This is a genomic window from Rhodococcus sp. P4_E4 (genome assembly GCF_056401575.1).
Map to the genome: position 1 here is coordinate 115,343 of NZ_JBFUJB010000019.1, position 115,343 is coordinate 230,685.

General features: G+C 63.7%; 83 protein-coding genes, 1 pseudogene and 1 riboswitch (2 of these 85 running past the window's edge). Of the genes and pseudogenes, 48 read left to right on the forward strand and 36 right to left on the reverse strand.

Annotated elements, in window-relative coordinates; all coding sequences use genetic code 11:
• A protein-coding gene (locus tag AC1DVN_RS20895) for a 5'-3' exonuclease (protein ID WP_029538151.1) crosses the window boundary here: on the reverse strand, positions 1-774 show its 5' portion. 192 nt of this gene lie to the left of the window's left edge; the window shows 774 of its 966 coding nt (coding positions 1-774); its start codon is at positions 772-774; the stop codon falls past the left edge of the window.
• Between the two features lie 37 nt (positions 775-811).
• Between AC1DVN_RS20895 and AC1DVN_RS20900 the strand changes: the two genes are divergently transcribed.
• Positions 812-1,948, forward strand: coding sequence for a M24 family metallopeptidase (locus tag AC1DVN_RS20900; protein WP_020969665.1), 1,137 nt, complete (start codon positions 812-814; stop codon positions 1,946-1,948).
• Here AC1DVN_RS20900 and AC1DVN_RS20905 read toward each other — a convergent pair whose 3' ends face one another.
• Positions 1,949-2,374 (reverse strand): PPOX class F420-dependent oxidoreductase, encoded by a 426-nt coding sequence (locus AC1DVN_RS20905; protein WP_019748505.1) that lies wholly within the window; start codon positions 2,372-2,374, stop codon positions 1,949-1,951.
• 30 nt (positions 2,375-2,404) lie between these two features.
• On the opposite strand from AC1DVN_RS20905, the gene AC1DVN_RS20910 reads away from it, so the two are divergent.
• From AC1DVN_RS20910 to AC1DVN_RS20950, 9 genes are all read left to right on the forward strand, one after another.
• Entirely contained in the window at positions 2,405-3,166 is a 762-nt protein-coding gene (locus AC1DVN_RS20910; RefSeq protein WP_477994183.1) for an SDR family NAD(P)-dependent oxidoreductase, read from the forward strand.
• On the forward strand, positions 3,163-4,446 hold the full coding sequence (locus AC1DVN_RS20915; RefSeq protein WP_047888149.1) for a bifunctional cobalt-precorrin-7 (C(5))-methyltransferase/cobalt-precorrin-6B (C(15))-methyltransferase: 1,284 nt from the start codon (positions 3,163-3,165) through the stop codon (positions 4,444-4,446). The genes AC1DVN_RS20910 and AC1DVN_RS20915 overlap by 4 nt, the downstream gene beginning before the upstream one ends.
• On the forward strand, positions 4,443-5,192 hold the full coding sequence (cobM, locus tag AC1DVN_RS20920) for a precorrin-4 C(11)-methyltransferase (RefSeq protein ID WP_211916650.1): 750 nt from the start codon (positions 4,443-4,445) through the stop codon (positions 5,190-5,192). Before AC1DVN_RS20915 ends, cobM begins: the two co-directional genes overlap by 4 nt.
• Positions 5,193-5,215: 23 nt before the next feature.
• On the forward strand, positions 5,216-5,962 hold the full coding sequence (locus AC1DVN_RS20925) for a cobalt-precorrin-6A reductase (RefSeq protein ID WP_477994184.1): 747 nt from the start codon (positions 5,216-5,218) through the stop codon (positions 5,960-5,962).
• A 166-nt stretch (positions 5,963-6,128) separates the two neighbouring features.
• Positions 6,129-7,028, forward strand: coding sequence for a HAMP domain-containing protein (locus AC1DVN_RS20930; RefSeq protein ID WP_225320034.1), 900 nt, complete (start codon positions 6,129-6,131; stop codon positions 7,026-7,028).
• A 159-nt stretch (positions 7,029-7,187) separates the two neighbouring features.
• Positions 7,188-7,829: a ScbR family autoregulator-binding transcription factor gene (locus tag AC1DVN_RS20935; RefSeq protein ID WP_019748499.1), complete on the forward strand. Its 642-nt coding sequence runs from the start codon at positions 7,188-7,190 to the stop codon at positions 7,827-7,829.
• Between the two features lie 10 nt (positions 7,830-7,839).
• Positions 7,840-8,199, forward strand: a complete 360-nt coding sequence (locus AC1DVN_RS20940; RefSeq protein ID WP_042951939.1) for a VOC family protein — start codon at positions 7,840-7,842, stop codon at positions 8,197-8,199.
• Entirely contained in the window at positions 8,199-8,714 is a 516-nt protein-coding gene (locus AC1DVN_RS20945; protein WP_477846606.1) for a DUF1990 family protein, read from the forward strand. The genes AC1DVN_RS20940 and AC1DVN_RS20945 overlap by 1 nt, the downstream gene beginning before the upstream one ends.
• 200 nt (positions 8,715-8,914) lie before the next feature.
• Positions 8,915-9,697 carry an alpha/beta hydrolase family protein gene (locus AC1DVN_RS20950; protein WP_092763979.1) on the forward strand — a complete coding sequence of 261 codons (783 nt, stop codon included), beginning with the start codon at positions 8,915-8,917 and terminating at the stop codon, positions 9,695-9,697.
• 415 nt (positions 9,698-10,112) lie between these two features.
• Here AC1DVN_RS20950 and AC1DVN_RS20955 read toward each other — a convergent pair whose 3' ends face one another.
• The 9 genes from AC1DVN_RS20955 to cobG form a co-directional block, all read right to left on the reverse strand.
• Entirely contained in the window at positions 10,113-10,703 is a 591-nt protein-coding gene (locus tag AC1DVN_RS20955; RefSeq protein WP_047888154.1) for a dihydrofolate reductase family protein, read from the reverse strand.
• 77 nt (positions 10,704-10,780) lie between these two features.
• Positions 10,781-11,020, reverse strand: coding sequence for a PLDc N-terminal domain-containing protein (locus tag AC1DVN_RS20960; protein WP_020907792.1), 240 nt, complete (start codon positions 11,018-11,020; stop codon positions 10,781-10,783).
• Between the two features lie 98 nt (positions 11,021-11,118).
• Positions 11,119-11,451: a type II toxin-antitoxin system HicB family antitoxin gene (locus tag AC1DVN_RS20965; RefSeq protein WP_223257807.1), complete on the reverse strand. Its 333-nt coding sequence runs from the start codon at positions 11,449-11,451 to the stop codon at positions 11,119-11,121.
• Positions 11,448-11,699, reverse strand: a complete 252-nt coding sequence (locus tag AC1DVN_RS20970; protein WP_021344304.1) for a hypothetical protein — start codon at positions 11,697-11,699, stop codon at positions 11,448-11,450. Before AC1DVN_RS20970 ends, AC1DVN_RS20965 begins: the two co-directional genes overlap by 4 nt.
• 112 nt (positions 11,700-11,811) lie before the next feature.
• Positions 11,812-12,216, reverse strand: a complete 405-nt coding sequence (locus tag AC1DVN_RS20975; protein ID WP_256064471.1) for a nuclear transport factor 2 family protein — start codon at positions 12,214-12,216, stop codon at positions 11,812-11,814.
• Positions 12,213-12,572 carry an HNH endonuclease gene (locus AC1DVN_RS20980; RefSeq protein WP_078377497.1) on the reverse strand — a complete coding sequence of 120 codons (360 nt, stop codon included), beginning with the start codon at positions 12,570-12,572 and terminating at the stop codon, positions 12,213-12,215. The genes AC1DVN_RS20975 and AC1DVN_RS20980 overlap by 4 nt, the downstream gene beginning before the upstream one ends.
• Before the next feature lie 26 nt (positions 12,573-12,598).
• Complete coding sequence (gene cobJ, locus AC1DVN_RS20985) at positions 12,599-14,086, reverse strand: precorrin-3B C(17)-methyltransferase (RefSeq protein WP_477994185.1); 1,488 nt, start codon at positions 14,084-14,086, stop codon at positions 12,599-12,601.
• Positions 14,083-14,709 carry a precorrin-8X methylmutase gene (locus AC1DVN_RS20990; RefSeq protein ID WP_007729839.1) on the reverse strand — a complete coding sequence of 209 codons (627 nt, stop codon included), beginning with the start codon at positions 14,707-14,709 and terminating at the stop codon, positions 14,083-14,085. The genes cobJ and AC1DVN_RS20990 overlap by 4 nt, the downstream gene beginning before the upstream one ends.
• 19 nt (positions 14,710-14,728) lie before the next feature.
• Positions 14,729-15,871 (reverse strand): precorrin-3B synthase, encoded by a 1,143-nt coding sequence (gene cobG, locus AC1DVN_RS20995; protein ID WP_477994186.1) that lies wholly within the window; start codon positions 15,869-15,871, stop codon positions 14,729-14,731.
• A gap of 51 nt (positions 15,872-15,922) precedes the next feature.
• A riboswitch (cobalamin riboswitch) is annotated at positions 15,923-16,055 on the forward strand.
• A gap of 39 nt (positions 16,056-16,094) precedes the next feature.
• Here cobG and cobN point away from each other — a divergent pair.
• Positions 16,095-19,715 carry a cobaltochelatase subunit CobN gene (gene cobN, locus AC1DVN_RS21000; RefSeq protein ID WP_477994187.1) on the forward strand — a complete coding sequence of 1,207 codons (3,621 nt, stop codon included), beginning with the start codon at positions 16,095-16,097 and terminating at the stop codon, positions 19,713-19,715.
• Positions 19,716-19,754: 39 nt separating this feature from the next.
• On the opposite strand, the gene AC1DVN_RS21005 is transcribed toward cobN, so the two are convergent.
• Positions 19,755-21,395, reverse strand: a complete 1,641-nt coding sequence (locus AC1DVN_RS21005; protein WP_037134397.1) for a GMC oxidoreductase — start codon at positions 21,393-21,395, stop codon at positions 19,755-19,757.
• A gap of 218 nt (positions 21,396-21,613) precedes the next feature.
• On the opposite strand from AC1DVN_RS21005, the gene AC1DVN_RS21010 reads away from it, so the two are divergent.
• A complete protein-coding gene (locus tag AC1DVN_RS21010; RefSeq protein ID WP_477994188.1) occupies positions 21,614-21,994 on the forward strand; it encodes a PPOX class F420-dependent oxidoreductase in 381 nt (126 codons plus the stop codon).
• 5 nt (positions 21,995-21,999) lie between these two features.
• Here AC1DVN_RS21010 and AC1DVN_RS21015 read toward each other — a convergent pair whose 3' ends face one another.
• The 4 genes from AC1DVN_RS21015 to AC1DVN_RS21030 are packed head-to-tail and all read right to left on the reverse strand — an operon-like array spanning position 22,000 to position 26,578.
• Positions 22,000-22,905 (reverse strand): TIGR01777 family oxidoreductase, encoded by a 906-nt coding sequence (locus AC1DVN_RS21015; protein WP_317832028.1) that lies wholly within the window; start codon positions 22,903-22,905, stop codon positions 22,000-22,002.
• Positions 22,905-24,263, reverse strand: coding sequence for a metallopeptidase TldD-related protein (locus tag AC1DVN_RS21020; protein WP_477994189.1), 1,359 nt, complete (start codon positions 24,261-24,263; stop codon positions 22,905-22,907). Before AC1DVN_RS21020 ends, AC1DVN_RS21015 begins: the two co-directional genes overlap by 1 nt.
• Positions 24,260-25,780: a TldD/PmbA family protein gene (locus AC1DVN_RS21025; protein WP_029538132.1), complete on the reverse strand. Its 1,521-nt coding sequence runs from the start codon at positions 25,778-25,780 to the stop codon at positions 24,260-24,262. The genes AC1DVN_RS21020 and AC1DVN_RS21025 overlap by 4 nt, the downstream gene beginning before the upstream one ends.
• A 30-nt stretch (positions 25,781-25,810) precedes the next feature.
• On the reverse strand, positions 25,811-26,578 hold the full coding sequence (locus AC1DVN_RS21030) for a TSUP family transporter (protein WP_019748481.1): 768 nt from the start codon (positions 26,576-26,578) through the stop codon (positions 25,811-25,813).
• 38 nt (positions 26,579-26,616) lie between these two features.
• Here AC1DVN_RS21030 and AC1DVN_RS21035 point away from each other — a divergent pair, with 38 nt between their 5' ends.
• Together AC1DVN_RS21035 and AC1DVN_RS21040 are read left to right on the forward strand one after the other, a co-directional pair.
• Entirely contained in the window at positions 26,617-27,780 is a 1,164-nt protein-coding gene (locus AC1DVN_RS21035; protein WP_019748480.1) for a sensor histidine kinase, read from the forward strand.
• A 57-nt stretch (positions 27,781-27,837) separates the two neighbouring features.
• Positions 27,838-28,497 carry a response regulator gene (locus AC1DVN_RS21040; RefSeq protein ID WP_003945024.1) on the forward strand — a complete coding sequence of 220 codons (660 nt, stop codon included), beginning with the start codon at positions 27,838-27,840 and terminating at the stop codon, positions 28,495-28,497.
• 37 nt (positions 28,498-28,534) lie between these two features.
• Here AC1DVN_RS21040 and AC1DVN_RS21045 read toward each other — a convergent pair whose 3' ends face one another.
• Positions 28,535-29,194 (reverse strand): hypothetical protein, encoded by a 660-nt coding sequence (locus AC1DVN_RS21045; protein ID WP_020969642.1) that lies wholly within the window; start codon positions 29,192-29,194, stop codon positions 28,535-28,537.
• Positions 29,195-29,444: 250 nt separating this feature from the next.
• On the opposite strand from AC1DVN_RS21045, the gene AC1DVN_RS21050 reads away from it, so the two are divergent.
• The 6 genes from AC1DVN_RS21050 to AC1DVN_RS21075 all read left to right on the forward strand — a co-directional run bounded on the left by AC1DVN_RS21050 (position 29,445) and on the right by AC1DVN_RS21075 (position 36,161).
• The gene (locus AC1DVN_RS21050) at positions 29,445-30,005 is read left to right on the forward strand and encodes an FxsA family protein (protein WP_477994190.1); all 561 of its coding nucleotides are present in this window, start codon (positions 29,445-29,447) and stop codon (positions 30,003-30,005) included.
• Positions 30,006-30,017: 12 nt separating this feature from the next.
• Positions 30,018-31,652 carry an amidohydrolase gene (locus tag AC1DVN_RS21055; protein WP_021333480.1) on the forward strand — a complete coding sequence of 545 codons (1,635 nt, stop codon included), beginning with the start codon at positions 30,018-30,020 and terminating at the stop codon, positions 31,650-31,652.
• A gap of 37 nt (positions 31,653-31,689) precedes the next feature.
• Positions 31,690-33,258, forward strand: coding sequence for an apolipoprotein N-acyltransferase (gene lnt / locus AC1DVN_RS21060; RefSeq protein WP_214500044.1), 1,569 nt, complete (start codon positions 31,690-31,692; stop codon positions 33,256-33,258).
• 92 nt (positions 33,259-33,350) lie between these two features.
• A complete protein-coding gene (locus tag AC1DVN_RS21065) occupies positions 33,351-34,196 on the forward strand; it encodes a hypothetical protein (protein WP_019748476.1) in 846 nt (281 codons plus the stop codon).
• A 136-nt stretch (positions 34,197-34,332) separates the two neighbouring features.
• Positions 34,333-34,986: a hypothetical protein gene (locus AC1DVN_RS21070; protein WP_230091154.1), complete on the forward strand. Its 654-nt coding sequence runs from the start codon at positions 34,333-34,335 to the stop codon at positions 34,984-34,986.
• Complete coding sequence (locus AC1DVN_RS21075; protein ID WP_020969637.1) at positions 34,983-36,161, forward strand: PrsW family intramembrane metalloprotease; 1,179 nt, start codon at positions 34,983-34,985, stop codon at positions 36,159-36,161. The genes AC1DVN_RS21070 and AC1DVN_RS21075 overlap by 4 nt, the downstream gene beginning before the upstream one ends.
• A 427-nt stretch (positions 36,162-36,588) precedes the next feature.
• On the opposite strand, the gene AC1DVN_RS21080 is transcribed toward AC1DVN_RS21075, so the two are convergent.
• Positions 36,589-36,927 (reverse strand): RNA polymerase-binding protein RbpA, encoded by a 339-nt coding sequence (locus AC1DVN_RS21080; RefSeq protein WP_019748472.1) that lies wholly within the window; start codon positions 36,925-36,927, stop codon positions 36,589-36,591.
• A 189-nt stretch (positions 36,928-37,116) separates the two neighbouring features.
• Between AC1DVN_RS21080 and AC1DVN_RS21085 the strand changes: the two genes are divergently transcribed.
• From AC1DVN_RS21085 to AC1DVN_RS21100, 4 genes are all read left to right on the forward strand, one after another.
• Positions 37,117-37,473 carry a hypothetical protein gene (locus AC1DVN_RS21085; protein WP_020907776.1) on the forward strand — a complete coding sequence of 119 codons (357 nt, stop codon included), beginning with the start codon at positions 37,117-37,119 and terminating at the stop codon, positions 37,471-37,473.
• A gap of 279 nt (positions 37,474-37,752) precedes the next feature.
• Positions 37,753-64,329 (forward strand): non-ribosomal peptide synthase/polyketide synthase, encoded by a 26,577-nt coding sequence (locus AC1DVN_RS21090; protein WP_477994191.1) that lies wholly within the window; start codon positions 37,753-37,755, stop codon positions 64,327-64,329.
• Between the two features lie 110 nt (positions 64,330-64,439).
• A complete protein-coding gene (locus AC1DVN_RS21095; RefSeq protein ID WP_021344275.1) occupies positions 64,440-65,615 on the forward strand; it encodes a lipase family protein in 1,176 nt (391 codons plus the stop codon).
• A 73-nt stretch (positions 65,616-65,688) separates the two neighbouring features.
• Positions 65,689-66,162: a DUF5709 domain-containing protein gene (locus AC1DVN_RS21100; RefSeq protein WP_019748468.1), complete on the forward strand. Its 474-nt coding sequence runs from the start codon at positions 65,689-65,691 to the stop codon at positions 66,160-66,162.
• Here the strand turns inward: AC1DVN_RS21100 and AC1DVN_RS21105 are convergent.
• Complete coding sequence (locus AC1DVN_RS21105) at positions 66,151-67,284, reverse strand: GGDEF domain-containing protein (protein WP_084325973.1); 1,134 nt, start codon at positions 67,282-67,284, stop codon at positions 66,151-66,153. The two genes, AC1DVN_RS21100 and AC1DVN_RS21105, sit on opposite strands and share 12 nt — an antisense overlap.
• A 484-nt stretch (positions 67,285-67,768) precedes the next feature.
• Between AC1DVN_RS21105 and AC1DVN_RS21110 the strand changes: the two genes are divergently transcribed.
• Complete coding sequence (locus AC1DVN_RS21110) at positions 67,769-68,752, forward strand: hypothetical protein (protein ID WP_477994192.1); 984 nt, start codon at positions 67,769-67,771, stop codon at positions 68,750-68,752.
• 7 nt (positions 68,753-68,759) lie between these two features.
• Here the strand turns inward: AC1DVN_RS21110 and galE are convergent, their stop codons facing one another.
• From galE to AC1DVN_RS21135, 5 genes are all read right to left on the reverse strand, one after another.
• On the reverse strand, positions 68,760-69,758 hold the full coding sequence (galE, locus tag AC1DVN_RS21115; RefSeq protein WP_020907771.1) for a UDP-glucose 4-epimerase GalE: 999 nt from the start codon (positions 69,756-69,758) through the stop codon (positions 68,760-68,762).
• On the reverse strand, positions 69,755-70,885 hold the full coding sequence (locus tag AC1DVN_RS21120; protein ID WP_477994193.1) for a nucleotidyltransferase family protein: 1,131 nt from the start codon (positions 70,883-70,885) through the stop codon (positions 69,755-69,757). The genes galE and AC1DVN_RS21120 overlap by 4 nt, the downstream gene beginning before the upstream one ends.
• A complete protein-coding gene (locus tag AC1DVN_RS21125) occupies positions 70,864-71,685 on the reverse strand; it encodes a phosphoenolpyruvate carboxykinase (ATP) (RefSeq protein WP_029255362.1) in 822 nt (273 codons plus the stop codon). Before AC1DVN_RS21125 ends, AC1DVN_RS21120 begins: the two co-directional genes overlap by 22 nt.
• A gap of 64 nt (positions 71,686-71,749) precedes the next feature.
• Positions 71,750-72,022 (reverse strand): PqqD family protein, encoded by a 273-nt coding sequence (locus AC1DVN_RS21130; RefSeq protein WP_133728061.1) that lies wholly within the window; start codon positions 72,020-72,022, stop codon positions 71,750-71,752.
• Between the two features lie 61 nt (positions 72,023-72,083).
• Positions 72,084-74,171, reverse strand: a complete 2,088-nt coding sequence (locus tag AC1DVN_RS21135; protein WP_283384388.1) for a glycosyltransferase — start codon at positions 74,169-74,171, stop codon at positions 72,084-72,086.
• Positions 74,172-74,229: 58 nt separating this feature from the next.
• On the opposite strand from AC1DVN_RS21135, the gene AC1DVN_RS21140 reads away from it, so the two are divergent.
• Positions 74,230-74,532 (forward strand): hypothetical protein, encoded by a 303-nt coding sequence (locus tag AC1DVN_RS21140; protein ID WP_029255360.1) that lies wholly within the window; start codon positions 74,230-74,232, stop codon positions 74,530-74,532.
• Between the two features lie 421 nt (positions 74,533-74,953).
• Here the strand turns inward: AC1DVN_RS21140 and AC1DVN_RS21145 are convergent, their stop codons facing one another.
• Positions 74,954-75,751: an ArsR/SmtB family transcription factor gene (locus AC1DVN_RS21145; RefSeq protein WP_477846619.1), complete on the reverse strand. Its 798-nt coding sequence runs from the start codon at positions 75,749-75,751 to the stop codon at positions 74,954-74,956.
• Positions 75,752-76,161: 410 nt separating this feature from the next.
• Between AC1DVN_RS21145 and AC1DVN_RS21150 the strand changes: the two genes are divergently transcribed.
• Positions 76,162-77,577, forward strand: a complete 1,416-nt coding sequence (locus AC1DVN_RS21150) for an NAD(P)/FAD-dependent oxidoreductase (protein ID WP_019748456.1) — start codon at positions 76,162-76,164, stop codon at positions 77,575-77,577.
• Positions 77,578-77,627: 50 nt separating this feature from the next.
• On the opposite strand, the pseudogene AC1DVN_RS21155 reads toward AC1DVN_RS21150, so the two are convergent.
• Positions 77,628-78,008 (reverse strand): annotated as a pseudogene (locus AC1DVN_RS21155) (PaaI family thioesterase); the annotation flags it as partial.
• A 179-nt stretch (positions 78,009-78,187) separates the two neighbouring features.
• Complete coding sequence (locus AC1DVN_RS21160; RefSeq protein WP_020907762.1) at positions 78,188-78,970, reverse strand: hypothetical protein; 783 nt, start codon at positions 78,968-78,970, stop codon at positions 78,188-78,190.
• A gap of 202 nt (positions 78,971-79,172) precedes the next feature.
• On the opposite strand from AC1DVN_RS21160, the gene AC1DVN_RS21165 reads away from it, so the two are divergent.
• The 3 genes from AC1DVN_RS21165 to AC1DVN_RS21175 are packed head-to-tail and all read left to right on the forward strand — an operon-like array spanning position 79,173 to position 82,569.
• On the forward strand, positions 79,173-80,633 hold the full coding sequence (locus tag AC1DVN_RS21165; protein WP_019748453.1) for a FecCD family ABC transporter permease: 1,461 nt from the start codon (positions 79,173-79,175) through the stop codon (positions 80,631-80,633).
• The gene (locus tag AC1DVN_RS21170; RefSeq protein WP_019748452.1) at positions 80,630-81,721 is read left to right on the forward strand and encodes a FecCD family ABC transporter permease; all 1,092 of its coding nucleotides are present in this window, start codon (positions 80,630-80,632) and stop codon (positions 81,719-81,721) included. Before AC1DVN_RS21165 ends, AC1DVN_RS21170 begins: the two co-directional genes overlap by 4 nt.
• A complete protein-coding gene (locus AC1DVN_RS21175; protein ID WP_020907760.1) occupies positions 81,718-82,569 on the forward strand; it encodes an ABC transporter ATP-binding protein in 852 nt (283 codons plus the stop codon). Before AC1DVN_RS21170 ends, AC1DVN_RS21175 begins: the two co-directional genes overlap by 4 nt.
• 10 nt (positions 82,570-82,579) lie before the next feature.
• Here AC1DVN_RS21175 and AC1DVN_RS21180 read toward each other — a convergent pair whose 3' ends face one another.
• Positions 82,580-85,153 carry a bifunctional lysylphosphatidylglycerol flippase/synthetase MprF gene (locus tag AC1DVN_RS21180; RefSeq protein WP_477994194.1) on the reverse strand — a complete coding sequence of 858 codons (2,574 nt, stop codon included), beginning with the start codon at positions 85,151-85,153 and terminating at the stop codon, positions 82,580-82,582.
• Between the two features lie 191 nt (positions 85,154-85,344).
• On the opposite strand from AC1DVN_RS21180, the gene AC1DVN_RS21185 reads away from it, so the two are divergent.
• The 14 genes from AC1DVN_RS21185 to AC1DVN_RS21250 all read left to right on the forward strand — a co-directional run bounded on the left by AC1DVN_RS21185 (position 85,345) and on the right by AC1DVN_RS21250 (position 102,009).
• Positions 85,345-85,758, forward strand: coding sequence for a BlaI/MecI/CopY family transcriptional regulator (locus tag AC1DVN_RS21185; RefSeq protein WP_003944876.1), 414 nt, complete (start codon positions 85,345-85,347; stop codon positions 85,756-85,758).
• A gap of 25 nt (positions 85,759-85,783) precedes the next feature.
• Positions 85,784-86,737, forward strand: coding sequence for a M56 family metallopeptidase (locus AC1DVN_RS21190; protein ID WP_003944922.1), 954 nt, complete (start codon positions 85,784-85,786; stop codon positions 86,735-86,737).
• A 261-nt stretch (positions 86,738-86,998) separates the two neighbouring features.
• Complete coding sequence (locus AC1DVN_RS21195) at positions 86,999-88,957, forward strand: DEAD/DEAH box helicase (RefSeq protein WP_477994195.1); 1,959 nt, start codon at positions 86,999-87,001, stop codon at positions 88,955-88,957.
• A 217-nt stretch (positions 88,958-89,174) separates the two neighbouring features.
• Complete coding sequence (gene gndA, locus AC1DVN_RS21200; protein WP_007730904.1) at positions 89,175-90,632, forward strand: NADP-dependent phosphogluconate dehydrogenase; 1,458 nt, start codon at positions 89,175-89,177, stop codon at positions 90,630-90,632.
• Positions 90,633-90,694: 62 nt separating this feature from the next.
• Positions 90,695-92,197, forward strand: a complete 1,503-nt coding sequence (locus tag AC1DVN_RS21205) for a DEAD/DEAH box helicase (protein WP_003944962.1) — start codon at positions 90,695-90,697, stop codon at positions 92,195-92,197.
• A gap of 4 nt (positions 92,198-92,201) precedes the next feature.
• Positions 92,202-93,083 carry a DMT family transporter gene (locus AC1DVN_RS21210; RefSeq protein ID WP_020907757.1) on the forward strand — a complete coding sequence of 294 codons (882 nt, stop codon included), beginning with the start codon at positions 92,202-92,204 and terminating at the stop codon, positions 93,081-93,083.
• A 3-nt stretch (positions 93,084-93,086) separates the two neighbouring features.
• Positions 93,087-94,523, forward strand: a complete 1,437-nt coding sequence (locus tag AC1DVN_RS21215; RefSeq protein WP_020969620.1) for a GuaB1 family IMP dehydrogenase-related protein — start codon at positions 93,087-93,089, stop codon at positions 94,521-94,523.
• Positions 94,524-94,618: 95 nt separating this feature from the next.
• Positions 94,619-96,001, forward strand: coding sequence for a hemolysin family protein (locus tag AC1DVN_RS21220; RefSeq protein ID WP_477994196.1), 1,383 nt, complete (start codon positions 94,619-94,621; stop codon positions 95,999-96,001).
• A complete protein-coding gene (locus tag AC1DVN_RS21225; protein WP_003944826.1) occupies positions 95,994-97,082 on the forward strand; it encodes a hemolysin family protein in 1,089 nt (362 codons plus the stop codon). The genes AC1DVN_RS21220 and AC1DVN_RS21225 overlap by 8 nt, the downstream gene beginning before the upstream one ends.
• Before the next feature lie 3 nt (positions 97,083-97,085).
• Positions 97,086-97,964 carry a 3-methyladenine DNA glycosylase gene (locus tag AC1DVN_RS21230; RefSeq protein ID WP_477994197.1) on the forward strand — a complete coding sequence of 293 codons (879 nt, stop codon included), beginning with the start codon at positions 97,086-97,088 and terminating at the stop codon, positions 97,962-97,964.
• 18 nt (positions 97,965-97,982) lie between these two features.
• Positions 97,983-99,296, forward strand: a complete 1,314-nt coding sequence (locus AC1DVN_RS21235; RefSeq protein WP_477994198.1) for a CoA transferase — start codon at positions 97,983-97,985, stop codon at positions 99,294-99,296.
• 31 nt (positions 99,297-99,327) lie between these two features.
• Positions 99,328-99,804 (forward strand): OsmC family protein, encoded by a 477-nt coding sequence (locus tag AC1DVN_RS21240; RefSeq protein ID WP_019748441.1) that lies wholly within the window; start codon positions 99,328-99,330, stop codon positions 99,802-99,804.
• A complete protein-coding gene (locus AC1DVN_RS21245) occupies positions 99,797-100,831 on the forward strand; it encodes a nucleoside hydrolase (protein WP_113683628.1) in 1,035 nt (344 codons plus the stop codon). The genes AC1DVN_RS21240 and AC1DVN_RS21245 overlap by 8 nt, the downstream gene beginning before the upstream one ends.
• A 230-nt stretch (positions 100,832-101,061) precedes the next feature.
• Complete coding sequence (locus AC1DVN_RS21250) at positions 101,062-102,009, forward strand: sulfite exporter TauE/SafE family protein (RefSeq protein WP_019748438.1); 948 nt, start codon at positions 101,062-101,064, stop codon at positions 102,007-102,009.
• A 61-nt stretch (positions 102,010-102,070) separates the two neighbouring features.
• Here AC1DVN_RS21250 and meaB read toward each other — a convergent pair whose 3' ends face one another.
• Genes meaB through mutA form a run of 3 tightly spaced genes read right to left on the reverse strand, consistent with a single transcriptional unit; the run spans position 102,071 to position 107,225 of the window.
• A complete protein-coding gene (gene meaB / locus AC1DVN_RS21255; RefSeq protein ID WP_003945003.1) occupies positions 102,071-103,063 on the reverse strand; it encodes a methylmalonyl Co-A mutase-associated GTPase MeaB in 993 nt (330 codons plus the stop codon).
• A 17-nt stretch (positions 103,064-103,080) separates the two neighbouring features.
• Positions 103,081-105,333 carry a methylmalonyl-CoA mutase gene (gene scpA / locus AC1DVN_RS21260; RefSeq protein ID WP_019748436.1) on the reverse strand — a complete coding sequence of 751 codons (2,253 nt, stop codon included), beginning with the start codon at positions 105,331-105,333 and terminating at the stop codon, positions 103,081-103,083.
• Positions 105,330-107,225, reverse strand: coding sequence for a methylmalonyl-CoA mutase small subunit (mutA, locus tag AC1DVN_RS21265; RefSeq protein WP_020969616.1), 1,896 nt, complete (start codon positions 107,223-107,225; stop codon positions 105,330-105,332). Before mutA ends, scpA begins: the two co-directional genes overlap by 4 nt.
• Positions 107,226-107,648: 423 nt before the next feature.
• Between mutA and AC1DVN_RS21270 the strand changes: the two genes are divergently transcribed.
• From AC1DVN_RS21270 to AC1DVN_RS21280, 3 genes are read left to right on the forward strand one after another with little or no spacing between them, the layout of a single operon-like run.
• Positions 107,649-108,356, forward strand: a complete 708-nt coding sequence (locus AC1DVN_RS21270) for a TVP38/TMEM64 family protein (RefSeq protein ID WP_060938559.1) — start codon at positions 107,649-107,651, stop codon at positions 108,354-108,356.
• Between the two features lie 31 nt (positions 108,357-108,387).
• The gene (locus AC1DVN_RS21275; protein ID WP_003944858.1) at positions 108,388-108,984 is read left to right on the forward strand and encodes a hypothetical protein; all 597 of its coding nucleotides are present in this window, start codon (positions 108,388-108,390) and stop codon (positions 108,982-108,984) included.
• A gap of 55 nt (positions 108,985-109,039) precedes the next feature.
• Entirely contained in the window at positions 109,040-109,573 is a 534-nt protein-coding gene (locus AC1DVN_RS21280) for a hypothetical protein (RefSeq protein WP_003944797.1), read from the forward strand.
• 36 nt (positions 109,574-109,609) lie between these two features.
• Here AC1DVN_RS21280 and AC1DVN_RS21285 read toward each other — a convergent pair whose 3' ends face one another.
• The 3 genes from AC1DVN_RS21285 to AC1DVN_RS21295 are packed head-to-tail and all read right to left on the reverse strand — an operon-like array spanning position 109,610 to position 112,194.
• Positions 109,610-110,893 carry an SPFH domain-containing protein gene (locus AC1DVN_RS21285; protein ID WP_003944935.1) on the reverse strand — a complete coding sequence of 428 codons (1,284 nt, stop codon included), beginning with the start codon at positions 110,891-110,893 and terminating at the stop codon, positions 109,610-109,612.
• Positions 110,893-111,324, reverse strand: coding sequence for an NfeD family protein (locus AC1DVN_RS21290; protein WP_003944877.1), 432 nt, complete (start codon positions 111,322-111,324; stop codon positions 110,893-110,895). The genes AC1DVN_RS21285 and AC1DVN_RS21290 overlap by 1 nt, the downstream gene beginning before the upstream one ends.
• A gap of 42 nt (positions 111,325-111,366) precedes the next feature.
• Entirely contained in the window at positions 111,367-112,194 is an 828-nt protein-coding gene (locus AC1DVN_RS21295) for a DUF3097 domain-containing protein (protein ID WP_003944813.1), read from the reverse strand.
• 67 nt (positions 112,195-112,261) lie between these two features.
• Here AC1DVN_RS21295 and AC1DVN_RS21300 point away from each other — a divergent pair, with 67 nt between their 5' ends.
• On the forward strand, positions 112,262-113,053 hold the full coding sequence (locus AC1DVN_RS21300) for a hypothetical protein (protein WP_042951890.1): 792 nt from the start codon (positions 112,262-112,264) through the stop codon (positions 113,051-113,053).
• Here AC1DVN_RS21300 and AC1DVN_RS21305 read toward each other — a convergent pair.
• Positions 113,043-114,809 (reverse strand): enoyl-CoA hydratase-related protein, encoded by a 1,767-nt coding sequence (locus AC1DVN_RS21305; protein ID WP_477994199.1) that lies wholly within the window; start codon positions 114,807-114,809, stop codon positions 113,043-113,045. The two genes, AC1DVN_RS21300 and AC1DVN_RS21305, sit on opposite strands and share 11 nt — an antisense overlap.
• Positions 114,810-114,990: 181 nt before the next feature.
• Positions 114,991-115,343 carry the 3' portion of a hypothetical protein gene (locus tag AC1DVN_RS21310; RefSeq protein ID WP_020907745.1) on the reverse strand. It continues 139 nt past the right edge of the window, so only the last 353 of its 492 coding nucleotides appear in the window; its start codon lies beyond the right edge, outside the window — the gene reads right to left on this strand; the stop codon is at positions 114,991-114,993.

Consider the following 115,343-nt stretch of genomic DNA (forward strand, 5'->3'; position numbering starts at 1 on the left):
AAGGTAAGCGATGGCCTCTGGTGAGGTGAGTTTTGCGCGAATTCCCTTGGCCATGTCGGATTCCGGATCAGCTGCGGCCGCGCGAAGTCCGGCCAACGAGCCGTAGCGCAGCATCAGCGTCGACGCAGTCTTCTCACCGACACCCTTGATGCCGGGTAGACCGTCGGAGGCGTCTCCGCGCAGTACCGCGAGTTCGGCGTATGCCTCGCCCGCACGGTCACCGGGTACTCCGTACTTCTCGGCAACCTCGACCGGTCCGAAGAGTTCGGCCTTGGACAAGCCACGGCCCACGTAGAGGACACGAACGGGCACGTACTCGTCGGTGACGACCTGCAAAAGGTCTCGGTCACCACTGACGACGACGGTGAGATCTTCGCGCTCGGTGGCGGCGAGCGTTCCCAGCACGTCGTCGGCTTCGAGTCCGACGGCACCCGCCGTCGCGATTCCTGCTGCTGCGAGCACGTCCATGATCATGTCGACCTGAGGCGTCAACGTGTCCGGAACTTCTTCGGACGAACCGTCAGAGCCTTCTTCGACGCGATGCGCTTTGTACGTCGGGACCGCATCGACGCGGAACTGCGGTCGCCAATCCAAGTCCAGGCACACCGCGAGACGACTCGGCTGGTGTTTGGTGATCAGGGAAGCCACCATGTCGGTGAAACCGCGCACGGCATTGACAGGTCTTCCGTCGGGGTCGACGAATGACTCGGGCAGCGCGTAGAACGCACGAAACCACAGGCTGGCACCGTCGAGGAGAAGCAATGGCCCACTCATGGTCACCATCCTGCCAGTCGGCACTAACCTGTAAGCCATGACGTCTCCAGCCGAACAGGATTCCCGATTCTCCAGCGCCGTGTACGGCGCACGTATCGCTCGCGCCGCGGAGTTGGCTCGATCAGCAGGACTCGACGGTCTGGTGGTGACTCCAGGCCCGGATCTGCGGTACCTGACGGGTTCTCGGGCCGACTCGTTCGAGCGCTTGACCGCGTTGGTCATCGCTGCGGACACGGCGAAGGCGTCTGTCGTGCTTCCTCGCTTGGAGTTGGCGTCGTTGAAGGAATCGGCGGTGGGCGATCTCGGGCTGACCGTCCTCGACTGGGTCGACGGTGTCGACCCGTATGCGATTGTGGCGGCGCAACTCCCGACCGGCGCCAAGGTTGCGGTGACGGATGCGATGCCTGCATTGCACCTGATCCCGCTCGCAGACACCTTGGGCGCGTTGCCGATCCTCGCTACCGGCGTATTGCGTGAATTGCGGATGGTCAAGGACGACGCCGAGATCGAGGCGTTGCGACGGGCCGGTGCGGCGATCGACCGTGTTCACGCCCGCATGGCCGAGTTCTTGATCGTCGGCCGTACGGAAGCCGAAGTGGGCGAGGCAATTTCGGAGGCGATTCTCGAAGAGGGGCACACCGAGGCCGCGTTTGTGATCGTCGGATCAGGCCCGCACGGCGCCGATCCGCATCACGAGGTTTCGGACCGGGTGATCGAGAGCGGCGATATCGTGGTGATCGACATCGGCGGACCGGTCGAGCCCGGCTACAACTCGGATTCCACCCGCACGTACAGCATGGGGCAGCCGTCCGCCGAGGTATCAGCGCAGTTCGCGGTACTCGAAGCGGCACAGCAGGCTGCCGTCGATTCGGTGCGGCCAGGAGTATCCGCAGAATCCGTCGACGTTGCCGCCCGCGAAGTGCTTGCCGCACAAGGTCTTGCGGAGGTCTTCGTTCACCGCACCGGTCACGGTATCGGGCTGTCCGTGCACGAGGAGCCGTACATCGTCGAGGGCAACACCATCGAACTCGTCGAAGGTATGGCCTTCAGCATCGAACCGGGAATCTACTTCCGCGGCAGTTGGGGTGCCCGTATCGAGGACATCGTCGTCGTGACCGCGGACGGTTGCGAGTCGTTCAACAACCGTCCGCACGGCCTGACTGTCCTCGGCTGATCAGCTTTCCTTGAACGCCGCGGACCCGAGGATGCGGGTGACGTCGATTTCGATGACCACGCGCGCTGGGTTGACCCGTGGCTGGCGGTACCGCTCGGCATAGCGCCGAACGGCGTCGGCCACGGAGTCCTCGTCGGCGAGCACGCGTGCCGGCCCTTCGAGCGTGAGCCAACGACCACCGTCGACCGAACTGACTGCGGCGTATCCGCCACGCGCTGCGTTGATCGCCTTCTGTGAACCACCGCTGGTGATCACGCGCGCCTTTCCGGCTTCCTGGTCCCAGGTGAACCCGACGGCCACGACGTGTGGGGTGCCGTTCGGACGCAACGTCGTGAGTGTCGCGAGGTGGTATTCACCGACGAACTTCAGCCCGTCTTCGGTGAGAGTCTGCTGTGCCGATGGCGTGGTGGAGGGGGTGAGCGTCATGCCACGACGGTAATCCAGGACACTGGAGCGGTGACTGCGGGTGCGAACGTGAATGACATCGACACGGTACTGCTCCTCGGCGGACGAAGTGAGATCGGCCTCGAGATCGCGGTCAGGCTCGCGCCGGGCCGCAACATCGTTCTGGCTGCCAGACGCAGCGGCGAGCTGTCGGAGCAGGAGCAGATGCTCAGGAACGCCGGAGCGGTCGGCGTCTCCACCGTCGAGTTCGACGCCGACGCCGTCGACACGCACGGAGACCTCCTGGAGGCCGTAGTCGCCGAGCACGGTCGGATTTCGGTTGCAGTGCTGGCCTTCGGAATTCTCGGCGATCAGGCGCGTGCCGAAACCGACGCGGCGCATGCGGTCGCGGTGGTGCACACCGACTACGTGGCGCAGATCAGCATCCTCACGCACCTCGCGGAGATCATGCGCCGACAGGGAACCGGAAAGATCGTGGTGTTCTCGTCCGTCGCCGGCGTTCGGGTTCGCCGCGCCAACTACGTCTACGGGAGCGCAAAGGCCGGCTTGGACGGTTTTGCCAGCGGTCTGGGCGACGCGCTGCACGGTTCGGGCGTGCAGTTGATGCTGGTACGGCCAGGGTTCGTCATCGGGAAGATGACCGAGGGAATGTCGCCTGCCCCGATGTCGAGCACTCCGTCGCAGGTCGCCGACGCCGTCGTACGGGGACTGAACTCCGGGGCGACTCGGGTGTGGGTTCCGCGAATTCTGCAGCCGGTGTTCTTCGTCATGCGGCTTCTGCCTCAGACGATCTGGCGCCGGATGCCGCGATGACCGCACACCCGGTGGTGATCGTCGGCATCGGCGCCGACGGCTGGGAAGGGCTGTCCGAGAGCGCGCAGGGTGCAATCCTCGGTGCGGAGGTCCTGATGGGGTCGCCGCGCCAGCTGGACTTGGTCCCGGCGGCACATCTCGGGGCACGGCGTGCGCCCACCAGGCTCACCTGGCCGTCTCCGATGATTCCGGCGTTGCCGTCGATGTTCGCCGAGAACGCGGACCGCAAAGTATGTGTGCTCGCCAGCGGTGACCCGATGTTCCACGGCCTCGGCGTCACGTTGGTCCGGCTGCTCGGCGCGGACAACGTGCGAGTGATCTCGCACCCGTCGTCGGTGGCGTTGGCGAGCGCGCGAATGGGATGGGCATCGGCCGAGGTCGACATCGTGAGCCTGGTGAACCGAGACTCGGCGACCGTCTTGGCGGCAGTGGTCGATGGCGCGCGCCTCTTGGTTCTGAGCAACGGGCGCTCGACACCGGGGGAGGTGGCACGTCTGTTGGCCGGCGCGGGCTTCGGACGATCGACTCTGACTGTACTGGCCCAGCTGGGCGGGGCCGAGGAATCGCGGACCGTCACGGTGGCGGACGAGTGGGATCACGCGGACGAGGACGTGGACGCGTTGAACGTTCTGGCCGTCGAGTGCATCTCGGTCGATCATCCGTTGCGGCTGACTCGAATCCCGGGTCTACCGGATGCTGCGTTTGTCGGCGACGGTCAGATGACCAAGCAGGAGATCCGCGCATTGACGTTGTGTGCACTCGCACCGGCGCCGGGAGAACACCTCTGGGACGTCGGCGGAGGGTCGGGCACCGTCGCCATCGAGTGGATGAGAACCCACCCGCGTTGCACTGCAACAGCATTCGAGAAAGTGGCGAGCCGGGTATCGCAGATCGGTGCCAATGCACTCAATCTCGGCGTGCCTGCGTTGGCAGTGAAAGGGACCGCGCCCGAGGCGTTTGCGGAAGAGGTTCGGCGTCCCGATGCGGTGTTCGTCGGCGGCGGCGTCACGCAACCGGGAATGCTCGAAGCGTGCTGGGAGCAGTTGAGCGTGGGCGGGCGTCTGGTTGCCAACGCCGTGACTGCCGAGTCCGAATCGTTGCTGCTCGGCTGGATGAGTCGCCAGGGTGGGACGCTGCGACGCTTTCAGGTGCAGCGCGCCGAGCCTTTGGGCGCGTTCAACGTTTGGCGACCGCAACTTCCGGTGGTCCAATGGTCCGTCACAAAAAGTCAGCCGTCTGCAGGCGCAGGCACAGATACGCCGGAGGAATCCACACAATGACCGTTCATTTCATCGGTGCGGGTCCCGGTGCGGCAGATCTGATCACTGTCCGCGCGCAACGCATCATCGCTGCGAGCCCTGTGTGCTTGTACGCCGGCAGCCTTGTCCCAGCGGAGTTGCTCGAGTGGTGCCCGGTCGGGGCGCAGGTCGTGGACACTGCTCGCCTGAGCCTGGACGAGATCACCGCGATCCTTGTCGAAGCGCATTCGGCCGGGCTGGACGTCGCGCGTCTGCATTCCGGTGATCCGTCGATCTTCAGCGCGGTAGCCGAGCAGGCTCGTCGCCTGGACGCCGCGGGTGTCGATTTCGACATGATTCCCGGTGTTCCTGCATTTACCGCGGCCGCCGCAGCGCTGAGGCGTGAGCTGACCGTCCCAGGCGTCTCGCAGACCATTGTTCTCACCCGAGTCTCCACCTTGTCGACGGCAATGCCGGAGGGCGAGGATCTGCGGTCCCTGGGCCGCAGCGGCGCCACGATGGTGATTCACCTCGGCGCTCATCGCATCGAACAGATCGCATCCGAGTTGGCCGACAATTACGGCGAGGACTGCCCTGTAGCGGTCGTCGCCTTCGCCTCGCGGCCCGAGGAGATCGTTGTTCGAGGCACTTTGAAGACGATCGTCGAACTTGTTCATGCAGCCGGCATCACGAAGACGGCCGTTGTGATCGTCGGCCGAGTGTTGACTGCTGAAGGATTCCCGGACAGCTATCTCTACTCGGCGGCGCGTGAGAGAAGCACACACTGACCCCGACGGGTACTCGTCATCGCGTGCTGCTGCTCGGCGGCACGGGTGAAGGCCGAGTGATCGCTTCTCGGTTGGCCGGTTCAGCCGACCTCGAGGTTGTCACATCGCTGGCCGGCCGGGTTCGTGATCCTCGATGGCCGGAGGGGGAAGTACGCATCGGTGGGTTCGGGGGAGCCGAAGGCCTCTCGGAGTGGTTGTCGAACAACGATATTCGTGCAGTGCTGGACGCCACACATCCGTTTGCCGCTCGCATCACCAAAAATGCATTCGACGCGTGCCTCGCGAATTCCGTTCCGTACGCCATGTACCGACGCCCCCCGTGGCGCGAGCAACCCGGCGACACCTGGCTTCCGGTACGCGATCTCGATCACGCCGCAGAGTTGGTCCCGACGATCGGCTCACGCGCTTTTCTGACGATCGGGAGGCAAGGAGTTTCGGCGTTCGACCGCGTGAAGAACGTCTCGTTTCTCGTGCGTTCCATCGATCCGCCTTCAGGGACATTGCCACCTCATTCGCAATTGCTGCTCGCACGTGGCCCATTCGACGTCGAAGCGGAAGTCGATCTGATGAGAACTCACGGCATCGACGTCGTGATCACCAAGAACAGCGGCGGCGAGCAGACGTACGCAAAGATCGCCGCCGCCAGGAAATTGTCGATCCCGGTGATCGTCGTCGAACGACCACCGATCCCGGCGACCGCCCCGGCATTCGACACCGAMGCSGGGGCGGTGGACTGGCTCACGGCTTTCGGTAGTGGAACGGCGCTGTGAGGCCGACATCGCGTTCGCTTCAGGTTCGTCTAAGGTTCCGTGACCATACTGTAGGGATGTTGGGATCTTTCGACGCCGCACTGCGGGACCGCGCATGAGAGTGTCGGTTCCCGGAATGAGCCGTCGAAAACCATCGGGAATTCACGTGCGGACGCTCCATGCGCGCGTGAAATTGCTGACTGCAGGCCTGGTGGCGATCGCGGTGATCGTGTCGGCGTCGGCGGTGTACATCGTGTTCAACGCGTATTTGCAAGGCAACGTCGATCGACAACTCGAGCGCACGAGTGACGCGATCACCGACACCGTCAATTTCGGCGGTGTCACACCGGTTCTGGGATTGACGGCCGGCGCGGATACAGCGGTCATCCAGGCGGTGGGGCTTCTCACTGCCGACGGCGCATTGGTGACGGCGACTCCCGGTCTGCCGCCGTTCAGCACCAGCGCAGACGCCATCAGGTCGATCGCAGACGGCAATTCGTCGCAGACGATCGCAACCGTCGATGCGTATCGAATTCTTGTCGAGCCCTCGGTTGCGGGCCAAACTTTGGTTGTCGCGCAATCCTTGGGGCCGACACGTTCGGTCCTCAAGCGACTCGCAGTGGTGTTGGCGGCACTCGGGGCGGCCGGTATCGCACTCGCTTACGCGGCCGGAGATGCTGTGGCACGCACAGGATTACGACCAATTGCGCGACTCACTGCGGCAACGCGGCGGGTTGCCGAAACGGATGATCTTGCGCCGATTCCGGTGACCGGCGACGACGAGTTGGCGTCGTTGACAGTCAGTTTCAATCGGATGCTCGGGACGTTGTCGGAATCGCGGGCGCGCCAGAGAAGTCTGATCACCGAAGCGGGCCAGGACCTTCTGGCTCCGTTGACTGCACTTCGCACCAATATCGAGTTGTTGATGTCTTTCGATACCAAGTCCGGCGCGATTTCCGAGGCAGATGCAACGCAGTTGCGTGAGGAAATCACGGACCAGATGATGGAGTTGACGCTCCTCGTCGGAGAGTTGGTGGACCGTGCGCGGGTTGACGAAAGCACGTTGGGGAGAGGAGATTCCCTCTAAATCGGACGTCTGACCAGCGCCTTTGTTGCATTCGTAATTGAAGCAATGGAAGGAGCGCTGGTAATGTGGGGCAATTGTGAAGTTTTTGGGTATAGCTGGAGTGTGGCGCGAACCGTGGGGTTTGCTGGGCGGGGGCCTTTGGAGGACGAGAGGGATTCAGTGGTCAAGCAAGCACGCGCCGAGCTGACTCGGCAGCAAATCGTTGCCGGCGCGGCCGCGCAGTTCGAGAAGACTGGTTACGGCAGCACCAGCATGGCCGACATAGTCTCGGGGGCCGGTACTACCAAGGGCGCGTTGTACTTCCATTTCGCGTCGAAGGACGAGCTCGCGCAATTCATCATTGCCGAACAGCATCGGCTCTCGATCGAATCGGTGCAGGCGATTTCCGCGACGGGCAAGGACCCGTTGGAACAGATGATCATGCTCACGCACGAAATGGCACGCCAGATCGTTGATGAGCCGATCGTTCGCGCGGGCATTCGCCTCACGCTGGAACTGAGTACGTACGAGGGGCCGGTGGAACCGTACGCCGAATGGATCTCGGCAATCACCGATCTCACCGCCAGAGCTCAGGCGGAAGGTGAAATCCGAAAATCGGTCAGTGCAGAATCGTTCGGCAGGTTCATGCCCTCGGCATTCACCGGAGTACAGCTGGTTTCGAACGTACTCACCCGACGCTCGGACCTTCCGGATCGTGTCGACGAGATGTGGCAGATCCTGCTTCCGGGAATCGTCAGCGACGAACTTTCCGGTGACATCGAGCGCCTCGTCAAGTCGCGGTGGACTCCGGCGGCGGCGTAGCCTGCGGGACATGGCCGTTACGCGGATAGTTTCGGATCTGTCGAGTAGTTCGCTCGAGGCCGCGCAGCGCTTCTACACCGAAGTGCTGGGCCTCGAAGTTGTCATGGATCACGGGTGGATCGTGACGTTGGCTTCGCCGACGGATCCGTCCTTGCAGATCAGCGTCATGACGCACGACGCTCATGCGCCCGTCGTGCCGGACGTCTCCGTCGAGGTGGACGATCTCGATGCGGCGTACGAGGCCGCAGTGCAACGCGGCGACACGATCGTCTATCCCGTCACCGAGGAGCCGTGGGGTGTGCGCAGGTTCTTCGCCACCGACCCCGACGGTCACGTGATCAACATCCTCAGCCACCGACGCGAGCAGTGATGGCGTCCGGCCCGGGCGGACTGACGTACCTCGAGGTGGGCGCGACGTCAGGCGTTCTCCCCGCCGGTTATCACCACGTTCACGAGATCGCGACGGTCGGATCCGGACGTGAAGATTTCGCGGTTGCAGCTCGTACCGTCCTGGAATGGGGAATGCACCGCGGAGCCGGTCTTACCGTCCGTACGGCAGCCCCGACCGCGGTGGCAGGTCAGGATGCGACTTTCGGACTCGGCCCGGTGGCTATCCCGGTTCGGATCGTCTATGTCGTCGACGACGCCAATCGCAAGGGCTTCGCGTACGGAACCCGCGCAGGCCACCCCGAATGCGGGGAGGAATTGTTTGTCGTCCATTTCGACGAGACCAGCCAAGCGGTTCGTATCGAGATCGTCGCATTCTCCAAGCCTGGAACGTGGTGGGTACGTCTCGGCGCTCCGATCGGACGTCGAGTTCAGGCGTTTGTGACGCGCCGCTACATCCGTGCCGTCCGCGCGAGCGTCGACCGATCGCGGGTTTGACCGCTGTCGGGCGCGCTGGAAAAATGATTGGACGAGCTTCGGTTCGGATTGATAGCTTGTGCGAGACCGTGACAACACGCCAGGAGGTGAGACCCATGAACGCTGTAACCATGTGGGTGCTCCCACTCGTGTTCACGGATCGGCGATTGACGTAGGTGTCGCCGGGAGCGCCTCGAGTAGGCATCCCGAAAGGTAACACCATGCAATCCAATTCTCAGACCATCGAATTCACTTCCGAGACGACGTTGAACGGGGTCGTCGAACGCCATTTCACTCTGGACGACATCACCGGTGTGCTCTGGTCACCCGCGTCCGGATCTGTCGAATCACCCCTTCTGCTGTCCGGGCACTCCGGCGGCATGCACAAGAAGGCACCAGGACTGGTTGCCAGCGCACTCCACAGTGTGAGCTCCCACGGGTTCACAGTCGCCGCGATCGACGCGCCCGGACACGGCGACCGGCCGCGGAACACACAGGACGAACAGTGGGTCGAGGCGATCCACCAGGCTAGGGCGGCCCACGAGCCGATCGCCCCGATCGTCGTCGAGTACAACCGATCGTTGGCGGAGCGTGCAGTGCCGGAATGGCAGGCGACCATCGACGCTCTGCAAACGCTGCCCGACGTCAACGCCGACGCTCCGATCGGCTTCGGCGGCGTGTCGCTAGGGGTCGTGACCGGGCTCATGTTGGGTCCGGTCGAATCCAGGATCGCTGCCGTGAGCTTCGGGGGAGTTTTTGTGGACGACTCCCTCATCGAAGCGGCACGAAAGCTCACGGTCCCGGTCGAGTACCGGATCCCTTGGGACGACAAGGATTACGACCGCACGTCAGGGGTCGCGTTGTTCGATGCCTTCGGTTCGAAGGAGAAGACGCTGCACGCCTACTCGGGCAGGCACTATCCCGTGCCCGACTACGAGCGAGACAGTTCGGCTCGGTTCTTCGCCCGCCACCTCGGCGGGAGCGGTGGCGCTCCTGTGAGCTGACGTGAACACGTATCGGCGTCCGGCCTGTGTCGGACGCCGATGCGATTTCGATCCTTCGCTCGCCGGTAGCCGTCCAGCTTGGCCATTTTTACTGAGGCGCGCGAGGGTGCGCGCTAGCATGGCCCTCGACCGGGGGTGCTTACAGCTCGAGGTGCAGTGCCCGTGGAATAAGGGGCCAGAGTGTTCGATAGCGACGAGTGGTCCTTACGGTCCGCCGGGCGGAACGACCTTGTTCGTGATCCAGTTCGATGCTTCGATCTCGTCGAGGATTGTCCGGAGAACTTCGGTGGCTAATGCTCGTGATGTGCCGAGTATCCGGTCAATACCGAACACCGAACAAGACTGGAAACTCTTCTCGCGTCCGAACTGAGGCGACGACATGTGTTTCAACCGCGCATGTCCAGCCATGCGTCGACTACCCGTCCGATACCTGACCCGGGGGCGGTATTTGAGTGGGCCGATATCGCACGGCGACTGCACCCGACTGGAACTCGTGGCGATCGACGAGTTCGAGTCGGATGCGCTCGTGCAGACCGGCGAGCAACGTCGGTCCGTGTCCGGCAAGGACCGGTTGCACAACGAACTCGTACTCGTCGATCAGTCCCAGGTCTGCCAATGCCAGGGGGAGTGTCACGCCGCCAACCCACAGGCCTTCGCCGGGCTGCTCCTTGAGTCGCTGAACTGCTGGCCCCAAGTCGCCTTGCACGAGTTCGGCATTCCAATCGACCCCGCTCAGCGTGTTCGACACGACGTACTTCTTCGCCCGGTCCATTGCCTCGGCGAACGGGATCTCCCACTCGTCCATCCAGTCAGGCCACGCGCCCGTTGCAGGCTTCCGCCACGCCGACTCCATCATCTCGTAGGTCACCCGGCCGAACAGCAAAGCATCGGCGCGTTCCATCTGAGCGGTCCAGTAGCGCATCGACTCCTCGTCGGGTGGGAGCCCCGCCTCGTGATGGCAGCAGCCGTCGAGGGTGACGTTGATCGAGTATCGAAGTGGTCTCATCTCGTTGTTCTCCCCTGATACGCGCAGAGTGACAGCACCGGACCGTACTCAGACTACTGCCGGGCCGTCGGTGTAGATCAGGTTCGGGACCTGGAGTCACGCGGGGGTCGACCGAACAGCAACCAGACGAGCGCACCGAGTACAGGCACCGCGATCACCAGTGCCGACCACCAGAATTTGCCGCCCGAGCGGTCGAAGTCGGTGCGCACGATCGCCACGAGCGCGCTAATCGTGATGAAGATCCAGGCAAGAACGAAGACGGTGAAGGTGATGTCCACCCAAAGCGGAATGGTGGGGTTGTGGATCGATTCGTTCACGCTTACAAATCCCTTTCAACCGCTGTGACTTGATTGGAACAACACGCTCCAGCGCTTGGGCTTAGTGCGAGATCGACCTTCCCTCGGTACCCCGTCGATCACGCGGACGCGAGACGTTCGGAGATCAACGCGTTGAGGGAAACCCCTTCCTCGGCGGCGGCGCGTGCCAGCTTGCGGTGCAAAGTCGGGGTGATCCGGACCTGGAACTTGCCCGAATATCCGCGCTCGCTCAGCGGTTCGGGGATCCGCTCACCTGTCTCTGCCATGTCCGCGAGCGTCTCGGCCACCGCTGTACGGATGCCGTCGAGGGCGGCTGCTTGAGTATCCGCGAGCCACGACAGGCCAGGGAACTCCGTGCAGGTTCCCAGGAACTCTCCGTCGGGTTCGTACCACTCGACTCGGTATGTGTAGTGCTCCACTGCGGGGATCACGGCGATTCTCCTTCCATGCGTTCGATTGCTGCCAGAACTTGCCCTACCTGGTACTGCTTGGCCTTACCGCCCGAACCCTTTTGAATGTTGATGCGTGGTCCCGGCCACGGCGTCTGGAACTTGGCGTGAGACCCGGCGTTCTGCCTGGCCTGGCCGAAGACATCGATGCAGAGTGCGAACAGTTCGTCGTAGGTGACGTTCTGCGGCGCGGTCCGCATTTGCGCGAGCAGCTTGTCTCTCTTCCCCATGCAATATTGATACTGCATCTAGTATCACCGTGGGTCAGCGGAGTGCGCAAGGTGTGAGTGCCCACACCGTGCAATTCTCTCTCTCTCTCTCCCGAGGCGGAGGTGGAGCTGTTCACGCTTCCAAACCACTTTCGACGACTGTGCCTTGATGAAACAACACACTCCATCGATTCTCGGCGAACCGCCAGATGGATGATCGCTCGGTAACCCGATGCGCCTGCGCCAGCCGGTACGTCACCAGATAGGTGTCAGGCGCGATCCTGCTCAGCGCCGGCCGGTCAACCCTCCACCCGAGTTCGGCGGCGTCGTTCACCTCGCCGCGGAGTCGCCGGCTCGCGACTGCCGACTGCACGTAGTCGCGGGTGTATCGAGCGCCGGAGGCTCCGATCTCCCGGAACTCCGGGTCGACGACCGCATCGAACTCGTCTCGTGACATCGCTACTCGAGTTCGGTGAAACAGAGGTTCGAACTCCATCAACTCGTCGAGGATCGGGCGCAACTCGTGCGGGGTCGTCACGACTGCTCCGAGAACTGCGCCCTCATCTCGATACCTATCTCCGCGTGTCGCAGGAGGAAGGCCTTCTCGTCATACCCCTTGCGCCGCAACCAGAGAGTGACCTCGCTGTTGCATTTGCTTGCATTGCACGAGCGGCACGCCGGTGCGATGTTGTCGAGCGTGTAGCGCCCACCGCGGGAGATCGCCAGCACACAGTCACGCTGCGGCGACTCGTCCGGCTCGCCGCAGTACGCGCAGCCACCCCAGGCCGCTTTGAGCGCGGACCACTGCTCGACGGACAGGTCGTGCTCCACCAGATCCATTCGGCGTTTGCGTTTGCGCGCGTATCTGGCTTTCCGGGTCCGGTTGACGGGCATGACGCCATGCTATCGCCGAGTGGTGGTTACTCCGGGTACCGCCGCGGGGTGAACACCTGACGGCCCGAACCGGTTTCGACGACCGTCGTCATCGACGATCCGACGATCAGCAGAGTCCGCATGTCGATTTCGGAAGGCTCGAGCTCGCCGAGGGTCACGACGCGAACTGATTCCTCGGCTCCGGCAACATCGCGCCCGATGACAACAGGAGTATCGGGGGAGCGGTGTTCGAGTACGAGGTCCTTCATGGCTTGGACCTGCCACGTCCGCGACTTCGACGCCGGGTTGTAGACCGCAAATGCCATATCTGCGGCTGCAACTGCCGAGATACGGCGAGCGACGACATCCCACGGCTTGAGGCGATCGGAGAGGGAGAGCACCGCATAGTCGTGCCCGAGGGGAGCGCCGACGCGACTGGCGACAGCGTTTGCCGCCGTCATACCGGGAAGGATGCGTACCGGCACGCCGCGCCACTGGTCTTCGGCGGCAACTTCGAGAACTGCAGCAGCCATGGCGAATACGCCGGGATCTCCCGACGAGACGACAGCTACACGGGCGCCGTTCTTCGCCAGGTCCAACGCCATCGCGGCGCGTTCGGCTTCGACGCGGTTGTCGCTGGAATGGCGCCGCTGGCCCGGACGCGTCGGCACGCGATCGACGTAAGGGCCGTAGCCGACGAGGTCGGTTGCCAACGAAAGCTCATACGCCACTTCGGGTGTGGTCCAGGCGGTGTCGCCCGGTCCGAGTCCGACCACGACCACCTCGCCGCGGGATTCGGTTGCAGGTCGAGGGTTGTTCGACGGGCTCGGAACGATGGCGATCGAGAAGTACGGAACTCCGTCCGGGTCGACCTCGGCAGCGGATTCGACGCGTTGACGTGTGGTGCTCGCACGCTCGACGTAGTGCGCTTCATCCAAACGGCCGGAATCCTCGAGCGATTGCAGGACCGGCGGGAACGTGCGTCCGAGCTTGAGGATGGCAGCGGCGTCGGTTTCCTTGAGCCGCCTGGTCAGCTCAGCCTGCGGCAATGTTCCGGGCAGGATCGTCAGGATCTCTTCACCCTCGACCAGCGGCTTTCCGAGTGCAGCAGATGCCGCGCTGACGGAGGTGACGCCGGGAATCACTTCGGCGTCGAAGCGATCGGCCAGCCTCTTGTGCATGTGCATGTAGGAGCTGTAGAAGAGCGGATCGCCGGCGGCGAGCAACGCGACGGTTCGACCGGCCGCGAGGTGAACTGCCAACCGTTCGGCAGCCGCTTCGTAGAACTCGTCCATCGCGCCCTGGTATCCGCCGGGATGATCAACGGTCTCGGTGGTCACGGGGTATACGAGGTGTTCTTCGATTTGTCCTTCGCGCATGTACGGCGCTGCAACTCCGCGGGAGATGCTCTTGCCGTGCCGCGCGGAGTGGAACGCAACCACATCGGCCTCGCCGATGACGCGGGCGGCCTTGACGGTCACCAATTCGGGATCGCCGGGGCCGATACCTACACCCCAGAGCTTGCCTGCACTCATTCGACTTCGCTCGCAATCGCATTGACGACGGCCGCGGTGATCGCGCTGCCGCCGCGTCGGCCGCGGAGCACGAGATGATCGATCCCGCTGGCGTGTTCGATGAGGGCTTCCTTCGACTCGGCAGCGCCGATGAAGCCGACCGGACCTCCGACGATGGCGGCCGGACGGGGCGCGCCGGCTTCGATGAGGTTCAGGAGATGGAACAGTGCGGTGGGTGCGTTTCCGATCGCGACAACAGCGCCCTCGAGCTTGGCTCCCCACAGTTCGAGAGCAGCCGCCGAGCGAGTGTTGTCGATGGTCGACGCCAGCACGGGAACCCGCGGATCGCCGAGGGTGCAGATTACGTCGTTACCGGCGGGCAGACGCTTGCGCGTGATGCCGGCAGCCACCATCTGGGCGTCGCAGAAAATCGGCGCGCCGTCGCGCAGAGCTGCGCGCGCAGCCGAGACGACACCGGGTGTGAAGGCGACGTCGTCGACGAGATCGACCTGGCCACTTGCATGAATCATGCGCACTACAGCTTGCGAGACATCCGCCGGGAAACGGCTCAGGTCGGCTTCGGCCCGAATGGTGGCAAAGGACTGGCGATAGATTTCCGCGCCGTCACGGATGTACTCGATCATGTGCCACACGATAGAGGCATCACCGATCGGCCGGATTCACCCGGTAACCGTCACCCGTCGCAATCACATCCGCTACGTCCCCGCGGGGACGTCCGCAGCTGCGGTCGCACCCGGCCCAGTGCTGGCGCCCGACGACGGGCAGTTCTGCCTGCTCGACGGCGGTGATTGCGTCGGTGCGCACATCGGCGAGCGACTTCTCGCATCCCGGGCTTCCGGTGCAGGCGGTGACGTCGAGCCACGGTGAGTTCTCGTCGAAGATCAACCCCATCGGCGCCAACACCCGGACTACCTGCTCGGCAGCCCATTCGTCGAGGTCGAAGATGTGCACCGATCGCCACGGCGTCACGACAACGGGCTTGTCGACGGCGGCCAGGAACTCGGCCAGCCGAGCGTCGAGCAGCCCGAATCGCAAGCCTCCGCCCAGGGCTACGGTCCCGTCGCGCTGCTCGAGCCAGCCGATGGTGGGCCGTGCATCCGGCGTGAGGTCCGCAGCACCGGTGGACTCGGCGCTCAGACCCAGCTGCTCGAGGGTGCGTTCGATTCCGTCCGGAACCTCGGCCAGGCGCCAGTGCTTGTCGCGGACGTCGAGGAATGATCGAGCCACCTCGAGGAGCAATTCGACGGCGTCGTCCGCCTGGACGAGATGAGTGGTGTGGTGACCGGCGAGCACCAGTGAATGCTCGGTGGCGCTGCGCGCATGGAGTCCGAAATCGCCCCGTAGCCCGGTGATGTCTCCGCGCCCGTCGTCGAGGGTGAACAGGGTTCGCCCTGGCAGATCCGCCAATGCGTGATCCGCTTGGATCGCCGAATCGAGACGGTGGACCAGTTCACGAATGTCGGCGACGCCCCCGATACGGCCGGACAGTGGGGACGCGAGGATGTTGCGCACTCGCTCGTGCGTCGCGGACGGCAGCAGGCCGGCCGACGCGATTCGCGCCGCGAAGGCTTCGGGATCCGAGACCGAGCGCAGTTGGACGTTGCCCCTCGAAGTGAGTTCCATCTGCCCGTTGCCGAGATCGCGCGCTGCGTCGGCGAGCGTCTGCAATTGGACCGGGGTGAGGAGTCCGCCGGGTAGGCGCACGCGTGCCAGTGCGCCGTCGGCGGCGTGGTGAACTTGCAGTGCACCCGGGCACGCGTCTGGCTGTGAACGGTCCGTGGGCATGGCTCCAGGGTACGACCTGTCATGAGTGCCTTCTGCGGACCGGTAGCATCACCACCACCAGTGACGGCAGTTGAGGAAACCGGTGAAAGTCCGGTGCGGTCGCGCCACTGTGAGTGTTGCTCGAGCGGGACGTGTTTCCGCTCGGAAACACGAGTCAGACCCTCAACCGCCGTCGATGACAGATCTGTGCCACGGGGCGCGAAACCCCAGGAAGGCTTCACCCGTGATTCTTCTGCTCTCCACGTCCGATACCGATCTGCTGAGCGCCCGCGCCAGCCAGGAAGCCGGCGACGGCGTCTCCTATCGCTGGGCCAACCCCTCACGCTTGCTGGTCTCGGAGGACTTGCCGCCCTTGCTCGACGGCGTCGACCTCGTGATCGTTCGTATCCTCGGCAGCCGTCGTAGTTGGGAAGACGGCTTGGAGATGGTCCTCGCCTCCGGACTCCCCGTAGTCGTTCTCGGCGGCGAGCACGCGCCGGATGCCGACCTCATGGAGTGCTCGACGGTCTCCGCCGGTGTTGCTGCCGAGGCGCACAACTACCTGGCTGAGGGTGGCACGCAGAATCTGGCACAGCTGCACCACTTCCTCTCCGACACCGTCCTGCTCACCGGTCACGGTTTCGAGCCGCCGGCTCACCTGCCTTCCTGGGGAATCGCTGATTTCGCGCCCGATCTCGACGCGGCGAGCGGTCCGGTCATCGCAGTTCTGTACTACCGCGCCCAGCACCTGGCCGGAAACACCCGGTACATCCAGGCCTTGTGCGACGCGGTCGCCGAGGCCGGTGGCACTGCGCTGCCGATCTACTGCGCATCTCTGCGAACCGCAGAAGCCGAACTTCTGAGCACGCTCCGCCGCGCCGACGCCATGGTCGTGACAGTTCTTGCTGCCGGCGGCACCAAGCCCGCCACCGCGTCCGCTGGTGGGGACGACGAAGCCTGGGACGTCGCCGCACTCGCTGCACTCGACGTCCCGATCCTGCAGGGGCTGTGCCTGACCAGTAGCCGCGCCACCTGGGACGAGAACGACGACGGACTGTCGCCTCTCGACGTCGCGACGCAGGTCGCGGTGCCGGAGTTCGACGGTCGCATCATCACCGTCCCGTTCTCCTTCAAGGAAATCGACTCCGACGGGCTGTCCACGTACGTCCCCGATGCCGAGCGCGCTGCCCGTGTCGCCGGTATCGCCGTCCGTCACGGCAAGCTTCGCCACATTCCGACCACCCAGCGTCGCGTTGCTCTGATGCTCTCGGCGTACCCGACCAAGCACGCCCGTATCGGCAACGCCGTCGGCCTCGACACTCCGGCGAGCGCAATCGATCTGCTCACCGAAATGCGTTCTGCCGGTTACGACCTCGGTCCGGTCGACGGCCCTGACGCAGTTCCCGGCCTGGCAGCCAAGGACGGCGATGCGCTGATCCACGCCCTGATCGCGGCCGGCGGACAGGATCCCGACTGGCTTACCGCCGAGCAGCTCGAGGGCAATCCGATCCGCATCTCGGCAGCGAAGTACCGCGACTGGTTCGCCACCCTGCCCGAGGAACTGCGCAGCGGAGTCGAAGAACACTGGGGCACAGCGCCCGGCGAGTTGTACGTCGATCGCTCGCAGGATCCGGACGGCGAAATCGTCATCGCGGCACTGCGATTCAACAACATCGTCCTCATGGTTCAGCCGCCGCGGGGATTCGGTGAAAAGCCTGTCGCGATCTACCACGACCCGGATCTGCCGCCGAGCCACCACTACCTCGCGGCCTACCGCTGGATCGCTGCCACCCCGGACAACGGCGGATTCGGCGCCGACGCCGTTGTGCACCTCGGCAAGCACGGCAACCTCGAATGGTTGCCGGGCAAGACGCTCGGCATGTCCAGCAACTGCGGCACCGACGCAGCGCTCGGCGACCTGCCGCTGATCTACCCGTTCCTGGTCAACGACCCGGGCGAGGGAACACAGGCCAAGCGTCGTGCTCACGCGACGCTCGTCGATCACCTGATCCCGCCGATGGCCCGTGCCGAAAGCTACGGCGACATCTCCCGCCTCGAGCAACTGCTCGACGAGCACTCCAACATTTCCGCACTCGATCCGTCCAAGCTCCCGGCTATTCGCCAGCAGATCTGGACACTGATGCGTGCCGCCAAGATGGACCACGACCTCGGCCTCGCCGAGCGGCCTGAAGAAGACGTGTTCGACGACATGCTCCTGCACGTCGACGGTTGGCTGTGCGAGATCAAGGACGTCCAGATCCGCGACGGTCTGCACATTCTCGGCCGTGCACCCCAGGGCGACGCCGAAATCGAACTGGTCCTCGCCATGCTGCGTGCCCGTCAGATGTGGGGCGGCGAACAGAGCGTCCCCGGTTTGCGTGAAGCACTCGGGCTCAGCGAAGACGGCGACGAGTCGCGCAGCCGTGTCGACGACGTCGAGGAAAAGGCGCACGCACTGGTTCGCGGCATGTACGACGCCGATTGGAACCCCGCTGCGGCAGAACAACTCAGCGACGACGAGACCGTCGTGAAGATCCTGCAGTTCGCGGCCACCGAAGTGGTTCCGCGTCTGCGGCAGACGGACAACGAGATCAAGCAGGTCCTGCACGCGCTCGACGGCGGATTCATCGCCGCGGGTCCGAGCGGTTCGCCGCTGCGCGGCCTGATCAACGTTCTTCCCACTGGTCGTAACTTCTACTCCGTCGACCCCAAGGCAGTTCCTTCACGCCTGGCGTGGGAGACCGGTCAGGCGATGGCCGAGTCGCTCGCCGCTCGCTATCTCGCCGATCACGGCGAGTACCCGCGCTCGGTGGGTCTGTCGGTGTGGGGAACCGCCGCAATGCGTACCTCCGGCGACGACATCGCCGAAGTGTTCGCGCTCCTCGGTGTTCGCCCCGTCTGGGACGAAGCAAGCCGACGCGTCGTCAACCTCGAAGTCATCGATCTCGAAGAACTCGGCCGCCCGCGCATCGACGTCACCGTCCGCATCTCCGGATTCTTCCGTGATGCGTTCCCGCACGTGCTCGCACTGCTCGACGACGCCGTTCAGCTGGTCGCGGCACTGGACGAGACGGACGAGCAGAACTACGTGCGCGCCCACGCACAGGCCGACCTTGCCGAGCACGGCGACGCCAGGCGTGCGACCACCCGTATCTTCGGTTCGAAGCCCGGAACCTACGGCGCCGGACTGCTGCAACTCATCGACTCCAAGACCTGGCGCGGTGACGACGACCTCGCCGAGGTGTACACCAACTGGGGCGGCTTCGCGTACGGCCGTGGGCTCGACGGAATCCCGGCAGCCGACGACATGCGCAGTGCTTACCGTCGAATCAACGTGGCGGCCAAGAACACCGACACACGTGAGCACGACATCGCCGATTCGGACGACTACTTCCAGTACCACGGCGGCATGGTTGCCACCGTGCGCGCGCTGACCGGAAAGTCGCCCGAGGCATATATCGGCGACAGCACTAGGCCGGAATCGGTTCGCACACGCACACTTTCGGAAGAGACCGCACGTGTCTTCCGGGCGCGCGTGGTCAATCCCCGCTGGCTCGACGCGATGCGCCGTCACGGGTACAAGGGGGCCTTCGAGATGGCAGCCACGGTCGACTACCTCTTCGGATACGACGCCACCACCAACGTGGTCGCGGACTGGATGTACGAAAAGCTCGCCGAGACCTACGTTCTGGACGAGCAGAACCAGAAGTTCATGACGCAATCCAACCCGTGGGCCCTGCACGGAATCGCCGAGCGGCTCCTCGAAGCCGCCGAGCGCAACATGTGGGAGCACCCCGAGCAGAAGACACTCGACGGCTTGCGTCAGGTGTACCTCGAAACCGAAGGCGAACTCGAGGGGGAGTAAACCTCGAGAATCACCGGCAGGTCCGGGCGCTGAAGTGTTTCAGCGTCCGGACTTGATGATCTGAGCGATGTTCCGCTCCGCCAGAGCAGTGATGGTCAGTGACGGATTGACGGTGCCGGTGCTGCCCGGAATGGCAGCGCCGTCCATCACGTACAGGCCGTCGTAGCCCTTGACTCGCCCGTAGCCGTCAGTGGCCTTGCCCAGAACCGCACCGCCGAGGGGATGCGCGGTGAACGAGGAATTGACGTCTTTCGCGAACGGCAGGGCGGACGGCAGCGTGGTGCCGGCGAAGGCCATCTTGTTCTGGACGGCGCGCAGGGCCTCGACGGTGGCGTCGTTGCCGTTCTTCGGCCAGTTCAGCACCACCCGATCGGAGCCGCCGTCGTAGGCGAAGTCGGCGCGCTGCGAATCGAGGGTCATACCCAAGGTTCCGAGCATGCCGATGTTGACGGGTAGCCCGGGGACGTACCAGTTTTCCAGGGAGAGGGGCATTCCCGACTCGTCGACGATGCGTGATGCCGACGGTGCGGCTTGCTCGGTGCCGTCACTGAAGCCGAACGAGCGCACCATCCCGGCGTCGCCGTTCGTTCCCCAGCCCTTACCGACGTGTTCGTTGAGGTTCGGCAGCGCGCCCGTCGCCTGGGCGCGTACCAGCAGTTCGGAGGTGCCGATCGAACCGGCGCCGAGGAACAGACGGTCACAGGTAAGAGTCTTCCGGGCCAGAACGCCACCCGTCGGATCCGTCGATTCGACGTCGACGACGTAGCGTCCATCACGTTCGCGACTGATCGCGAGCACCTGATGTCCGTAACAGACGGTGGCTCGTCCGGTGGCTTCGGCGGCGGGAATGTAGTTCTGCGTGAGGTCGAACTTCGCGCCGTTGGAGTTACCCATGTTGCTGTCACCGACAGTGGCCGAGGCTCGGGTTCGGCCGTCGAGTTCTGAGCGCACCACGTCCCAGTTCCAGATCCCGTCGATCCGCTGCGGATCGAATCCGGCACGACGAGCGTCCTGATCCCAACGACGCGAGTGACCGAAATTCGGGGTTTGGTAAATGTCTTCGGGCAACGGGCTCAGACGCAGCATCTGGCGCACCTTGGGGTACCAGGTGGACGCCATCTCGTCGTAGTCGAGGGAGTTGCCGAAGACTGCGTCGAAGAATCGGCGCTCGGGCGCGATCATCACGCCGGTGAAGATGATGGAACCACCGCCGACTGCAGCGCCGCGCCAGACCGAGATGTGTTCGTAGTCGGTGGCATCGAGGACGCCGCTGAAGTAGTCGCACACCACCGGGAGTCCGGTGAGGTTGGTGAACGATGTGCGCCGGAAAACTCCGCGGCCGTCGGCCAGCATGTCGGAGGTGTGAATCTCCCGCTGCGGATCGTGCGGCCATCGGAGTCCGCGTTCGAGGATGGTGACTTGGGTGCCGCTCTGCGCCAACCGGAGAGCGGTCGCGCTGGCGCCGAAACCTGACCCGATGACGATGGCTTCGGAATGTTCCGGGGGAGTGGGCGAGGGTACGAACAACTCGGGGACGAGTGCGCGGTAGTGATCGGCACCCATCGGTAGCGCACGCAGAGGCGCGGGGGCGGCGTGGCTGATCGATGTCGACATGAGCGGTGTCGCGGCTGCAACTGCTGCCCCCACTCCGGCCGCTTTGAAAAAGTCACGACGCTGCATGTCACGACGCTGCATGTGTTTGTTCGACTCCCCAGTTCGACGATTTGCCTCAGAATAACTCGAGATGGAGTTTGGGGACGAAACGGCATGTTGAATGCGCACAGAAACCGGAGAAAACGTGCATAAGTGGCATGTTTCAGCCGATTGCGGAAGGTCGCCGGATAGTCGCCGAGGCTCATCGGTGTCCAGTGAGAGGTTCCCGCCCCTATCCTCGAGGAGTGAACTCCGACTTCAAGCGCGTCTCCGAGGCCAAGTACGTCCTACTCACTACCTTCCGCAAGGACGGAACGCCGGTGGCGACGCCGCTCTGGGCCGCGCCGGACGGCGACAAGCTCCTGATGTGGACCGTCACCGATTCCTACAAGGTCAAGCGCATCAAGCGAAACCCCTTGGTCACAGTCGCCGCGTGTGACGCGCGGGGAAATCCGAAGGGTGAACCGGTTGCCGCCGTCGCCGAGATCCTCGACGCGCCGGGCACCGATCATGCTCGCGACGCGATCGCGCGTCGCTACGGAATCCTTGGCTGGATCACCTTGAAAGGCAGTCTCCTGCGCCGCGGCAAGACCGGAACGATCGGACTTGCCATCACTGCAGCTTGACCGCGTCAGTTGCCGAGCAGATCGTCCAACGCTGAATCGAACCGCGGATAGGTGAAGGGGAAGCCGTTGTCCGTCAGCACTTTCGACACGGCATGACGACCCGTCAGGCCCAAGGCAGCGTCGCTGCGCAGCAGGAACGCGCCGAATCTGACCATGACAGCGGGCGTCGGCGGCGCAGGTGGCCGGTGAAGGTGCTTGCGCAGCCCGGCCATCAGTTCTGAATTGCGGACGGGATCCGGGGCAGTCGCGATGACCACGCCCGAGGCAGCCGAATCGGGTTCGAGGGCCCAACGAACGATCGACAGCCAGTCGTCGATGTGAATCCAACTGGTCCATTGTCTACCCGAGGCAACGCGTCCGCCCAGACCGAGACGTACGAGCAACAGGAGTCGCTCGAGCGCCGGTGTGCCCTTCTCCAACACGACACTGGTTCGCAGGATCACTACTCGTGACGTGTTTGCTCCCTCGACCGCTGCCTCCCAGTCCTTTGCGACGTCGGTCATCTGAGGTGGTCCGTCAGCGAGTGGGGAAGCCTCGTCGAGTCGGGTCTCTCCGGCGTCACCGTAGATTGCGAGCGTGCTCGCCTGGATCCACACCGGAACAGGGTTCGCCAGTAGTTTCGACGCTTCGACCAGCGCGCGGGTCGGATCGACACGGGAGCTGGTGAGCAGTGCGATGTTTGCCGGGGTGGGTCGGCGATCGACCAACTCGCCGGCCAGATTGATCATCGCGGCGCCGTCGAGTTCTCCTGCCCAGTCGCCTACCGTGACACCGTCCCACTGAACCTGCCTGTGCCTGCCGGGTTTCGGTGACCGAGTCAGGACCACGACGTCATACCCGCGGTCGGCGAGATCGTCGCTGATCCGGCGGCCGAGAGCGCCGGTGCCGCCGGCGATCACGACCTTCGTCATCACTGCGCCTGGCTGACCGAGGACATGTGGAAGTCGGGAATCCGCATGGGCGGCATGGCCGTGCGGGTGAACCAGTCTTTCCACTCGCGGGGAAGCGTGATCTCGGTGCGTCCAGCCTCGGTGACCCGCCGCAGGAGATCGAGAGGGCTCTCGTTGAAACGGAAGTTGTTGACGGCGCCGACGATCTTGCCGTCCTCGATCAAATACACCCCGTCACGGGTGAGTCCGGTCAACAGCAGCGTCGTCGGATCCACCTCACGGATGTACCAGAGGGTTGTGAGCAGTAGCCCCTTCTCGGTACCTGCGATCATGTCCTCGATCGAGGTGTCGTCACCACCGGTCAGGATGAGATTGTCGCCGGGAACTGCGACAGGTCGACCGAATTCTCGTGCAGCGTGGCGCGGGTACGCCAGTGCATTGACGACGCCGTCTCGGACCCAGTCGACGGGTTCGATCTCCATACCGTTGTCGAACAGTGAGACGGATTCACTCGACGACGTCGTGATCACGAACGGCGCGGACTGCAAGCCCTCGGCGCCGGGGTCGGAGGTGAGTGTCAGTGGCAATCCGAGCTTCTCGCCGATCCGGGTACCGCCGGTGGTGGAAAGTGCGGTGTGGCCCTCTTCGGCGCCGCGCCCCTCCATGGTCCACATCAGATAGATCATCAGGTCCGCGACAGCCGAAGGCGGAAGAATCGTCTCGTAGCGGCCGGCGGGCAGACTGACCGAATTTTCCGCCCAGTCGAGCCGAGTGGTCAACTGCGACAATAGCTTCGGCACTGAAATGTCAGTGAAATCGACGGTCCCTGATCCGACCCAGGCGCTGGCGTCGCCGCGCTTGCCGTTGATCTCCACGGAGCCGGTGGCCTGAGCCGTTCTACGTCGCACGCCCGTCGAAGTTCCGAGCCAGGTGGTGTGCAACTGGTGGTGAGCGAAGCCGAACAACTGGTCGTCACCGTCGAAGGCCGTGGACAGGTCGGCAGCCAACTGCGCAAAGACACCGATGTCGGTCAGGGCGGCCGGCAGGTCCCAGTCGGTCTCTGCCGCCGACTGCGTGATCAGGTCGGACGCGTCGTCAGCCGGAGTGGCTGTGCGCGCAGCTTCTTCGCTTGCCTGTACGAGCGCAGAAATCTGCTCCGGATCGACACTGCTGGAACTGACAGTGCCCACCTTCGCGATGTCACCCTCGCGCACGATCGAGATCACCGTCCACGTCCGGGACAGCGAGACTCCGTTGGTGGTCATCGAATTGTTGGCCCACCGCAGCGACGCCTCACTCGCATCGGTCACGATCACCAACGATTCGTCTACCGTCCTCGCGGCCAATGCACGCTCGACGACCTGCTGCGGATCGATCACTGCTGAGCCTCCGAACGAGTATTGAGGATGTTGACTCCGCGGAACAGAGCGGACGGGCAGCCGTGGCTGACCGCCGCAACCTGACCGGGTTGCGCCTTGCCGCAGTTGAACGCGCCCTGCAGGCGCCAGGTCGACTCACCGCCAACGGCTTCCATCGAGCCCCAGAAATCCGTCGTCGTCGCCTGATACGCCACGTCACGCACCTGACCGTCGAGCTTTCCGTCACGGATCTTGAAGAACCGCTGACCGGTGAACTGGAAGTTGTAGCGCTGCATGTCGATCGACCAGGACTTGTCACCGACGACGTAGATGCCGTTCTCGACTCGCGAGATCAGGTCTGCGGTCGAGGTGTCCGTAGAAGGGTCGGGGGAGAGCGAGACGTTGGCCATTCGCTGGATGGGAACGTGATGTGCGGAGTCGGCGTACGAGCAGCCGTTGGAACGCGTCAGCCCCAGCCTCGGCGCGAACACGCGGTCTAGTTGATACCCGACCAGTGTTCCGTCTGCCACCAGATCCCACCGTTGAGAGGCGACGCCGTCGTCGTCGAATCCGACGCTGGCCAGGCCGTGCTCTTCGTTACGATCGGCGGTCACGTGCATGAGTGGCGTTCCGTATTTCAGCGTTCCCAGCTTGTCCGGCGTCGCGAACGACGTACCGGCGTAGGCCGCTTCGTAGCCGATCGCCCGGTCGTATTCGGTGGCGTGTCCGATGGATTCGTGGATCGTGAGCCACAGATTGGTCGGATCGATCACGAGATCGGTCGGACCCGCTTCGACGGTCGGTGCCTTCGTCTTCTCGGCCAGCCACTCCGGGATCTGCGCGAGCTCATCGCCCCAGTTCCACGTGCTCTGCGCCCCGAGGTACTCCCATCCGCGACCTACCGGCGGCGCCAAGGTGCGCATCGATTCGAAGCTGCCGGCCGACTTGTCGACGGCGGTCGCCTCGAACTCGGGGTGCAGACGCACCCGTTGCTGGGTGATCGACGAACCGGCCAGATCCGCGTAGAAAGTCTGCTCCTTGACCTGGAGGACACTCGCCGTGACGTGATCCACGCCGTCAGCGGCTTGAAGCCGTCCGGAGTAGTCGACCAGCAGCGCTACCTTGTCGGCCGTCGGTGTCGCGAAGGGATCTTCGAGGTACGGGGACACCCACGTTGCGTCGGCGTAGACGGGTTCGTCGGCGAGGGTGACCGGATCCCGATTGAGCGAGCGTAATGCCTTCGCAACCTCGACCGCTTGGCGTGCCAGCGCAGCCGCGACGTCAGGGGATACCTCGGCGTGCGAGGCGAATCCCCACGTGCCGTCGACGATCACACGGACGGCGACCCCGATCTCGTCTCCGTCGGACACCGCCTGAACTACGCCGTCGCGCAAGCGGATCGACTGTGTGAGCACGCGGTGGACACGAACATCGGCGTGCTGGGCGCCGGCTGTTCTCGCTGCCGACAGCGCCGCATCAGCGACAGCTCGCAGCGGGAGGGCGAGGAAATCTGCATCGACATCTCGGGTGACGGTCACGCACACGACGCTAGCCGACGACCGCCGATCTCAACCGAACTGCTGCCATCCGAGGCGAATCACCATGGCGATCACGACCACCAACAGCGTGATCCGGACGAATCCGGATCCCTTGCTCAGCGCCATCCGCGAACCGATGACCGCGCCGAGAACGTTGCACACCGCCATCGCCAAACCCAAACTCCACCAGACATGCCCGGTGACGGCGAAGTAGGCGAGCGCGCCGAAATTGGAACCGAGATTGATCACCTTCGCCATGGCTGCGCTTCGAACGAATTCGGTTCCGAGGAAGGTGGCGAAGCTGATGATGAGGAAAGTGCCGGTGCCGGGTCCGAGCAGACCGTCGTAAAGCCCGATGAGTCCGGCGGAGAGCAGCAGGACGAGGACGGTCTTGCGCTGCGTCGGACGATGAGTGGCGATCGTGGTGCCCAGCGTCGGCCGCATTGTCACGAAGACGGCGACAGCGACGAGTACGACCATCACGATCGGAATGAAGTACTTCTTGTCGATCAGTGAAACGGCCGCCGCCCCGCACGCGGACGTCACCGCTGCCAAGGCGGCTGCCGGCGCCATCTGCCGCCATTCCATCGGGATTCGACGCGAGAACGTGTACACCGCAGCACTCGTCCCGGTGAATGCCGTCAGTTTGTTGGTGGCCAGTGCGGCCTGCGGGGTCAATTGTGGGGCGACCAGAAAGAGCGCGGGCAACAGAATCAATCCGCCGCCGCCGACGACGGCGTCCACCCAACCCGCCGCCGTTGCTGCCGTCATCAGCAGTCCCCAATCAGCAATATCCACGGCGGTGACTCTTTCACAGCTGTGACACTCTTGAGCACATGCGGAGGTTCAGCCTGTGGCTGCGAGGAAAGCCGATGATCGCGGACAGCGCGCTGGCGCTCGTGTTCTTCGCGCTCGAGGTAGTCACGTTCGTCAGTTCGCCGCGTGAGGAGCGGTGGCCTCAGCTCGTCGTCGGATTTCTGATCTGCCTTCCCGTCGTGTGGCGTCGCAAATATCCGCGTGTGTCCGCTGCGTCCATATTGTCGATGTCGTACTTCGCGACCCTGATGATGTGGGCGACCGGGGATCCGGCTGCGGAACATCCAGGCCTGCTGGCGCTCGGAGTTTCGCTCTACACACTCGTTGCGTACGTCGATCGGCGTACCGGGGCGATATTCGCGTGCTTCCTTGCCCTGGACATGACTTTCTCGTTGCTCGTCATCCGCCAAGACGTGATCCTGACGATCATCATCGCGACGCTGCTCTATGCGCTGGCCTGGATCACCGCCGAGTTCTTGAGCGCGCGACGTGCCTACGACGAGGAAGTGGCCGCCAGACTCGAAGTGGCCGAATACGAACGAGACCGCCGCGCCGAGGATGCGGTGGCGACGGAAAGAACCCGGATCGCCCGCGAACTCCACGACGTCGTTGCCCACGCGGTCAGCGTGATGATCGTTCAAGCGGACGGCGCCTCGTATGCCGTCGATTCCAATCCGGCGTTGGCGAAGAAGGCGCTCGGCAACATCTCCAGCACCGGACGTGACGCGCTTGCCGAGCTTCGCCGGACCGTCTCGCTTCTGCGCACCGAGGTCAGTAGCGATTTGATGCCGCAACACGGAACGGCCGGCATTGCCAAGGTCGTCGAGATGATGCGTGCCGCTGGTCTCGGCGTGCGCCTCGAGCTGACCGGCGAGCTCGACGACGTCAGTCCATCGGTCAGCCTTGGCATTCATCGCCTCGTTCAGGAATCACTGACCAATGTCCTCCGCCACGCCGGCGCGAACCCGAAGGCCCGAGTCACCGTGCGCCGCACCGAGACCGCGGTACTGCTCGAGGTCGTCGACAACGGAACGTCGAGCTCGACCTTCGCTCACGGTTCGGGCAACGGACTGGTCGGCATGCGTGAGCGGGTGGCGGTACTGCACGGGACACTCGAGACGGGACGACGCCCCGACGGCAGTTGGCGTGTGTACGCAGAGTTGCCGCTCGAGATCCACGATTGATACCGGCTCGCCGCAATCGCATTGGCACCTACGTCTCAGGCCCGATAGGTTTACGCCGTGCCCATCACCGTGCTGCTAGTCGACGACCAGGAACTCATGCGGATGGGCCTGAACATGGTGCTCGAAGCACATGAGGACATCTCGGTCATCGGTGAGGCCGGTGACGGAGCCGCGGCGGTCGCAGCGGCGGTGGCGCTGAAGCCTGACGTCGTGTTGATGGATGTGCGGATGCCGATTGTCGACGGTGTGAAAGCGACGGAGCAGATTCTTGCCTCCGGGATCGAATCCAGGGTCCTGGTCATGACGACGTTCGACCTGGACGAACACGCGCTCGGCGCCCTGCGTGCCGGAGCGAGTGGGTTTCTTCTCAAAGACACCCCGCCCGAGGACCTCGTGTCGGCTATCCGCAGCGTGGCGGCCGGTGATGCGGTTGTTTCCCCGAAGGTGACACGTCGTCTGCTGTCGAGGTTCATCGTGGACGGTCCGGCGCCGCGACGCGATCCGGTGGTTCTCGACGTCCTGACCGAACGCGAACGCGAAGTCCTCGGGCACGTGGCCACGGGACTGTCGAACATCGAGATCGCACAGCAGCTGTACCTGTCCGAATCGACGATCAAGTCGCACGTCGGACGCATTCTGACCAAACTCGATCTGCGTGATCGTGTGCAGGCGGTGGTGCTGGCCTACGAGACCGGACTGGTGACTCCGGGCGCGTAGGCCAGCCGCCTGTCAGGCAGCGAGCGTTTCGCTCTGCTCAGGCATCAAAAGCGCCCACTGTTGGCAGCACGATGCAGGTCTTCCCGTCTGCGTAATCGACATTGCCGAAGAGAGCGGCAAACACCTTGCCGTCGCCGGTGTCGACGACCTTCGAGAGCAACGGCGTATCGAGTACGGGCAACTTCTCGTCCAACGGGACGATGCCACCCTTGAAGGTGCCGACGTTGATCCAGGCAACACTCAACCCTGAGGTCTTTGGTATGCCGACGTAACCCGGGATTGCCTGGAACCGGAGATGGTCGGCCTCGACCCACGGCGGCAACGGGAAGTTCGGACCGGCCTGTGCGGAGCTGAGGGTGACGGTGACAGGTTCACCGGCCACGCCACACCCGACCGTCGGTGCGGGGTACATGAACGACTGCGGCTTGGTGACGCCGATGTCCGGGAGATCGAGGGCGGTCGTGATCTGATCAGCGCCTGCCGTGCCGATCAACTGCTGAACAGCAGCAGAGGCTTCGGGGGAGATGGCTGCGGCCTGCGCGATCAGCGCGGCAATTCCTTCGGGTACTACCGGTTCTGCGGCCGCGGTTCCCGCGCTGATCATCGTGCTGCCGGCGGTGAGTGCCACGACGGCGGCAGTGCCGGCGATGGCAGCGGGAATGCGTCGGGCGAGTGTCTTGCCGGGGAGTCGGCTCATGTCGGGCTCCTTCATTTCATGAGGCCGGGAAATGCGGCCCGAAGTGACTTGACCATGCGCATAGTCTCAACGTCAACTTGAGGTTTAGAATCGTTAGCGGAGCGTTAGTTAACGCCAGGCAAGTCGCACGTGCGTGAGAGAAGGCCCGTGTGACTCACGGCACTCGCCTGTTTTGCACCTCTGCGTCGTTGTCGGGAGAAAATCCGGCCCCTCGAGCGTTGAACGGATAGACCGTCTGAAAGGGGACGTCATGATCGCCGCCGTATTCCTCCTCTACGTGATCGTCGAGATCGCCGCATTGGTCATCGTGGGCAACGCCATCGGTGTCGTCTGGACAGTGCTGCTGTTTCTCGCCGGTTCGCTTGTCGGATTGATCCTCATGCGTTCGCAGTGGCGACGAGTCATGGACGGATTCCGCAAGGCAACGCGAGGTGAGGGATCGCCGTCACTGGCGGTCGCCGACGGCGCCTTAGTCGCGGCGGGCTCCGCGTTGATGTTCGTACCCGGACTCGTGACTTCGGTTCTGGGCCTTCTGCTTCTGATTCCGCCGACCCGGTGGGCGCTCCGCCCGCTTGCGGTGCTCCTGGCAGGCAAGCGCGCAGCAGCATTTGCCGCCGGTGGTGACGCCTTCGCCGGAACCGTCGGCTACGCGGCGCGCATGCGCGGAAACGGCGAGGTGATCGACGGCGAGATCATCGTCGAGACACCCGAAACCACCGAGTACGTAGCAAGCAACGGCAAGGAACTCGTCCTCGAGGGTGAGATTCTGGACACGGATACACCCACCCGTTCGCGGGGGCCGCAGTACTAAGAGGCAGACTGGGTGCTCGTGACTACTCGTCTGCTGGTCAACGGCCGGATCTACAGTTCATTTGCACCTGACGCGACCTCGATCGCCATCACCGACGGCACCGTCGTGTGGGTCGGCGACGAGCGCGCCGGACGGGCGTTGCACCCCGCCGCGGAGATCGAAGACCTGGGCGGTGCGTTTGTCACTCCCGGGTTTGTCGACACCCACGTCCACATCACTGCATTGGGACTCAATCTCGTCGGTCTCGATCTCGTGGGCGCGAACTCACTGGACGAATGCCTCTCGCGAGTACGAACATTCGCAGCGGCAAACCCCGAAACTGCCCATCCCGACGCAGTCATCTGGGGACACGGTTGGGACGACACCGAGTGGGCAGATCAGACGCCGCCCTCGACCGCGGATCTCGACGCGGCTGCCCCTGGCCGCAAGGTGTATCTCTCGCGGATCGACGTTCACTCGGCCGCGTGCTCGAGCGCATTGCGCGACGGGATCTCCGGCCTCGCCGACACTGCCGGATACTCGGCCGACGGCCCGCTGACCTTCGACGCACACCACCTGGCGCGCAATGCGGCTCGGAACCTGCTGACCGAATCTCAGCGCGCGTCTGCTCGTACCGCGGCGCTCGATCTGTGCGCCTCCCGCGGGATCGTCGCAGTGCACGAGTGCGGGGGACCGGACATCTCGGGACTGACCGATTTCCAGGAACTGCTGGCCCACGACCACGGAGTGGAGGTTCGGGGCTACTGGGGTGAGCGCGTCGACACCGAAGAGGATGCTCGTGCACTCCTCGACAAAACCGGAGCAGACGGACTCGGCGGGGATCTATTCATCGACGGTTCGCTCGGTTCGCATACCGCGTGGCTGCTCGAACCCTATGCAGACCAACCTGATTCGACGGGCAACGCCTATCTCGACGTCGACGCGATCGCCGCACACATCCGGGCCTGCACCCTCGCGGGTGTCCAGGCCGGCTTCCATGCGATCGGTGACGGTGCCGTCTCGTCGGCAGCGGCTGCGTTCCGCAAGGTCGCCGACGAACTGGGTGGCCCGAAGGTCGCCGCGTTGGGTCACCGCCTCGAGCACGCGGAAATGATGTCGATGGCCGACGCGGAAACCTTCGCGGCCTTGGGTGTCATCGCGAGCGTCCAACCGGTGTTCGACGCACTGTGGGGCGGTACCGACGGTCTGTACGCCACGCGCCTGGGAGTCGACCGCGCAGCAGCGTTGAATCCGTTTGCACCTGCTGCCGGTAAGGGTGTCTCGCTCGCATTCAGCTCCGATGCCCCGGTCACCCCCATCGAGCCGTGGGCGATGCTGCGCGCCGCTGTCCAGCACCGCACCGACGGAAGTGGAATCTCACCGCGTGCGGCCTTCTCCGCCGCAACGCGCGGCGCCTGGCGCGCGGGCGGAGTGCGGGACGGCGCCGCGGGAACGCTCAATCCGGGTGCACCCGCCTCCTACGTGTTGTGGGCGGCAGGCGAACTCGAAGTCAGTGCACCGGCCGATTCGGTTCAGCGATGGTCTACCGATCCGCGCTCGCGAGTACCCGCTCTGCCCAGGCTGGCGGAAGATGCGCCGATTCCGGTCTGCATCAAGTCGGTGCATCGCGGACGCGTCGTCTACCAGCGCGGCTCGACGAGTGAGTGAGGCCGGCGCAGAGGCGCCCAGCAGCGATCGCTCCCGCGTGAACGCTGTGCTCACCGGTTCGGCATGGCTACGTTCGCTGTACGCAGCCGCAGGCGGATTCTTGATCTTCGCCGGGTTCCCACCTCGTCCGCTGTGGTTTCTGGCGCCAGTCGGGATCGCTCTTCTGACGTGCGTGTTGACGAACTTCGGTCGAGGCGGATTGCGTCTTCGTGCCGGCTTCGGTTACGGGTACCTGGCCGGTCTCGGATTCCTGGTGCCGTTGCTTCCGTGGATCGGTGTGTTCGTGGGCGCGGTCCCGTGGATCGCGTTGGCCGCGGTGGAGTCGTTGTTCATCGGACTGTTCGGGTTGCTGGCGGTACTGGTGGCGAGGTTGCCTTGGGCACCTTTGTGGATTGCCGCGACCTGGACGCTTACCGAGTGGCTTCGTTCCAGCGTCCCATTCGGCGGATTTCCTTGGGGCAGGCTCGCATTCGGTCAATCCGAAGGGTGGCTCCTCCCACTCGCGAGTATCGGCGGTGCGCCGCTGCTCAGCTTCGCGGTGGCCCTGACCGGTACCGGCTTGGCAGCAGTCGTCGTCGCTGTCGCGGCAAAACGATGGGACCGAGGATTCTTCGGAGCCGTTGCCGCCGCCATCGTGCCCGTGATCGTTGCTCTCGTGGTGTCGCCGTTTCTTGCCACCATGGATTCCGGCGACCGAACGATCACCGTCGCCGCGATCCAGGGCAGCGTTCCGCGGTTGGGCTTGGACTTCAACTCGCAACGCAAGCAGGTCCTCGACAACCACGTCGCCGAAACCGTGAAACTGGCAGCCGAGGTGGACGCGGGCCGCGTCGATCAGCCTGACGTCGTGATCTGGCCGGAGAATGCCTCGGACATCGACCCACTTCGAAACGCCGATGCCGCGGCCGACATCACCCGAGCCTCCGAAGCGATCGGAGCCCCGATTCTTGTCGGCACCGTACTCGTGAATGCCGATCGTACGACCACCAATTCAGTGATCGTGTGGGACGGCGCCAATGGTCCTCAGGAACAGCACGACAAGAAGATCATCCAGCCGTTCGGTGAATACCTGCCATACCGAAGCTTCTTCCGGAACTTCTCCTCGTACGCCGATCGTGCGGGCAATTTCGTGCCCGGCGAGGGCAACGGCGTTGTCCACGCAGCGGGTGTACCGATCGGCGTCGCGACTTGTTACGAGGTTGCGTTCGACCGGGCGTTCCAGGAATCGGTGCGCAATGGTGCGCAGCTGCTGGCAGTACCGACCAACAACGCCACCTTCGGGGACACCGAGATGACGTATCAGCAGCTGGCAATGTCCCGTGTGCGGGCAGTCGAGCACGGCCGTGCCGTCGTTGTGGCCGCAACCAGTGGTGTCAGCGCCATCATCGCTCCCGACGGGGCAGTGACTTCGCAGACCGACCTGTTCGTGCCGGCGGCACTTGTGGCCAAGGTGCCGCTCTCGACCAGCTCCACCCTCGCTACCCGAGTAGGTCCGGCGCCGGAGATCGTGCTCAGCATCATCGCGGTCGGTGCGATTGCCATGGCGCTGGTAGCCCGGCGCCGAGATCGGGCCGAGCAATCACCAGAGGAGGCTGCGGCAATCTGACCCGAGCAACGGATATCGGGCTGCCGATGTTCCGAGGGGCGCCTACGCGGGTACTCGCTGTGCCACCCGTTCCTGCGTAAAGGCGGCCTCCTGTGACCGAGCCAGACAAGACTGAGCCAGACAAGGCCCAGCCTGAGAAGACCGAGCCCCAGACTGCAGTTCGCAAGACCAGTGTCGTCGACGCGGTGCTGCAGTCACCGCTCGCGGGGCTGTCACCGTGGATCCTGCTGTCCTTGCTCTCCGGGCCGGGAAGGTTCGAGGAATCCGCGGCCGCCGCGCTCGGGTTGTCGCTGCTGATCTTGGCGGCCAGTCACCGGCGCGGCGGCACGGTGAAGCTGTTGGAGGTCTTCGACGTCGTGTTCTTCGGCGTTCTGGCGGCCATCGGCCTCCTCGCGTCGGCGAACACGATTCGGTGGTTCGAACTCTGGGGAGGCGAACTGACCAACATCGCGCTGGTGGTCTTTGCCTTCGGATCGATCCTGCTCCGCAATCCTTTCACTTTGCAGTACGCGAAAGAGTCGACGCCTGAAGAGTATTGGACGACGCCACTGTTTCTGCGCATCAACTACGTCATCACCGCAGTGTGGGCGCTCGCCTTCACATGGTCGGCCGCAGTGGGCTTGTTCGGAGACGCACTGCTGCACGACGGAGACAACTTCTGGACCGGATGGATTCTGCAGTTGCTCGGAACCTTCTTCGCGATCTCCTTCACCGAGTGGTACCCCGAGTATGCGCCGAACAAGGCCGCTCAGGCTCAGGGCCTCGAAACTGAACCACCGCAGTCGATTTTCAGGCTGTTCGACTTTTTGCCGGTGTTCGTAGCCGTGACCGGCATCGCGGGGTTGGTGACCGACTCCGTTTCCGTGACCGCAGGCGTCACGTTGATTCTGGTCGGCGTGTTCGGACATCTGGCGATGCGACGGTTCACCGTCGACTAGGAGCTCTCGGTGATCTCGCGCCGACGGGAACTTGGTGCACGATCGTCTCGATGACCGGCAGGTGCCGGCTGATGCACGGAATTTGTCCGTTTCTGCGATAGTCAGTGCACCTGCCGTGCAATGGAAACGAGGGAAATTGAGCGTTATTTCGAGTACTGCACACAAGCACGAGCCCATACACGGACGACGTCCACCAGCGGATCACCGCTTCCTCGGACTCGACACACGCGTCTTCCCACACGCCCTCGCGATCTTGGGGGTGTGGATGCTCTGGACCGTGATCGTGCCCGCCATCGATTCCGCTGTCTCCTCCGAAGATCCAACCGGCGCCGGAGACCGAATGGCCGTGACCGAAACGGTCTCCTTCGCCGCACCTGCGGGCTGGAATGTCGAGAGTGGTTTCCGAACCGACCAACATGGCGCGTCCGATTCGCTCCCACGTGTGACGTTGACCGGCGGCACCGTCACCGTGAGCGTCGACGCCGACACATTCAGTGGAACTGCCGACGAGCTCCTCTCCCAAACAGATGCCGTGAGTCTTGCGACGAACGGCAGTTCCGTGCTTGCGGTCTCCGGTACACGCCAGCCGATCAGCACCGACGGGGGTCTGAGCGGCGTCCAGGTCAGCTTTGACACTCCGCGGTCCGCCGGATCGGTGACCACATTCGTCACCGACGGCGAGGGAATTCGGGTACAGGTAGTCGGCCCACCCGATCAGATCGCCGCCCGCGGTCGAGAAATCACCGACATGATCGCCTCCATCGGCACACATGAGGGAGACACCAAGTGAGCAGCGATCTCCTCGAAACCCGCTCCCGCGCATTCGATACGACGGCCTGGGGCGAGAAATTTCACTTCTTCCAACCACGCAACGTCGTGTTCTGGATATACCTGTGGATGTGCGGATTCGGCCTCGTCAAAGGCTGGCAGATGTTCGCCCCCTTCGCCGGATACTTCGGGCGCGCACTCCTCGTTGCCGGCATCGTCGGCATCATCAGTGCCGCGGTCTGGACATGGTGGTTCCGGCACATCGACCGCTACGAACGCCAACCCGTAGGACTAGTGGTCACCGGCTTCATCTGGGGCGCCACCGCAGCAACGTTCACTATCGCAGTACCCGCGAACGGAGCAGTCGGCTCGCTCTACACGAAGATTTTCGGGCAGGTATGGGCTCAGGACTGGCATGCGGGCCTCTCTGCACCGTTCGTGGAGGAAACCGCCAAAGGCATCGGCATCGTCGTCCTCCTCGCGCTTGCACCGCGACTGGTGCGCACCGCAACCGACGGCCTGCTCCTCGGCGCTTTCATCGGCTTGGGATTTCAGACCAGCGAAGACTTTCTGTACTCGATTGCCGGCGCGACGCAGGGCTTCGGCGCCCACCAAACCGACGGCCTGATCGGTTCCATCGCCACCCGCACCTACTCCGACATCGTCTCTCATCCCCTCTTTACAGCCCTTTTCTGCGCCGGCGTGATCTATCTGATCGGCACCCCGGCCCAGCCCCGGCGGATCGGACGCGGATTGGCGTTGATCGTGGCACCCATCCTGATCCACGGCGTGTGGGATTCGATGCTCGCGATCGCCGGCGGCAGCAGTTCGCTCGTGTTCGTCATCATGATCGGCGACATCGTCTTCGCTTTCACTGCCTTGTGGATCGCGTTCGTCTGGGCGCACCCACGTGAGTCCCACTTCGTCCGTGACATTCTCGCCCCGGAAATCGAGTCCGGCGTCCTGACCGACGCCGAGGTGACAGCCGCCGGCGGATGGCGACAACAACGCACTTACGCGAAGGCCGCACCCACTCGCACCGAACGTCGCCAACGACGACATATCGTTCGTGCCGCGCTGGATCTGTGCAGCGACCTTGCTGTCAGCAAGGGCGACGACAGCTCCCAGGTCGTCGAATCACGCAACGAAATCACCCGCCTCCGCCAAGGAACCGCGGCACAGAGCATCGCTCGGTGACCGCGAAGTAGCGGAAGTACCGTTCAGCACCGTAAGTCATTTACCCACACCCCAGTCGGCCGGGTTGTTTGCCAACGTCACTTGGCACGCAACCCGGCCGAGTGACTGGGCTACCAGTTCACGATCGGCGTGAGTGGGGTACCGAAGTTTGGTGTGTCGCGGGGTGGGGGATACAGCTCACACTGGTGCACGAAGCAGTGCCGATGGTTCTCCAGCGCGAATCGCGAATCCGCGCACTGTCGGCTCGCGAGTGCGCCTGGATGCTGAATGACGTTGTCCTGAAGTGCCTTTGAGGACCGCGAAGCATCCTGAAGTTGCCACGTCGAAGAAGGGCCGAAGTATGACGTCGACTTGTGAACGATCACTCCCCGTAGAACGAGAAAGACCGCCCGGTGTAGAACCGGACGGTCTTGATCGAAGTGCTAGTTCATGCGCCGCGACGCTTGGCCTTCAGCAAATCGAGACGCTCTTTGAGGAGCTCTTCGAGTTCCTCGACCGAGCGACGCTCGAGCAGCATGTCCCAGTGGGTGCGGGGAGGCTTGACCTTCTTGGCTTCGGGGGCAGTTCCCTCCATGAGGGCGCCTTCGAGGCCGTTGCGGCACAACCAGGTGCCGGGGATCTCGGCTTCGTCCGCGAACGGGATGTCGAAGATCTCGCCGTTCTCGCACTTGTACTTGGCCATACGACGGGGCGCGAGGTCATGGTCACGGTCGGTCTCGTAGCTCACAGCTCCGAGACGGCTACCTCGAAGTACGCGATCTGCCATGGTGGTGTCCTCTCTTCGTTCGTCACCGCTGGTGGGCGCCCTGACTTGGGGAGTAGACGCTCACACTCATCTACAACGCCACGAGCACCCGATTGGTTCCCGTGTGGCGAGAAGACGCAACCTCTCCATCTTACCGGGTACCGCGCGCGTTCATCGAAGGCGTCCGAATCTCGAGTACAGTGTCGACTCATGGCTGAGAGCACACGCGTCGGATCACCGCAGACTGCGCGTTCCGGAAACCCGTGTGTGTGGTGCGGCCGCGAGGTCGCGGTGACGGGAGTGGGTCGTCGTCGCCGGTACTGCAGCCAGTCTTGTCGCCAGCGCGCGTACGAGCAGCGCAATGCCGTCAAGGGCACGACGATCCCGGCTGACGCCGTCATCTTGACCGCCGTCGAGGCCGTCGAACTGGTGGATCGGATGTTCGAGGTTCGCTGCGCCGCCGAAGATGTGGCGACTGCTGTTGCCGAGGGAGCCGAAAGTTCGGAACTCGCACAGTTGTGTGAACGGTTGACCGAACTTGCCCGTGAAGCCGAACGTTTCCGGTGAAGCAGGTGTGGGCAACCGGTTTCTAGCCTTGCGTTGAGCACCGCAGCACTGCGGTGCGCCTGACGCCTGACGACGACAAATTCTGATCCTGAGTTCGGACCTTCGGGGAGGTTCGGACTTCGAAGCGACCCTTCGTCGAGGTCGATGACCTTCGGCTGCGCTCTCGCAGGATCGCCACATGGTTTCCACTCGATATCGAGGCGGTGCGATGTTTCTCTTCAATCCCCGAGCCACAGTTCCCGGCGCTGATCGTCACAACGCTGTGTGGGGGTGGTCGTGATGGATACCGACAAGAGGATCGATCCGCTGACCGGATCGCGAAGCCTGCCGGCAGGGGCGTTTCCCCTGTCAGCGGTGCAGCGCAGTATGTGGTTTGCGCAGCAACTTCACCCGACGGTGCCGTATTTCATTGCGCAGTACATCGAGTTCCACGGCGACCTGGACATGCAACTGCTCAGCCGCGCTGCAGTGGAGGCCGCCCACGAGTTCGAGTCGCCATTTCTGCGGTTGATGTACCCCGATGGTGAGCCGTGCCAGATCGTGGACTTCACGATCGATCCGGGTATCGACTACTTCGACTTCCGCGAGCGTGAGAACCCTCGGCAGGCTGCGTCGGAGTGGATGGACAACGATTACGCGACGACGCTCGACTTGACGCGTGATCGTCTCGTCGAGATGACAATTCTCCAAACTGGTGATCGAGACTACTTGTGGTACACCAGGATTCACCACGTTGCTCTCGACGGATACAGCGGAATGACGATAGTGAATCGAATTGCCGCGATCTACACCGCAGCAGTCGAGGGCCGGGAGCCTGCGGTAAACAAGGCGCTCGACGTCACGACGCTGTCCGAACTCGATCAGAAGTACCGCGAATCGAGTCGGTTCGAGGCCGACCGCGAATACTGGGCCCAGCGAGTGTCCGGCGTCGAGCACGGTTCTACGTTGGCAACGCGTGAGGGACCTCCGACTGCGCGTAGCGAACTCGTCAGTGCCGCGATGTCGGCGAACAGCCTTGCTGCCTTGGACGAGTGGAATTCGCGTTCCGGTGCCACTGCGGCGGCGGTGCTGATTTCGGCACTGGCGTGCTATTTGTCTCGCAACACCGGCTACGACGACGTTCTGATAAATCTGCCGGTCTCGGCGAGGACCACGGCACCGCTGCAACGCTCCGGCGGAATGCTGGTCAACGTCGCGCCCCTTCACATCCACGTCGACCCCGACGAAAGCGTGGACGATCTGGTCGGGCGGGTCCAACTCGAACTCCTCGGCGCGCTTCGTCATCAGCGATGCAGTCTCGAAGACATCAGGCGCGATGCGGGCTTGGCGGTCGGCGATGCACGACTGTCCGGTCCGATGATGAATGTGATGCTCTTCCGGCAGGAGATAACACTGGGATCACTGACCGGCGAGTTTCACATCGTCACGTCGGGGCCCGTCGAGGATCTCCTGGTCAACGTGTACCAGAGTGGCGACCCAGCTCAGACGTTGATCGACTTTCGTGGCAACCCCAATCGCTACGGTCACGACGAACTGGTTGAACACCACCGGGCGTTCACCGAGTTGGTCGCAGAACTGACAGCAGCACCGGCCGGTACGCCGATGAACCGGATTCATCCGGCAAGCGCCGAGGCCGGGGCACGCAGTGCGCAGCGGAGGGAAACCGAAAGGTTCTGGGCTGGATATCTGGGGGACTCCGACGAGGGTTCGGCGCTGGGGCTCGAGCGAATCGACGCAGAATCGGAGCCGACCACTACGAATCGGCTCAGCTTCCCGCTCGATCCCGCGGTCGCCGAACTTGCACGTACGGAAGATGTCTCACTCTTTGCCGTTGTCCACGCGGCATTTGCGGCATTGTTGTCGAGATCGACCGAGCGCCGTGACGTGTTGATCGGAACGAGGACCGAGTGGGGGACTTCGCCGCTGCGCTGCGAGGTCGATCCGGCGGCGCCGTTCGACGAGTTCGTGAGTTTTCTTGCTCGAGAACGCGACACGTTGTTGGTTCGATCGGCGGCAGGTATCCCCGAGCTGCCCGAGTTGCACGTCCATCTCAACGACGGCTCGCAGGAGACCACGATTGCCGGCCTCGATGTGGCGATCGACGTCCACGCGGATACCGGCGCCCTCGAGGTGGCGTACTCCACGCAGCACTACGCCGAATCCACGGTCCAAGCCTTCCTCTCGCGACTGGTGCGGATCCTTGCGGGCGCAGCGGCAGCCCCGCGAACGTCGGTCGGAGATCTCGATCTTCTCGACGAGTTCGAGCGTGAGTTCCTTATGCCGGCACGGGGAGCGACCGCGTCCGCGCCGTTGACCCTGCCCGATATCCTCAGCCGGGCCGCGGCTGTGAACCCCGATGCCCCGGCGCTCGTTTTCGGTGATCGTGAGGTGAGCTACCGGGAACTCGACGCCGAGTCGAACACACTCGCCCGCGAACTGATCAACAGGGGAGTCGGCCCAGGCACCTACGTCGCCCTTGCACTGTCGAGGTCGATCGAATCGGTGACCGCGACGTGGGCAGTGGCCAAGACCGGCGGCGCCTTCCTTCCGATCGATCCGCACTACCCCGAGGATCGTATTCGGCACATGCTCACCGATTCGGGAGCTGTTGTCGGAATCAGCGTGGGGGAGCACCATGCCGGGCTCGCCGATTCGGTGGACTGGCTGCTTCTGGACGAATTCCGCACCGACGAACCGAACGCGTACCGCTCGGACGCACCGCTCGACGATGGCGAACGTCGCTCACGCGTTCGCTACGACGACCCGGCTTACCTGATCTACACCTCGGGATCTACCGGCGTCCCCAAAGGCGTCGTGGTCAGTCACCGCGGGCTGAGCAGCTTCGCCGACGAAGAACGAATCAGGTTCGGAGTCGAACCAGGCGACCGCACCCTGCATTTCTCGTCGCCGAGCTTCGACGCTTCGGTACTCGAACTTCTCCTTGCCTTCGGCGGCGCGGCGACGATGGTGATAGCGCCGCCCACCGTGTACGGCGGCGACGAACTGGCCCAGGTGATGCGCGTCGGCCGGGTGACACACGCTTTCGTCACCCCGGCCGCGCTGGCAACTGTTGATCCCGCCGGCCTACCGGATCTACGAGTGGTCGTGACCGGCGGCGACGCCTGCTCGCCCGCGCTGGTAGATCAGTGGTCACACGGACGCTCGATGTTCAACGCGTACGGACCGACCGAAACCACCGTCGTCGCCACCCTGACCGGACCGCTGAGCAGCGATGTTCCCGTCACGATCGGAAAGCCGATGCGCGGCGCCGCGGCCGTCCTCCTGGATTCGCGGCTTCAACCGGTGCCGATCGGTGTCGCCGGCGAACTCTATGTGAGCGGTATCGGTTTGGCGCGTGGATACCACGCGCGAGCCACGATCACGGCCGAACGATTCGTCGCCGACCCCAACGGCGTTGCGGGAGAGCGCATGTACCGCACGGGTGACCTCGCGCGGTGGAACGGCGCGGGTGAGCTGGAGTACCTCGGACGGAGCGACTTCCAGATCAAGATCCGCGGTTTCCGCGTCGAACTCGGCGAGATCGACGACGTACTGCGCCGCCATCCGAGCGTCGCGCAGGCCGTCACCGCCGGAGTTTCGGGCCCGAGTGGGGAAACACTGTTGGCGGCGTACGTCACGGCGGCTGAGGGCACGCACATCGACAACTCCGAATTGATCGCCCACGCCGGATCCTCGTTGGCAGCGCACATGGTTCCGTCGCGGATCGTCGTACTCGATTCCATTCCACTGACTCCCGCCGGAAAGATCGACAGGAAAGCATTACCGGACATCGATTCGGCTGGCGGCACGGCCGAATACCGTGCCCCCGAGACCTCGACCGAGAAGCGAATTTCTGCAGTGTTCTGCGATCTGCTCGGCATCACCAGGGCGGGAGCAGACGACAGTTTCTTCGACCTCGGCGGTGACTCGCTGATCGCGACCCGAGTCGTGTCGAGGGTCAACGGAGCACTCGGGACGACGCTGAGCGTTCTCGACCTCTTCGAGGCGCCGACCGTCTCCGCTCTGGCTGCTCGCGCAGACCTCGCGGACTCGCGGAACACGCGCGCCCCAGCACTGACGCGTATCGATCGCCCTGACCGGATACCGGTATCTCTGGCTCAGCAACGTATGTGGCTGACCAATCAACTCGATCCGAGTTCGCCGGCGTACAACATTCCGATCGCGGTTTCGATGACCGGCGATCTCGACGTCAACGCACTGTTCACCGCACTGCGGGACGTGATCGTTCGGCACGAGGTCTTGCGGACCGTTTTCCCCGAGAGCGCCCGTGGTCCGGTCCAGCACGTTCTCGGTGTGGACGAGATGTTCGATCATCTCGAGGTGGAAACGGTGCCTGCCGCAGCGGCCGCAGCGCGGGCGAGCGAACTGGCACGAACGGGATTCGACGTCAGCGAATCGGTGCCGATCCGCGCCACTCTGCTCGAGGTGAACGAACGCGAGCACACCCTGGTCCTCGTCGTTCACCACATTGCAGCGGACGGCCTGTCGATGGCGCCGCTGGCTCGTGACGTGATGGTCGCGTACGCGTCGAGGGCGAGCGGGCGTGTACCGGCGTGGTTGCCGCTCGAAGTGCAGTACGGCGATTTCAGCGAATGGCAACGCGGAGCGCTCGGCGAAGCGTCCGACCCGGATTCGATTCTCGCCGAGCAGTTGCGGTTCTGGTCGCACACGCTCGCCGAACGCGGTGAGCTCGCGGAACTGCCGATGGATCATCCGCGGCCTGCAGGTGTCTCGCTGCGCGGTGGCGATCTCGATTTCCGGATCGACTCCGCGACGTACCGCCGGGTCGGCGAGATCGCGGCGCGATGCGACGTCAGCGTGTTCATGGTGATCCACGCCGCGCTGGCCGTCCTGCTCAGTCGAGAATGTGGAGCGAACGACATCACGATCGGCACCCCGGTGGCCGGGCGTAGCGAGCGCGCCCTCGACGACGTCGTCGGAATGTTCGTCAACACGGTGGTGCTGAGGACGGTTCTCGACGGGGGACTCACCTTCGGTGAAGTTCTCACCCGCGTCCGGGACGTCGACGTGGCGGCCTTGCAGCACACCGAAGTGCCGTACGACGTGCTCGTCGAATCCCTCGCAGAGCGCCAGGCACCGCTGTTCCAGGTCATGTTGGTGATGCAAGGCGCTGCTCCGGCCGAGGTCACCTTGCCCGAGCTCGACGTCACGGTTGACGAACTGTCCACGGGTGCAGCAAAGTTCGATCTTCAGGTCATTCTCACCGACCGCGGCGACCATCTCGACGGCCAGTTGAACTATGCCAGCCAACTTTTCGACTCGGACACCATGTCGGGCCTCGCTGATCGCTTCACGATGCTCCTCGACGCGGTAGCGGCCGACCCCGAATCAATCGTCGGCGACGTCGATCTCACAGCTGTGGGCGAGGCGGAACTGGTCCTCGAGCGCTGGAATGCCACCGAACACGCCGTACCGATCACCACCCTCTCCGACCTGGTGGCGGAGCAGGCAGCCCGGACGCCCGAGGGGGCCGCGCTCATCTACGGCGAGCGGACACTGACGTATGCGGAGTTCGACGCGAGGGTCAGCGAACTTGCCAGAACCCTCATCGCCCACGGTGTCGGCCCGGACATGCGCGTCGCGGTGTCGATTCGCCGGTCACCCGAACTACTCGTCGCGGTCCACGCCGTGATCCGTGCCGGTGCGGCGTATGTCCCGGTGGACCCCGACCATCCGGCCGAACGGATCGCGTACGTCTTCGACATCGCCGCACCGATCTGTGTGCTGAGCCGGCCCCAGGACCACGGCGCACTTCCCGCGCGAGTCCCGATCGTCGACGTCGATCTCGATCGTCCCGTGTCCACGACGGTGCCGATCACCGACGCTGATCGGATCCGACCCCTCCTCCCGGACAATGCTGCATACGTGATCTTCACGTCCGGATCGACCGGTCGACCGAAAGGCGTTGCAGTATCACACCGTTCGATCGTCAATCGCCTTCTGTGGATGCAAGACGCGTACCCACTTCACGCGTCGGACGTGGTGCTGCACAAGACTCCGGTGACCTTCGACGTCTCGGTGTGGGAACTGTTCTGGCCCCTGCAGACTGGTGCGCAGTTGGTGATCGCGGAACCGGAGGGGCACCGTGATCCCGGGTACCTGTCGGCGTTGATGGCCGAAAAAGGCGTCACGACGGCGCACTTCGTTCCGTCGATGCTCGCGGAATTCGTCGCGGTCGCGACTGCCGGGCAGTGCGCAAGCCTGCGTCAGGTGTTCTGCAGCGGTGAAGCTCTCGCTCCCACCACCGCGGAGGCGTTCACCCGTCTGAGTTCTGCAGGATTGTTCAACCTGTACGGACCCACGGAGGCTGCCGTCGACGTGAGCGCCGCCGAATTCACCCCCGACATGACCGTCACCGTTCCCATCGGTGCTCCTGTGTGGAACACCCAGCTCTATGTCCTCGACGGGCGGCTGCATCCCGTTCCGGTCGGCGTTCACGGCGAGCTGTACCTGGCGGGAGTGCAACTGGCGCGTGGATACCTCGGGCGCAGCGATCTCACGGCCGACAGATTCGTGGCCGATCCGTACGGCCCGGCTGGCACCCGGATGTACCGAACCGGTGATGTCGTCCGGTGGCGCGCCGACGGGCTGCTCGACTACGTCGGTCGACGCGATTTCCAGGTCAAGATCCGCGGCCAGCGCATCGAGCTCGCCGAGGTCGAAGCAGCGTTGCTCAGGCTGCCCGGTGTCACGCAAGCTGCTGCTCTCGTCCATCACGACGACGTGGTCGGTGACAGCTTGGTCGGCTACGTCATCGCCGAGACCGGCACCTCGATCGACACGGACGGCATGCGCGCCGAGTTGAGAGGTCTCCTTCCCGCCTACATGGTTCCCGCAGTGGTCATCGCCCTCGACGTGTTTCCGCTCGGCTCGACCGGCAAGCTCGATCGGAAAGCCCTGCCCGCTCCCAGCTTCGACAGCTCGCAGACGTATCTGGCGCCGCGAACACCGCTCGAAGCACAGTTGGCGGCGATCTTCGAGGAGCTGCTGGAATCCGGGGCCGTCGGTGTTCACGACAACTTCTTCGAGATCGGCGGAAACAGTCTCGTCGCTGCCCGCGCCGTGGCGCGCGTGAACGATTCACTCTCGTTGAACCTGTCGATCAGAGAGTTGTTCGACGCGCCGACCGTTGCGCAGTTGGCGGTCGAGTGCGCAACGGCGCGAGGGGGAGCAACCGTTCTTCCACTCGAGGCGTTGCCGCGGCCACAGTCGATTCCGCTGTCGCTGGCGCAGAAGCGCATGTGGTTCGTCAATCAATTCGACGTCACCTCCGCGGCGTACAACGTGGCCATAGCGATCAGGCTGAGAGGCCGGTTGGACGTTGCGGCCTTGGAAGGCGCGATCACCGATGTGCTCGATCGCCACGAATCGCTGCGCACGCTGTTTCCCATGATCGAGGGAGTGCCGGCGCAGGTAATCGTGGAACCCGGTGAAGCGTTGGGGTCGCTACCGATTGTCGGCGCGAGCACCGAAGCGGTACTCGGGGAGATCGAACGCGTCACCTCGAGGGGCTTCGACGTGACGCAGGCTCCACCGATCAGGGCGGAACTGATCGAGGTCGACGCAGAAGATCACGTCCTGGCTGTGGTCGTCCATCACATCTGCGCCGACGGATTCTCGATGGCACCGTTGGCGTTCGACGTGATGAGCGCGTACTCGGCACGGCATCGAGGTGAGGCACCCGACTGGTCTCCTCTCCCCGTCCAGTACGCGGACTTCGCGATCTGGCAGGAAAGGGCTCTCGGACGGATAGACGAAGCGGAGAGCACCCTCGCCGGCCAGCTCGAGTACTGGACACGTCAGCTGGCAAGTGTGCCCGAGCTTCTCGCGCTCCCCGCAGATCGCCCGCGGCCGCGCGTACAGGATCTCTCGGGCCGCGTCGTTCGATTCGACATCGATGCCGGCATCCATCGTCGTCTGAGCGAAACCGCGATCGAACACCGAAGCAGTATGTTCATGGCGATACACGCCGCGTACGCGGTGCTCGTGGCCAGATTGTCCGGCATGGAAGACATCACGATCGGCTCACCGATCGCCGGACGCGGAAATGCCCTCCTGGATCCGATGGTCGGTATGTTCGTCGGAACGTTGGTCTTGCGCGCCGATGTCGACCCCGCAGCCTCGTTCACCGATCTGTTGGCCAGAGTTCGCAGCACCGACCTCGACGCCTTCGCTCACGCAGACGTCCCCTTCGAGCGCGTCGTCGATGCGCTCGCTCCGGAGCGGTCGACTTCGCATTCACCGTTGTTCCAGGTGATGCTGGAGTTCAAGAACACCAGTCGACCAGCAGTTCGTCTGACGGACCTCGAGGTCGAGGTCCTCGTACTCGAATCCGCCGTTTCGAATTTCGATCTGCAACTCACGCTTGCCGAGACATTCGACGACGACGGCCGGCCGGCGGGAATCGAGGCCGGGTTCACCTACGCGAGCGCCCTGTTCGACGAGTCGACGGTCGAAGGCTTCGCTCGATATCTTGTTCGGATCCTTGGTGCGGTGACCGAATCACCGCACACGCCGGTCGGCGACATCGATCTCGTGGTCGACACCGACACGATCAGCGTCGTGTCTGCACCGGAACTTCCCGACCAGGTTCACTTCTCGACGTTGCTCGAGCGGAAGTACGTCGACGAACCGCAGAGAACTGCACTGATTTTCGGCGACCGACATCTGACGTACTCCGATCTGGACCGCCGGGCCAATCGGCTTGCACGACTGTTGATCGGCCGCGGGGCAGGTCCGGAATCCGTTGTCGCCCTGGCATTGCCACGCTCACTGGAATCCGTGGTCGCGATCTGGGCGGTTGCCCGGACCGGCGCCGCATTCGTACCCGTCGACCCGGCGTACCCCGTCGACCGCGTACATCACATGATCAACGACTCGGGAGCGGGCGTCGTCCTCACCACCGCCGAGCATGTGGGTGTCGTCCCCGACGAGGCAGACGCAGTTCTGCTCGATCAGGCCGAGACACTGGCAACCCTCGAACAGTTCGGAGATCAGCGGCTGGAGGCCTCGGAACTGGCGGGGACGGTGTCTCTGGACAATCCCGCCTATGTCATCTACACCTCCGGTTCCACCGGCGTCCCCAAAGGTGTCATGGTCACTCACCGTGGGCTTTCGGCACTCGCCGAACAGGAACGTACTCGATTCGGGGTGGAATCGACCTCGCGCACGCTGCATTTCAGCTCACCGAGCTTCGACGCCTCGATTCTCGAACTCCTGATGGCCGTTGGTGTCGGGGCCACGATGGTCATCGCTCCACCGAGCATCATCGGCGGAACCGAACTGACGAGCCTGATCGCCGATCAGCACGTCACGCACGCCTTCATCACCCCGGCCGCTCTGGCCACGGTCGATCCGAGCGAACTGAACGAGCTGGTTTGCATCGGAACCGGTGGCGACGTCTGCCCGCCCGATCTCGTCGCCGCCTGGGTCAGTGATCACCGGATCATGATCAATGCCTACGGACCGACCGAATCGACGGTCGTCGCCAGCATCACCGAGCCGATGTCCCCGGCCGATCGAGTGACGATCGGTCGCCCGTCGACAGGCATCACTGCGTGGGTCCTCGACAATCGCCTGCACCGCGTCCCGGTCGGAGTGACGGGGGAGCTGTACGTCAGTGGCGACGGACTCGCCCGCGGTTACCGCAACCGCGCCGGCACCACCGCCGAACGTTTCGTGCCCAATCCCGCGGGCAGTGCGGGCACACGGATGTACCGCACCGGCGACCTCGCCAGGTGGAACAAGAACGGCGAACTCGAGTACCAGGGCCGAGGTGATTTCCAGGTCAAGATCCGCGGGTTCCGCATCGAACTCGGCGAGATCGAAGCAGTTCTGGCTCGCTATCCCGGGGTCGCGCATTCCGTGGTGACCACGCTCGAACGTGACGGAGGCGCCGCGCGAATCGTCGGATACGTCGTGCCCGCCAACGATGCTCAGACTGTGGATCCCGAGGCCGTCATCGCGTTCGCGGGCTCGGCTCTGGCCCCGTACATGGTTCCTGCGGCGGTGGTCGTTCTCGACGAACTGCCGATGACTGCCAACGGAAAGCTCGACCGCCGAGCCCTGCCGGTTCCCGACCTGCGAGCAACCCAAGCGCGCTCGCGGGCTGCTGAATCCGATACCGAGCGCACGCTGGCCGCCTTGTTCGTCGATGTCCTCGGTGTCGAATCGGTGGGAGTCGACGACTCGTTCTTCTCGATGGGCGGCGATTCGATCATGTCGATTCAGCTCGTCGCCCGTGCCCGCGACGCCGGGCTCGTGTTCACCCCGCGTGACGTCTTCGAGGTGAAATCGGTCGCCGGTCTTGCGGTTTTGCTGGCATCGACCAAGGACGACGAACCCGAGGTGCTCGAGGAACTTCCCGGAGGCGGCGTCGGCCACGTGCCGTTGTTGCCGGTGGCACAGTGGTGGCTCGACCGGCTCGGCTCCGATCTCCAGGGGCTCGATTCGTTCTCCCAAGCGACCCTTCTCAATGCGCCGCACGGCCTTCGCAGTGTGGAGCAGTTGACCGCAGCGCTTCAAGTCGTTCTCGATCGTCACGACATCCTTCGCGCGCGCCTCGAACTCGACGGCGAGCGCGGGCTCATAGTCGGCGATCCGGGATCTGTTGCAGCCGAGGACATCTGCCGGGTAGTCGAGGTCGAGGCCGAGCCGGGCACCGCAGTGTTCGACGCGGCGATCGTCGCTGCCCTGGGTGATGCACGTCGAGAACTCGACCCCGTCCGGGGCGAGATGGTGCGGGTCGTCTGGTTGTCCGGCGTACGCAACACCGGCCGGTTGCTCCTGGTGATCCACCACCTCGCGGTGGACGGCGTGTCCTGGCGCGTGCTCGTACCGGAACTTGCGTCCGCTTTCCACCGGATCGACGCCGGCGAGGAGCCGGAGCCGTCGTATTCGGGCACGTCGGTTCGTCGTTGGTCGCATGCGCTCCGTGACATCGCGCCCGATCGAAGAGTCGAATTGCCCCGGTGGCGTTCGATCCTCGAAGGTGACGACCCCCTGATCGGAACCCGGCCGCTGGACCCGCGGCTCGACACGTTCGATTCGGTCGGCCGAGTTGTCGCCGACGTGCCCGTCGAACTGTCCGACACAGTCCTGACCACGCTTCCCGCGCTCTTCGGTGGATCCGTCAACGACGGTCTCGTTGCTGCTCTCGCGCTGGCACTGACGCAGTGGAGGCAGGCACAGGGCATACGAACCGGCAACGTGCTCGTCTCGATGGAAGGTCACGGACGCGAGGCTCACGTGGTGCCCGGTGCGGACGTCCTGCACACCGTCGGCTGGTTCACCAGTGTCTTCCCGATGCGAATCGACCTCGCCGACATCGACATCTCGAACGTGTTGAGCAGCGGCCCCGAGGCAGCGGTGGTTCTCAAGCGGGTCAAGGAAGAACTGTTGGGAGTTCCGGACAGCGGCATCGGGTACGGAGTTCTGCGTTATCTCGACGAGGTGGGCCGAGCGGAACTGGAAGATCTCCGTCAACCGCAGATCTCGTTCAACTATCTCGGTCGTTTTTCCGGCACCGAGGCAGGAGAGTCGCTGGGGGACTGGGCGCTGGCCCGCGACGTCGATCTGGAAGCGGCAGCTCGGTCCGAGATGCCCGTGGGTTCGGTCCTGGACGTCAATGTCGTCACCACCGAAATCTCGGGTGCACCGCACATCGGTGCCACTATCGCCTATCCCACCGGCGTGCTGGCAGAGCGCGATGCTCGCGCCATCGCCGAACTCTGGGTGCAGTCGTTGCGCGCTCTGGCCACCTACGCCGAACACAGCGAACGCGGGGGACTCACACCGTCGGACATCGACCTGATCGAACTGGACCAGGAGTCCATCGACCACCTCGAGCGCGAGTTCCCGACACTGACCGACGTCTGGTCCCTTTCACCGCTGCAATCCGGACTGCTCTTCCACGCCCGCTACGCCGAACACACAGTCGACGCGTACACCGTCCAACTCGCACTCGAACTCGACGGCGTCGACGCGTCCAGGTTGCACCGCGCCGCACAGGCGTTGCTCGACCGTCATGAGAACCTGCGAGCTGCGTTCACGACCGACACCGGTGGGCGATCGGTGCAGGTGATCAGCGCCGACGTGGACGTGCCGTGGACCGAGATCGACATCTCTCCGTTGGCCCCCACCGAACAGGCAACCGAGATACGCGAGCTCCTCCATGCGGATCGGGTGCGAGGCTTCGACATGGCCACGCCGCCCCTGCTGCGGTTCCTGCTTCTGCGAACCGGAGACGACGCGTATCGGTTGATCCTGACCAACCACCACATCCTCCTCGACGGATGGTCGATGCCGCTGCTGGTCCGTGACCTACTGACGCTCTACGCCACCGACAGTGATCACAGTGCCATCCCACGCGTGCACCCCTACCGGGACTATCTGAGCTGGATCAGCACTCGCGACGACAGCGAGTCGATCGAAGCCTGGGGCGAAGCACTCCGCGGACTCGACGACCCGACGCTGCTGACCGGAACTCACGCCGTCGACGAGGACGGCGCGACCTCACGCTCGACCACCACAGCCCTCGGAGAACGTGAGACGGAACTTCTGCGTGGATTCGTCCGCTCCCGTGGCCTGACGACAGCCTCCTTGATCCAGGTGGCCTGGGGAATCGTGCTCGCCGAACTCCTCGGCCGCGACGACGTCGTCTTCGGTGGAACCGTCTCCGGCCGACCACCCCAGGTGTCCGGCGTCGAGTCGATGGTGGGTTTGTTCATCAACACTGTCCCCGTCCGAGTTCGCCTTGACCCGCGAGAGTCACTGGCAGCGCTGTGCGTTCGTGTCCAAGCGGAACAGGCGCGGTTGTCCGATCACCATCATGTGGGGCTTTCGCACATCACTTCGGCAGTGGGGGCCGCTGCATCGTTCGACACGCTGACTGTGTTCGAGTCGTATCCCGTTGACCGCGGTGGACTCTCCTCCGGCACCGACATCGCCGGAATGCACGTTCTCGACGTCCACGACGCCGAGGATGCCGCGCACTATCCACTCGCGATCGTTGCCTCTGCGGCAGACGGGCGACTGCGGCTCAAATTCGAGTATTTCCCGGGAGTCCTGGGCGATCACGACATCGACGCGATCGCGGACCGGCTGCTCCGCACCCTCGAACTGATCACCGCACAACCGGATCTTCCGCTGGCGAAACTGCGTTTGATGCCGGATTCGCAAGTGCAGCAATTGGTTCCCGCGCGCGGCCGGCAAGGCCGCTCGGTAAGGACACTCGATCGCATCTTTTCGGACACCGCGAGCAGATTCCCCGAACGGGTCGCACTGTCCTGTGGTGACAGAAAGATGACCTATCGAGAGCTGGACGAGGCGTCGAATCAGTGGGCGCGCGTGCTCATCTCGGAAGGCGCGGGCCCGGACTCACGGGTGGCGATCTGTGTGGAACGGTCCTTCGAATCCGTCGCAGCGGTCTGGGCGATCACCAAGACCGGCGCCGCCTTCGTGCCGATCGATCCTCGCTACCCGAGTGACCGGATCTCGTTCATGCTCGAGGACTCGGCATCATCGCTCGGAATGACCACGGCTGCACACGCACCGGCCGGCGGTGGCGCAACGAAGTGGCTCGAACTCGACGACCCGGAGAACGCCACTCGGCTCTCCGGAGTGTCCACGTCACCGCTACGCGAAGACGAGCGCCGGGGAACCCCGCGGCTGGAGAACACTGCCTACCTCATCTACACCTCGGGCTCGACCGGCCGGCCCAAGGGTGTCGTCGTCACGCACACCGGTCTCGAGAACTTCGCCGACGAACAGCGTCATCGCTACGGTCTCACGGAGAATTCACGCGCACTGCATTTCGCCTCGCCGAGTTTCGACGCCTCCGTTCTCGAGTATCTGCTCGCCTTCGCCGTCGGCGGCGAACTGGTCGTAGCTCCCACCACCGTCTACGGAGGAACCGAACTGGCCGACGTTCTCCGAGAGGGACATGTCACTCACGCGTTCATCACGCCCGCAGCGCTGACGTCGGTGGATCCCGAGGGACTCGACGATCTGACCACCATCACGGTGGGTGGCGAGGCTCCCTCGGCGGACCTGGTGCGCACCTGGGCGCCGGGAAGATCGTTCGTCAACGTCTACGGACCCACCGAAACCACCATCTCCTGCAACCTCAGTGACCCCATTCCAGCCGGTGAGAAGGTCTATCTCGGGCCGCCGAACCGCGGCTTCAGCGAGGTCGTCCTCGATCGCAGACTTCAACCGGTGTCCGTCGGAGTTCCCGGCGAACTGTATGTCGCCGGAGTTGGACTCGCGCGCGGCTATCACGGGCGTTCACCGCTGACGAGCGAACGATTTGTCGCCAACCCGTACGGCGAGCCGGGGGAGCGGATGTACCGCACCGGAGACGTGGTGCGCTGGCGCAGTGACCGCACCATCGAGTACCTCGGACGCAGCGACTTCCAGGTCAAGATCCGCGGGTTCCGTATCGAACTCGGCGAGGTCGACACGGCGTTGGGTCAGCTGCCCGGTGTGGAGTACGCGGTCACATTGGCGGTGCGCGGACCCTCCGACGAGCAGGCCTTGGCGGCATATGTCGTCTGCGACGACGAATGCCCGGTGAGCGCCGAGGACATCCGGGCGGCGGCACGGGAGCTACTGCCGGCACACATGGTGCCAGCGAGCGTCGTCGTGCTCGACGAGCTACCACTGACCGGCGTCGGCAAGGTCGATCGGGCTGCTCTTCCGGCGCCTCGCTTCGACACCGATCCCGAAACACTCGCTGCGCCGGCGACCGAGCTCGAACGGCTGGTGGTGGGCGTTTTCGAGGACGTGCTCGGAGTGTCCCCGATCGGTATCGACACTCACTTCTTCGACATCGGCGGAAACTCACTGACCGCGACCCGCGTCATCGCCCGCGTCAACGCACTTCTCGGCACCGACATCGGCGTCCGAGGATTGTTCGAGTCTCCGACAGTTCGGCAGCTGTCTCGTCTGGCGGAGAGTGTCGGCCGCGGCGAGAACCCCAGACCACCGTTGACTCGGCGATCTCGCCCGGATCCACTGCCCGTGTCATTGGCACAGAAGCGGATGTGGTTCCTCAACCAGTTCGACGTGACCTCGCCGGCCTACAACGTTCCCCTGGCAGTGCGCCTCGACGGCGATCTGGACTTCGCCGCATTGCAGGCCGCGGTAGCGGACGTATTGGGTCGCCACGAGAGCTTGCGGACGAAGTTCCCCTCGATCGACGGACAGCCGGTGCAGCAGGTGATGTCCAGCGACGAGGTCATGCCGATCCTGGAGCCGGAAATCGTCACTGCTGCCAGAGTGTCCGATCGAATCCTCGAGCTGGCCTCGGCCGGCTTCGACGCCTCGGCCGAAGTTCCGATCCGCTGCGCGGTCCTGCGCGTCGACGGGGACGAGCGCAGGCACGTACTCGTGATCGTCGTCCACCACATCGTCGCCGACGGGTTCTCGATGAACCCCCTGGCAGCGGACGTGGCAGCGGCCTATGCGGCCCGCAGCGCCGGCAGTGCGCCGAGCTGGTCGGAACTGGCCGTGCAGTACGGCGACTTCGCTGTGTGGCAGCACGAAGTGCTCGGCTCCGAGGAAGATCCGGACTCGGCTCTGACCCGTCAGCTCGATTACTGGAAGGACCGACTCGCGGGACTGGGCGAGCCGATCGCCCTGCCGACGTCGTTCCCACGTCCGGCAAAGCCGTCCATGGTCGGCTCTGTTCACCGGTTCGCGGTATCGCCGCAGTCCCATCGGGCGCTGACCGATCTGGCCCGCGAGCACGGCAGCACCATGTTCATGGTCATGCACGCAGCACTGGCGGTACTTGCGGCACGCCTGGCCGGTACCGAGGACATCGCCATCGGTACACCTGTCGCCGGGCGCGGCGAGGCCGAACTCGATCACCTGGTCGGAATGTTCGTCAACACTCTTGTGCTGCGGACACAGATCACGCCCGACGCGTCGTTCGAGGACGTACTCGCCCAGGTTCGCGAAGGCGACCTCGGCGCGTTCCAACACACCGACTTGCCCTTCGAAAGGTTGGTCGACGCACTCGCCCCGGAACGCTCGACGTCGCACACTCCGTTGTTCCAGATCCTCATCGAGTTCCGTAACAACGCGCTACCGCAACTCGAACTGCCAGGTCTGTCGGTCTCGGGAGTCGAGTTCGACCTACCCGTCGCCAAGTTCGATCTGCAACTCTCGGTCACCGAGCGTTACGACGCGGATGGCGGAGCGGATGGAATCGACGCCGAATTCATCTACGCCACAGACCTGTTCGACGATGGATTGATCGAGTCGTTCTCGCGCAGACTGCTCACCCTCCTCGAGGCGGTCTCCCGAGAGCCGTCGACTCCTACCGGTGACATCGACGTCGTGGGCGCCGGCGAGCGTCGACAGATGCTAACCGAGTGGAACGCTCACGCCGAACCGGCTCCGGCCGACAACATCGCGGACCGATTCTTCGAAGCTGTTGCAGCACATCCGTCGTCGACCGCGGTCAACGACAGCGACGGCGCCATGACGTACGCCGAACTGGACGGGCGCGCGAACCGCCTGGCGCGGCTCCTGATCGGCCGCGGTATCGGTCCGGAATCCGTGGTGGCCGTTGCGATGCCCAGAACCACCGATCTCGTGCTCGCCCTCGTCGCCGTCATCAAAACCGGGGCGGCATACCTGCCGGTCGACATCACCTACCCGGCCGAGCGCATGCGATTCCTCTTCGACGACGCGCGGCCGGTATGCCTGGTCACGACCGGAGACTTCCGAAGCGACCTACCTTCGGAGATCATCGAATCCGGCATCGACATCGTCGAACTCGGATCGCCGGAGATCGCGGTACGCCTCGATCACTCCGCGCCACATCGCATCACCGACGCGGACCGGACGACACCACTTCTGCCCGACGCGATCGCGTACATCATCTACACCTCCGGATCCACAGGGCGCCCCAAAGGTGTCCAGGTCAGCCACCGAAACGTCCTGACTCTGATGGACAACACCTCCCCGACATTCGGGTTCGACAACACGGACGTGTGGACGATGTTCCACTCGTACGCATTCGACTTCTCCGTCTGGGAGCTGTGGGGGCCGCTGCTGCACGGTGGCCGGTTGGTCGTCGTCGACTACTACACGACCAGATCGCCGGACATGTTCCACGAACTGCTCCGCCGTGAGCGAGTGACGGTGCTGAACCAAACACCCACCGCCTTCTACCAACTCGCCGAAGCCGACCGTGCGTACTCACCGAACGGCACCGGTCCCGACCTTGCACTGCGCTACGTCGTCTTCGGTGGAGAAGCGCTCGATCTCGGGCAATTGCGCAAGTGGTACGACCGGCGGGCCGACACGGCGCCGACGCTGGTCAACATGTACGGGATCACCGAGACGACAGTGCACGTCAGTCGAATCGCGCTCGACCGCAACGACAGCGAGCACGCGTCGGCGAGCATCATCGGGCGAGCAGTACCAGGATTGTCCGTCTACGTACTCGATCGGCGACTGAACCTGGTGCCACCAGGTGTTGTCGGCGAAATGTACGTCGCCGGTGACCAGGTGACTCGGGGATACCTCGGGAAACCCGCATTGACTTCGGTGCGGTTCCTTCCCGATCCATTCGGTAGTTCGGGGGATCGAATGTATCGGAGCGGGGACCTGGCGAGGTGGAACGACGCGGGGCAGTTGGAGTACGTGGGCCGCAGTGATTTCCAGGTGAAGGTGCGTGGTTTCCGCATCGAACTCGGAGAGATCGAAGCCGCAATGCTCCGCTGCCCCGGCGTCGCTGCCTCGGTAGCACTTGTTCGCACAGAGGGAGCGTCACCGCGGATCGTCGGGTACGTGGTCGCCGAAACAGACAATACCGTCGATTCAGCGACGGTGACCGACTTCGTCGCCGCCGAACTCGCGGAGTACATGGTGCCCACCGCGATCGTCGTCCTCGAATCACTTCCGCTGACGGTCAACGGAAAGCTCGACCGACGCAGCCTCCCGGCTCCGGACTTCACCGTGACGGGAACAACCGAGGCGACGCGGGCACCAGCCACCGCCACCGAAGCGGTCCTCGCGGACCTCTTCGGAGAGGTTCTGGGGCGGGGCGGTATCGGAGTGGACGATTCCTTCTTCGGCCTCGGCGGCGATTCGATCATGTCGATCCAACTCGTCTCACGGGCGAAGTCCGCAGGCCTCATCTTCACTCCGCGGGACGTCTTCGAAGCGAAAACCGTGGCCGGCCTCACCAAGGTCCTCCTCATCGAATCATCGGAAACCGCACCGGTTCTCACCGAGCTACCCGGCGGGGGAGCCGGCCCGCTACCGCTCACACCGATCATGGAGTGGCTCGTCGAACGCAGTCGCGGTGACCTGAGCACGATCCGCAGTTACAGCCAGAGCGCGCTGATCGCACTGCCCGCGGATGTGTCCGGCCCCGCGCTGGAGCGCGCACTACAAACGATCCTCGACCGCCACGACGTACTGCGGGCACGTCTGGAGGCCGCGACTCACCAACTCGAGATCAGCGAACCCGGCACCGTCGCAGCCTCCGACATCTTGCACCGAACCCCCATCGTGTCCACCGGCGGCGAAGAATTCCTGCGCGCGGCAGAAGCCGCGATGCAGGACGCATCCAGCCGACTCGATCCCGAGCACGGCAAGATGATCAGCGCAGTCTGGTTGGATCCGGTCAGCGCGAACGGCAACCGGCCTGAGGCGGGACGGTTGCTCCTGGTACTTCATCACCTCGCGGTCGACGGTGTGTCCTGGCGAATGCTGGTCCCCGGCCTGGTCACGGCATATGCGTCGGCGTTCGACGGCGAAACACCGATTCTTCCGCCCGGCGGAACGTCGATACGTCGCTGGGCGACAGCGCTCGCCGAGACCGCCGCAGATCGACGCGACGAGATCGACCTGTGGTCGAGGATGCGGACCGACGAACCAATGCTCGGAACGCGCGGGCTAGACCCCGCGGTCGACGTCGGAGCCACCGTCGACCGCGTCAGCGTCGACGTACCGACCTCGGTGACCGAGAACATCATCTCGGCGGTGCCACGACATTTCGGAGGCTCGGTGAACGACGGGCTGCTTGCTGCTCTCGCGATTGCCGTCACCGCCTGGCGTCGATCGCGCGGACAGCGCAGCGGGGAAGTGCTCGTCAATCTCGAGGGACACGGGCGCGAGGAGAACGCAGCGCCTGGCGCAGACCTCTCGCGCACAGTCGGTTGGTTCACCACCTTGTTCCCCGTCCGGATCGATCTCACCGGACTCAATGTCGTCGATGCACTGTCCGGGGGATCAACCGCGGCCTCCGCTGTGAAAGTCGTCAAGGAAACGCTGCTCGGTCTGCCGGACAACGGCATCGGGTTCGGGATGCTCAAGTACCTCGACCGAAACGACGAACTACAGGAGTTGCCCACACCTGAGATCTCGTTCAACTACCTCGGACGTTTTGCCGGCTCGGACCCCGAGCACGGCGAGGTGCCGTGGCTGCCGATCTCGGAAGTGACGCTCGACGAAGCGCACAGCGGAGATCTTGCCGCCGCGTCGGTGCTCGACATCAATGCCGTCACCACCGACACCGCGCACGGTCCGATTCTGCGCGCTACGTGGTCCTTCCCCCGCGGCATCCTCAGCGAAGCCGAAGTCACGGAACTGGCGGAACTCTGGTCCCGAGCACTCGGCTCGTTGAGTGAATACGTGGACGAACACTCCGAGCGCGAGCTCACGCCCACCGATCTCGATCTCGTCACCGTGGATCAGCAGAGCATCGAACAGCTCGAGCGTAGGTTCCCCGACCTGACCGATATCTGGTCACTGTCACCGCTGCAGTCGGGCATGCTCTTCCACGCCCAGTTCGACGAAACGGAAATCGATCCGTACATGGTGCAACTGACCCTCGAGCTCGGGGGCCGGGTGGAGGCACCGCGCCTGCGTCGCGCCGCGCAGGCCTTGGTTGATCGTCATCCGAGCTTGCGCGCGGGATTTGCCTCCGCGCCGGGAGGGCGGGCGCTGCAGGTAATCCGTTCCGGTGTCGAGATCGGCTGGGCCGAGATCGACCTGTCCGGGACCGAGGACAGTGAAGTCGCGTTCGCTCAGCTGCTCGAGCGTGATCGCGCTCAGCGTTTCGATATGGAAACAGCACCCCTGATCCGGTTCATGCTCGTACGATTCGGACCGGACACAGCACGCTTCGTCGTGACGAACCACCACATCCTGCTCGACGGCTGGTCAACCCCGCTGTTACTTCGCGACCTGCTCACTCTCTACGCAACCGACGGCGACCCCGAGATTCTGCCCAGAGTTCAGTCGTATCGCGACTACCTCACCTGGATCTCGAAGCAGCACCCCGACTCTTCTCTGCGAGCCTGGCAGGAAGCGCTACGAGGAGTGGACTCATCCACCCAACTCTCGCAAGCGAGCACCGCCGCCGAAACCGTTGCCAGTGACATTCACTCGTACTCGCTGCCGACCGAACGAGCCGAGACCCTTCGGGCGTTCGCGCGAAGCCGCGGATTGACCATGGCGACCCTGGTCCAAGTGGCCTGGGGAATCGTGCTCGCCGAACTCCTCGGCCGCGACGACGTCGTCTTCGGTGGAACCGTTTCCGGACGCCCACCACAGGTGTCCGGTGTGGAATCGATTGTCGGCCTGTTCATCAACACAGTGCCCGTGCGAATCCGCCTCGACGCCCGAGAAACCCTCGCGGAACTGGCCATTCGCGTCCAATCCGAGCAAGCGTCACTACTCGACCACCACCACATCGGACTGTCGGACATCGCGGGAGCAGTGGGCGCCGCCGGTTCATTCGACACCCTGACGGTATTCGAGTCGTATCCCGTCGACGAGGCAGCCCTGACCGCCGAAACCGACATCGCGGGAATGCACGTCCTCGGCATCGACGGACGCGACTCGGCGCACTATCCGATTGCCGTTGTCGCGTCGGAAAGTGACACGCTGAACCTGAAGATGGAGTACTTGCCGACGCACTTCTCCGCCCGCGAAGTCGCGAAGATCACCGAGCGCGTGGGCATCGTCCTCGAGCAGCTGGCGTCGGCGCCGGATCAGCCGCTGGCCCGCCTGCAGGTTCTCACGGAGTTCGAGAGCCGTGATCTTGCGCCGGTCTTCGGATCCCCGGGTCGCTCCGCTCGTACGCTCCCGGAAATACTCGCCGACGTCTCCGCCACATATCCCGACCGCATCGCGCTCTCGGCCGGCAGCCGTTCCATGACCTACATCGAACTGGACCGACGCTCGAACCAGTTGGCCAGAGCCATGATCCGCCGCGGCGCCGGGCCCGAGACGTCGGTGGCCATCGGCATCGAAAGATCCGTCGAATCAGTACTCGCGGTGTGGGCAGTGGCCAAGACCGGCGCAGCGTTCGTCCCCGTCGACCCCACCTATCCGGCCGACCGAATCGAACACATGCTCAGCGACTCCGAGGTGTTGTTCGGGTTGACCGTCGTCGACGCCATCGACACATTGCCACCCATCGTGTCCTGGTTGGTGCTCGGAGAGGAAGCATTCGACGACGACGTCGCCACAAGCTGCACGCTGCCGATCGCCCAGGACGAACGGCTTGCACCGGTGGTCATGGACAACGCCGCCTACGTGGTCTACACCTCGGGATCCACCGGCCGACCCAAGGGAGTTGTCGTCACCCACACCGGACTCGACAGCTTCGCGCTCGATCAGCAACGTCGATTCCACGCCGATCACCACTCTCGGACCCTGCACTTCGCCACCCCCAGCTTCGACGGAGCCATCTTCGAGTACCTGCAGGCATTCGGTGTCGGAGCAACCATGGTGATCGTCCCGACCGACATCTACGGCGGCGCCGAACTGGCAAGTCTGATCCGCCGCGAACACGTCACTCACGCGTTCGTCACCACGGCGGCACTCGCCACCGTCGATCCGGCCGGCCTGGACGAATTCCGGCACGTCGTCGTCGGGGGAGAGGCTCTGCCACCGCACCTCGTCGGTCTGTGGGCACCCGGGCGGGAATTCGTCAACGCCTACGGCCCCACCGAGACAACCGTCATGGCAGACATCAGCGAACCCATGACAGTGGGTGCACCCATCACGATCGGTGGCCCGATCCGCGGTGTGCACGAGGTGATCCTCGATTCGCGCCTGCAACCGGTGCCCGTCGGAGCTCCCGGCGAGCTGTACATCGCCGGCATCGGCCTGGCTCGCGGATACCACCGGCGTCCCGGCTTGACCAGCGAGCGATTTGTCGCCGACCCCTTCGGCAAGCCAGGCGACCGGATGTACCGCACCGGTGACATCGCCTCCTGGCGAAGCGATCACACCATCGAGTACGTCGGGCGCAGCGACTTCCAGGTCAAGATTCGCGGATTCCGTATCGAACTCGGTGAGGTGGACGCCCAGATCACTGCAATGGCAAGTGTCACGAACTGCGTGACACTCGGCGTCGACGGACCGGCCGGCGCAACCGTTCTCGCGTCTTACCTCACCGTCGAGGAAGGATCGACGCTGACCGGCGCAGAGATCACCGCGCACCTCGCCGGACGTGTTCCCTCGCACATGGTTCCGGCCAGCATCATGATCGTCGACGAGCTACCGCGCACCGCGGTCGGCAAGCTCGATCGAAAAGCGTTACCGACCCCGGAGTTCACCGGAACCGGCGTGGAATTCCGGGCTCCCGGCACCAGCCTCGAGCGTCGGATCGCCGACGCCTTCATCGATGTACTCGGCGTCGAGCAGGTAGGCGTCGACGACAACTTCTTCGAACTCGGCGGCAACTCGCTGATCGCCACTCGTGTGGTCTCGCGGCTCAACTCCGCACTGAACATCGACGTCGGGGTGCGCGTGCTCTTCGAGGCACCGACGACAGCTCAGCTCGCCGAACGGCTTTCCGACGCTGTCACTGCCGTCGGCACTGTGCCGCTCACTCCCATGGAGCGCGACGGTAACGTCCCGCTCTCGTTGGCGCAGAAGCGCATGTGGTTCCTGAACCAGTTCGACACACGCTCAGCCGCGTACAACATCCCACTAGCTGTTCGCCTCACCGGTGACCTCGACGTCACCGCCATGCAACAGGCGATCGCCGACGTCGTCGAGCGGCACGAAACCCTGCGGACGGTGTTCCCCGCCGTCGGCGGCGATCCGATTCAGAAAGTGCTCACCGCCGACGAGGCCGTACCGCCGGTCCGTGAAATGACGTTGGGAGAGCACGAACTCGCAGAGCGCATGCGACGACTCGCCACGACCGGCTTCGACGTGTCGGTGGACCTGCCGCTGCGCGTCGCGCTCTTCCGCCTCGACACCGATGAACCCGTTCACATTCTGTTTGTCGTGGTCCATCACATCTGCGCCGACGGTTCGTCGATGGCGCCGCTCGCACGCGACGTGATGACGGCCTACCTGGCGCGCACGGCAGGAACCGAACCCACCTGGGCGCCACTCGAAGTGCAGTACGCGGACTTCACGTTGTGGCAGCACCGCGTCCTCGGATCGGAAGACGATCCGGAATCCGTCATCAGTCGCCAATTGCGCTACTGGAGTGAGCAACTCGCCGGCCTCGACGACGTCATCGCACTGCCCACCGACCACCCGCGGCCCGTACAACAGACCTTCCACGGTGACCGATTCACCTTCGACATCGACGCCAACACCCACCGCGCCCTCGCGGACCTCACCAGGGCAAACGGCGTCACGATGTTCATGGCTCTGCACGGCGCACTGGCCGTGCTGATGTCGAAACTGTCGGGCGCCGAAGAGGTCACCATCGGCACACCGATCGCCGGCCGCGGTCAGGCAGCGCTCGACCATCTCGTCGGAATGTTCGTCAACACGCTGGTCCTGCGCACCGGCGTCGACCCCGACATCACGTTTGCCGAACTGGTGGAACACATCCGGGAAATCGATCTGGCCGCATTCCAGAACTCGGATCTGCCATTCGAACGGCTCGTGGACGTCATCAATCCGACCCGATCCACGTCGTACTCACCGTTGTTCCAGGTCGCCCTCGAGCTTCAGAACAACGAGCCAGCGCATTTCCACTTGCCCGGCCTCGATATCGAAGGCCTCACCGTGGAAACCGAATACGCGAAGGAAGATCTCGAACTGATCGTCGACGAGAAGTTCGACGAGTCCGGCGCCCCGGCCGGGATGTCCGCTGCCTTCGACTTCGCAACCGATCTCTTCGAACCCGCCACCATTCGGCGCTTTGCCGACCGCCTGCGTCTGATCCTCGACACTGTCGGACGCGAACCCGCAACACGTATCGCCGACATCGGCATCCTCGCCGCCGACGAAACAGCAGCCCTGGTGCCGGCATCCGGTGCAGCAGCGACTCGCGTGCAGGTGTGGCCGGAGATCCTCGCCGAGGCAGTCGCCTCGAACCCGGATGCTCCAGCTCTCTCGAGTCGCGAGGGGTCGATGACCTACCGCGAGCTCGACGAGGAATCGACGAAGCTGGCTCGAGCGTTGTGCCGGCGCGGTGTCGGACCCGAAGATTTTGTGGCGCTGGGTCTGCCGCGGTCCACGGCGGAGATCGTCGCCATCTGGGCGGTCACGAAAACCGGAGCAGCATTCTTGCCGGTCGACCCGAACTATCCAGACGATCGCATCAACCACATGCTCGACGATTCGCGGGCCGTACTCGGCATCACCGACGACGCTCACCGCAGTCAACTTCCCGACACGGTCGAGTGGATGGTCCTCGATGAAGCGCAGACCGTCGACGAGATCGACGGCCAGAGCGCCGCCGCGATCACCGACCTCGACCGCACGATCCCCTTGCATCACGGGCATCCCGCGTACCTGATCTACACCTCGGGTTCAACCGGGAAGCCGAAGGGCGTCATCGTCACCCACCTCGGTTTGTCCAACCTCAACGCCGAGGAACATCAGAGATTCAACGTCCAGCCCTATTCGCGTATCTCTCACTTGGCTTCACCGAGCTTCGACGCCTCGGTCTTCGAACTCATGATGGCGTTCGGCAGCGGAGCCTGCCTGGTCGTCATCCCACCCACGGTCTTCGGCGGATCCGAGTTGGCCGAAATCTTTGCCGACGAACACGTCTCACACGCGTTCATCACGCCGACCGCGCTCAGCTCCATCGAAAGCTCCGCGCTGCCAGAACTCCGCGTGCTCGCAGTCGGTGGCGAAGCCTGCCCACCCGAACTCGTGGACATCTGGGGCCGAGACCGCCGCATGTTCAACGGATACGGACCTACCGAATCCACCATCCAGGCCAGCGTCAGTGAACCCATGCGGCCGGGCAAGGACATCAACATCGGCCGACCGGCCATCGGCTTTGCCGGCCTGGTCCTCGACGGGCACCTCAAGCCCGTGCCAGTGGGAGTCATCGGGGAGCTGTACGTGACCGGCCCCGGACTCGCCCGCGGGTACCACAATCGTCCCGACCTCACCGCCGACCGATTTGTCGCCGATCCGTTCGGCGAACCCGGCCAGCGGATGTACCGCACAGGCGACCTGGTGCGCTGGCGCTCCGACAGCACACTCGAATACCTCGGCCGCAGCGACTTCCAGATCAAGGTCCGCGGATTCCGCATCGAGCTGGGCGAAATCGACTCAGTCCTGATGGCACACCCATCCGTCTACTTCGCCGCAACACTTGGGCACGAAGCACCGTCGGGGGAGACGATGATCGCCTCCTACATCCAGCCTGTGGAAGGACAGACCGTCGACGACTGGGAGCTTCGCCGCCACCTGTCTTCTCGCCTGCCTGCGCACATGGTTCCCGGCGCGATTGTCGTCGTCGACCGAATTCCGGTGACACCGGTCGGCAAGCTGGACCGTAAAGCACTGCCGACGCCGAGCTTCGAGCGTCGTACAGTCCCGTACGCGCCGCCGACCAACGACACCGAACGAACGGTCGTCGACATCTTCGAGACCGTGCTCGGTCACGAGCACATCGGCGTCGACGACGACTTCTTCGAACTGGGAGGAACGTCGATCGTCGCCACTCGAATAACCATCGAACTCGAGAAGCGCCTCGGGATGCGAGTGCCGTTGCAGTCGCTTTTCCTGGATCCGACACCGGCCGGTGTCGCCCGGGCGGCCGACGGAATGGACGCACACTCTCCGGACGATTCTTCGGATCTGCTCGCCCCGATGATCACGCTGCGCGCCGGATCCGATCGAGCACCACTGTTCTTCGTCCATCCGGGTATCGGATTGTCCTGGGGTTATGCAGAATTCGTCAAGCACCTCGAGCTGGATCAACCCGTATACGGTCTTCAGCTACCGTCCCTGAGCGGAGGACCCAGCTTCGACTCGCTGACCGAACTCGCCGACGACTACGCGAATCGCATTGCAGCCGTGGCATCGACCGGCCCGATCCATCTGGCCGGCTGGTCGCTCGGCGGCGTCATCGCACACGCCGTGGCGCACAGTCTCACTCGGAGCGGACGTGACGTGACTTTGTCGATCCTCGACAGCTATCCGTCGTCGGATTCCGATCAGCCCGCGGAACTCTCGGTCTCCGAACTACTGGCCGGGCTCGCGATGCCGGCGGGATCCGAGACCGTCGAAACCTTCGAAGAAGCGGCGGAATTGCTGGAGCAGACCCTGGGCGCCGGAATCGGAATCGAAGCGGAGCATCTAGCGCGGATCAGTCGCGGTTACTCCCACTCCGTCGAATTGACGAATCGGCACCAACCGCCTGTCCATCTTGGGGCCATCGAGTTCTTCGTAGCCGGAAGATCTACGGAGAACGGACACGACGTGGCCGAATGGCGAAGGTTTGTACAAGGCGACATCCGAGTCACCGAAGTCGACTGTGAACACAACCAGATGATCGAACCGGGTCCGGCGGCAACCATAGCTGTACGATTGCGGGAAGTTATCGCTCAGTGGGGTGTCTGAACCAGGTTCGACATGGGTATGAGTGAAACACACAGGGTGATGGACCCCGGGTGGGTCCGGACGAGGGGAAAACATTGAAACTGCGAACCAGACGCGTGTTTACCGGATCGATGCTGACTGCTGCTGCACTGACTGCCGCACTTCTCTCCGGGTGGACTGCACAAGCAGATCCCGCATATCCGGCGCCGGACCCGGACCCGTTCTATTCGCAAGCAGCGGCCGAGGGGACCGCCGGCACGCCGATCTCTGTGCGCCGGGCCCCTGACCTGATGACCTTTCCCGGCGTCGCGATCTGGCAGGTCAGTTACAGGTCCACGAACTCCGAGAACAAGCCGATCGCCGCGGTCAGCACGATCCTGGTCCCGCCGAATCAAGCGCAAGACGGCCCGTTGCTCTCCTACCAGCACATCGTCAACGCACTCGGAACGGGATGTGCGCCATCTCGCGCGCTTTACGCATCGGATCCCAACATCGTCATCCGTGAAGCGCCCATCCTCAACGTCGCGCTTCAACGTGGATGGACCATTGCCCTTCCTGACCATCTCGGACCCAACAGCGCCTACGGCGCCGCGCGCCTGGGCGGACAGATCACGCTCGACGGTATCCGCGCCGTTCAGAAAATCCCCGAATTGCGTAGTGGCGCCAGCCCAGTCGGTATTGCCGGTTACTCCGGCGGCGGCATGGCCACCGCGTGGGCGGCCGCACTGGCCCCGAGCTACGCACCCGAGGTCAACCTCGTCGGTGTAGCCGAGGGTGGCGTTCCGATGAATCTGTCCAAGATGGCCAACGGCCTCGGACAGGATCCGCACCCGGCATTCGGCCTCGCCTTCGCCGCAGCAATGGGCCTCGAACGCGAGTACCCCGACCTCCTTCCGCTGAGCAACCAACTCAATGACCTCGGTCGGTCGATGCGGACCGAACTCACCAACGCGTGCACCAACGACATCCTGAGAGTTGGCGCAGGACGCAGCGCTTCCCAGGTGTCGACGTCGACTTCTCTGTTGTCCAGCCCCGAAGTGCGAAAGGTTATGGACGACAACAGCGTCGAGCTCTATCCGGGTGTGCCGACTGCCCCGGTATTCGAATGGCACACGCCCGACGACGTCCTTATCCCCATCGATTCGGTGGTCAACACGATTTCTCGGTACTGCGCCGCCGGAGCCACGGTTCAATCTCAGCTGTTCCCCAGCCCGGACCACCTCACCACTGCGGTCCTCGGTCTGCCCACCGCGTTCGAGTACCTGCAGGACCGGTTCGACGGAGTGCCGGCCCCGCGTTCGTGCTGAATGTCTCCGGAGTGATGTATCGAGCAGGCGCGGCACATGGCCAACTCGGTGTGCCCGTGGCATCGTTGATCGTATGAGCGACACGGATGACACCGGCGCGGCCGGCAATGGCGATTACAGTCTCGATCCCGACGACCAGCTTCAACCCGAAGACACCCTGATCGATCGAGGCGTGGACGACATTCTCGACGAGGGAATCTCACCACCGGAACGCCCATTGGGCCTGGACGCCCACGGGTTGACCGGCAGTGAAGAATCGGCGGGGGAGACCCTCGACGAGCGCCTGGCCGAGGAAGAACCGGATCCGTACGCGTCACTGGGAGATCCCCTGAAGGATCCGGCAGATGCCGACGAATTCGAACGGGAAGAAGAATTCCCGAACGGTGACGAAGTCGGAAATCGCCGCGTCGGGCGTCTCGTTGCCGAAGACGAGGGTCGATACGAGGACGAGGAAAGCGAACTCATTGCCGGAGACGTCGGAATCGACGGCGGCGCAGCGTCGGCGGAGGAAGCCGCGATGCATCTGATCGAAGAATCAGACGACTGACCGACCGCCTGACTGTTGTGGCTGTTGATCGGTGAGAACGATGGAGTGGACGTGATTTCCACCCATCCTCTTGCTTTCGTACATCGCCGAATCGGCTAGGCGATGTAGATCGTGAACGCCGCTTTCTGCTGCTTGCACGTCTGGCCAGCCGCCGTTGTGTATGGCTATGCCGATGCTTGTCGTCGAGAGTGGTTCGCCCGTAGGGGAGTTCATGATGGGGGCGATCCGTGCGAGCAAGTCGCCGACGTACGGCAACGGCATGATCTGAACGACGACGAACTCGTCACCTCCGATACGAGCGATCGCTGCGTCCGATCTGGCCCAGTCGTGGAGTCGATACGCCGTGCGCAGGATGACGCGGTCGCCGACGTCGTGACCGTAGGTGTCGTTGAAGTGTTTGAAATTGTCGATGTCGATCACCACCACCAGCAAGGACTGGTCGAGGCTGGATTTCGCTTGCAGGAGTTCGGAAGTCCGCCGTGAGAGTCCGCGCCGATTCAGCAGGTCCGTCAACGGATCGAGTTCGGAGCTTTGAGCGTCGTTGCTCAGGAGCGCCAGAGCAATCTGCGTGACCACCGGTATGACGGTGATGACAGGGATGGCAAAGGCAATGCGTCCCAGGACGTCTGAGAGGCCGGAAGGTACATCGGTGAACACGCCAATGCTGGCGATAACGATGACCGCCCCGGAAAACAGCAGGTGCCACAACTGCGCTCGAAGATTGTGAAAGAACGCTATGTACGAGCCGACGAGTCCGAAGACGAGGCACCCCAGCAGCCTTTGATCCGGATTGGCCTCCGCCAGCACGATCACCGCGACAGCGAAGTCGCCCGCGATGACAAAAAGGTACGACCGTTCCCGGGTCGTCGCAGTGAACGGCAGCGCTGTTCCGCCGATTATCACGAGCACTGCGATCATGACGTCCAATGGAAATCCGATGGTCTGCACCGAATGGGTGCCTAGTCGCTTCAGCAGAATCGTGACTCCCAGGAGGAAAACCAATATGCCGATGCCTATCCGAGTCGGCATCAGAATTCCGTTGTCGCGCAAGAATCGCGTGAATCGGTCGAACTGGTCTGGCACTGCAAGCCAGCGGTGCACGACCTTGGGTGTGTCACTCATCGCGGCCACTGATCATTCGAAGCGGCCGGTCGAAATAAAACACATGCGGCGATAGTAGTCCGTGGCGATGACAATGGAACGGCACCCGCACGCAGCCTGTCGTCCCCAATACGTCACAGTGACGAATTGGGGCGGGGTGGCTAGTGGGCGAGACTCATCCATCAACATCAACCCGCGTCAGGCGGCCTGCCGCGCAGCCTGAACACCTGAGCGGCAGGGTTGCTCGGTGGCCGGCCGGGGTCGGACGGCGATCGACGATTGATTGCCCGACGACGGGCACGCCAAGATGATCAGCTCACACAATGCGTCCAGCGGTCCAGGGCGGAAGCACGCGAATGGTCGACAGATACATCTACGGATCGACGACGCAGGAAACGGATCATGAGCCGATATCGCCAGGTCGACAATTTGCCGATAATCTACATTATGTCAAGTAATGGTTATTCGAACGTCCCCCGTCAGCCTGTCCGCTAGCTTTACCCACATGGATTCCGTTGCACTCGTCCTCGGTTCACCACGTGGCCGTCGCTTCTGTGCGAACGTCGGGCACGCGTGCCGCGCCAGCGCAAGCAACTCCGGTGGACACTGGCCTCAATCGCCGGAACATGCGCTCGAAGTTCTCGGCGCTGTTGATATCCGGGCAATCGCCGAGATGTCCGAACTCGAGATTCTGCACTGTCTTGCGTATGCCGTAGATTGCGCACGCTACTGGGAGCCGCCGGACGAAGAAGACCTGATCTTCGTCCGGCCGGATGTCGCAGCGGCGCTGCGACCGATTGCCGGAGCACTACTCGACTCGCCACACGCCGCCTGGTGGACCGAGCCGATCGACCGTCTGAACCAGAATCTGGTTGAAAAGCGAAACCCTATTTACGGCTGGTCGGACCTACCCTTGCGGATTTACCGTGCAGAGGACGGCCTCGAACAGTGGCGTGCTGAGGCACTCGACAACGAACGCCGGTTTCTGGAATACCAGATCGAAGATCCGGACCGTAACATCGGAGGCGAATGGTGGTCTACCCCTTTCGCCAACGGCACAACCGAAACAACCACGGCCCGCGACGGTATCGGGGCCCTCGGGGTGTTTCTCGAAGAAGACAGCTCCTCGAACGAGGCGCGGGTGCAGCCGGTAAGGATCTACGGCGCGCCCCGCATCTACGAGATCACCGGTCCGCAGGACTGGGCGAATCTGGTCGATACCTATCCCCTGCCAGTGCCCGCTTCACGTCGCTTCGTTTGGTACGACACGACCGGTGAATACCGTGACTGGTTCATTCCGGACTGGGTTTCGGTGGCCGCAGATTACGACGCCGTCCATCTGACCTTGATGGCTTATCTCACCACGCCAGGCATCGCGATCCCGTTGTCGGCCAACTCGGGGGCCACCGTGCTCGCCGGGTGGGATCCGGACGCCACATTCTGGCTACGAAGCAACAACATCACCGTCGAGGGCGAGCCACCAAGCTGACGTTCAGCTACACCGAATTCAGCAGGTGCGCCCGTACGACCAGCCACCGTGCAGTGTCCTCGATCCCCTGTTCCAAGGTGAACGTCGGAACCCACCCGAGTAGTCGTAACGCACGATCGTTCGACGCGTAGGCGCCGGCAGTGTCACCGGTGCGTCGGTCGGCAGCGACCACGTCGACGTCTTCGCCGAGCACGTTCTCGAATGTGTGTACCAATTCCCACACCGTCGTCCCCCGCCCGCTACCCAAGTTGACCACAGTCATGCGTGATGAATCAGCGGTGACCCGGTCGAACCTTTCGAGTGCTCGAACATGAGCGTCTGCAAGGTCCCAGACATGAACGTAGTCACGCACTCCCGATCCGTCGCGCGTCGGCCAATCCGTCCCCGTAACCCTGAAAGGCGTTCCTGTCGAATATGATTCGAACAGCTTTCCGAGTGCGTGGGTCGGGCGCGCCGACGCTGGTCCGCTTCGCAATTCCGGATCTGCCCCGACAGGGTTGAAGTAGCGTAGAGATATTGCCGATAATCCTGTGGCCGCCACGATGTCGTCAAGCATCGTTTCGAACTGAGCCTTGCTGTGCGCGTAGGGACTCTGCGGTGCGATCCGCCAATGTTCGTCGACACACCCACCGTCGCTCGGCGCGTACACCGCAGCAGAGGAACTGAACAAGAAGCGCTCACAGCCGTTCCGAAGGACACTCGATACCAGTGTCAGTGACTTGGATACGTTGTTCTCGTAGTACCGCGCCGGGCTACTCACGGAATCTCCGACCACGATCAAGGCCGCACAGTGAACTGTGGCAACGATATCGGGATGATCTGCGAATATCCTGTCGAGCAGTTTCTCGTCCGCGATGTCGCCGCAGTAGAACGGGAATCTGTGCGCAAATTCGGCACGGCCGGTCAGCAGGTTGTCGAGAATCACGACATCGATCCCGGCGTCAACGCACTTCGACGCCACGGTGCTTCCGATGAATCCCGCTCCGCCGGTGATCAGTACTTTCACGCTGCTCCCCCGGCATCTTCGACGGCAGTCCTCGCACGACGGACGAAGTGGGATACGCGTGAGCGTGCCAAGTCCCATCCACGTAGGTCGCGCCCGTCCCGGATGGAAAGCCGATCACGGTCGAGAAAGAGCGGCACCATGACCAGATCGCGGTAGAGCGAGTGCAGACGTGGGCGATCGGCCAACCACAGCGTGCATTGCCACCACCAACGCGCCGACGTAGTCGTCACCCCGGTATTCACTCCGAAGATCGATTCCACCGCAGCCCAGTGGACGTTCACCGCGCGACGGACATCGCGCGGCAATCGGCGTCGCGCGAGCATCGCCGGGAGTGACGGCTCGGAGTCGAACAGGTACCCCACGTCGAAGACGCTGTTCAACGCCAGATCAGCGCGAATCAAGGCGCGATCGGCAAGCCGCGCGTGAGCGATGACATGAAGCGTGACATCGGCAAGGGCAAGTCTGGATCCTTCGGTCTCCGCGCTGAGTCCTCGGACCGCGGACTCGCGGGTCAACGCGTGACGGGCGAACCGCGGAAGCAAGTGTGAATGGATTTCGACGGAGCCGTGACGGTCGTCGCGAAGGAGCGCTGGTTCCTGATGATCGTCGTGATCGATGGAATCCCCTGCCACCTCGTCCGGGCGAACCATTCGATAGCCGAAGTCGATGATCGCGTCGTTGGCTGGAACGGCGTGTGCGGGATCTACGACCAAGAGGTCGATGTCCGTCATCCGTCGTGCCGCCGGGTTCGGCCAGATTCTTCGCTCGAGAAGGGCAGCACCTTTCAGTGCGACAGTCGGAAATCCGCTGCTGTGTAACAACTCTTGCAGTTCTACGCGCTGCGCATCGAGGTCCGCGATACGAAGTGCGTTTCGGTGATGGACAAGGCTCAGCGTCAATTCCGGACTCGACGCGCTAGCTGCGGAATCCGACAGCATATCGGCGAAACTCGCCGGCAGGACCGATGCGAAGCCGGCATCGACTGCGCGGGCGGCCAGCAGCGGCAGCACCTTGTGCCTGGCAGCGGCGTCGATGACTCGCGGCCAATCTTGCTGCGAACACGAACGGATGACGTCGGCCCCGTGCTCGGCTTCCAACATCGAAATCAGGTACCGGGTGTCACGCATGACGCCACCAGTTCCTCCACGGTGTCGGCGCCGGTGTCGCCGTGGTGCCGGATCATTCTGTAGCACGGGGCATTCGAGAGCAGGGCAGCGATGTTTCTCAGGGTCAGTCCGTGATTGTCGGACCACAGAGCGGATTGCTCGGCCAGCGACTGTATCGCCTGGGGTGCGGGCATCGGCGCGACACGAGTAGGACCCCCGTCCCATTTATCGAGAATCAGCACCAGATCGATTCCGCGAACCGCCGAATCGACGTTGGGAGTAGCGGGCAATGTCGACGGGTCCAGTGCCCACACCGAAGGGGTATACGGGAGATACAGCGAATCGTGCGCCTTGATGTCCGGGAGAACGTCGAACGTACCGGCTTTCAGGTGAACCCGGCGCGGCAAGCCCACAGCTTCGGTACCGCGAATGAAGACCCCTTCGTCAGCTCGCAGTTGTGCACCCCGTAAGGCAAGGGCAAGCGCCAAGGTGGTTTTACCCGCCCCGGAGTGCCCGGCGATCGCCACTCTCACACCGTTGCAGTCGACCAGAGCGGCATGCAGGCGTGTCCACAGTTCGGTATCTGCGGCCGTCATGACATCCCGGTGCACAGTGCGGTAAACGTTCTCCGCGAGGTGGAGTCCGTCGAGACCGATCAGCGGTTCCTTTCTGCCTCCGATGGTCGAGTCGATGGTGGCGTCCCAGCGACCGAACGTCGATCGATTCCGCTGAATCCGAACTTCGATGTTGTGGTCCGCAGGCCAGGGGCTGGCAATTCGATGCTCGATGACACCGAGTTCGGGTATGGCAGGGCCGCGCACGATCGCATCAACCCATAGGTAGTGCGTTCGGAATTGTGGTACGTGGCTGCCTGTCACGGGATTCTCACACCAGCAGACGCGAGGCGCTCAGCTGTCCATAGGTCTCGCTGACCACCGACTCCGCGTCATGGTCAGGGATCTCGAGTACCTCCGACACCGCCTGGACGATGTCACTGACGGTCCGGCCGTCACACAGTTCCCACACCAAAGTCGCGATGGGGTTGAGGTGATGGGCAACCTCGCTGGAACTGTCGTACAGCACGACACCGTCGGTGAGATCATTGCTCTCCACCGTCTGTGAGCGCTGAGGCCTCGCGTCTTCGAGTAGTTCCGTCAAGATATCTCCTTGTTCCAACCAGTCCGATATTCGTGTTGAGCTATTTGCGTTTGGGGTGGTGTCAGAGCGAGAAGCGTCGTGAGTATTCGGATTCGATTGCGCCCGAACGAATCAGGCTGCGTGTGGAGGCGATGCCGGGTGCGAGCGTCAGACACGTGAGCGCTCCCCCGGCGTTCGCATCCACCAGGTAGTTGCCCAAAGTTTGGTAGTGGCCCGCCCATTTTTCGAATGCTTCGGGGTCTACCTCCGGATCCGCAATCGCGTCCAGAATTCGTTCGAAGGCGCGCGAATGAACGAGGACGGCGTGAACTCCACGGTTCTCCGGACTGGTGCGCAAGAGCGCCGAACCGTCGATCAGCGCTCCGTCGGCCGATTTCGCGTCGTGTCCGAGTTGGACGACATCCCAATCGCGGTGATCGAGGTCTTCACGTGCGTGGTCCAGGATCGACGCAGCCGCATCCAGCAAACTCACGTCGTCAGCTGCAATGAGGACCGAATCCCAGCTCTTCTCGGTCGCCCGAGAAACCGCGCGACGCCACGAGACGGCAAAGGCCGCTTCCTGATTCATCACGTCCTCGAAAGCTGATTCTCTCTCCACCGCTGTTACGCGCGGTAAGCGAATGAATCGATGCCAGGACGCCTTCCATCTGTCGATATCGAGGTCAAGATTCACGACGACAACACCGAGGTCCGACTTCGAATCCTCGACAGCCGGGGTGGGTTCTCCCCCTACTCGGGCAGGCGACAGTGGGCGATCGAGCACAACGTCGACTGCGCCCCGCTCGAGCAGATAGGTCGCCAGTGAAAAGTCGGACCGCACGGGTCCGTCCATGCTCCGAGAGAGTTCGTCTCGCAAGGTTCGGTATGCCGCGGCGCGAACAATCAGTGCAGCCCCGACCAGGTCTTCGCCGTGTGCGTGGATGACGGCCGCATCGGCTTCGGCGGGGAGGTCGTCTGTTATGTTCCGCAGCTTGTACATAACCGCGGGTTCGATCACGCGAGCCTCGTCCAGGAAGACCACCGACTTCCAGCCCAGCAGAATCGCCTTGTCGAGTCCGGCGACGAACGCTGAGGCCGTCCTCCACCCATCCGGACCGTCGTCCTCCGCCGGAATGGCACGGTGAACGGTCAGTTCGATCGACTCGGCCTCCGCCAGGCATGAACGCCACGGAGCTACTCGGCCGTCGTCGCTGAGAACGATCACCCCGCCGAAGACCAACTCGGGTCGCTGGACGCTCAGTTCGGCACGGCGACGAATCTCGGGATACGAATCACCGAGGTACCTGGAGAACTGACGATGGAGTGAGTCGAGATCCCATCCGACCTCATTCCAACCGAGCAGGTAATTGTGAACGCGATCTTCCCAATTTATTCGATACGGGACACCCGCCGGGCGCTCGAATCGATGGTGCCAACCAAATGTCGGAAGGCAGACGACCTTTCCGCCGTTGATCCGGAACTTCTCGTGGATGTATCCCTCCTCACCGCCGAATCCGGTGAAGTGCGAGTTCAATCCCGGCCATGCCTCACGCCTGCAGGCAAATGAGCCGAGGCCCTGCATGATGATCTCGAAAGGCACGTCCGGGTGTTGCTTCGCTCGCGGATCAACTCCCCAGGAGCCGAACATTCCGTTGCGCCACTTGGGGTCCATGTGGGTGGCCGCGATGTGCGAGGAATCCTGGGAGAGCATCGGTCCCTGGATCAGATCGTCAGTTTCCGGATTTGCATCGAAATACGCCAGCAACGCCGACAACGATCCCGGTGCCAGGATCACGTGGGAGTCGAGGACCAGGACATACTTTCCGGTGGCCTTGCGGAACAGGACGTCCCGCACCGCAGTCGATCGAACGTCGGTGAACGGGATGTAGCGGAACCGATCGATGTAACCGGCAAACGATTCGAGCATCGGCGCCGGCAACCCCTCGGGGTTGTTGTCCAACAAGACGAATTCGACTCTGTCCAGAATCTCGCGATGATGGACCAGGATCGAGTGGATCGTGAAGTATGCGCCGTCGAAATCGTCGTAGGTCGCGATTGCAATGGTGAGGTCGGCAGATTCTCCGTGCGGCGGAGTTTCTTTCACCTGTACTGGCACCGCGCTCTGAAGCCTCTTCAGAGCGCGGTGCAGGGCGTCGTCGAACTCGGGCATCGGTGTGCTCCCTGGGAACCCGTGGCGTTGTATCGATTACGTCGGTTACGCAGGTTCCGTGGGATCTGTCGGCTTGGTCGGGCTGGTTGGGAACGTCGGCTCGGTGCGAGTGGTCGGCACAGTTGGGACAGTTGGGACGGTCGGCTCTGTCGGCTCCGTCGGCCCGGTGGGCTTGGCGGTCGTCGTTCCACCCGAGCCTGACGAGCTACCGGTTGATCCGGAACCTGTGGAACTTCCAGACGATCCCGAACTCCCGGAACTACCCGAACTTCCCGACGATCCCGAACTTCCCGACGATCCGGGGTTGCCCGGCTCGTTTCCGCCCGGCTGGTTCCCTCCCGGAGTATTACCACCGGGCTGATTCCCGCCTGGTTGCTCGCCGCCTGGTTGATTCGGATTCTGCTGGCCACGAGTAGGAGCTCCGGAGAGGTTCGGCGTATCACCGGCTGCGAAGGCCGGTGCCGCACCACCGAGGCTGATCGACGTCACGACCGGAACAGTTACCGCCGAGGCCGCTAGAACTGTCTTGACGAACTTGCGTCGATCAACCGGAACATTCTGAAAAGCGTCGCCGCCCATAGCGTTTCTCCCATGCGTCCGAGACGAGGTCGTCCTCACTCGATGTCGGGCAAAACGCTAGCATCCTTCCGGCAACTTTACAGACTGAACGCGCCGATATTTGACGGGTATGCGAATTTGAGTCCGGACTGCGCCGACTGTTCGGACAGAAGTACGGCGATCTCCTCCTGTTCAGGGGACTCGTTTGTCCCGGTCGACAACCGTCAACCGACCGGCATCTCCCACGGCGCCACCGGAAGAGTATTTCCGGTCTCGAGGTAGGACTTCAGATTCGACAGCACCGCCGACCATCCGCCCGCTACCTCCATGCGAGCCGATTCGTCCGCCAAATCGGTGTGCTTGACGGTCAATCGCACGATCGCGCCGAAGGCTTCGATGTCGAAACTCACCCGCGAGATATCGACGCCCGGTTCACCGTTCGGATCAGCCCAGGTGGTGACCAACCTGGACGGTGGGCTGCTTTCGACTACGGTGCCGACTACATCCGCGATGTTCGAACCGTCGATCCGGCGGTGCTCCCACGTCGATCCCGGCTGCCAGTCGGAGACGTTGCTGTGTCCCCAATACTCTGCAGTGGCCCCCGCGTCCGTGAGTGCTTTCCAGACGTTCTCGGCCGTACTGGCGATGTAGGTGACATATACAAAACTGGGCTTGTCGGTCATGGCTTCCTCCGCGAGTTTTTTGACGGCACTGAGCGCATGCAGGCGCGGTACCTCGAACTTGTTGATCCATCGCTCTCGAATCTCCTCGAGCGCAACGGGATTGAGATAGTGAAGTTTCGTTCTCCCCTGCCGCACCGTGCTGATCAGATTTGCATCCTCGAGCGCCGTGAGGTGTTGCGTGACAGCTTGGCGACTCATCTCGAGGCTCTCGCACAGCTCACCGAGCGACTGCCCGTTGGCTACGAACAAGCGGTCCAGCAGAAGTCTTCGCGTGGGATCGGCAAGTGCTTTGAAGGCTGCATTCATCCGGTCGTTCACAACTTCACAATATGCAAGCATTTGCTTGCATGTCAATGGTTGGGCGTGCCGGGTTTCGGAAGTAGGGATAAATAGGGTGTGATGTCTTCAAGCAGATGTGATCTGAATCCCGGATCGCACAGTAAGAGAGGTTGGGCACATGGACTGGGTAGCAATTGGAGTGGGTGTCGGGTATGCCTCGGTGGCTCTGTCGATCCTGGTTTTCGTCGGCGGGTGCATCGCACTGTTCATTTTGTCGGTCCGCCAGTAGCTGACACCTCGACAAAGTGGTGAACACCCCCGGCGCGAGGATGACACGCGTCTCGGGGTGATCGCCGCCGGAGGCTGCTTGATCGATTCGGACACACCGGCGCGCGTCGGACTGCTCGCAGAGAAGCTCGGCCGCGGTGGGACTACCGTAGGACTGTCGCCTAGAACTCGAGGAGTACGGAATGAGCATCCAGTCGGTTGAACCGCACCGCCACCGCGTAGTGGTGATCGGTTCCGGCTTCGGAGGATTGTTCGGCACTCAGGCTCTCAAAAAAGCCGATGCCGACATCACGATGATCGCGCGTACAACCCACCATCTGTTTCAGCCGCTCCTCTAYCAGGTTGCGACCGGCATCCTCTCGGTCGGTGACATCGCTCCCGCCACGAGACTGGTGCTGCGCAAGCAGAAGAACGCCCAGGTGCTGCTCGGTGAGGTCGAGACCATTGATCTCGAGAATCAGACCGTGACCTCGCGTCTGCTCGAACGCGTCACGGTTACGCCGTTCGACAGTCTGATCGTGGCAGCAGGTGCCGGTCAGTCTTACTTCGGCAACGATCAGTTCGCGGAGTTCGCCCCCGGAATGAAGACGATCGACGACGCCCTCGAACTGCGCGGACGGATCCTCGGGGCCTTCGAGCAGGCCGAACTGTCGGACGATCCCGCCGAGCGCGCGCGCTTGCTCACCTTCGTCGTGGTCGGCGCCGGCCCCACCGGGGTGGAGTTGGCCGGGCAGATCGCCGAGCTTTCCCGTCGAACGCTGGACGGCGCCTTCCGCAAGATCGATCCTCGTGAAGCGCGCGTCGTGCTCCTCGACGGCGCCCCTGCCGTGTTGCCCGTGTACGGCGGGAAGCTCAGCCGCAAAGCTGCCGAGACGCTCGAGAAGCTCGGCGTCGAGATCCAGCTCGACGCAATGGTCACCGACGTCGACAACGACGGTCTGATCATCAAGGAAAAGGACGGCACGCTTCGCCGCATCGAGTCGCAGTGCAAGGTCTGGTCCGCCGGCGTGCAGGCCAGCCCCCTCGGCAAGCAGCTTGCAGAGCAAAGCGGCGGAGAAACCGACCGCGCCGGCCGAGTGATGGTCAATCCTGACCTGTCGCTTCCCGGGCACCCCAACGTCTTCGTCATCGGCGACATGATGTCGCTCGACAAGCTTCCCGGACTGGCTCAGGTCGCCATGCAGGGCGGCAAGTACGCGGCCAAGCAGATCAAAGCGTCACTGGATGGAAAGTCCCCGTCGGAACGAGTTCCGTTCAAGTACTTCGACAAGGGCAGTATGGCAACGATCTCGCGCTTCAGCGCGGTAGCCAAGGTGGGCAAACTCGAGATCAGCGGGTTCATCGGGTGGGTTGCCTGGTTGGCAATTCACCTCCTGTACCTCGTCGGATTCCGTTCACGCGCCTCGACGCTCTTGTCGTGGGCAGTGACGTTCTTCGGGCGTGGCCGTGCTCAGATGGCGTCCACCGAGCAGCAGGTCTTCGCGCGAAACGCGATGGGCGAGTTGGAGAAGAAGAACAAGGAAGCGACGGAGTCCGGCAGCACTTCGAATGGCGAAGCCAAGAAGGCTGCCGGCAAGCAGCAGAAGGCCGCCGGCTGATCGATCAGTACGTGGGCGAATAACGAAGGGGGGGGGGGGGGGGGGGGGGGGCCCTTGGAAACGAGTCGGCCGTTCTCGTCGGTGATGCGAACTTCCCAGAGTTGCTGGGTGCGTCCGCGATGAATCGGGGTGGCTTCAGCGGTGAGAGTGCCCTCCCGCGTTGCGCGCAGGAAGTCGGTGTTGTTGTTGACTCCGACTACGTGTCCTCGCTCGCCCAGCCACACGGTGCCGCCGACGCTGGCGAGAGACTCCACCACCGAGCAGTACACACCCCCGTGCTGTATCCCGGCGGGCTGGTGCAGCGTGGGCTTGACCGTCCATTGCGCCCTCACACGGTCTGGGCTCAGTTCGGTGTATTCCAGGCCGATGGTGGCGTCGAAGCCCGTCCCGAGCCGTTTCATCATCTCTGCGGTCTCAGCAGTGTCGACCATGCCATCTCCATCTGTGATTCTCTGGCGCCGGTGTGGCTGCCACTCCCTACCTGATTACACGAGAGGTAACTCGAGCTTGGAATCAGGTCTGGAAAAAGAACCGGGGGGGGGGGGGTCCGGCGCGGTCCGGCAGTTTCGTCACTCTCGCGTCGTGTAGCTCTCTGCGAGGTCTTCCACAATCATAGGCAAGGCTGACCTAATTTAGCAAGCCCTTCGTCGAACTGGTTCCAACGAGGGCGTAGCGAGACCTTGCGGCGCGCACGAACCGGCAGCCCGGCGGCCACAAAGGCGTCCAGCAGTCCCTGCCCTCGACGCTGAGCGGCCGATTCGCCCTCACCGGCCAAGATGGGGACGTAGGCCGCTGCACCCAGGATCGACTCCCCTACCAGGCCCCAGAATCTGAACTGGTCGACGGGCGCACACCTGGCGACGGCGTCATAGATCGCTCGGAGTGAAGTCAGGCAACGGTGCGCGGTCCAGACAAGGAGCGCTTCTTCACATGGCATGTCGACGACGCCGTCACTGCCGGACTCCCGTCCGTTGGGCGCAACGCGCAGCGTTTCGTCGACCACGCCGGCCCAGTCGATCCCGCCGTCGCTGTCCATGTGGATGAACAGGTTCTCGAGCCCCGGGTCCCATGCGGACCCCTCGGAGACGATCGACGCGGCCACCCTGCCGACCACGGCATGAATAAGTGACGTTGCAACCTGGATCGCCGCAGCTTCGGCGCTGTCGAGATCTTGAAGTGAACGGGCGAACATCTGATGCACCCGATCCCCGCACAGGCCCTCGCTCAGTTGCCACCAACGCCGTTTACCTTCGCCCGCCATGGCGGCAACCGCGTAGACGCGCGGATAGTCAGGGTTGAGTGCTCGTAGGCGAACGCTGGTGCGGCTCAATGCGTTCGACCGGAGTTCGAATTCACGAACATCCGCATGCTGGGTGGTCAAGGTGATGGTCACCGTGCACTCCAATCGGCCGAAGTTGTCTTGTGGTTCTTAATGTAGGTTAGCCTCACCATAATTCAAGAGTAAAGAACTGTGACGCTGGGCACCGCATATTCACAAGAACGTCCCCCGCAGGAAGCGCACCCGCATAGGGTTCCGTAACCTAAGATGCGAATTCCCTGCGCACCAAGACCAGGAGCTCGAACCGCCAGTGACGATGATCAAATCTCTCGGGAACGGACATCCCCGAGGACCCAGCGAGACGTACGGACGGCGCATCGTGCCGCGCGGCCCCGCTCCTGTCCGAATGCGTGTCCTGGCTGGACTTTTCGACGCGGCGGTGTTCCTACTTCCGTTGATCGTCGGCTGGTACATCGTCCAGTCGCTCCGTGACGACAACGGTGGCGGCGAGGCCGATCGAGCAGTCTTCGGCGGGACAGCAATAGCGATCGCCGTCGGTCTGCTTGTGTGGAACCTCGGGTTCCGTGAGGGGGCCACCGGTCGGACCTCGGGGAAGGGATGGGTTGGCCTGGTCACGCGTGACGCGACCACCAAACAGCCCATCGGTGTCCGCCGGGCTCTGCGCAGACCGTTCGACCGAAGCGGCATCGAGGTGGTCCGAGAAAGCACGGCCCGCGACGAGGGCTTCGAAGAACTCGCACGCGACAACAGTGTCGGTGCAACTCGCCGGCGCCGCCTGATTGGACTCGCGGTCCTCACCGTGCTGCTCGCGCTTGTGATGCTCGCGAGTATCGCGGTGGGTGCTCGTCCACTGACGTTCGCCGAGATCTTCCACGCGCTCTTCAATTCGGACGGAACTCAAACGGACATCATCGTGCGGACGTTGCGCGCCCCACGAACGATTTTGGGTCTTGTTGTCGGAATTGCACTCGGTATCGCCGGTGCCTTGATTCAGGGACACACGCGCAACCCGTTGGCGGATGCCGGTCTACTCGGCCTCAACGCAGGCGCGGCGTTCTTCGTGGTCATGGCGATCTACCTCTTCGGCTTTACGGCGCCGAGTCAGTACCTCTGGTTCGCGTTCGCAGGATCCTTCGTCGCCAGCATCGTCGTTTTCGGCTTGTCTTCCATCGGAAACGGCGGCGCAAGTCCTCTGAGTCTGGCTCTGGCGGGCGCAGCCGTCGCGTTCTTCCTGCAAGCCATGACCAACGCCGTGATAATCCTCGACCAGACGAGCCTGGACGCCTACCGTTTCTGGGTTGTCGGGTCGGTGTCCGGTCGCGGGTTCGACGTCCTCTGGCAGGTCCTGCCTTTCCTGATACTCGGATTGGTCATCGCCTTGGCAAGTACGCCGGGGCTCAACGTCCTCAGCTTGGGTGAAGACGTCGCAAAAGCACTGGGAACTAACATCGCGTTCAGTCGCACACTCGGCATCGTCGCGATCACCCTGCTGACCGGCGCCGCCACCGCGGCGTGTGGTCCGATCGCGTTCATCGGTTTGGTGGTCCCTCACGTGGCCCGGGCCATCACCGGACCCGACTACCGCTGGCTGGTCCCGTACGCGGGCTTACTCGGCGCGGTCATGTTGATCACCGCGGACATCATCGGCCGCGTGGTCGTGCGCCCTGGTGAGTTGCAGGTCGGCATCATCTTGGCCCTGTTCGGCGCTCCGTTCTTCATCGCTCTCGTACGCCGCAGGAAGTTGGCAAGTCTGTGACGCTCAAGCAGGAACTCCGGGTACTCCCCCGGACCGTCCCCTCACGTAAGTCGATCCGCCTCGGTGGATTCTCGCTGGTCTACCGCCCACTCGCCGTGTCGGTGAGCATTGCCCTCGCAGTTGCGCTGTTCCTTCTGCTTTGCATCAACATCGGGCGGGGCGACTATCCGATCTCGATCCCCGATGTCATTTCGGTCCTGCTCGGCAATGGCAGCAAGACACAGAACCTGATCGTCTTCGACCTTCGACTTCCTCGGTCGCTCACCGCGCTCTTCATCGGTATGGCACTCGGCATTGCCGGTGCGGTCACCCAGACGATTGCGCGCAATGCCCTCGCCAGCCCCGACATCCTCGGAATCACGGCTGGATCGAGTGCCGCCGCAGTGGCACTCATCGTACTCGGCGGGGGTGGCTCGTTCGTGGGACTGCTTGCCACACTGGGGATTCCGTTGGCTGCGCTCTGCGGCGGCCTACTGACAGCAGTGGTGATCTACGCCTTGGCGTGGCGCAAGGGCGTCGAGGGGTTCCGCCTCATCCTGATCGGTATCGGCATCAACGCCATGCTGGTGGCAGCGACGGGATGGCTCCTCATCTCGGCGGACATCAACGACGCTTCTCGCGCACAGGTGTGGCTCAACGGTTCACTCAACGGTGCCACCTGGAATCAGATGTGGCCGGTCGCAATCGCCGTCGCAGTAGTCGGCGGCTACGCGGTGATCGCATCGTTCACCATGGGAGCACTGCGGTTGGGCGACGACAACGCAACCTCACTCGGTGTTCGCTTGCAATCATCACAGGCCAAGCTGCTGCTTTCCGCCGTGGCACTGGCCGCCATCGCGACCGCAGCCGCCGGTCCGGTCGGCTTTGTCGCCCTGGCTGCGCCACAGGTCGCCATGCGTCTGGTGCGCTCCGCCGGCCCGCCCATCGTGGCTTCCGCGCTGACCGGTGCTGTACTGGTGGTAGGCAGCGACGTCATCGCTCGAACAATTCTGCCTGTGGAACTCCCCGTCGGAATCGTGACTTCCGCACTGGGCGGCCCGTTCCTGCTCTACCTGTTGGTTCGTAACAATCGGAAGGTCACAGCATGACCACCATCGCCCAGTCCACCGATGCTCCTTCGCGTCTCGTCGCGCAGAATCTGACGCTCGGGTACGGGGATCGCATCATCGTCGACGGACTCGATCTCGAGATCCCCACCGGCGTGATCACGACGGTCATCGGACCCAACGGTTGCGGCAAGTCGACGCTCTTGCGCGCGCTCGGTCGTCTGCTCAAGCCAAAGGGTGGATCGGTCATCCTCGACGGCAAGGCGATCAGTTCGATGAAGACCAAGGAAGTCGCGCGGGTGCTCGGAATGCTCCCCCAGACTCCGGTTGCGCCGGAAGGGCTCACCGTCGCCGATTTGGTCTCACGTGGGCGCCACCCGCACCAGTCGTGGATCAGGCAGTGGTCCGCGGACGACGAGGGCGAGGTCGCCGAAGCGCTCGAGCTGACCGGTGTCTCGGATCTCGCCGATCGGCCCGTCGATCAATTGTCCGGCGGTCAGCGTCAGCGAGCCTGGATCTCGATGGCTCTCGCCCAGGGAACCGACATCCTGCTTCTCGACGAACCGACTACCTATCTGGACCTCGCACACTCGATGGAAGTCCTCGACCTGGTGGATCAACTCCACGAGGAAATGGGGCGCACCGTGGTGATGGTTCTGCACGACCTCAATCTCGCGGTCAGATACAGCGATCATCTGATCGTGATGCGCGACGGCGCCGTCGTCGCTTCTGGTGTCCCCAAGGACATCATTTCCGCGGAACTTCTGCTCGAGGTGTTCGGTCTCGAAGCTGCGGTCATCGACGATCCCGTCTCGGATCGGCCGCTGATCGTTCCGATCGGAACCCGGCACGTGTTCGGTGCCGTCGGCGGGCCGGCAAAGCCTGCGTGACGATCGCGAATCAGCGACCCAGAATCGTCCGAACGAGTTTGAATCCCTGACCGATCGTCACGGTCGGCAGGTATGCCCGTCCGACCGCGTTGCCGATGCTCGGCAACGCGGCTGGATCGGCGAATGTCATGTGCATCGGCACGTACCGCGGCTGGAACTTCGATTTGAAGGCCAGCAGCGATCGAAATCCGTACACCGGTTCAAGGGTGCGACCGAGTAGGTCGAGCACGCTGTCCATCATCGCCGAGAAAGTCGTGGCCTCCGGTTCGTTCGCATTACTCTCGGAGTCACCGGCGATTGTTGCCAGCGGTGCACCGGACAGACTGAGGAACTCGACGCCCTCCTCCTCCAATTTCAGTGCAGCGGAAGCGATGAGGAACTCCATCGCGGGACGGAACCCTTCGGAGCGTCGCCTCATGAAGTCGAGTGTCCACCCGACGACTTTGCCGTCGCGGTACACCGGTAGCCACGACGTGACACCGTGCACGGTGCGATCCTCGTCGACCGCGATCAGGCATCGCACTTGTTCGTCGTCGACCTCGTCGAGTCCGCCGAGGGTGAATCCCATCTCGGGCATCCCCTTGTCCGCTACCCACTCCTCCGAGATCGCTACTATCTGATCCTTGATCGCGAGAGGTGCATGAGGGAAGGAAATCCACTCGGCGGTGATACCGGACTTCTTCGCCCGGTTCAGTGCTGTGCGCACGTCCTGGAACCGCTTTCCTGTGAACGCGACTTGTCCCAGGTCGAGCACGGTTTCCTCGGCGACCTGTAGACCGCTCCAGCCCATCGAATCGGTGATGGTTCGGGCGTCGTCGGTCACGGAATAGAAGCAGGGAATCCAACCGTTCGACGACGCGAACTCGGCGAACCCCTCGATCGCCGCGCGCATGCGATCTGGAGGACCGACCGGATCACCGGTGGTGAGAGCAACGCCGGCGATGACGCGATACGCGACGTAACTCGAACCGTCCGCGCTGAACCAGTAGGTGTTCCCCTTCCACGTCGTCATCCACGACAACGGGCTGCCGGTACCGGCGATCAACATGGATCGCGCTCGTTCGGCGGCTGTGGGATCGGCGGTCTTGACCGGCTTGAGGAAACTCACGAATACCAACAGGGCGGCAACGCCCCAGAACACGACGCCGGTCCACTCGAAGAGCAACGTCGACTCGATGTCCACGGGAAGCAGGCGCGGGTCGATCAACTGCAGGTACACCGGCGGTACAAGGCGCTGTGGGAAGTCCGCGAGCAGCATCGTGACCGTGGGCTCGCGGTCGAACCCGTGCCTGGCGAGCATTCCGCCGCCGACGTAGATCACGGCGAGGACCGCGAGCAAGGCCACGATCGCAGCACCGAGACGTCGGTACGTCTTGGCCGGGGCCGCGACGTCGAAGTATCGACGTGTGGCGATCAGCAGGATCAGCACGAAGAGCGGTGTCAGGAACGGCACCAGAGTTCGGTACACGTTCGGATCGCTGATTCCGTAGAACAAGCTGTCACTGTCGACTGCGTCGACGAACCTGATGACGAAGTTCCCGATCGAGAGGACGAGTAAGACGACCTGAGCACAGACAGTCGCAATCCAGGCGAATCTGCGGCCACGACGGAGCCCATCGCTCAACACCAGCACAAAAATCGACGGCATCAACGAGAGCAGAGTCGGCCCGATCCCCGAGAGTCTCAGCTCGAGGAGGCCGCGTCGGCAGTCCGGATCCGACGCGGATTCGGCGCACAGCTCACGTACTTCTGCGACGGTCCAGGGAACACCACGGAAGAGATCGCGGAGTACGGCGAGTGGGCCAACCGCCTGTGGGGACAGCGCGGCGATCATCGGGCCGATCGCACTTGCCGCGACGACGATGGCGACCAGGACGCGGCCCTCTCGCTGTGTCCCGGCGATGCGTTCACCGCGAGCCGATCGTCCGACGATCCACTGTCCGATGACCAAACCCACCACAGCGGCAAAGAATCGGATGACATCTTGCAGCTGACCACTGAACAAGGCCAAGGTGATGGTCAAAGCCAGGGTTCCGACGCGGATGCGGCGACGCCACAATGTCCCCATGTTCGAGCTGGCGGCCATCGCGGCGCCGACGATCCACGCGCTCGCGCCGACAGCGGAGCCGACATGGAGGCGGAACCCCCAATTGGAGTCGAACACTTTCACGAAGGATGCCCAGCCGAGCCCGAGCAGAACTCCCAAGATTTGAGTGCTTGCGCCGGCGATCGCCAGCTTGATCGTTCCCATCCGCCGTTCGAGAGGTGCAGCGACCGCAATCAGGAGCACGCTCGCGCCGATGTACCCGAGCAGGTTTCCTGCCCACAGCGCGGAGCTCAGTGGAATCCAGACATGTCCGTGCTGGATCGAGCCCATTCCCGCACCGATCGTGTGCTCGAGATCGCGGGACGGTCCGTGAACGAGGCTGCCGGTTGCGGCGCCCAGTATCCACATAGTGAGAAGTAGGACGACCGTCAAGGGTGCGTCGCGAATGCCGAAACGGATGATGCCGGCAGCTTTCTGCGTGACTACCCGCGCCCGTGATGTCGATTCTTCGGTGCCCGGCGAACTGTCGATCGTCATCTACGTGCGGCTACTTTCTGCGGATCGACTGTTGGCTTGCAATTATCGGGCATCGTCATTGTCGGGACTTTGGTCGTCTCACACCACCGTAACCGTCACGCAGATCACTATGGCCAATACCACACCCCCACCGAGGCGGTTACTACTACCAGTAGTACGTATTTCGTCGTGGAAGTCCGTAGAATCGAAGAATGGCAGGTCTAGGTGAACTCGAACGCGCGGTGATGGATCATTTGTGGTCCACATCGGAACCGCAAACTGTGCGACAGGTGCATGAAGCACTCGCGACGCATCGCGAATTGGCGTACACGACGGTAATGACCGTTCTGCAGCGCCTGGCGAAGAAGCATCTGGTGATTCAGCAGCGTGACGATCGCGCCCATCGTTATCTTCCCGTCAACAAGCGCGAAGAACTGGTCGCGAGCCTGATGGTCGACGCGCTGGCCCAGGCTCCGGAGTCCGGCGGTCGCGCTGCGGCACTCGTCCACTTCGTGGGACAGGTCAATGCTGACGAAGCCGATGCTCTCCGCGAAGCGCTCGCTGCCCTCGAGGTGCGCGAGTCCGCGAAAAAGGCTGCGCAGCCCGGAATTTCTAGGCCGAACTGATTTCGTCGTGCATGATGTGTAGGACATGAACGCCACTACTGCACTGGTTTTCGGACTGCTTGCCTTGTTGCTGGCCGGTCCGGTTCCCGCACTCCTGAGCCGCTCCACGTGGCCTTACCGCGCTCCACGCGCGGCGTTGGTTCTGTGGCAAGCCGTCGCGATTGCTGCGGTGCTGTCGGCATTCAGCTCGGGCCTGGCCATTGCCAGCCAGCTGCTCGTTCCCGGCGCTGACGGTAGGCCGACGACGGCCCCGACCGCCGAAATCGATGCACTCGGGCTCCCGCTGTGGATTCTGTACGTGGTTGTTTTTGCCCTGACGCTCCTGATCGGCGCGAAGCTGATCTTCTCGATAATCCAGGTCGCTGTGAGAACCCGACGTCGCCGTGCACGTCACCGCGTGTTGGTGGACCTTCTCGACGACTGCGCCATGCCCGCGTCGGTGGAACGCACACCCGATCTGCGGGTGCTGGACGTGGACGAACCGATCGCCTACTGCCTGCCAGGTCTGCGCCAACGCGTGGTTCTCAGTCAAGGCACTCTGCAGAACCTCGATCATGCCGAGGTCAAAGCAATTCTGACGCACGAGCGTTCACACCTGCGAGCTCGTCACGATCTGGTCCTCGAGGCTTTCACGGCCGTCAACCACGCGTTCCCCCGTTTCGTCCGTAGCAAGTCGGCTCTGGGATCGGTACAACTCCTGGTGGAGTTGCTCGCCGACGATTCAGCTGTGCGGGCTACCGGTCCCACTCCCCTCGCGCGGGCACTTGTCGCGTGTGCCGGATCGACGGCACCCCGCGGAGCGATGGCAGCGGGCGGCCCGTCGACGCTCATCCGAGTGCAGCGCCTCTCGGCCGACGATGCAGATCCCCGCATCGCAGTTTTTGCGTATCTCGGGGCGGTCGCGATTCTCGTGGTTCCCACGGTTGCGGTGGCTGTGCCCTGGCTCACCGAACTTCGACTGCTTTTCAACGCATACTGAGTCTTGACCTGCGCAACCCCGTGTAGTAGTGCAGGTCACAGGCGGGGCTACCTGACTTCGGTGTCCCCGGTGGCGTAGAGTGGACCACGGCCACCATCGTGGTCCGTCAACATATAACGGCACACAGCCCAATTCCCCGCAGTATGCGTTCGGATTGCCAGGTGACATGTGCCCTGGCTCGTCCCTTTGCGAACTGTGTCGTGTATTTCAGCATGGCTTCTTCCGCTCCGCGACGTGCCCGTAGTCCGGAGAGGTTTCCGCGTGACCAACGCTGTCCAAATGTCGTCTTCCGAGAACATCGAAGACCCCACCGTCAACACCCCCGCTGCCGAAGAAGCAGTCGCCACCGAGCCGGGTATCACCTTCGCCGAGATCGGCCTGCCCGAGCAGCTTGTTGCCGCATTGGCGCGCAACTCCATCACCGTCCCGTCCCCCATCCAGGCACAGTCCATCCCGGACGCGCTCGCCGGAACCAACGTTCTCGGCCGCGCACAGACCGGATCGGGTAAGACCCTCGCCTTCGGCCTGCCGATGCTGACCCGCCTCTCACGCCACGAAGATCGCCCGGCCGCCAAGCGTCCCCGCGCACTCGTGCTCGTCCCCACCCGTGAGCTTGCTTTCCAGGTGGTCGACTCCCTCAACTCCTACGCCGGCGCACTCGGACTCACGGTTCGTCCCGCTGTCGGTGGAACGCCGTTCGCCAAGCAGGTCGATCAGCTTCGCCGCGGCGTAGACGTCCTCGTCGCAACGCCGGGTCGCCTGGGCGATCACCTGCGTCAGGGCACCTGCATCCTCGACTCGGTGGAAATCACCGCACTCGACGAAGCCGATCAGATGGCGGACATGGGCTTTCTGCCCGAGGTTCGCTCGATCCTCGGCGAGACCCCCGCAGACGGACAGCGTCTGCTGTTCTCGGCAACCCTCGACCGTGAGGTCCAGTCGCTGGTTCGTCAGTTCCTGGCCAACCACGTCACCCACTCCACCGAAGACGGCCGCGCAAGCGTCGACACGATGGAGCACTACGTCCTCCTCGTCGATCGTGGGCAGAAGGATTCCGTCCTCGCCGAGATCGGTGCCCGCGACGGACGCACCATCATGTTCGCCCGCACCAAGCTCGGTTGCGAGGGAATCACCGATCGCCTCCGCGCAGTCGGCATCGCTGCCGAGTCGCTTCACGGCGGCAAGGCACAGAACCAGCGCACCCGCGTCCTCGAGCGTTTCAAGAACGGCCGCACCCCGGTCCTCGTCGCAACGGACGTCGCAGCACGCGGTATCCACGTCGACGGCATCGACCTCGTCGTTCACGTCGATCCCCCGGCCGACCACAAGGACTACCTGCACCGCGCTGGTCGTACCGCTCGCGCCGGCGAGAAGGGCACCGTTGTCGCCATCGTGCTGCCCAACCAGAAGCGTCAGTTCAAGCGTCTGACCGGAATGGCCGGCGTCAATGCCGCAGCCGTTGCCGTCACCCCGGGTTCTGCTGAACTTGCTCGCATCACCGGCGCCAAGAAGCCGACCGGAGAACCCTTGCGCGAGAGCTCTTCTCGTGGCGAGCGTTCCTTCGGTGATCGTGGCGGAAGCCGTGGCGGCTACCAGGGCAACCGCTCTTCGGGCGGATACCAGGGCAACCGCTCTTCGGGCGGATACCAGGGCAACCGCTCTTCCGGTGGCTACCAGGGTGACCGCTCCAGCGGCGGATACCAGGGCAACCGCGACAGCCGCCCCTCGACCGGATACCAGGGAAACCGCTCTTCCGGTGGCTACCAGGGAAGCCGTGACGGCGAGAGCCGCGGCGGATACCAGGGCAACCGCTCTTCCGGTGGATACCAGGGTGATCGCTCCAGCGGTGGTTACCAGGGCAACCGTGACAGCCGTCCGTCCTACGGAGACCGCGACAGCCGCCCGTCGACGGGTTACCAGGGCAACCGCTCTTCGGGCGGATACCAGGGAAGCCGTGACGGCGAGAGCCGCGGCGGATACCAGGGCAACCGTTCGTCCGGTGGTGGATACCAGGGCAACCGCGACAACACCCGCTCGTACGGCGATCGCGACAGCCGCCCCTCGACCGGATACCAGGGCAACCGCTCTTCCGGTGGCTACCAGGGCAACCGCGACGGCGGCGACAACCGTGCAGCCTCGACCAGCGGTGGCGGCTTCCGCAGCCGCACCGACCGTCGTAGCTATGACGGATTCGACGGCCCGAAGCGCGATCAGCGGTAATACCTGCGCTGAGCTGCGGCTCGACAACTGAACACTGAGAACCTTCCGGCTGTGCCGGAAGCTGTATCGAGACGGATGCAGGTCACTGCAATTAAAGTGATCTGCATCCGTGTTTTGTATGCACGGTCTGATGTTCACGCGCGTCGCGGCCGCACCGTTTTCGGCTGCGCACAGCGCAGGATTTCACAGCCGCGGACCGAGAGGGAAAGCTGTAAGTATGTCAACCACTAGCACCGAATCACCCCGAGCTCAGATCGGCGTCACCGGCCTGGCCGTCATGGGTTCGAATATTGCCCGCAATTTCGCCCGCCACGGTCACACCGTTGCCCTGCACAACCGCAGCATCGCGAAGACCGATGCCCTGATCGCCGAGCATGGTTCCGAGGGCGATTTCGTGCGCACCGAGACCGTCGAGGAGTTTGTTGCCGCACTGCAGAAGCCGCGACGCGTCCTGATCATGGTCAAGGCCGGCGCCCCGACCGACGCCGTGATCGAAGAGCTCGCGAACGCCATGGAGCCCGGCGACATCATCATCGACGGTGGCAACTCGCTCTACACCGACACGATCCGTCGTGAAGCAGCGATCCGCGCCCGCGGTCTGCACTTCGTCGGCGCTGGTATCTCCGGTGGCGAAGAAGGCGCACTCAACGGTCCGTCGATCATGCCCGGCGGCCCGAAGGAGTCCTACGAGGCTCTCGGCCCGCTTCTCGAGTCCATCTCCGCTCACGTCGACGGCACCCCGTGCTGCACGCACATCGGCCCCGACGGCAGCGGTCACTTCGTCAAGATGGTGCACAACGGCATCGAGTACGCCGACATGCAGCTCATCGGCGAGGCGTACAACCTCTTCCGCGACGCACTCGGTTACGACGCCGGTCAGGTCGCAGACGTCTTCACCGAGTGGAACAAGGGCACGCTCGAGTCCTACTTGATCGAGATCACCGCCGAGGTGCTCCGCCAGGTCGACGCCGAGACGGGCAAGCCGTTGGTCGACGTCATCGTCGACGCTGCCGAGCAGAAGGGCACGGGCCGCTGGACGGTCAAGTCCGCTCTGGATCTGGGCGTGCCGGTCACCGGTATCGCCGAGGCCGTTTTCGCTCGCGCACTGTCCGGTAGCCGCAATCAGCGCGCCGCAGCTCAGGCGCAGGGTCTGGCCGCCGGCTCTCTCGGCGACAAGCCTGCTGACGCCGAGCAGTTCGCCGCCGACATCCAGGCCGCGCTGTACGCGTCGAAGATCGTGGCGTACGCGCAGGGCTTCGATCAGATCGCTGCCGGCAGCGCCGAGTACGACTGGAACCTCAAGCCTGCCGACCTGGCGACGATCTGGCGCGGTGGCTGCATCATCCGTGCGCAGTTCCTCAACCGCATCAAGGACGCGTTCGACGCGGATCCGAGCCTGCCGAGCTTGATCCTGGCGCCGTACTTCCGCGAGGCCATCGAGGCAGGCATCGACAGCTGGCGCCGCGTGGTCGCCACCGCGACGATGCTCGGCATTCCGGTACCGGCGTTCGCGTCTTCGCTCTCGTACTACGACGGTCTCCGCGCGGAGCGTCTGCCGGCCGCCCTGACTCAGGGTCAGCGCGACTTCTTCGGCGCGCACACCTACGAGCGCATCGACAAGCCGGGCAAGTTCCACACACTGTGGAGCGGTGACCGCAGCGAAATCGAGGCCTGATTCACAGCGGGTATCGGTAGATGCGGTCATCTGCGTCTACCGATACCCGGTAGCCTGGACAAATGCAGGAATCGACGATCGACTCGCCCACCTCGACCGAAGGGCGTTCGTTCGTCGACCTCGGAATCCCCGCCGTGATGGTGCACGCGTTGCGCCGTAGCGGCATCGATGCCCCCTTCCCCATTCAGTCGGCAACCATCCCCGATGTTCTTGCCGGTCGGGATGTCCTCGGGCGCGGCGCGACGGGTTCCGGAAAGACTCTGGCCTTCGGGCTTCCGATGCTGGTGCGCCTCAAGGGTGGGGCGAGCAAGCGGAATCGTCCGCGCGGTTTGGTGCTCGCTCCCACCCGTGAGCTGGCGATCCAGATCCACAAGGCACTCGACGACGCTGCTACCGAGATCGGTTTGCGTGTGGCAAATGCGGTCGGTGGCGTTCCGATCAAGCGCCAGGCCGACATCCTTGCCCGCGGCGTCGATCTGCTGATCGCGACCCCAGGGCGCCTACTCGACCTACTCGAGCAGAAGTCGGTGATTCTCGACGACGTCGTGATCACGACCATCGACGAAGCCGACCACATGGCAGACATGGGTTTCATCGACGAGGTTGCGAAGATTCTCGACACGACACCGAAAGACGGTCAGCGCCTTCTCTTCTCGGCAACACTCGACGGCAAGGTCGACGATCTGGTCGCGGGTTACCTGCGCAATCCGGCGTCGCACTCGACTGCTCCCCCGGTTGCCACCGTCTCGACCATGGAGCATCACCTGCTCTTCGTCGACCGCGACGACAAGAGATCCGTTGTCGCACATATCGCTTCACGGGCGGGGCGGACCATCATGTTCGTCAAGACCAAGCACGGAGTGGATCGTCTTGCGCAGCAACTGCATTTGATCGGCGTCTCGGCCGGCGCTCTGCACGGCGGCAAGACACAGAACAACCGGACCAAGACCCTCGCGTCGTTCTCCGACGGGACGACACCGGTCCTGGTCGCCACCGATGTCGCCGCGCGCGGAATCCATGTCGACGACGTGACGCTCGTCGTTCACGTCGATCCCCCGGCGGAGGCGAAGGACTACCTGCACCGGGCCGGCCGGACGGCACGCGCCGGGGAATCGGGCGTCGTCGTCACCATCGTCACCGACGAAGAACGTGATTCGGTCGAGAAGTTGACCAAGCAGGCAGGTATCAAGGTTCACGGTGTGCGGGTCCGCCCCGACGATCTGGAACTCACGCGCATCACCGGCGCGATGGAGCCGACGGGAATACCGGTCGAAGCTCCCGATACGACGGTCGCCGTCAAGCACACCGCCAAGCGTGGCCGTCAGGAACACGACACTGCCGGCCGGACCGCTGCCGGAGGCCGGATGAAGAAGGACGGCGACAAGCGCGCCGCTTCCTCGCGGCGCGTCACCGATCCGAAGAGTGTGAAGAAGATCCGTGCGGACGGCACTCCGGTCCCGACCCGTTCGGAGCGTCTGGCGTCCAAGGGCTTGACCCCGCGTCGCGGCGCACCCGGCGCAGGAAAGCCGTCTGCCGGAAATCGGGCGGGCAAGCGCGCACACTGAGGGAATGGGTGATCTTCCACTGATCTCTGTTCTCTGCGCACTCGTCGCCGCGCTTCTCTTCGCGTGTGCCTCCGTCGCTCAGCAGCGCGCCGCGTCTGCGGTTCCGGAGGGCGAGGCGTTGGTGGCGTCGTTGATTCGCAGTCCTCGGTGGTGGGCCGGGCTGATCGGTGACGGCGGCGGTTACGTCATGCAGGCCGTTGCACTGTCGTTGGGTTCGGTGTTGGTGGTGCAGCCACTGATCGTGACCTCGCTGCTGTTCGCGCTGCCACTTTCGGCCAGGTTCTCTGGAATTCGCATTACCCGTTCTGCGTGGTCGTTGGCGATCATGCTCGCGATTTCCTTGGCAATCTTCCTCGTAGTCGGCGATCCCACCGAGGGAGACAGCAACGCTCCGTGGTCGGATTGGGCTGTGCCCCTGACGATCACGGTCGCAGTGGCCGTGGTCGCAACTATCGGCGGCTTGTCCAAACTCGACGGTGGCTGGCGCGCTCTGCTTCTCGGCTCTGCGGCCGGAATCTTCTACGGCGTGGCCGTCGCATTCACCAAGTACGTCACCGACCTACTCGGGCACGGTGTCGTCGGGGTGATTTCGGCATGGCAGACGTGGGCGCTGATCGCCTCGGGCGCAATCGGGGTCTACCTCCAACAGCGCGCATTCCAGGTCGGGCCCCTGTCGGCGTCACTACCCGCCCTGACGATCGGCGAGCCGATCGCGGCCATCTTCCTGGGGATGACGGTTCTCGACGAACGCCTCCGCGTCGACGGTCCCGGAATTGCTCTCATCGGGTGCGCCGTCGCCGTCATGATCATGACCACGATCGCCCTCTCCCGCTCACAAGCGCGCGATACCGAGGGCGCTACGGCGGAATCGACGGTAGGCTCGTGAAACGTGCAGTTCCTCGAAGGGCAACGCCCCCCATACGACCTGACCTACGACGACGTCTTCCTCGTCCCTAACCGGACCGAGGTCACCTCTCGGTTCGACGTCGATCTCAATTCTTCCGACGGATCCGGAACGACCATTCCCGTCGTCGTCGCCAATATGACCGCAGTCGCCGGCCGCCGCATGGCCGAGACTGTCGCCCGCCGCGGCGGACTGGTCATCATTCCGCAGGACGTCCCCACCGAAGCGGTCGCCGAGACCGTGGCGTTCGTCAAGAGCCGCCACCTCGTCGCTGATACGCCGGTGACGCTGAGTCCGGACGACGCCGTCTCCGATGCGCTGGCGCTGCTACCCAAGCGTGCACACGGCGCAGTCGTGGTGGTCGAGGACGGCAAGCCTCTCGGTGTCGTCACCGAGGCTGCCTGCGCGGATGTCGATCGGTTCACTCGCCTACGTACCGTCGCGATCACCGACTTCGTCACCGCCCCGGTCACCGCCACACCGCGTGAGGTCTTCGAACTGCTCGAAACCAAGCACGATCCGTTGGCCGTCATCGTCAACGAGGACGGAACCCTCGCCGGCGTCCTCACCCGCACCGGCGCGATTCGTGCCGGCATCTACGACCCCGCAGTCGATGAGCGCGGCGCACTCCGGGTCGCTGCTGCGGTCGGTGTGAACGGCGACGTGGGCGCCAAGGCCAAGGCACTCGTCGACGCCGGTGCCGACGTGATCGTCGTGGACACGGCTCACGGTCACCAGCAGAGAATGATCGATGCGCTCACCACCCTCAAGGCGCTCGACCTCGGCGTCCCGTTGGTTGCAGGCAACGTGGTGTCCGCACAGGGAACCCGTGATCTGATCGCCGCAGGCGCGGACATCGTCAAGGTCGGCGTCGGGCCCGGAGCCATGTGCACGACTCGCATGATGACCGGCGTCGGACGCCCGCAGTTCTCGGCCGTCGCGGAATGTGCTGCAGCAGCACGCGAGCTCGGCAAGCACGTCTGGGCCGACGGCGGCGTTCGCCACCCTCGCGACGTTGCACTCGCCCTCGCGGCGGGCGCGTCGAACGTCATGATCGGCTCGTGGTTCGCCGGCACGTACGAGTCCCCCGGCGATCTCAAAGTCGATCAGGCGGGCAACGCGTACAAGGAGAGCTTCGGTATGGCCTCCAAGCGCGCTGTTGCCGCTCGCACAGCCACCGAAACGGCTTTCGATCGCGCCCGTAAGGGATTGTTCGAGGAAGGCATCTCCAGTTCGCGGATGCGTCTCGATCCCGAGCGCCCCGGAGTCGAGGACCTGATCGATCAGATCTGTTCCGGCGTACGCAGTACCTGCACGTACGCGGGTGCGCGCTCACTCGAGGAGCTGCACGAGAAGGCAGTTCTGGGAGTGCAGTCCGCCGCCGGATTCGCCGAAGGACGGCCGCTTCCGTCGGGTTGGTGAACCACGTTTTATGACAGTCGGCGGGTGCTCGGGTCCCTACTCCCGGGCGAGACAAACCCGGCGGCCCCCGTGCACACCTCAGGTGGCGATGACACATGGACATCGTTTTCACCATTCTCAGCCTGGTCGGCTTCATCGCGCTGACTGCAGGCACCGCCCTCTTCGTGGCGGCCGAATTCTCACTGACCGCGCTCGAACGCAGCACCGTCGACGAAGCTGCTCGTGGCGGCGACCGACGCTCGCGGCAGGTTCAACACGCGCACAAGACTCTCTCGTTCCAGCTCTCCGGCGCTCAGCTGGGTATCACGATCACAACCCTGATCACCGGTTACCTGGCCGAGCCCGTTCTGGCACGGTTCATCACACCGGTCACGAAGGCCGTCGGGCTCAGCGAATCCGCTGCCTCGACAACGTCTTTGATCCTGGCGCTCGTGATTGCGACCTCGTTCTCCATGATCTTCGGTGAGCTCGTACCGAAGAACCTCGCAATCTCCAAGCCGATGCCCACCGCCCGCGCGACTGCGGGCCTGCAAGCGGGCTTCTCGCTGATCTTCCGGTGGGCCATCAACGGCCTCAACGGAACCGCCAACTGGATTGTGCGACGCCTGGGCATCGAACCCGCGGAAGAATTGCGCTCGGCGCGATCACCGCAGGAACTCGGGTCCCTCGTGCGGACGTCCGCGCAGCGCGGGTCCATCGACAAGGGCACGGCGATGCTCGTCGACCGTTCGCTGCAGTTCGGTGACCGCACCGCAGAAGAGCTGATGACTCCGCGAGTGAAGATCGAATCGCTGGAACTCTCGGACACCGTCGCAGACCTGATCGTGACGGCGTCGCGAACTGGCTACTCGCGCTTCCCCGTCGTTCGCGGCGATCTCGACGACACAGTCGGCGTCGTACACATCAAACACGCGTTCACCGTTCCGGCCGAGCGCAGGCGCACGACGCGCGTCGACAGTCTGGCTCAACGTGTTCCCGTCGTGCCGTCGAGCCTGGACGGAGACACCGTCATGGAGCGGATCCGCTCCGACGGCATGCAGGTCGCGCTTGTCGTCGACGAATACGGCGGAACAGCCGGCATCGTCACGATGGAAGACCTCATCGAGGAAATCGTCGGTGATGTGCGCGACGAACACGACGAACCCGAACTCGACGTACAGCGCGTCGGCGACGGCTGGTCGTGCTCCGGTCTCCTGCGCATCGACGAGGTCACGTCGGCAACCGGATACACCGCGCCCGAAGGCGACTACGACACGCTCGGCGGTCTGGTGCTCACCGAACTGGGCCGAATCCCCGACGAGGGTGACGAAGTGGAATTGCCCGACGTCGACTCGTCCGGTGATTCCCGCGGCAAGTGGATCGCCCGAGTGATGAGTATGGACGGCCGTCGTATCGACCGAGTGACCATCACGCCGGTCCCGGCACATGTCGAACCCGAATCCGCAGACGACGACACGAAGGAGTCCGACGATGAATAACCTCTTCGGTGTACTCCTCACCGTCGTGCTGCTCGCCGGTAACGCATTCTTCGTCGGTGCGGAGTTCGCGCTGATCTCCGCACGACGCGACCGCCTCGAGGCACTTGTCGCGCAGGGTAAGAAGCGGGCACTCACGGTCATCAAGGCCGGTGAGAACCTCTCGCTGATGCTTGCGGCAGCTCAGCTGGGCATCACGATCTGCTCGATCCTGCTCGGTAAGGTCGCCGAGCCCGCCATCGCGCACCTCCTCGAGGTGCCGATGGAAGCCGTCGGCCTTCCCGACGGATTGCTACACCCGATTTCGTTTGCGATCGCGCTCTCGCTGGTCGTCGTGCTGCATATCCTCCTCGGCGAAATGGTGCCCAAGAACATCGCGTTGGCGGGCCCCGAGAAGACGGCCATGCTGCTCGTTCCCGTGCATCTGGCGTTCATCAAGATCGCTCGCCCGATCATCGCGTTCTACAACCTCTGCGCCAACGGAGTGCTCAAGCTCCTGCGCGTCGAGCCCAAGGACGAACTCGACGTCACTGTCTCGGCGGTGGAGTTGTCCGCGATGATCGGTGAATCGCGATCCGAGGGTCTGATCGACGCCGAAGAACACCGCCGGTTGAAGCAGGCACTCGAATCGACAGATCGCACCGTCTCCGAGGTCCTGATCACTCTCGACAAGGTGCGGACCATTCCCCTCACGCCGTCGGGAACAACACTGGGTGAGATCGAGCGTGCGGTCATCGAGACCGGATACTCGCGTTACCCGGTCCGAGCGAGCGATGGATCGCTGGCCGGGTACGTGCACCTCAAGGATGTGCTCGACGAGGTGCTCGACGAAGCTGCCGGGCCGGACACCGTCGTTCCGACATCGGATATCCGCCCGTTGCCCATCGTTCCGCTCAGCACGCCGCTGGCCGAAGCGTTGGCCGGCCTTCGTCGGGCCAGCTCGCACCTCGGCGCAGTCACGGACGCCGACGGAGTCGTGATCGGTATCGTCGCGCTCGAGGATCTGCTCGAGGAGTACGTCGGAACGGTTCGCGACGGCACGCACCGCGGCACAGATGCTGTTCCCGGACAAAGAAACAGCTGATCGATGACACGTTCGGTGCATTCACTCGCACTCGCGCAGAGCGAGTGGACGGTTCGGCGGGCACTTCACCTCGAGGGGGTGGAGAAGCTCGTCGAACCGCACCGAGCGCGTCGTAGCGCCGGTATCTCTCACCCGGTGCACGACTTCCTCTTCACGTACTACAACTTCAAGCCCGCGCAACTGCGCCGCTGGCACCCCGGGTACGGAGTCGCACTCGAGAACGCCGGCGAATACGCAGCCTTCTCCGGCTACCGCGTCGACGAATCGGGTACCGCGACGGTCGAGGCCTCCGTGCTGGAGCGTCGGCGTCACACAGTCGAATTCGTGTGGAATCTGTTGAATCAGACGTCTGCGCGGCCCGCTGTGCTGGGTTGCTTCGGCCTCCACGAATGGGCGATGGTCTATCGCGGCGGCGAGGACGCGATCCGTCACCAGTCAGTGCCGCTGCGGCTCGGGTTCGCCGGTACCGACGCGGTCGTCGAATCCCTGCCACTCAAATGCACGCACTACGACGCGTTCCGGTTCTTCACACCGGACGCGGCCCCCAAGAACTCGCTCCCGCTTGCACGCGAAACTCAGATCGATCACGAACAGCCGGGCTGCCTGCACGCCGGTATGGATCTGTACAAGTGGAGCTTCAAGTTGTTGCCACTCGTGGATTCCGATCTGGTGATGCGGTGCTTCGAACACGCGCTCCTGGCCCGTGAACTCGACATGCGCGCGAGCCCATACGACCTCGCCGAGTACGGGTACTCCCCCATTCGTATCGAAACTCCCGCGGGCCGCGCCGAATACGTGCGTCAGCAACAACAGTTGGCGGATCGTGCTGCGCCGCTCCGCGATACGCTGGCAGAGAAGTGCCGGGAGCTTCTCGGCCACTGAACTGCCGAAAGGCGCCACATGGATCACGGGTACGGGTTCTATCTCGACGAATACCAACGTGACGTCGGGGTGCACACCGACGACCGACGCGGCCACATCGAATGCCCGGACTCGGCGGGCTTCCTTGCGGCGCACTTGCCGGTGTTCGACCTCGCTGCAGGCTCAGTCGCGGCCTTCGCCTCGGCAATTCATCGGTCAACCGGCCCGGGCGACGGACACTGGACCCTCGATCCCGAGCGCATCGCCGCGTCCTTCTCGAGCGATCGACTGTTCCGGATCGGCGGCGAACCGATTAACGGATTCTCCGAATACTCGGGGTTCTTTGCCGCCCGCGATGGTTGGGTCCGCACGCACGGCAACTATCCACACCATCGCGACCGCCTGCTCGCCATCCTCGAACTCGACCATGAATCATCTAAAGATGCAGTGGCGCAACGGATATCCGAACTCAGCGCCATCGAGATCGAGCAGCAGGCCGCCGAGATCGGCGCCATCGCGGTCCGTGTTCGTACCGAGACCGAGTGGCGCCTGAGTGAGCAGTGCGCAGCTGCGAGGTCTGAGCCTCTGGTATCCATCCGAGTACGCGACGAGGGAAAACCCCGCACGCATCCGACGCGCCCACGTGTTCTCGACCTGACCCGCGTCATCGCCGGCCCGGTCGCGACCCGTGCCCTCGCGCTGGTCGGCGCTGACGTTCTGCGGATCGATCCCCCGGCGATCCCCGAGATCGGATGGCAGCACCTCGACAGTGGCCAGGGCAAGCGGTCGGCGCTTCTCGACCTGAAATCCTCGGCGGAAGCGGCAGCATTCCGCGAACTCCTCGACACCGCAGACGTACTGGTCACCGGCTACCGTCCTGGCGCACTCGAAGCACTCATCGGGCAGGATCTTCCCGCCCACCTGATCCACGGGCGCGTCAGCGCATGGGGATGGGAAGGTCCGTGGGCGAATCGCCGCGGCTTCGACAGCATCGTGCAGGCCGCATCCGGTATCTCGTTCCTCGAGGGCGGCGAGAAACCGGGCGCACTTCCAGCGCAGGCCCTCGACCACTCGACCGGATACTTCTTGGCAGCTGGGATCCTCGACGCGTTGACGCTGCGCTCGCACGACGGCCGTGGCCGCGATGTCGACGTGTCATTGGCCAGCACCGGCGCCCGTCTTCTCGACGCACCCGGCCGAACCGTCCATCCCGGTCTACCGACCGCTCCCGGCCTGAATGCTGTTGTCAACCATGGCGACGTGACCACCGCACGACCCGCGCTGGCAGAGTTCGAGGACTACCCCGAACCAGCCCATCCGTGGGGATCGGATCGGGCGGAGTGGGCACACTGAGGGACCGGCACATTCAGGGCAAGATGGACCTGTGAAGTCACATACCTACACACTCGACCTTCAGTGGACGGGCGATCTGGGAACCGGAACGTCCAGCACGCAGGGATATTCGCGCAATCATGCAATATCCGCGGTCGGAAAGCCGGAACTTCTCGGCAGCTCCGATCCCTCGTTCCGCGGTGACGCGCAGCGATGGAACCCCGAGGAACTGCTCGTTGCCTCCCTCGCCCAGTGCCATATGCTCTGGTACCTCGGTCTGGCAGCTGCCGCTGGGGTCGTCGTTCTCGACTACAGCGATCAGCCGGTCGGCAGCATGATCGAGGAATCCGATGGCGGCGGCCAGTTCATCGAAGTGACGTTGAATCCGACGGTATTGGTCGCGGAGGCGTCGATGGTCGAGAAGGCCGAGGAGCTTCACGGCCCCGCACACACGAAGTGCTTCATCGCTCGGTCGGTCAACTTCCCTGTCCTGCATTCACCGACGATCCTGGTGGCCACCGATGAGTGATACGCACAAGCTCATCGTCGACGTCGACACCGGCATCGACGACTCGTTGGCGCTTCTTTATCTCCTTGCCAGCCCCGAAGCCGAGATTCTGGGGATTGCGAGCACCGCCGGCAACGTTCCGGTGGAACAGGTCGCGGCCAACAACTTGAACTGGCTTGCGCTCTGCGGCGCCCCGGACATCGAGGTTGCACTCGGCGCCCGCGAGCCACTGGTCATCCCGTTGCGCACCACCGAGGAGACTCACGGTCCGCAAGGGATCGGGCATGCCGTCCTCCCCGATTCGGGTCGCAAGCGCTCGGTCCGAACCGCCACCGACCTCTGGGTGGATCTCGTGCGGGAGTACCCCGGACAACTCACCGGATTGGTGACGGGGCCGCTCACCAACCTTGCGCTGGCGATCAGACGTGAACCCGATCTGCCGTCTCTGCTGAAGCGACTGGTCGTGATGGGTGGGTCGTTCAACTATCCGGGCAACACGACGCCGACCGCGGAGTGGAACGTCTCGGTGGATCCGCACGCCGCCAAGGAGGTGTTCGACGCGTTCTCCGTCGTACCCGCGCACCGGCGCCCGATCATCTGCGGCCTCAACGTCACCGAATCCATCGAGATGTTCCCCGAACATGTGCGTCGGCTCGCCGACGCTGCCGGGAGCACTCCGGAAGAGATCATCTCCCCTGACGACGGTCCCGACGTCCGCAGTTCCGCGTCCAACAGCGTGATCAGGCATATGTCCGACGCGATCCGGTTCTACATGGAATTCCATCGTGAATACGACCAGGGCTTTCTTGCTCACATGCATGATCCCTTTGCTGCTGCCGTCGCCCTCGATCCGAGCTTGGCGACACTGAAGCCGGCAACGGTAGATGTCGAAACCGAGAGTCCACTGCTGATCGGAACGACGGTCGCGGACTGGGTCGGGCACTGGAAGCGTGAGCCCAACGCGGATATCGCGGTCAGCACCGATCCGGCGGAATTCTTCGATCGACTTGTCCACCGAGTGGGAAATTACGCCCGCGTCGTGGGTTGACCGAGCCGGGCACCGGCTATGCTCGCATGGACAGAACACCAACGAACGAGAACAAAGGACCTGACGTGCAGATTTCCAGCCACGATGCCTCCCCGGCATTTGCGCTCGGATTGATGGCGTTCTGGCCCACTCGTCGTAGCGCATGCTTCGATCAGGCGTGTTGCTGAGCGGCGATTCTCGCTGCCTGCACCCCTGACTTTGTCGCTTCTTCGCTCGGAGTCTGTCTTCTCATGTTCAACCTTCTTTTGTTCACCCTTGTCGGCGTCGGCGCCCAGCTCGTCGACGGCGCCCTCGGTATGGCCTTCGGTGTCACCGCAACCACTCTGTTGATGATCGGTGGCCTCGGTCCGGCTCAGGCCAGCGCCGCTGTTCACCTGGCCGAGGTCGGCACCACCCTCGCTTCGGGTGTGTCGCATTGGAAGTTCAAGAACATCGACTGGAAGCTCGTCGCCAAGCTCGGTGTGCCCGGCGCAGTCGGTGCATTCATCGGCGCAACCGTGCTCTCGGGTCTGTCCACCGAAGCGGCAGTCCCCATCACGGCGACGATCCTGCTGGCCATCGGTATCTATGTGGCACTTCGCTTCTCGGTCCGCCCACCGGCCGTCGCGGATGCTCGTACCACTCCGCACACTGCACGTTTCCTGTCCCCACTCGGCCTGTTCGGTGGTTTCATCGATGCATCCGGCGGTGGTGGTTGGGGTCCGATCACCACCAGCACGCTGCTCTCGCGGGGCAAGACCGCGCCGCGCACCGTGATCGGCTCGGTCAGCGCCTCGGAGTTTCTGGTCGCGTCAGCCGCGTCGCTGGGATTTCTTGTCGGATTGGGTCGTGAGTCTGCTGGAAACCTCCTCGTTGTCGCCGGTCTCGCGCTCGGCGGTGTCATCGCTGCCCCGTTCGCGGCGTGGCTGGTCAGCCGCGTGCCTGCAACCTTGCTCGGAACGGCGGTGGGCGGCGTCATCGTGTTGACCAACGCACAGAAGCTGTTCAAATCCTTCGACATCACCGGGGCGGTCACAGTGGCCGGCTACCTGGCCATTCTCGGCGCGTGGGCAGCGTTGCTGTTTTACGCGTGGAAGCGGTCCACGCTCACCCCAGCCGAGGCAGAAGGCGATTTCACGGGAGTCGAACTCGCTGTCGAGAACGAACTCACCGAGCCTGCGGTCAAACGCGAACGATAGCTCGTCACAGAAGAAATCCCGGGTATCCGCGCTCGGATACCCGGGATTTTGTTTTTTCGCCCTAGTTGCTTCCGTCGAACGCGTCGAGAATTCGCCCCGCCGCCAACGCTGCTGTCAGCGAACCGTCACGCACGCTCTGCTCGACGTCGGCCCGGATCGCACGCACCCGATCGTTGCTCGAGAGCCTGCGTAGCAGCTGATCGTTGACCATCGTCCAGGTCCAATCGACCTGTTGCTTGCGACGCTTCTCCTCGAACTGTCCTGCTTCGGTGAGCACCTCACGGTGTTTGGTGACAGTTCCCCAGAACTCGTCCAGTCCGACACCTTCGAGGCCGCTCATCGTGATGACGGGCGGCTTCCAGATGGCGTCGTGCGGGTAGATCAGGCGAAGCGCTCCGGCCAATTCGCGGGCAGCACCCTTTGCCTCGCGCTCATGCTTTCCATCGGCCTTGTTGACCGCCACCAGATCTGCGAGCTCGAGGACACCCTTCTTGATGCCCTGGAGCTGATCACCGGTACGAGCGAGTGTCAGGAACGTAAAGCAGTCCACCATGTTGGCAACAGTGACTTCGGACTGGCCGACACCCACTGTCTCCACCAGGATGACGTCGAAACCGGCAGCTTCGAGAAGCACGATGGTCTCTCGGGTTGCCTTGGCAACACCACCGAGCGTGCCGGACGTCGGTGACGGCCGGATGTACGCATTCGGTTCGACGGTGAGCCGAGCCATGCGTGTCTTGTCGCCGAGAATCGAGCCGCCGGTGCGGGTGGACGACGGATCGACCGCCAACACCGCAACCCGATGTCCCTTGCCCAGCAAGTACATTCCGAGCGCGTCGATGAACGTCGACTTGCCGACGCCGGGAACGCCGGTGATGCCGATCCGGTGCGCTCCCCCGGCCTCGGGCAGCAACTTCAGTAGAAGCTGCTGCGCAAGGGCCCGGTGGTCGTCGCGAGTGGACTCGACGAGGGTGATCGCCCGAGCGAGGCCGGCACGCTGATTTCCGCGTACCGCCTCGGCGAGGGAATCAATGTCGATGGGCTGACGTGCCATCTTCAGTGACCCCCTTCTCAGCTGTGGTCGTGACCCAGTTGGGCGGAGAGCTTCTCCAACAATCCGCTGGCAGCGTCGGCGATGACGGTTCCGGGCGGGAAGATGGCAGCAGCGCCGGCCTCGTAGAGTTCGTCGAAGTCACCGGGCGGAATGACGCCGCCGACGACGATCATGATGTCGGGTCGACCGGCCGCAGCCAGAGCCTCCCGCAGCGCCGGAACCAAGGTGAGGTGACCGGCTGCCAACGACGACACACCGACTACGTGGACGTCGTTGTCGGCCGCCTGATTGGCGACCTCTTCGGGGGTCTGGAACAGCGGTCCGACGTCGACGTCGAATCCGATGTCCGCGAAGGCCGTGGAGATGACCTTCTGGCCACGGTCGTGACCGTCCTGGCCCATCTTCGCGACGAGAATACGGGGACGACGTCCCTCGTCCTCGGCGAACTTCTCGACCAGTTCCATCGCCTTGCTGATGTTGCTCACCGTTCCTGCCTCGTCGCGGTACACACCACTGATGGTGCGGATCTCGGCCTGGTGGCGTCCGTACACCTTTTCGAGGGCGTCGGAAATCTCGCCGACGGTAGCCATCGCGCGGGCGGCGACAACAGCGAGGGCGAGGAGGTTGTTCTCCATGCCGCCTTCGGTGGATGCGGCAGCGCGGGTGAGGTTCGCGAGTGCGGCCTCGACGGCTTCCGGATCACGTTCTGCGCGAAGGCGAACCAGCTTCTCGAGCTGTTCCTTGCGGACCTTGGAGTTCTCGACCTTGAGAACTTCGATGGTGTCGACCTCGTCGGGAACGTACTTGTTGACGCCGACGAGCGGCTGCCGACCGGAGTCGATGCGTGCCTGGGTGCGGGCGGCAGCTTCCTCGATGCGCAGCTTCGGGATGCCTTCGTTGATGGCCTGAGCCATTCCGCCGGCTTCCTCGACCTCTTCGATGTGCTTACGAGCCCGGTTGGCGAGTTCGTTGGTGAGCCACTCGACGTAGTACGAGCCGCCCCACGGGTCGATGGGACGCACGGTGCCGGATTCCTGCTGCAGCAGCAACTGGGTGTTACGGGCGATGCGGGCGGAGAAGTCCGTCGGCAGTGCGATGGCCTCGTCGAGTGCGTTGGTGTGCAGCGACTGTGTGTGGCCCTGGGTGGCAGCCATGGCTTCGACGCAGGTACGCGGAACGTTGTTGAAGACGTCCTGCGCGGTCAGAGACCAGCCCGAGGTCTGCGAGTGGGTACGCAGCGAGAGCGACTTCGCGCTCTTGGGATCGAACTTGGCAACAAGCTCGGCCCACAGGAGGCGTCCGGCGCGGAGCTTGGCGACCTCCATGAAGAAGTTCATGCCGATGGCCCAGAAGAAGGACAGGCGCGGTGCGAACTTGTCGATGTCCATACCGGCGTCGAGGCCGGCGCGGATGTACTCGACGCCGTCCGCAAGGGTGTACGCCAGTTCCAGATCGGCCGTCGCTCCGGCTTCCTGGATGTGGTAGCCCGAGATGGAGATGGAGTTGTACTTCGGCATTTCCGCGCTGGAGTACGCGAAGATGTCCGAGATGATCCGCATCGAGGGCTTGGGCGGATAGATGTAGGTGTTACGAACCATGAACTCTTTGAGGATGTCGTTCTGGATCGTTCCGGCCAGCTTGTCCGGGGTGACGCCTTGCTCGCCTGCCGCAGCGACGTACAGCGCGAGAATCGGGAGCACAGCGCCGTTCATCGTCATCGAGACCGACACCTGCGAGAGGTCGATTCCGTCGAAGAGCTGACGCATGTCGAGGATGGAATCGATTGCGACACCGGCCATTCCGACGTCACCCGCAACGCGAGGATGATCGGAGTCGTAGCCGCGGTGTGTGGCGAGGTCGAAGGCAACCGAGAGGCCCTTCTGACCGGCCGCGAGGTTACGACGGTAGAACGCATTCGACTCCGCGGCAGTGGAGAATCCGGCGTACTGGCGAATGGTCCACGGCTGGTTCACGTACATGGTCGGGTACGGACCACGCAGGAACGGCGCTGCGCCCGGGAAGCTGTCGAGCGGGTAACCGGACTCGGCGGCGGCCGTGCGGTCCGCACCGGTGTACACCGGCTTGACGTCGATGCCTTCCGGGGTGGACCAGACAACCTGCTCGGCGGCGTAGTTGTTGGCGTTTGCGCCCTCTTCGATGAGCGCCTGTGCCTGCTCGACCGACGGCGGTGTGGGTGCCGGAGACTGCGGGTCCTCGAGTGGGACCTCGGCGAAACTGCCGATCACGTGCTTGACCTCTCGTGTCGTCACTTGGAGCTTCCCGTCTCGATGAAGTCGAGCAGTTCGGTCAGAGCCGACACTGCGTCGATGCGGGCTGTGAGGAATCCGTCCGGGCGAGAATCGCCGGTCGCGTCGGCGACTGCCTTTTCCGGTCCTGCGAGCAGCACCTTGGTGATGCCTGCAGCGCGAAGTTCGGCGACGGCCGCTGCGGCGCTCTCGCCGTAGCGCTTGTCCGTGCCGCACAGCACCGCGACGGTGGCACCGGAAGCCTTGACGGCTGCGGAGATGGCTTCTGCGCCTACCTCGAGGGGGCCGGGGTTGACTGCGTCGATACCACCCGAAGCGAGCAGGTTGGACGCAAACGTGGTGCGCACGTTGTGTTCTGCAACCGAGCCCAGCGGCGCGAGAAGCGCAGTGGGACGGGCGCCGCCGGCGGCGAGGAACGCGTCCGAACGGTCACGAAGCGCTTCGAATGCAGCTGCGTAGCGGGCGACGGACTGGCCGGGCTCGACGGCTTCGGCGGACAGCGGCGTTTCGCCGAGGTTCGGGAACTCGTTGACACCGGTGACCGTGGTCTTACGGTGTGCGATGTCGGAGTCGCGCTTGGCCTTCGTGGCAGCGATACGACCGGAGACGATTCCCGCTTCGAGTGCCGCCAGATATCCGCCGGCTGCTTCGATTTCCTGGAAGAACTCCCACGCGGTGGCGGCGATCTGCTGCGTCAGGTCCTCGACGTACCAGGAGCCCGCCGACGGATCGAGCACGCGGCCCAGGTGCGACTCCTCGAGGAGAAGCAACTGCGTGTTGCGCGCGATGCGCGAGGAGAAGGACTTGCTGACACCAAGGGTGCCGTCGGCCAGGGCGACGTCGAACGGAAGAACAGTCACTGCATCTGCTCCGCCGACGCCGGCGCCGAATGCGGCGAGGGTCGTGCGCAGCATGTTCACCCAGGGATCACGCTGAGCCATCATCGCGGCGGAGGTGACTGCGTGCTGCGGCGCTCCACCGAAGTCGGAAGCTCCACAGACCTGAGCGATGCGGGCCCACACGAGACGTGCGGCGCGGAACTTCGCGATGGTCTGGAACTGATCGTCGGTTGCCGAGTAGCGGAAAGCCAACTGCGACAACGCAGCACCGATGGTCAGACCGCTCTCTGCGGTGAGTGCGCGGAGGTATTCGAGTCCGGCGGCAATCGCGGCTCCGAGTTCCTCGGCGTCGCCGGCACCCGCGTTGTGGAAGGCCGTGCCGTCGACGGTGATCGCGTGCACGGTTTCCGCGCGAGCTGCAGCGAGGGCGGCCAACTCGACGGCGCCTGCAAATTCGACGTCGGCTGCGCCGGAGAACGAACTGGTCAGCGGCGCTGCACCGAGGTGGACTCGGATACTGCTGCGATCACTGACGCCGTCGCCGGCTTCGCCGCGAGCATCGAGGAGAGAGAAGAGTGCGCGGGCTGCATCGTTCACCTCGGCGCCTGCGTCGAGCGTGAGCGGTGCGAGGTCGAGAAGAACGCCCTCGAGCGCAGCGGCGAGGTCGGTGACCGGAACGCCGTCGGCGCCCACCTTCAACCAGAGTGCGCTGACTCCGTTTTCGAGGGCGTCCAGGATGGCGCGATTAGTCTCGGCCGCCGAAGCGGTTCCGAATGCAGCGGAAACCAACCAACCGGCATTGACATCACGGTGAGCGTCGACGCCACGCACGTACGGAAACGTGCCCGGCAAGCTCTGCTCGGGACGCTCGTCGCGTGGGCTGTAGAGCGGTGCGACAGTGACACCGTCGTAGGTGACGGTTTCGAGCAGTTTCTGTGGCTCGGGGCCCAGCTCTGCCGCATCGACTCTGCGGGACTTGGCGAGCACACCGGCTACGGAGCGCTGCCACTCCGCGTACGCCTGCTCGACAGCCTCGGCTTCTGAAGCTAATGACACTGTGTCCGCTCCCTCTCATTTTTTGCGTGAGCGCTTTACCGATAATCGGATTTGTTCGTTAGTTCTGTGATGCTAACCCGCGGTTGAGCCCAGATATCGTGAGGATCACGTCATGTTCTTCACAGGGCTGTTCGCGGCCACTTTCCGACCGGTCAGACGACGTGCAGATTCGGTCGTTCGTGCACGTGTGACCGGCCCTTACCTAGCGATTGTTCAGCATGTTTACGGGTTACCCGCGAGTTCGTTTCACTGGCCGGGACTACAGGTGAAGGCCACTCCGAAAGCCTAGTGGTTTTCGTCACAGCGCCGTTTCATTGTCGCCTGGAGCACGTCGCTTTCCCGCCCCCGTGGCAATGTTCGACTCACGATTGCGGGTCGGCAGTCGGCCCGGTTCACCGTTCGCAGGTAGCCTTGTGACCTGTGATGGGACGCCTGCTGGACCGAAGATTGATCGCAATAGTCCTGGTAGTGCTCGCTTTGTTCCTCGCAGCCCTCCTCGCCCCACATCCCACGGTGTCCCAGGTGCGAGAGTGGGCGGACTCGGTTGGCCCGGCGTTTCCCCTCGTGTTCTTCCTGGTTCATTCGATAGTCACCGTCGCGCCGTTCCCGCGCACCGTCTTCACCCTCAGTGCGGGGGTTCTTTTCGGCTCGGTGACCGGCATCGCTCTTACCGTGGCGGCAACGACTGTGAGCGCCGTTCTGGCCCTCTACCTGGTCCGCGCCATCGGCCGTGACGTCGTGTGGCAACGGATTTCGAGTCCGACGATCCGGCGGGTGGACGAGCGGATCGAAAAGCGGGGGTGGCTGGCCGTCGGCTCTCTGCGCTTGATCGCGTTTGTCCCCTTCTCGGTGGTGAACTACTGCTGCGGCATTTCGTCGATCCGGATCGTGCCCTACATCCTTGCCACCGTCGTCGGCATCTTGCCCGGCACTGTTGGGATTGTCGTTCTGGGCGATGCGCTCTCCGGCGAAGCCGATCCTCGTCTCCTGATTCTGTCCGGGATCTGCATTGCGATCGGCATCGCCGGTCTGGTGTTCGACGCTCGCCGTCAGCCTTCACCGGGCGAAACCATCGTTGACAACGGTCAATCTCAAGAGGTTGATTTGATTGAGTCAACCCAAAACGATTGACTATTGACAGTCAACTATCTAGCATTGACTAATGTTCGTACTGACAGTGGATCAGCGAGGTAGCCGACGCGATGTCGACCGCGTCGGGGACATCATCGACGACATGGCCGATCGCAGGCTCCTGCGGCCGTTCGAGCGCACGGCGGGCGACGAGATTCAAGCGGTGACCGACGATCCGGCGCTACTCGTCCTCGTCGCACTCGAGCTGATTCGGCGCGAGCACTGGAGTGTCGGGATCGGGATCGGTCCCGTCGAGCAGCCTCTCCCACGGCAGACCCGGGCCGGACGCGGACCGGCATTCGAAGCTGCTCGGATCGCCGTCGAGCGAGCCAAGCGAGCTCCGGCCAGAATTGCTGTCGAACAGGCGCCGGCCGACAGCTCACGCGACGAACTCGCCGCCGATGTCGATGCCGCGTTCACCTTGCTCGGAACGATTGTCACGAGACAGACGAAGGACGGACGCGAAGCCATCGCTCTGATGGACAGCGGACTCACTCAGGTCAGCGCGGCAGCCCACCTCGGAATCACCAAGCAAGCCATGTCCAAGCGACTCCTGACAGCCGGGTGGCACGCAGAACTCGCCGGGCGCAGACTCGCAGAACGACTTTTGGTCAGACTCCAGCCCTAGACTGCTCACGCTCGCACCGGTACAAACTCGTCGACACAGCAGGGGGCTCGAATACATGGTCGTTCTGGCGTTGATCGCGCTCGCCGTCGCCGCCGCGGCACCAGCAGTTGCGGCGGCACTGGGACCGCTCAGTCGTGGTCGACTGGAAGTCCCCGAATGGGCGTCGTCCGTGGTGGCTCTTCCGGCGCTGGGTGTTGCCGCACTGGCATCGACCCGAACGACCCCGGTCACCGGTTTCGCTCTCGGGGCGACGCTTGTCCTGTGCGTACTTGCCGCCGCCACGGCCGGTGCACCGTTGGTACTTGCCACCTTCAAGATCGCTCGTCGCCAACCGGACGGGAGCCCGGCACCGGACGCCGGACCTCTTCGCGGCGGACGTGTGATCGGCATCCTCGAACGGCTCGCGGTGGCGGCGTCGATTCTCGCAACCTGGCCGGAGGGGATCGCGATCGTCTTGGCAGTCAAGGGGCTCGCACGGTACCCGGAACTTCGCGAACCTCACGCGTCCGAGCAGTTCATCATGGGAACCTTCGTCAGTGTCCTCTGGGCGATCGCTGTATGCGGAACGGGACGGGCACTCATCACGTAGGTGACGAGTGCCCGTCCCGATTACTACGAGAGGAGCCTACCGGCGCTGGCCGCCCTCCGGCGGCTGATCCTGGTAGGGGTACTTCTGCTGGAACTCTTCGCGTTCGGACGGCAGCGGTAGCTGACCGGGCCAAGGATTTTCACTCTGCTGCGGCAGCGCGGGATCTACGAATCCGGGCTGCTCGGGCGCACTTTCACGGAGGTGCCTGACCGCAGCCGCCGGATCTTCGACGGGAGTACGTGCAGCAACTTCAGCAGCACGGACTGCTTCTGCGATAGCCGGATCGGATTTCGTTTCGAACCACTCCGCCACCTCAGCTGAATCGTCCTCAGGGTTGGGAAGATTCTCTTCGGCGGCCGGCGGCTCGTAACGGAAGACACCGTCCTGCCCCTGCGCGCCAAGCGTTTTCGCAAATCCCTTCAGTGCGTCACCGAAGTCGCTGGGCACGAGCCACACCTTGTTCGCATCGCCTTGCGCCATCTGCGGCAACGTCTGAAGATACTGGTATGCAAGCAATTCCGGAGTCGGCTTACCGGACTTGATAGCAGCAAAAACCTTCTCGATGGCCTTGGCCTCGCCTTGGGCCTGCAAGTACTTGGCCGCGCGGTCACCTTGAGCCCGAAGAATCTGGGACTGACGCTCACCCTCGGCGTTGAGGATCGAGGCCTGCTTGTTGCCCTCGGCGGAAAGAATCTGGCTCTGCTTGGCACCCTCGGCTGTCTTGATAGCGGATTCGCGGTGGCCTTCAGCCGTCAGAATCATCGCGCGCTTCTCGCGGTCCGCCTTCATCTGCTTTTCCATCGACTCCTGGATGGAGGGCGGAGGATCGATGCTCTTGAGTTCGACGCGGGCCACTCGCAGGCCCCAGCGGCCGGTCGCCTCGTCGAGGACACCACGAAGCTGACCGTTGATGGAATCACGCGAGGTCAGCGTCTCTTCGAGGGTCATTCCGCCGACGACGTTTCGCAGCGTCGTGGTTGTCAACTGCTCGACGGCAGCGATGTAGTTGCTGATCTCGTACACCGCAGCTTGCGGATTGGTGACCTGGAAGTACACCACCGTGTCGATGGACAGTGTCAGGTTGTCCTGGGTGATCACCGGTTGCGGTGGGAAGGAGACCACCCGCTCACGAAGATCCACCTTGGCGCGCACACGATCGGCGAACGGGATCAAGAATGTGAGCTGACCGGACACCGTCTTCGAATACCTACCGAGCCGCTCGATCACCGCGGCTTCTGCCTGCGGTACCAGTGCTACCGACTTCGCGACCACCAAGATCACGAATAGCACCAACACACCGAGCACTATGAGTGCTGCCATTAAGGTCCCCTCCAGACGACTGCTGTTGCGCCGTTGATTTCCATCACCGTCACCTTGGTGCCCGGCGGATACACCTCGGTGGTGTCGTACGGCCTGGCAGTCCACACCTCGCCGTCCAACTTGACCTGCCCGGAATGCTCGCCCACTTCTTCCAGAACCAGAGCGTGCTTACCTTCGAGTGCCTGAATTCCGGTCGGGGTCGGGGGCGGACTACCGAAGCGACGCAACATGATCGGTCGCACGCCCAGGACGAGGGCGGCGGAGAACACTCCGAACATGACGGCGTCGACCCACACCGGGAAGTCGGTGACAGCACTGACACCGGCAGTAGCGAGCGCCCCACCGGCGAGCATCAGCAGGAAGAAATCCCCCACCAGCGCTTCGGCCCCGGCGAGCACCAGTGCTCCGATCAGCCAAATAAGTGCAGCCACAACACCATCTAACCAGAATGTGTGACCCAGGCCGCCGCTACGTCAGTTCGGCTCGGTAACGAAATCGACAAGTTGTTCGACGGCGCCGATCAAAGGAGCTTCCAGATCGCGGAAGCTCTCGACCGAGTTGTAGACCCGCCGCCAGCCCTCCTGAGGCGTCCCCCAGCCCAGTTCGCGGCAGATTCCCGTCTTCCAATCCTCGCCGCGTGGAATCTTCGGCCAGGAGGCGATTCCGACAGATTTGGGACGAACGGCCTCCCACACGTCGATATACGGGTGTCCGGTCACCAACACGTTCGGGCCGAGGCCCTGAGTCAGTTGGGTTTCCTTGGAACCGGTGACCAGGTGGTCGACGAGGACACCGACACGGCGGCCGGGGCCCGGCCCGAATTCGGCAAGCCGCTCCCCCAGATTGTCGAGCCCTTCGAGATGTTCGACGACAACACCTTCGACGCGAAGGTCATGGCCCCACACCCGCTCGACGAGGGCAGCATCGTGTACTCCCTCCACCCAGATCCGGCTGGGCAGTGCCGTGCGTGCACGTAAGCCTTCGACTCGGGTCGAACCCGAAGCCGATCGTGCGGGTTTGGTGGACGCGGGCTTGGGGGCCGGGCGAACGAGGGTGACCGGTGAGCCGTCGATGAGGAAGGCCGCCTCGCGCATCGCGAACAACCGCGTCCGGGAACGCCCGTCCTCGAGTCGCACGAAATCGCCGTCGTACGTGCGCTCGAAACCGACTACAGCACCGCAGAATCCTGTCGCCGCATCCTCGACGACAAGATCACGTTCGGCCGCCACTTCAGGCGTCACGCGCTTCTGTTTGCGGGTATGACCCGCAAAAATGTCACCGTATCCGTTGCCACCGCTCACGCCGGATCACGCTAGGTCACAACGCCGGGGCCGCGCATGTCGCCACGCCGAACTAAACTTCACGGTCATGAGTTCTCCCAGCGCAACCCTCACCGTGTGGGCAGCGTCATGGCTCGCCGGCGACGCTGCGCCGGACGACGTCATCGACGCCCTTGCCGCGTGGGCGCCGATGCACCTGATCGGCGCTGCCGATGCGGAAACCGCGGTCCGTCACGATCTCGAGTGGCCGGGAGTCACGGCTTCGGGTGTGTCCACCCTGTTGAGAATCGCCCGCTCGGAGGCTGCTGAAGTCCGCCTGGTCCTTCCTACGGCCGGCGATGTACGTGGCCTGCCCACTGGCACCGAGTTCGCGCGCGCTGCGATCGCAACGGGTGAAGGGATACAGATCGGCGCCGTCGGGAAGCCGGGAGTCGGCCTCGTGCCGTCGAAGGAAGGTCCGGACGTCTTGCGGTGGACGGTTTTCTCCATTCCCACTGTGGCGGGCAGCGCCGAATCGATCGGACTCCGTGAAGCCGAATACGAACTGCGCCAGGCTGTTCGGGACGCAGCGGAGGTGCTCGGCGGGCTTCCGGCCGTAGCCACCGGAATGCCTGGGGGCGACGCTCGTACGCTGGTCGCCGAAGCGCTGCAGGCCCAGGCCGGGTACCGCTGGCCGTCGACACTGTCACCTCGGCATCTACAGGTGATCGACACCGCCGACAACGTGGCAGCCATTCTTACCGTCGCTGCGTCGGTCTCGACCAATCAGGCCCCGAGCGTGTCCACTGCGCAGAGGCGTGACGACCTGCTGCGACGACTGTGGGACGTCGTTCGCACTGCCCGTGTCGCGTCGGCGAACAGCGTGTCGATCAGAGCTTGAGCACGAAGTTCCGGCGTTTCTCGGCAAACCCGTTGCGGTCACCGAACATGTCGATCTTCATCTCTTCGAGCTCACGCTCCTCGTAGGGCTCCACCGGATCACGTTCCAGTCGAAGACGTTTGCGCTCCAGCATCGATTCCATCCGATCTCCTTCGAGCAAGTCGGTGGCGACCTCGTGCAACCACGCCTCGAACAGATCCGGCCGTCTGGGGCCGATCGCGTCGACAAGTCCGATGTCCAAGGCTCGACGGATACCGATCGCACTGCACTCGGCCAGCAGGCTGCGGGCCTGCTCCTCGCCGACCCGAGCCGGAAGTGTGTACGTGTGCAGTTCCGAGCCGAACAGGCCCATCGTGGCGTAATGAGGATTGAGAACCACACCGTCCCTGGCCACGACTACGTCGGCTCCAAGCGGAAGCATGACCCCGCCGGCACCGGCGTTGCCTGTGAATGCCGCCACCACAACCTGTTCCGTACAGGTGACGATCGCTTTCGCGATCTCGTTGATGGCTTTGATGTTGGCCCACGCTTCTCCGGCTTGATCAGACGCGGCCTCGATGACGTTGAGGTGGATACCGTTGCTGAATCTGTCGTAGTCACCCGTCAGGACAAGGATCCTGGTGTCCTGCGCGATCGCCCAGCGGAGCCTGGCGGCCAGTCGGGCGCATTGCTTCGTACTCATCGCACCGTTGTAGAAGCGGAACGAGAGATATCCGATTTCGCCGTCGCGGTGATAGTCGGTCTCGGGGTAACGACTCTCCCAGACCTGTGGACCGAACACGTCCGGACGTACGACCGCGGTCGACGGAAGTTTGACATTGCCGGCGCCGACGAGCCGCGCATGTCCGATCCATACGGAGCCCGCACCGGTGGCGACACGTATCGCCTGGTGGAAGTACTCGACGATGGTGCCGGGCGCTGCATCGACGTGGGTATCGGGGTGAGCGTCGTAGACGTAGACCCGGTCGAGCCCCAACTGAACGGCGACGCCGGGAAACCCGTCGGCGGCGTTGACGGCGCGGACGATGCTCGACGCGTCTTCCTCCCAGCTGAAAACGCGATCGGCCTGTTTCATGCTGGGCCTCGATCGGGCCGATGCCACGGGCCGCGCAACTCGGTCCGATGGGATCGCCTGGAAGTCAGGAGTACGGAAATGTTCGACGACCTCCGTAATGCACTCCATCGCCGCGTCGGTGACTGCCTCGTTGTATACCGAAGATTTGGTTGCACCGCTCTGGAGTTCGAATGTCCGCCACGCCCACACCGCTCCGGCATCGAGTTCCTCGGCGGCCTGCAACGCGGTCACTCCCCAGATCGGTTCGCCATCCGTTATCGCCCAGTCCAGCGACGACGGTCCGCGATCGCCGGGCGGGCCGGGATGGATGATGATCGTTGTCCACCGCTGCCAAATAGATTCCGGTACATAGGCTTTCAGAAACGGGCAGATGATGAGATCGAAATCTCCCGCAGACGTCGCGGCCAGCGCTGCGTCCGCGTCGGCGACGACGGCGGTGCGGACTTGGTGCCCCGCCTCGCGAAGAACAAGACCAGCCCGCTGCGAGAGACCATTGTCGGAGGTGACGAGAAGAAGCACGCTCAACGGTGGCGCGGAAGCCGCGCGTGGGCGTGAGCGCCGGAACAGCGCCGCCGTCGCCGCTCGCAGACGGCCCCTGCCCGTTGCATCTTCGCGTAGCTTCGTCGTTGCTCCAGCGCTGGAAATAGCCACAGAAGTCGTGAATGCGGCCGATTTGGGCATCGGTCTAACTTCGGGGGTCGAAACCATGGATTCCTGCTCGCATGCTCGGGTATCTGCAGCGCAGACCGAACTCCCCCCAGAGCAGGGCCGACGCACCGATAGATTGATTGAGGTATTTAGGGACTTTATACCTACCGTCGGTTTGTTTCAATAGCTATTTTCAGGCAAACCGTTTGATCGGTCAACCCGCAGTCTTGTGATTGATCGCAATATGGCGGTCGATGCGAATATGTTCGTCCAGCGTCGGGTAGCGCAAACCGGTGTCCTGGCTGTACCCCTGACGGCGCAACCAATCCAGAACATCGCCCCAGAACCAGATCCCCCCGGCGACCGAGTTGTACGGAATCGGGAAGGGAGTGGCCGCCTGCCGGACCCCTCGCACCCATTGTCCGACAGCCTGCCTCGTCACCCCCGCACGGTCGGCAATGTCCTGACGTGACACCAAATCGGGATGCGTCCGCTGGGGACGCACGCCTGCAGCCACCAACTGGTCGACCACGGTGATAGCCGTCGTCGCCGCTCGCATACCTTCCG

Coding starts and splice junctions, on each gene's coding strand:
- AC1DVN_RS20900 (WP_020969665.1), top strand. CDS start 812: ATGACGTCTCCAGCCGAACAGGATTCCCGATTCTCCAGCGCCGTGTAC.
- AC1DVN_RS20905 (WP_019748505.1), bottom strand. CDS start 2,374: ATGACGCTCACCCCCTCCACCACGCCATCGGCACAGCAGACTCTCACC.
- AC1DVN_RS20915 (WP_047888149.1), top strand. CDS start 3,163: ATGACCGCACACCCGGTGGTGATCGTCGGCATCGGCGCCGACGGCTGG.
- cobM (WP_211916650.1), top strand. CDS start 4,443: ATGACCGTTCATTTCATCGGTGCGGGTCCCGGTGCGGCAGATCTGATC.
- AC1DVN_RS20940 (WP_042951939.1), top strand. CDS start 7,840: ATGGCCGTTACGCGGATAGTTTCGGATCTGTCGAGTAGTTCGCTCGAG.
- AC1DVN_RS20945 (WP_477846606.1), top strand. CDS start 8,199: ATGGCGTCCGGCCCGGGCGGACTGACGTACCTCGAGGTGGGCGCGACG.
- AC1DVN_RS20950 (WP_092763979.1), top strand. CDS start 8,915: ATGCAATCCAATTCTCAGACCATCGAATTCACTTCCGAGACGACGTTG.
- AC1DVN_RS20955 (WP_047888154.1), bottom strand. CDS start 10,703: ATGAGACCACTTCGATACTCGATCAACGTCACCCTCGACGGCTGCTGC.
- AC1DVN_RS20970 (WP_021344304.1), bottom strand. CDS start 11,699: ATGGGGAAGAGAGACAAGCTGCTCGCGCAAATGCGGACCGCGCCGCAG.
- AC1DVN_RS20980 (WP_078377497.1), bottom strand. CDS start 12,572: ATGCCCGTCAACCGGACCCGGAAAGCCAGATACGCGCGCAAACGCAAA.
- cobJ (WP_477994185.1), bottom strand. CDS start 14,086: ATGAGTGCAGGCAAGCTCTGGGGTGTAGGTATCGGCCCCGGCGATCCC.
- AC1DVN_RS20990 (WP_007729839.1), bottom strand. CDS start 14,709: ATGATCGAGTACATCCGTGACGGCGCGGAAATCTATCGCCAGTCCTTT.
- cobG (WP_477994186.1), bottom strand. CDS start 15,871: ATGCCCACGGACCGTTCACAGCCAGACGCGTGCCCGGGTGCACTGCAA.
- AC1DVN_RS21005 (WP_037134397.1), bottom strand. CDS start 21,395: ATGCAGCGTCGTGACTTTTTCAAAGCGGCCGGAGTGGGGGCAGCAGTT.
- AC1DVN_RS21015 (WP_317832028.1), bottom strand. CDS start 22,905: ATGACGAAGGTCGTGATCGCCGGCGGCACCGGCGCTCTCGGCCGCCGG.
- AC1DVN_RS21035 (WP_019748480.1), top strand. CDS start 26,617: ATGCGGAGGTTCAGCCTGTGGCTGCGAGGAAAGCCGATGATCGCGGAC.
- AC1DVN_RS21045 (WP_020969642.1), bottom strand. CDS start 29,194: ATGAGCCGACTCCCCGGCAAGACACTCGCCCGACGCATTCCCGCTGCC.
- AC1DVN_RS21050 (WP_477994190.1), top strand. CDS start 29,445: ATGATCGCCGCCGTATTCCTCCTCTACGTGATCGTCGAGATCGCCGCA.
- AC1DVN_RS21080 (WP_019748472.1), bottom strand. CDS start 36,927: ATGGCAGATCGCGTACTTCGAGGTAGCCGTCTCGGAGCTGTGAGCTAC.
- AC1DVN_RS21085 (WP_020907776.1), top strand. CDS start 37,117: ATGGCTGAGAGCACACGCGTCGGATCACCGCAGACTGCGCGTTCCGGA.
- AC1DVN_RS21090 (WP_477994191.1), top strand. CDS start 37,753: ATGGATACCGACAAGAGGATCGATCCGCTGACCGGATCGCGAAGCCTG.
- AC1DVN_RS21095 (WP_021344275.1), top strand. CDS start 64,440: ATGCTGACTGCTGCTGCACTGACTGCCGCACTTCTCTCCGGGTGGACT.
- AC1DVN_RS21100 (WP_019748468.1), top strand. CDS start 65,689: ATGAGCGACACGGATGACACCGGCGCGGCCGGCAATGGCGATTACAGT.
- AC1DVN_RS21105 (WP_084325973.1), bottom strand. CDS start 67,284: ATGAGTGACACACCCAAGGTCGTGCACCGCTGGCTTGCAGTGCCAGAC.
- AC1DVN_RS21110 (WP_477994192.1), top strand. CDS start 67,769: ATGGATTCCGTTGCACTCGTCCTCGGTTCACCACGTGGCCGTCGCTTC.
- AC1DVN_RS21120 (WP_477994193.1), bottom strand. CDS start 70,885: ATGCGTGACACCCGGTACCTGATTTCGATGTTGGAAGCCGAGCACGGG.
- AC1DVN_RS21135 (WP_283384388.1), bottom strand. CDS start 74,171: ATGCCCGAGTTCGACGACGCCCTGCACCGCGCTCTGAAGAGGCTTCAG.
- AC1DVN_RS21145 (WP_477846619.1), bottom strand. CDS start 75,751: ATGCTTGCATATTGTGAAGTTGTGAACGACCGGATGAATGCAGCCTTC.
- AC1DVN_RS21165 (WP_019748453.1), top strand. CDS start 79,173: ATGATCAAATCTCTCGGGAACGGACATCCCCGAGGACCCAGCGAGACG.
- AC1DVN_RS21175 (WP_020907760.1), top strand. CDS start 81,718: ATGACCACCATCGCCCAGTCCACCGATGCTCCTTCGCGTCTCGTCGCG.
- AC1DVN_RS21180 (WP_477994194.1), bottom strand. CDS start 85,153: ATGACGATCGACAGTTCGCCGGGCACCGAAGAATCGACATCACGGGCG.
- AC1DVN_RS21185 (WP_003944876.1), top strand. CDS start 85,345: ATGGCAGGTCTAGGTGAACTCGAACGCGCGGTGATGGATCATTTGTGG.
- AC1DVN_RS21190 (WP_003944922.1), top strand. CDS start 85,784: ATGAACGCCACTACTGCACTGGTTTTCGGACTGCTTGCCTTGTTGCTG.
- gndA (WP_007730904.1), top strand. CDS start 89,175: ATGTCAACCACTAGCACCGAATCACCCCGAGCTCAGATCGGCGTCACC.
- AC1DVN_RS21205 (WP_003944962.1), top strand. CDS start 90,695: ATGCAGGAATCGACGATCGACTCGCCCACCTCGACCGAAGGGCGTTCG.
- AC1DVN_RS21210 (WP_020907757.1), top strand. CDS start 92,202: ATGGGTGATCTTCCACTGATCTCTGTTCTCTGCGCACTCGTCGCCGCG.
- AC1DVN_RS21220 (WP_477994196.1), top strand. CDS start 94,619: ATGGACATCGTTTTCACCATTCTCAGCCTGGTCGGCTTCATCGCGCTG.
- AC1DVN_RS21225 (WP_003944826.1), top strand. CDS start 95,994: ATGAATAACCTCTTCGGTGTACTCCTCACCGTCGTGCTGCTCGCCGGT.
- AC1DVN_RS21230 (WP_477994197.1), top strand. CDS start 97,086: ATGACACGTTCGGTGCATTCACTCGCACTCGCGCAGAGCGAGTGGACG.
- AC1DVN_RS21235 (WP_477994198.1), top strand. CDS start 97,983: ATGGATCACGGGTACGGGTTCTATCTCGACGAATACCAACGTGACGTC.
- AC1DVN_RS21245 (WP_113683628.1), top strand. CDS start 99,797: ATGAGTGATACGCACAAGCTCATCGTCGACGTCGACACCGGCATCGAC.
- AC1DVN_RS21250 (WP_019748438.1), top strand. CDS start 101,062: ATGTTCAACCTTCTTTTGTTCACCCTTGTCGGCGTCGGCGCCCAGCTC.
- meaB (WP_003945003.1), bottom strand. CDS start 103,063: ATGGCACGTCAGCCCATCGACATTGATTCCCTCGCCGAGGCGGTACGC.
- AC1DVN_RS21270 (WP_060938559.1), top strand. CDS start 107,649: ATGGGACGCCTGCTGGACCGAAGATTGATCGCAATAGTCCTGGTAGTG.
- AC1DVN_RS21275 (WP_003944858.1), top strand. CDS start 108,388: ATGTTCGTACTGACAGTGGATCAGCGAGGTAGCCGACGCGATGTCGAC.
- AC1DVN_RS21280 (WP_003944797.1), top strand. CDS start 109,040: ATGGTCGTTCTGGCGTTGATCGCGCTCGCCGTCGCCGCCGCGGCACCA.
- AC1DVN_RS21285 (WP_003944935.1), bottom strand. CDS start 110,893: ATGGCAGCACTCATAGTGCTCGGTGTGTTGGTGCTATTCGTGATCTTG.
- AC1DVN_RS21300 (WP_042951890.1), top strand. CDS start 112,262: ATGAGTTCTCCCAGCGCAACCCTCACCGTGTGGGCAGCGTCATGGCTC.
- AC1DVN_RS21305 (WP_477994199.1), bottom strand. CDS start 114,809: ATGCCCAAATCGGCCGCATTCACGACTTCTGTGGCTATTTCCAGCGCT.